The sequence below is a fragment of the Pseudoalteromonas luteoviolacea genome (assembly GCF_001696455.1).
GTDB lineage: Bacteria > Pseudomonadota > Gammaproteobacteria > Enterobacterales > Alteromonadaceae > Pseudoalteromonas > Pseudoalteromonas luteoviolacea_C.
The window spans coordinates 980,415-1,095,757 of sequence record NZ_MAUJ01000001.1; the positions used below are offsets into that span (position 1 = coordinate 980,415).

A 115,343-nucleotide genomic window follows, 5' to 3' on the forward strand; every position below is an offset into this window, starting at 1 on the left:
ATTTTTATTTTTGTATCTAGACATACAACGGGAAAAGTAAAGCTCAGTACTAATTTCAGGATGTCTACTTATTACATTTTTTATATCCGCAACATTGCTTGTAGCGGTTGGTTTTTTTTCCGTAGTCGAGCAAGCAGCAAGAAGAATGAGAGATAAAGTCAAAGCTAATTTATTTAATTTAATCATAATACTTAAGAACTATAACAATTTAATACCGCCCCAATTGATCGTTTTTCAACCGATCCATGGGTCATTTTTCTCATTGTACCAGTTTTATCACAATAACTAACTTGTTGCTAAAGATATATTTTTAATCGTTGTAGAAATTATGGAAAGGATAAAAACGACCCTATGGGTCGTAGCGCTTGTGGAGTAAGTTGAATGTGTAGAAGACTTTTAATGTACCTTACAGCCCAGTAATGGACTGTTTATACTTATTACAATCTTTTTAATATCTTCTTTAGTCATTTTAGAATCTATATCTGTGGATGCGCCCATGCCTCCTATTTGCGCGTCAAATCCTAAAGAAGATATTTCATAGCTATCTAAAGTTAATCTAAAATTGTACTGATTTCCCCAAGCATCAAGCATGGGTTCTCGCATGTAGTGAGGTATCAACTCATCGAGCGTTTTTGGAATTTGGTTATTGTCGCTATAATATAAATCTATTGCTTGTGAAAGAGACTCAATATAAAAAGCTGTCTTATATACAGAAAACTCATGTTTCTCGCAGTCATTTGCGTAGTAAACTGATAGGCACACCCAAGCCGTAATTAAACCTAATTTAACCAAGTTGACTTTAACAATAATAAACCTCTGACTTGAAATATAATGGAATTTCGATAGTCTATATATCAAGTATATGATTGGTAAACCATGTCATAAATTTGATATTAATAATATTAAACCTTGCATAGAAAATATCATATTTTTTAAAATATACACTATTCATAAAATCTTAAAAAGCCAATTTGAATTGTAATGATATGAAGGGATAGGGTGGTCAGCTACTAGGCGCAGGCTTGGATACTATTTTCCCAATCTCTCATAGCTTGGATATTGCAGCTACCGCTAGCTCTGGCGATGGTAAATCTTGTGGTAAAACTTACCATCAAACTAACCTTGAATTTGTTTTGTTTACCGCCTAATCTAACCACTTCAGAGTTCTTGAAACAGTTTTCGTGAACTCAACTTTAAACTTGTTACTAATAATATTTGGATTTAAATACAAACACTTATTCTACTCCATAGCTTAGTGAATCATTAGGAAAAGGCGCTCATCACCCCTTATTTTTATGAACAGAAGAGAATTTATTAAAGTATGCCGAGCTCTCGGGTTAGTTTTGCCAGTGCAACCATTTTTGAGTGCTTGTACGAATAAGCAAGGTTTCAAAAATGATAACACTCATCCCGTTGTTATTATCGGCGCGGGTGCTGCTGGGCTAATTTCAGGTTACTTACTGAAGCAGCAGGGGGTTAGTGTCAAAATTTTAGAAGCGGCCTCCAACTTTGGCGGACGCATGAAACGTACAACGACCTTTGCAGATTTTCCCATTCCTTTGGGGGCTGAATGGATACATGTTAAGCCAAATATTCTAAGCGAAATTGTTAATGATGATTCAGTAAACATAGATGTAAAAGTTGAGAAGTACAACCCTGATATTGACTGCGCACTCTATGAAGGCGAAAAGATTAGTATCAAACAAATTGAAATGAATAAAGAGAGTAAATTTGTAAACTCGACCTGGTTTGATTTTTTTGAGCAATACATTGTTCCATCTGTTGAAAAGCACATTATCTATGGCGCGGTGGTTGAAAAAATTGATTACTTAGCTGACGAAATCAAAATCGAAACTTCCGATAAAGTTTATCTAGCTCTAATAGGATTCAACCCAACAACAAATGATGGTGAGAAACTATACTATGACGCGGCGTATGGCCAAAATTCGAATCTACATATTTTGGGGTTGTTTGCTGTTGGAAACGAATCATTGTCGTATCTTCGCTTAACCGACGAAGAGCGAGTTAAATATATTTTGCATGAACTAGATAAGATATTTGATGGAAAAGCATCTGCTCATTACGTCAAACATATTTTTCAAAACTGGGATATCGAACCGCACATTAATGGAGCTTACATCCGCGATAATGAAGACTGGACAGCTGTAAAAAAACTTGGTGAAAGTGCTGATGGCCGTTTGTTTTTTGCTGGTGACGCATATACTGATGGTGAGGATTGGAGTGCCGTTAACAATGCCGTGCATTCAGCGAAGCGTGCCGTTCAGGCTATTATGGATTCTTGATGTATGAAACCAACCTACATAATATCCGATACCGTCTAGTATCGGACTTAGTGAGTAACCTAATAAGAGACTTTGTTTCAAAAGGTTAGTCCTATTACTCTGATAGACATAGATTTAATCTTATTTAACATAATATATATTATAGGATATTAAGAGTATCATACTTGTATACAGGCCTTTCCAAACTCTTTTAATGGTTTTGTGGCTCTACTCTCAATAATTTATGGGGTTGGTTACTTCACTACTTTATTTATGTGCTTTGGGTTATGCGATTTAATTTTTTAGTTCGTGATTAACATCACTCAGTGAATCTTAATACGTGTGAACTTCCAAGTGTGAGTTAACCAATGTGATAACTGTTTTTGAATTTGTGCTTTTGTTACTGGGATCGTTTTACAAATCCAAAAGTAAACTTCACATTCGTATGACTCTGTTGAGCTGGGATCAATATATACACTACCAAAGCATTGGCTTGCGTCACTGTTCGTTATCGAATAAGCAAATGCCTTTTGAGATTCAAACTCTAATTGGTGGACCCTTAAACTATTTAGGTTTTGTTGGAAAGTCATAGTTGGTTCTGGCCAAGGATGATTTTCACCAAAGATACCTACTAAATCTATTTGATTTAGTAAAACCGTTTTGTAATCAATCTCTGCAACAGATGGATTTAGCGGCGTTAGTTTCAGCTCGTAACTTTCATCATCTGTGCCTTGCGCAGCAAAGACATAATTTTGAGGAACAGATATGTTTTTTGCTGCTAAATACTCAGAAAATCCTTGCATGGGTCAACCATCCTATTCTTTAAAAAACACTGATTTAACATAATTAAAGCACACTCAATAATTGTTTAATTGGTGTGCTCTTTTAGCCATACTTTTAGTGTAACGCTGCACTAAATGGAATGCTTTCGCAAATCTCGGCCTCAGCAACTAAGATTTCTTCTAACCTTGTATCAATAATTGCTTTGTCAAAATATTCATAGCCCAATTCAACAAAAAGGTTTTTGTGTTTTTCTTCAGATTTTGCAATGGCGACATAAAAGTCTTTTTCTTTCCCTTCAGGCAGTGCTTCGGCGACGAGTGAAAACCTTTCATGACCTCTAGCTTCAATCACAGCAGCTACCAGCAATCGATCTATTAAAAACTCATCACTACCTTGGCGGAATAAGCCACGCATTTTTTTGATATAAGGATCTTGTTTATCGTTGCCCAGTACCAAGCCCCTTTCATTAATTAACTTTAGCACTTGCTTAAAGTGGATCATCTCTTCAATGGCCAAATCTGCCATTGCTTTAACTAGTTTTGTTCTGTCTGGGTAATGACCAAGCATAGACATGGCCATGCCAGATGCTTTTTTTTCTGCTGCAGCATGGTCTTGTAAAAAAGTTACAAAATCGCCCATTACCTTATGCGTCCACTCAAATGGCGTATGGTACTTTAGTTCAAACATTCTCTATATATTCTCAATAACGGCTATTAGGCTCTATTGTACTCAACACGGTACTATTTTTTAAGGTGATTTTTAATATCGGACATTATTTATTAAAATTATAAAGTAAAGCGTCCTTGTCTACTTTACCTATTCGTGTAGATTCGACTTTTAATGGATGCCGAATTTCATTCCAAGCAGTCACTTTGCCCTTCTTATTTAAATGTGGAATATTTATCTGTGGCACATTCATAAACTCAGCTAGTAGTTTATTACTTTCAGGATTTGCTAGATTCACAAATAAGTTATTAGCGCCTGTCTTATTCAGGAATTCAGTGACTTTAACTTTATGACTATAATAACAAGTAATTAAATAGTCATCGTCTTCGATCTTGTCCGCATTTAATTCTGGGAACGTTGAAAAGAAACAACGTTTTAAAGTTTCATTGAAACCCCCTCCTCTTTCTATTAGATTTGGAAGCATTCGAGTCAATAGCCTTCGAATTGAAGGTAACCACAGTGACATTTCTCTCTCAAGATAGATAAATTGGGCGTTGGGGAAAAGTTGATATAGTTTTTCATAGTCATTGAATACTGGTGTATCGGCAATGAGTTGCGCATTTTTTATGGTATTTTGAGTATACGCTGTGTGTGCAGTTTTCAACCCTATATCGAGGCTTGCAACACAGAGACTTGTAGTCCCAGTTCTTGGCAAGCCCAAAACAAAATATTTCTCATTCATGTAAAGTATAAAAAGCCATTAAATAGAGCCATACCGATGAGCACTAAAAAGGTTAGCAACATGCCGAACACTCTTATGCGGATGTTTGCTTTATTCAGTGCGATGGCATGAAGGACTCTACCAGTTAAAAAAGTACTGGCGAATGTTATCAGAAAAACCGAGTTCACTTCCTGATATTCTAGAATAAAAAGAAGAATCACAGCTAGCGGAGTGTATTCTATAAAGTTGGCATGTGCACGAATTGCTGCGCTTAAATCACTGTGTCCAGCGTGGCCAATCCCAACTTTGTGTTTTCTTCTAAGTTTTATTACATCAAAACTTAGCTTGATATAAAAGAGTGTGCAAATTGCAGCAAATAAGCCTGTAAACATGATTGTGTCCCCTATTCAATATCCGTATATTTATTGGTAATTATTGTATAGGGGATTGTAGGTTTATCCGCTGTAAAAATGAATCTATTTTCTAATTAATCTATATAATAAACTGCGTAAACTTCTGCTTTGAGCTTAGTATCGCCGACATTGTAAGCGTCATTTACACTCATAGTTTCTGCCGCCATCATTTTCCCCCGAGCGTAAGGTTGAACCGGAACACTCATTGGCGAAAATGAGACTGAGTATAAGCTACCCACTTGCACTCCAAAACCATCAGCTAATTCTTTTGCTCCTAGCTTAGCTTGCTTGATAGCGGATGCTTTCAGCTCTTTCATAATTTCAGCTTTGTCTTCAACTACAAACTGGGTATTGTTAAATTGATTTATACCACTGTCCACAAACGCTTGGAGTAATTCAGGATATCTATTTACGTCTTTTAATTTTAGCGTTAAGTTTCTAGAAACTTTAAACCCGTCAAATTCCTCAACATTAGTTGTTCTGTTATAGCGAGTTTGTTTGTAGACATTTAGTTGTTCAGCATAGATATGTTTACTCTCAACACCATAGCGTTTGGCTATGTCTATTGCCCGAGCCATCACATCGTCAACTTTAGATTTGGCTAACTTAAGGTTTTTATTCTTTTCATTTATTGCCACATTAACGATGGCAGTATCCGGTGCAACCGCCTTTTCAGCGTAACCTTTCACATATAAGTGCGGGGCTGTTGGCAGGCTCGCAGCCACTGCAGATGTACTTAATAATACAGACATAATAGCGGTAACTATTCGCATGGGCTCTCCAAATTTAAGTTTTAGGTTGTTAACTCACACGTGTATTGAAGCACAAATCAATTAATCATTCCTGAATAACGGGTTACTATGTCATTTTATGTATTTATTTTTTAAACCCAATTAAAAAAAGGGCCTTATTGGCCCTTACTGTTGAGATTGAACAAATTACTTGTAGCTAGTGTGATCAACTACTAAGTTAATGTCGTTTTCTCCTGAAATTTCCCAAATAGTAACGCGTTCTGTAGTACCCGCTGGGTTATTACAAGAAACCGTTTGTCTAAAAGTACGTGCATTTGAGTTGTAAAGTACATCATTAACTGCGTAGTGGTTAGTATGGAAAAGTGGTGTTGAATCATAGCCATTGAACACTTTAGAATAAGAGCCTTCACCGCCTGTCGCTGTACAATAACCATCTTTTGTACCGTTATTGATCAGCAATGAAGAAGTGTAACTTACTTGATCATACCAACCAGCACCGCCACAGTGTTGTGCAGGGCCACTGCAATCAGGTGTTTTCCAAGCGCCAACACCAACTAATTGAGCATCCCAAGTAATTTTCGGTAATGCAGGGATCTTGTGCTTAACGACAAATTGCTCACCATTTGCTGACTCACAGTTCATAGCTAACACGCGTGTGCGTTGAAGCTGCTCTTCAGTAAATTGACCCTGCAAGAAAATTGAATCTACGGTATAGGCTTGAGCACCGCCAGGGGTAGTGCCAACTGGCGCAATCACTTTACCTGTAATTTCGTCATAAACTACACCAGTTTCACATTTGTCATATGCATCATTACGGAACAACCAACCATTAAATGTACGCGCATTCAAAGAATCAGTTACGATACGGTTTACAACGCCTTCACTATACTTTGACTCACGATTATAACCATCTAAATCTTGTACTGTAACACTTGCTACTGCGCTATCGACTGCTAGTAATGAAACTACGGCTGCGAGAAGTTGGATTTTCATTTTTTATTCCCTTTTACTTTAAGTTATTAATCAATTTCCTTTCACTTTTAAGAAAGGTAAAACATAAATTTTTTGAGGTTTTAGTCTTGCTAACGAGATGGCGCTGTTTTGCCTTCCCGATACTCGAGGCCAAATTTAGCGACAAAAAAATCCGCTGTAAATGCGTTGAATTTCATTATGATTGTGAATTTCAAAGAATTTTTTAGCGGCTATTAAATAGTGTGGTTTTAGTCAGATATTGCTTAGTCGCGGTTGCTTAAGTATTGTTATTTGCATTAGTATCAGAAGGTTAAGGGATTTCGTAAGAAACAAAAAACGATTCTACATTTAGTGGAATAGTTATTATATATGTATTGGAATAATACGAACGTTATGATGGCGTTAGAGAGTGTTTTGAATTTAATCAATAATTTAAATACAATTTAATTTAAAATATAACAAAGCATTTTACCTTCCTAACAATTGACTAATTACAATATTGGATTTTTCTAAAAAACTTGAAAGATATAAAACGAAGATTCAATTACTTTTTGATATGCCATACGCATTTTTCAAAGAATTTGAAATAAATATCTCCTCTTGTGGGAGAAATAGGTTTGCGTGAGCGCTTATAACTTGTTCTTGAATTTGTGGCTTTTGCAGTGCTCGTTCAAATAAGTCTACCGCTTGACGACCTTTCTTTGAATCTGAGCAAGCAATGTAGCCAAAAATTGTTGCGTCGGTATCGCCAATAGCATGAAAGGATATATCTTTTAATATTTCCTCTGACGGGTAGTCATTTACAAATACAGAGCTGTATTCAATCATGCCATCTAAGCGCCCCTGAACAAGCATTTTTCGAAGTCGGAAAGCGCTATCATTTCCCTCACTGACGAATAGCCTTTCCGCGTTTGCTTTAATAAAGTCATCTATTTCTATCCCGTATGAGCGCCCTTTTGTAACCCCAATTCTTAACCCGAGAGAAAGCGCTTTTTCTAAAGTTACTTCAATGGATACAAACTTTTTATTTCTTAAAATCAGTCGATTTGAAGGAAAAGCCATTAAAGGCAATGAAACAAAAATGGCCATTGCCTCTCTCTGTGGGGTTTTCACTTTATTGTACAGGCAAATGTTGTCATGATGCGCCAGCTCTCGCCACTCCCGCTCTCTACTGGCAGGAATAAATTCGATAGCCATTTCTTCTTTAAGGCTTCTAGCAATAATGAGAAGGAGCTGTGTTGCCAAGTCTCCGGGAGATTGACCAAATGATGGATTATAATCAGAAACAATTTCTATCTTGATTGGCTTGGTACAAGCGATAGTTGAGACAAAAATAAAGAAAACGCACACAATTCTTAACAGCATAAAACTTCCTATGCGATGCACTCCATGCTGTTGGACACACCTAGAGTGTAGCTATTAAGTCATTATTGCGCTAATTTTAACACCGATATTGTGATTAAATGAATGAAAAAAGCCCTTCATTGAAGGGCTTAATATTTTAGATGCTACAACGTTTGTAGTTGCGATATTCTGGCGTCCAGTAGTTCTTTTCAATCGAACTCCAGATTAAGTCTTCTGGCATATCAAGAGACACGCCTTCTTCCATTGCTTTCTTAGCGACAGCAAAAGCAATGCGTTTACTCAATTGTTCTATTTCAACCAAAGATGGTAATAGACTGCCCTTACCTGTGTTGGCCCAAGGCGACGACTCAGCGAGAGTTTCACTTGCAACCATCAGCATAGATTCAGTAATACGAGATGCTTTAGCAGCCAATGCACCTAATCCAATGCCAGGGAAAATATAACTGTTGTTACATTGGGGGATAACATAGTTTGTGCCGTTATAATTTACTGGTTCAAACGGGCTACCAGTTGCGACGATAGCATTACCTTCTGTCCACTCGATTACATCTTTAGGGTGCGCTTCTACCTGACGAGATGGATTACTCAAAGGGAAGATAATTGGTTTTTCACAGCCTGAGTGCATGGCTTTAATGACCTGCTCGGTAAATAAACCAGGCTGACCAGAAACACCAATGAGGATGTCTGGTTTTGCACAGTGCATCACGTCTAACAAAGACGCATATTCACCGCTATAATTCCAGTTTTCTAAATTACCGTGTGATTGAACAAGCGCTGCTTGGAAATCTCTCAACCCTTCCATGCCTTCAGTTAATAGGCCAAATCTGTCGACCATAAATATTTGACTGCGCGCTTGCTGATCTGTAACACCTTCTGAAACCATCTGCGCAATAATTTGCTCAGCGATACCACAACCTGCAGAACCGGCACCTACAAATACAACTTTTTGATCACATAACTTAGCGCCCTTAACTCTACACGCAGCTAATAAAGAACCTACGGTTACTGAGGCTGTACCTTGGATGTCATCGTTGAAACAACAGATTTCATCTCTATACCTTTTTAGAAGTGGCATTGCATTTGGTTGAGCAAAGTCTTCAAATTGCAGTAAAACGTTTGGCCAGCGGCGTTTAACGGCTTGAATGAATAGATCTAAAAACTCGTCGTACTCTTCTTGGTTGATGCGCTTATGTCTGGCACCCATATACATTGGGTCATTTAATAGCTTCTCGTTATTGGTACCTACATCAAGCATTACAGGTAACGTGTAAGCAGGGCTAATACCGCCACACACGGTGTATAGTGCTAGTTTACCAATTGGAATACCCATTCCACCAATGCCTTGGTCGCCTAGGCCAAGAATACGTTCACCGTCAGTGACAACAATGACTTTAACTTTACCTTTTGTCGCATTTCGCAAAATATCGTCAATGTTGTGGCGATCTTCGTACGAAATGAACAAACCTCGAGAGCTACGATAAATATCGGAGAATTTCTCACACGCATCACCTACTGTTGGCGTGTAAATGATCGGCATCATTTCTTCTAGGTGATCTCTAACCAAACGATAATAGAGGGTTTCGTTATTGTCTTGAATTGCACGTAGGTAAATATGTTTGTTTAGGTTGTCTTTAAAACTTGAAAATTGCTGGTAACAACGTTCTACCTGCTCCTCAATGGTTTCGTAACGAGGAGGAACTAAACCGGCTAGGTTAAAGTTTTCACGCTCACGCTGGCTAAATGCACTGCCTTTGTTTAGAAGAGGCGTTTCCAATAATGTTGGGCCAGAATATGGGATGTAGAGGTAATTAGGATCGGTTTGTTTAGTCATATTTACAAGCTGTGACTCTTAATTTTTAATATAAGGGATAATTATTGACTAAGTACACAAATTTTCAATGACTTTAGTGCACATCAGACCAATAAAACGACCCTGTAAACGGATTGGCTCACCGTAAACAGGGTCGTACAGTATAACTGAATAATATTGAATATCCTACGGTTTACTCGCTGGATTCTCCAAGGGCAACACCTTCCCGTCTAGGATCTGCGCCACCGAACAAAAGTCCTTCTTTTATCTCTATCGCGTGGATACCAGAATTTAAGTCAGAGATCCTTACTGTATGCCCTTTTGATTCTAACCAGGGCTTTATTGCTTTTAGTCCTGTGCCTTTTTCTAGCGTTGTATATTTATTTCTATTCGTTATACGAGGTAGGTTAATCGCTTGCTGAGGTGTCAACCCCCAATCCAGAACACCGATCACTGTCTGAGCGACATAGTTTATGATTCTGCTACCACCAGGCGAACCAACAACAAGCTTCAAACTGCCGTCTTTATTAAACACCATAACCGGCGACATAGAACTTCTAGGTCTTTTATTCGGCTCGACTCTGTTTGCAACCCATTGTCCACCTACTTTAGGAGAAAGCGAAAAGTCCGTCAGTTGATTGTTTAACAAATAACCATTTACCATCACGGTGGAGCCAAAGCCCATCTCAATGGAACTCGTCATAGATACGGCGTTACCTTCCCTATCTACGATGGATAAATGCGACGTTGAAGGCAATTCAAAGCTGTCATCTTTCGCATAAACCACTTGCCCCATCGTTGGATCGCCAACGGGCACATTTTGGTTATCTCGCTCACCAATCAACTTGGCCCTAGATTTCAAATATACTGGATTGAGTAGGCCTTGAGTTGGTACATTCACAAAGTCGGGATCGGCGATAAAATAGTTTCTATCCGCGAATGCTAGTCTAGAAGCTTGTGTAAATACATGGACTGCTTCAGGTGCATTTGGTTTGTATTGAGCAAGTTTTTTACCTTCGAGCAGCTTTAGTATTTGCAGAACTGTGAGGCCACCACTGCTAGGAGGTGCCATCGAGCAAACCTTATACTCATGATAAGACGTACATACCGGTGCTCTTTCTTTACTTTGATAATTGGCTAAGTCATCAAGTGATAGAAGACCCGGTGCAATTTCAGACTTTTGAACAGCTCGCACCATATCTGCTGCGTATTTGCCTTCATAAAACGCTTTAGGTCCATACTCTGCGATTTCTTTGTACACGTTAGCAAGATCTTGGTTTTTAACGATTGTGCCAATCGCCAGAGGCTTCCCATTTGGGTAGAAGTATTCTTTTGCTGGAGAAAGTTTAGTTAAACCAGGGTTAAACTCTTTTTTGAGTAACATATGTAGCCTTGGTGAAACTGCAAACCCTTTTTCAGAAAGCTCAATGGCGGGTTTAAATAGCTTTTTCCATTTTAACTTACCGTATTTATCGTGCGCTTGCTTCATAGCATGGATAATGCCAGGCACACCAACAGAGCGACCACCGACAACCGCCTCTAACCAACGAACCGGCTTGCCATCTTTGTCTAAAAATAGTTTATGAGTCGCCTTTTTGGGTGCCGTTTCACGTCCATCAAATGTCGTGAGGTAGTCATTTTTCTTGTCATAATGAAGAATAAATGCACCCCCACCTATACCTGAAGATTGAGGCTCTACCAATGTTAATACGAGTTGCGCAGCTATTGCAGCATCAATGGCATTGCCGCCTTGTTGCAACATTAATTGCCCCGCTTTACTTGCATGAGGGTTTGCAGCAACCACCATGTATTTCTCTGCAATTTTTTCCTTTTTTAAGGTAAAGCCTGTTGAAGCTTCGGGTTCTCTGACTTCTCTTGGTTTTGATTCACCAGCAAGCGTGGCTGTCGGTAATGCTGAGGCCAATAAAAAGGCAATCAGTGAGCGCTTATATTTCATATTCATATTTATTAATTTTCAATCGTCGTTGGCATCATAAAGGTTAACAGGCACAATATACAAAAATAGATAATATTGTGAACATAGAATGTTTGGTTTAAACCTGCCTGTAAGTCGAAATTATATACTCCCGCCAATCGTGCTTTCGCTTATTGCCATTTTACTAATGGCTTTCGAGCTGAGAGATGTGCTTGAATTTCATCGCCAACTTATCAGTGAGGGCGAGTTTTGGCGAATTTGGAGCAGCCAATATATACATACTAATTGGACTCATTTAGGCTTAAATCTAATTGGCATACTGTTTATTTGGATACTTCATGCTGAGCACACCTCTCCGTCTCGTTATTTTACCCACATTATTTTGCTAGGTATTTGGACAGGAGTTGGAATTTGGCTTTTTTGCCCTGATATCAAAGTATACACGGGCCTCAGTGGATTGCTACATGGAATTATCGTCTGGGGCGCATTAAAAGATATTCAAACAAAAGAGCCTACAGGTGTGCTTTTATTCCTTGGTATTGTGGGCAAGCTTGCGTGGGAGCAATATGCAGGTCCTAGCAGTGACGTTGGCAATTTGATAAATTCACGGGTAGCAATTGAGTCACATCTGATCGGTGCTATCGGAGGTGTTGTTTTGGCAATTCCTCTGTTTAAAGACAAGCTTGGGTTCGCAAAGTCTTGACCTAAAGCATAAGCGGCCTTTGTGAAAAAGGCCGCCACTACATATTTAGTTTGAAGTTATTTTAAATATCCTACCGTTAACTCCCACACCTTTTGATTCCCAAACAATTAAATGTAACTCATCATTTAACTTCGCAATTGAATGGAAGTTTTGGTTGTTATCAATTGTTTTTTCTATTGGAATTACAGACGACTCATCAACGTAATTATTTTGCATGAACTCAATGACCTTTCCTTTGACGCCGATCTTTTCAGGATAACCATATTGTGTCCATACAAGCTTTACATGATTAGCAGATACAACACTAGCATCCACAGGTTCAGAGCCCTGTACAAAATAGTCCGATATTTTAAATTCAGATGCGAAGTGTATGGTATTGATGTTAGTCAAGGTACCAATTCGCCCTGCTGCATACATTTGATTGTAGCCGCTACCATTTTGCTTGTAGCCCTTCCAAGTGAATAGAATTCGTTCTGCATCAAGCGCAATAATGTTCGGGTAAAATTGAGCTCGGTTTTGTTCTTGATTCACGACTAACTCATTCTCAAAAGCCACAATACCACTTGGTAAAAACTCAGCGACACGAGCAGCAATACCAGAGCCTTGGCTGTCAGCACTTGGGTCGTTTGTAATCCAAGTAAATACAGCTCGTCTATCAGACATGGCTTTTACTCTAGGCGCATTTTGTACGCTCTGTGATAGTTGATTAACTTGAAATTGATTTTGCTCAATGTAAACACCATTAGGCTGTACCACGCCAATTGAAGCGAAAATACCAACAATTTGCTCATCGTAGCCTGTCCATGTAACTAGCAGCCTGCCATCGGATAACACTGCCACATGAGGCATTGGCACTGAAGACTGCTCAACAGCGATTTTTTGTTCGGGCCCGAGTTCCCAACTACCATCAGGAGTTACCGTCACAGCTCGCAAATACACTTCATACGCATTGCTCCAGATTATCGCAATGCGTCCATCTTTTAACAGCACTGACTCTGGGGGATTCCAACCACCCAGTTTAAAGTTGTCAGAAATACTCTGAGTGGTACCAAAAGTCACTGACTTATCTGAGTTAATGTGGCCTAGACGACCTTTAACTTTATTAGGGTACGATGATTCGGCCCATGTAAAAAACACTTGGTCTTCACTCAATTTGGTGACATTAGGCTTGACCCCTTGTCTCCATTCACCTTCAGTAACCAAAAACTCTTCAAATCCTTCGATTTCAACGGATTTGACAACAGGCGAACCAAACAGTGTAAACATCAGACAGAAATAACCTACCGTCGCTTTTAAGATATGCATTGAATTTCTCCATTAGTAATCCTTACTACATGACGAATTTCGCTTAAATACATATGATCAGACTCGATAACAACGTAACGTATCTGAATAAAATAAGCGCTCTAATAATATAGAGCAAACATGACAGACATGTTGTCGCTTAGGCAAATTACTGCGGGATGTTACTGGCCAAATAGTCTAAAAAAGCCCTCGTTTTGGGTGCCAATAATTCACGCTTTAAATAAATGGCATATGTTGAACTAAGCGTTTCATAAGGACTAAATGTGTACTGATTAAGTAGCTGTACCAACACACCGTCTTTTAGTTCCTTTTTAACTGCCCACAAAGGGATCAGTGCAATCCCGGCATCATTCATCAACAGTTGCTTTTGACCATTTACAGAATTGATTGACATCCCTTTGCCAATCGCAAGTTTGGTTGGTTTATCTTTGATAAGGAACCAATCTCGCCAACCTCGGTAACTATATTTTATACAGGTGAAATGCTCCAGGTCATCGGGAAGTTGAGGCTCCCCATGCGTTTCAAGGTATCTTGGGCTTGCACAGATCACAAAATTATTAGACGCGAGTCGCTTCGATACAAGGGTTGAATCTGGTAGACGACCGCTTCTGATCGCAATATCTATATTTTCATCAACCAAATCTACGACACGCTCTGTAAGTTCTATCTCGATGTCTACATTTGGAAATCGTTTTTTAAACGTTGGGATCAGCGGCAGCACAATACATTCTCCAAACCCTACTGTCATACTCAATCTTAAAGTACCAGATGGGTTCTCTTTAAGTTCGTTGACTACTTGTTTCGCTTCTTGAAGTTCAGCAACAATTCTTTGAGAGTACTCATAGTATTTGGTACCAGCTTCTGTTAACCCAATACTTCTTGTTGTCCTGTTTAGTAATCGCACGCCAAGTTCTTCCTCTAGTGCTGCTAATTGCCTAGAAATTGAAGAAGGCTGAACATCTAAGTACTTACTAGATAGAGAGATGCTTTTTGTCTCTACAACACAATTGAAATACGTAAGTCGATTTATCGTGCTCATGCTGAGTCCTAAAAACTTATTTGTTTTCAGGCTAACCCACTATTGCTTTATAAGCAAAATTACTTTGCTATATGACATATGGATTGCTCTGATGACAAAATTTAGAATCAACGCCTAATTCGATAAAGAGATATCAAAATGAAAGCGATGGTAATTAAAGAACTTGGTAGTAGCGACGTATTTCAACTCGAAGAACGCGAGAAGCCAAGAATTAAATCTGGGCACTTGGTCATTGAAGTCAAAGCAACGAGTGTTAACCCGCTCGATACCATGCTACGATCAACTGAAACCCCTTGGTCTGATAACCTACCTGAGATTCTTCACGGAGACGTAGCAGGTACCGTTATTGAAGTCGGTGAAGACGTCACAAATTTCAGAATTGGTGACGCAGTCTATGGCTGTGCAGGTGGAATTTCTGGCATTAATGGTGCGCTTTGCGAATATATGCTGGTTGATGCTAGATTAATGGCGCACAAACCGACAACACTGTCCATGAAAGAAGCCGCTGCGCTCCCCCTTGTCGCAATAACCGCATGGGAAGCATTGCATGACAAACTGAAGATACAATCAGGTGATCACATTTTGATCCACGGTGCCACGGGCGGCGTTGGACATCTTGCAATACAACTAGCTAAATATTTCGGTGCTACGGTATCTGCCACAGTAAAACCACGAAACTTAAGTGTCGCCAACACCCTAAATGCAGACAATATTATCAATGTTGAAGAACAAACAGTCTCCGAATACGTTGAAAAATTAACAGGCGGCGTCGGGTTCGATGCAGTATTTGATACCATTGCCGGTAAAAATATCCAGCACAGCTTTGAAGCTGCTCGGATAAACGGTAATGTAGCGACAACCTTGCCAATAGACGATACATTACAAGTCGCACTTAAAAGTTTGAGTTTGCACAGCGTGCTCATGCTTATACCTTTAATAAACGGCATCAACCGCGAATCGCATGGCAAAATATTAGCGTATATTTCTACACTCGTAGACAAAGGTGTGATTAAGCCTTTAATTGATAAAAGTGACTTCTCAATATGGGAAGTTGCTAAAGCACATGAGCGCTATCACTCAGGCCAAGCTGTCGGAAAAATAGCTTTGACAATGAAGAAATAAAAAACCATCAACTGCTGCTATGCGACTTAGAAAAAAGCCAGCGTAATGCTGGCTTTCTTTGCTGGTTTATAAGTTTTCTTTAAACAACTTATAAATTCGACGGTATTCGTCTAACCAGCTTGATGGTTGAACAAAACCATGAGGCTCTACTGGATAAATTGCCGTTTCATAGTTTTCTTTCTCAAGCTCAATTAGGCGTTGTACCAAGCGCACGACATCTTGGAAGAACACGTTGTCATCAATCATCGGGGCGTTAATCAGCATTGGCTTGTTCAGGCCTTCGGCGAAGTAGATTGGTGAGCTTCGTCTATAAGCGATAGGATCATCTGCTGGACGGTTTAGAATGTTGGATGTATACGGGTCGTTATAATATGCCCAATCTGTCACTGGACGAAGTGCAGCACCCGCTTGGAACAGTTCAGGTTGCGTAAACAGTGCCATGAAAGTCATGAAACCGCCGTATGATCCGCCATAAGTACCTACAGAGCCCTCGTCGACGTTCGCATTTTCTGCCATCCACTTAACACCGTCTGCCAAGTCTTGAATTTCAGGTGTTCCCATCTGGCGATAAATCGCTGTTCTCCAATCACGGCCATAGCCTTTAGATGCGCGATAGTCCATATCCATCACGACATAGCCTTCACTTGCCAGCAATGAATGGAACATAAATTCACGGAAGTATACAGACCAACCCATGTGAGAGTTTTGCAAATAACCAGCACCGTGGTTAAAGATTACAGCTTTACGTTTTTTACCGGTTTCACCAGGTTTGTAATCTGCTGGATAATACACTTTTGCATAAATAGGCTCATCAGTATGGCTTGATGGTACTGCTACGATTTTAGGTGCAATTAACTTTTTATTTAAGAAATCATCAGATACTGTATTAGTTAGACGCTTAGGCTGAGCTCCCGGTTTTGCATCTGCAACATACAGCTCAGTTGGCATCATGATGGTTGAGTGCCTAAGTAAAAGCTTTGACTCGTCTGGGCTCAGTGAAAAGTCAGTCATACCATTCAAATCAGTAATGGCTTCTTGCTTTTTCGTTTTGACATCTACAGAGTAAACTTCGTAAATACCAGGGTGATCAACATTCGCTTTAAAGAAAAACTGGCTGTTGTCTTTTGTCAGTTTCGGTTCTGAAACAACAAATTTACCAGAAGTGAGTTGTGTCGCTTTGCCATCAATTGGTTTTACATATAAGTGACTATAACCGCTTTCTTCAGATAGGAAGTACAGCGAATCTTCGCCATTTAACCAACCAAAATCATTGTATGCGTAGTTTACCCAAGCACTATCATGAAGCCTGTGTTGTGGCGTTAACTCACCTTTTTCAAAATCCATTGTAGTAAGCCAACGGTCTTTATTGTCCCATGCCTTAAACATCAAAGCGACTTGGTCACCGGCACTATTCCATTGAATAGGTGATTGAGACCAGTACCAATCACGCATTAATTTGATTGCGCGCGGCGACTTTTCAGATTTATAACTTTCGCCTATTGCTTCTGCGTTTTCTTTTCTGACAGCAGCCAATACATCTTCGTCAAAACCAGGCAGAGTTTCAAAACCAACCGACTTTTGAGTATCAGTCGCTAAATCTACATAAATAACTTCAACTTCTACAGGCGTGTTATCTGCAACACGGCTACGAGCAGGAACAGGATCGATGTTACCATCTTGGCCAATATAATTTGGCATCATGTCTTTTTCTGTGGATTGAGAGTAAACATTATGCTCACTAACAACCACAATCAGCTTGTCACCTTTAGGAGAAAGGCTCGCTTCAACAAGGTTTTTACCTTCGCCTATGTAGATATGCTTGTTATCTAAAGACGGGTTTTGGTTATTGATTTCAGCTTTACGCGCCTCTGCATCCAAAGCATTTTTATGCGTTAGTGCGACATAATCGATTAGCTTGTGCTGTTCTTTTGCAATATAGGTACTTGGCTCTTGCGTTCCCTTTGGTTTGTCCCCTTTATGAAGCTTAACCAATTCGGTCGTTAGACCCGTTTCAACATTGACAGAGAAAAACGTGTTATCTACACGATAAGCCAACTCACCAGAGAGCATGAACTGCACTATACTCTCTTGCGCTGAAGTCTTAGTGAGCTGTTTTGTGGCATTGGTACGAAGATCTTTTACAAAGATATTACCTTTGAATGTGTAAGCTTGAAAACGTCCATCATTTGAATAAATAGCGCTGCCATTACCTATCTCGTGTAAGCTTTTAAGCGTTACTTGGTCGATTCCTTTATTGCTATCAATTGCAAAAGTATCTCTTAATTGATTACCTTTTTGCTTTTGGTTGAAATAAATAGTGCTGCTATCGGCTCCCCAAAATGCGCCTTCTGGTGTACGACTAATCCAGTCTGGATCCGCCATCGCTTGTTCTAGGGTGATATTTTCACTACCAAAATCTAAAGGGGTTTGTACAACTGGTGCTACCACTGGTGCATTAGTAGCAACTTCTTTGTGAGAAGTTTGACTTGTTGTTTGACAGCCTGTTAGCAGTAATCCTGCTACAGCAATGCTCAAAAGGGATTTTTTCATCAGAGCTCTTCTTTTAATTTATAAATCAGGCTAATTTAATCAGAAGATAGAGCAACATTCGACTGGTTTAAGATAAATAAACAAAGTTTTTAGCTTGGTGGCTAAGTTTAGGTTGGCTAACACACTTTTTAGATAAAAAAAGGCCAGTAAAGATACTGGCCAAATACTCTCTGCGCTCACATAGTCGTTGATGGACAACGAGTATGAAATGAGGCATATCCAAGCCTCATTAACTCTGACTTGAGTCATTTAAAAAAGTTCAAAAAAATTTAGTAAATTTATTGAATAAATCCGTCAAAAATTAGTAATAGCAGTATCGAACTCACGATGACCCATAAAACTAATGCCATTACAAAAGGTTGCCAACCGCACTGCTTCAACACTTGTTTCGATATACCTGCTCCAATTAAAAACAAGGTGCCTACGAGCAGTTCTTTCGCTATGGAATAACATGTATTCCAAACAGGCTGCAAATCAGGGAGCATCGTGTTAATTGCAGCAGCTAATAAAAAGCCAATAATAAATAAAGGGATGCTTGCCCGCTCTTCAGAGCGCCAAAATACCCCGGCTAAAGCTGTATAAGGTACAATCCACATGGCGCGTGTTAGCTTTATCGTGGTTGCCATTGCCAAAGCCACTGGTCCATAAGCCGCAGCCGCACCGACCACACTGCTGGTGTCGTGAATTGCTAATGCGCTCCACAAAGCAAACTGGCTTTCAGTCAATTCAAAGTAATGCCCAAGCCAGGGGAAAATTAACAAACCAACCGCATTCAGTGAAAAGACAATCGCCAAAGCAACGGCAATTTCATCTTGCTTAGCTTTTATAACTGGTGCCATCGCTGCGATAGCACTGCCACCGCAAATTGCCGTTCCAAAAGAAATGAGCGTGCCGGTATTACGATTAAGCTTAAAAAGCTGCGTTAAAATTTCACCAAGCCCAATGATCGCGGTGATGCTCACTATGGTTAGCACCAGAGAGCTACGCCCGACTTCAATGACTTGCATAACATCTACATTAAATCCTAAGCCAACAACAGATATTTTTAGAAGCCACTTTGAAAGTGTAGCGCTTTGCTCTTCAAACGGGTTTTTAAGAAATATAGCAAAGCCTATTCCTAAAAATAACGCTAAGGCTGAACCTATCAGGGGTGTTACACAAAATAAAAATAACGCTACAAACGAAATTTTTAAAACAAGGGAGTTGTTTGATTTGAAGAAGTTAGTCATAAGCATATTAATTACACTTGTAATAAAAAAGCCGAGCTTTAGCTCGGCTTTTTCTAGTTTAGAATTAGTGCATGACTGGTGTCTAGCACTCCAGGATAATCATCCTCTGGCAGTATGTCCGCCAATTCAGCTAACCTTTCACCCAATTGGTGAAGATTGTCTGCTGAGACATTTATGTGCCCCATTTTTCTTCCTGGTTTTGCTTCTTTTCCATACCAGTGGCTAGTACAGCCTGCTACTGTCAACACTGTGTGGGGTATAGATTGCTGGCCAAGCACGTTGATCATCGCAGTTGGGCGCACGAGTTTAGTACAACCAGTTGGTAAACCAGTAATAGCACGCATATGGTTTTCAAACTGACTAGTATGGCAACCCTGCTGCGTCCAATGGCCTGAATTATGAACTCGAGGCGCAATTTCATTGACCAATAGCTGACCGCCAACATCGAAAAACTCAATGGCCAAAACGCCAACATAATCTAACTCTGTTGCTAGCTTTTGAAATGCAGATTCAGCTTGTTCTTGAATTGCAGCTTTCTCTTTGCCTGCAATAGACAAAGTTAACACGCCATTTGTATGCTGGTTTTCAGTCAGTGGATAAACTTTACACTCGCCATTTTTGCTTCGAACCCCGATGATAGAAACTTCTCTGTCAAATGGGATCATTTTTTCTGCAATAATCGAGTGTGGTGTACTGACTGTACCCGATGCAATAAAGCTTTCCATTTCAGACCAGATTTGATCAATCTCATCTTCTGATTTCAGTCGCCATTGACCTTTGCCATCATACCCAGCTTGACAGGTTTTGATGACCAATGGCATACCTAGTTTTTCCACGGCAGCTAAAAAGTGGTTTTTCTCTGTTATTAACGCATAAGGCGCGCATGGAACTTGTGTGTTGTCTAATAATGCTTTTTCTTTGCTGCGATCACCGCCAGTCGCGATAGATTGAGCGCCTGGGTAGAACTTACCGCTCGATTCACAGATTGTTAGAACGTCTTCAGGGATATGTTCAAACTCGGCAGTGATAGCAAACGACTGCGCAACCTCTTGTTCAAGCGTTGAATCTGACACTTCAAAAGTTACGGGGTTTATGACTTGTTTTGTACTCACATCGTAAGCCAAAACCTCTATGCCTAAGTGAGTCGATGAAAGACTCATCATTCTCGCCAGCTGTCCAGCGCCTAATACTAAGACTCTCATATTATTCTGCTGGATTTGGATTAGCTAAAATTGTTTCTGTTTGCGCTTTGCGGAACGCTTCAACTTTTTCAAAAATCTCTGGTTGCTGACAGCCCAAAATTTGCGCGGCTAATAAACCTGCATTTGCTGCACCAGCGTCACCAATTGCTAAAGTACCGACAGCAACACCTTTAGGCATTTGGCAAATTGAAAGTAGTGAGTCTACCCCATTTAGTGTTTTTGATTTTACCGGTACACCTAAAACAGGTAGGCTTGTGAAAGCCGCTGCCATACCAGGTAAATGCGCTGCACCACCTGCACCCGCAATGATGACTTTAATACCACGCTCTGCCGCGTTCGTTGCATAATCGGCCAATAATTGAGGAGTGCGATGAGCAGAAACTACCTTTGTTTCATATTCGATGCCAAACTTATCTAACATATCCGCCGCATGTTGCATTGTAGGCCAATCAGATTTTGAACCCATGATAATGCCAACCGTCATAATATTTCCTCAATTCTAAATTAAACGATACTTACTACAGCGCTAAAGGGGTTGCGCCGAAATCGCATGTATTATACCCGAGAGAAAAGTTAAAGCGAACAGCATAAAGATAAAAAACCGCAAAGAGCGGCTTTTCGTCATAAATATATGGGATTGCGTTGGTTTTTATGACCAGCCCAAGAGCAATAACGAGTGATTAGGCTAACTTTTTAGCGCTGTAAGTTTTGGCTGTGTAGTACCTTTATAAGCCGCTTTCCAATGCGCTTTAAACGATTTAGGTCCGAGTATCAAAAACAACAATGCCAAACCTCCTGGCAAAAGAACAACTTTTAACACTGGCCCCAGTACATAACTATAGAAAAAGATAAAAGGCAGAAAAATTAAAGACCCCAAAATTCGCATTATCATCACACTATCTCCTTAATAATTGAGCGCGCTCATTATATTATGTGAGCGCGCTCAATTTGGTCAAGTTAAAGATATATTTATTACATTCTGAGCGTTTTGTGGTATCCTCCACATAGTTCACAAAACATTGATTTAATATGAAAAAAAGAGAAAAAACCGCACAAAAAATTCTTGACGTAAGCTGGCAGCTTTTTCAGGAATTTGGCTATGCAGAAACCACAACGAGACAAATTGCAACGCACGCTTCTGTTGCAACCGGCACTGTTTTTAGTCACTTCCCTAATAAAATCGATATTTTGAAACTGGCCATGCATCAACAAATTGATATGGTGATCGCAAAGGCTCATGTCGAGAACGAGCAAACAAGCCCTAGGCTAAGGTTGCGACACTATGCTAAATACCTCTACAGCTTTTATTGTGAAAACCGCGCATTCAGCAAAGAGCTGTTGAAGGACCTGATGTGGCACAGCCAATACTTCGAACAGCAAGTCGATAGCTTCAAGCAAATGCTTTTTGAGGGTCATAAATATGATGATATGAAAGCTTCAGCTATGATGGATTGCTATTTTATGACCCTACTCCATGGCTTGAATAATGAAGACCTGTCGTCTGTACAAATGGTGTCCATATTAACAGCAAAACTGCAAATGATTCATACGTAAAGCTTATGTATGATGTGTTCTAGTTAGATATAGATAACAAACACGTTTGCCCAATCAAGATTCCCCTCCTAAGCTTTACAATGCGCTGTAAGACAAAGTTCTGCTTCTATCGTGAAAATCTTTTTAGTGTTTTTACTATGCTGTGGTTGGGTTGTCAGTGGCAATGAGCTTTTAAATGCTAACCAAACCAATAATTATGTTAACCTCAGCTCTCAAAGCAAATATGTCCAAGACAATGACTTTGGCATTGTCGACGTATTGTCTTTGCCTGATTCGTCGTGGAGCGAAAACAAATCAGACAACTTAAACTTAGGATATACATCTGATCACTATTGGATAAAAGTTCAGTTTACTATTCCAGATGTAAATCAGGCATATATCATCGAGATAGCATACCCGGTGCTTGATAGCTTAAAGCTATACCTAATGAAACAAGATGAAGTTATCAGTTACACAAAACTAGGTGACAAACAAACGTTTTCAGACCGGCTTATTCAGCATCACAACTACTTAATTCCCATATCTCAAGAGATATCTGGGCCCCTCGAATTGTACATTAAAGTTGCTTCCTCTAGCGCACTGCAAGTACCGCTTAACTTATGGTCGCAGCAAAGCTTCTATGAAACAGATCAGTTCAATATGCTGTTCTTAGGCATTTACTTTGGCTTGATGAGTGTTATGGCTATATACAATCTGTTAATGTACTTCTCACTCAAAGATAAGACTTTTCTTTATTATGTTGTTTATGTCAGTGCGATTATTGCGTTCTACCTCAGCCTCTCAGGCCTTGGGTTTCGCTACCTTTGGCAAGATAGCCTTTGGTGGAATGATCAATCAATTTTATTCTTTTTAATCTCAGCAGTTCTAGCTGGTACTTTATTTATAGTCAGGCTTTTGGAGCTCAGGAAAAATAGCCAGATACTTTATTATGGCTGCGTGTCAATTGCTCTTGTTGGCGTTTCATTGTTATTTCTGTCAATGTATTTTAGCTATAGCGTCATGATCCGCGTGATAATCACCTATGCTTCAATAGCCTGTATTTGGGGGGTCATCACCCGGACTGTCCGCCTTTTCGAGGGCTCTCATTTTTCAACATACTATTCCCTTGCATGGAATGCAGCACTCTGTGGTGGCATTATTCTGGCGGCAAACAAATTTAATTTTTTGCCAAGTAATTGGTTTACTGAGCACGCTTTAACCATTGGCACTTCAATCGAAGTCGCATGTTTGTCTTTCGCAATGGCCGAGCGCATTAATTCCGAAAGAAAAAAAAGGTTTATTGCTCAAGCTAAGAGTATGTCAGAAATTAGAAAGGCCAATCAATTATTAGAAGTTGAAGTAGAATCACGCACAAGAGAACTGCAGGACGCATATGACAAACTGAAACATACCTCAAGAATAGATGAACTGACTCAGGTTTTTAACCGCAGAAGCCTCAATGAGGCGCTGAACACAGAGTGCTTACGTGCAAAGCGGTTCGGTCATTCCATAAGCCTTTTAATGGTTGATATCGATCACTTCAAAAAGGTGAACGATACGTACGGTCACCAATGCGGTGATAAATGTCTTATACAAGTCGCGAGCGTATTGAAAGGAGCGTGCACTAGAGCCGGAGATACAGTTTCGCGCTATGGCGGTGAGGAGTTTTGTATTTTGTTGCCTGAATGCAATGAACACGATGCGCTTGAGTTAGGAGAAATAATCAGGAAAAGAACACAAGCTACCGCGGTCAGGTTTGATGAGTGCGCTATAAAAATGACGGTGAGTATTGGTGTAACAACTGGTTGGGGGCATGATTTGGAGCCCCATAAGTTGATTAAACAAGCCGATATGGCGCTCTATTTCGCAAAGCAGCATGGTAGAAACCAAGTTTCTCTCGGCTCTACATTAGATACTTAAGAGCCAGCAGCTTTTCTACTGGCTCTCACACCATTCAAGCAAGATGTGCAGAAGAGACTTTTGATGTAAGCTTTTGGCAATACCAAATGCTATTTTCCTCTCCGTGGTACACCCTGTGTTTTACTCTTTTACAGGCTAACATGCCAGCCAAAGCAAAACCAATTGCGCCAGCTTCAATGCCAAAGTCAGCTAACGAATTAGGTACCCAGATCCCCGCATTTGGCAGCGCCAAACCCCATAGCGATGTTAAAGGTACGATTAAACATAATGCTGAAAAGACATAGAGGCCAATAATACTGAATCTTGCAGCACCTAGAGTAAACGCCCCGGTTAGCGCAGCAAAAAACAAACTGTAATATATCCACATATATGCGACATTGATATTCCAAGTACCCAGCGTCAACCATTTACTTAAAGCAAAAGCCCCTGCAATTCCTATGGCACTTCCTAGGCAAACGCCAACGGTAAGGTTTGCCATAAATTTACTAGACTTACTTTGCGCACTCTGTTGTTTCTTGCGCCTCTTTTCAAGCCAAATTAAGTTGCCACTGTAAAATAAAAAAGCGCCGCCTAGGCCCATAATAAAATACAACCAACGGCCCAATTCGCCACCATAACTACCAAAGTGAAGACCAAAGAAAGTCGTCACTACAGTTCCCCAAACGCCTTGTTCACCCTGACCATTTGTTACACTGCTTGTATCTATTTCTAAAGTAAAAGGGTGCATAAACAAGAAGTCGTTATGTGGACCTCGCATCAATGAGTCGTCACTTACGATAGCCACGCTAGCTGAAGGATGTTTACCGGACAGGCCTCTAAAATTAATACTTTTAATCTCGTAGCCAGGTGCGTATTGCTCTACGCGTTTTTGAATTTCACTTAAATTAGGCAAAGCGTTTATGTCGTAACGGACTTCTTGGTGATGCTCATCTCCACCAAATAATGGTTTATTACCATAAACTTGACTTAAGCCATCATAAAACAAATCATGAAATGAAAATACCACGACCGTAATAGCAATAATGATGTGAAATGGTAGGCTCGCAATCCCGACTAAATTGTGGCTGTCTAGCCAAAAGCGGCTGGCACCTTTTTCTTTGCGTAGTGCAAAAAAGCTTTTTACTAGGCTTGGTAAGAGAAATATTACACCAGAAACAAGTGCTATAAAGTATAAGAATGCCGCAATACCAAGCACATATACTCCGGCCTGATCATGTCCGATTTCACCTATAATCCCAGCCGAACGGTGCAGATAATCAATCAGCATTGAGAGCTCGTTCACATGACGCAGTTCAGATACCAATTGGCCTTGGGTATCCAAAGTGGCGTGCCACATCTGGTCATCAAGAGAAAACCCTCGGGCAGAACCACGGCCGTACCAGTAGATTGGTGAGCTCCCCTCTTCGAAACTAATGGTAATATTTTTTAGCGTATCTGGATGTTCAGTAAATGCCTTTCGTAATAAGGCATCGTGTTGACCCTGTGGCACTTGCATCAGTTGATAATCAGGAGGCGTCGCCCAATCATCAATAGCACTCCCAAACATCGTTAAGGCACCTGCGAAAAAACCGATAAATAATAACAACCCCGCCGTTATGCCAGTCCATGTGTGCACACTTTGGTATGTTCTAAGAATGTCAGCGCTTATCTTCATAAAAGTCCCCTTAAGCAAGCTACGATAACAATAGTTAATGTCGCTAAACCACCGAGCCAGCACCAAGCTTGAACGCCAGTTCTAAATAAATAGACAAAGCTCAAAATAGTTAACCAAATTGGTGTAATGACCCACATGTTAAACTGCGTTTTCCAAAGGCGTGTTTCTTCAGAAATGGGTTGCGTCAAACCATCTGGACCGAGCCATGCAAAAATACCGACTATTCCGATACTTAAAAGAAAACCAGCAATGATACCGGCGAACGTTTTGCTCCACCAATGAGGTTGAATTTTTCCTTCATTCCTTGCCATTACTGGCCTCGCTTCAGCAGTAAAACAGTCAAGGGAATGCTAAACAACGTTGTCATTAAAAGCATTAACCAAACAAACACGCCTGCGGAAACTGAAAAGTTTATTAAAGCAGTTACGCCACCAAGCAAAAGGAACATGTACCCAACCGGCTTAAATAAATAAGTAAGAGGCTTTTTAACGAGGCGTTGGTGTCGGTTTGCTAGATAAAGTAGAAGTGTGCCAGCAGATACCAGTAATACGATCAAAAAAGAATACAAACGCGTGCTCCTTGTTTCTTATTATGCATCTTTAAATGGTGCTGCAAGTATATACAAATTGGGGACTTAATGATAATGGTTATTATTACAAAAGTTAGGCTTAATGAAATTGTTCATAAATTTCGTATTGAAGCGCAAGTTAGCGCTTTATGTATTTAAAAAACAGACTCATTATCTGGACAGGTTTATTTAATTGGCAGCGCTGAGATAGGCTAATACACTCAAGATTTATGTATTCTAAAAATATCCAATCCTGAAAAAATTGGGGAGCTATTAACCACCCCATTAAGAATCACTGCTTAAGCCGTATCTTTTTTGACAATATCTCGCGATATGGATAACAGACAATATACAAATGAACTACCGTTTGAACTGCCATAGCTATAAAAACATACGGGCCATTAAATAATTCTGTGATTTCATAGCCTCGCAGTATGAATTGAATAAAACAAAGTGTCAGGTTATTAATTAGCATGTAAACAAATAACTTAGACGGTTGTTCTATCTGAACTTGGCTGAACCAATGAAGTGCATACAATGAAGCGGCAGCGAACAATACAAACAACATTTTACATAAATAGAATAGCTTCCTTTTAATGATGTAATCAGTCGACAATCCAAGTACTAAATTGTCTGTATAAACACTACCAAACCAACTTACCACTGCCATCAAAGCGGCAATGCACCAACAAGCTTGTTGATGAGTTATAACATCCCCTTCTTTCGTTTTTATCAGAGATAAAAGCTGCACACGCCACTTAATTAAATAAAAAGGCAGTAACAAAAGAAGGCCGTACATAAGAAAATGATTGATAGAGGCAAATGTAGCCCTAAAAAGTTCTAACGCCTCTACCAAAACAGAGGCCTTATAGCCTGAACATCATACAATGAGCTCAAATTGAACATAAAACTCCCAAAAAAACAGAAAGGTTATTTACCATTCTAATTGTCACACAAGATAATTAACTTCTCTCTGTTTGACAATAAAAAACTGGCTGTACTTTTCAAAGCTTCTTCAGGGGCCTAAGTAACAATTACAACTAATTTATATAACATAGAAAAGCCGGTTAAGAATATGTTCGGACATTCGAACGGGTCCTAACAGTCATTATAAATTAGAGTTTTAAGGTAATAGCCCTTTGTCGCCACAAACAATGGGCTAATTGCTGGAATGGGTATCTTTAACCTCGCGCTTTAAAGTCTAGGACTGTGGCATTGATACAGTATCTATCGGTACCATTTGGACCTTCTTTTTTAAATACGTGACCAAGGTGAATGCCTGACGACTTTGAGCGGATCTCCGTTCTCACCATACCATGACTTAAATCTTTGTGATAAGTAACACTGCCTTTTACTGGGTGTTTGAAAGATAACCAGCCAGTGCCAGAATTGAATCTATCTCGTGTATCAAACAATGGAGCGCCGCTCAATTTATCAGTGAATATACCATCCGGTGTGTTTTTAAAGATGTCGTATTGCTTACAAAACGGCCGTTCAGTCCCTTTTTGAAATGCTATATCAAACGCTTCTGACTTACCTAGCTTGAACGCACCCAACACTTCATAAAATGTTTTCCTATCCATATAGCCTTGAAAGCCTGTCACTTCCTTACCATTTTCAATCAAGATGATGGTGGGTGTTGCCCAAGTTGCCGACATAATATTCAGCTCATCTAACTGGTCAGCGTAACGATAGTGTAAAGGAATTGAACCTTGATAATCGTTCACGACATTTTTCTTGAACTTTTCGCAATACGGACAGTAACTTCTTGAATCTAGCACTACGATATGTTTTCCAGTTAACAGTTCTTTATTGTCTACTTTCGATTTATTTTCCAACCGATTAAAAGTCACACCAGTACTATGATCGGGGCAATACCCATTTGGATTCTTTGCTAAATAGTTTTGATGATACTCTTCTGCAGGATAAAACTTTTTAAGAGGCTTTATTTTTGTTTGAATATCGCCATACCCTTTTTGCTGTAACAGCAGTTGATATTCTGATTTAAGGCGAAATGCAGTCTCTTTTTGTTCCTCATTATCGAATAGAATCACAGATCTATACTGCGTGCCTACATCATTTCCTTGTCTGTTTTTTTGTGTTGGGTCATGGCTTTCAAAGTATGCCTTTAATAAACTTTCAGTCGATAACATGTTCGCGTTATACGTAACTTTTACTACTTCCGCGTAATTGTTGTTATCAAATCGTCTTTGAGAACTAATGATATTTTTATAGGTCGCTTTAAAGCCTTTTCCATCCGCATAACCTGACTCTGCGTCAATCACACCCGTCATCGCTTCGTAGCGTTTCTCTGGCCCCCAAAAACATCCTGAACCCAAGACAATGGTTTTTACGTTCACGCTGGCATTGTTCATCCGGGGCTTAGGCATCTCAGTGCCAAAAGCGCTAAAAGCGTGACAGCTTAGTACAAAAGCAACGATTAGATTACTTTTCACACATATGCTCCTTAATTTTGTTTATCTGACTAATCAGACCGTACATCCGTAAAATCCATTTCAATCACATTGCTAATTTGGACCAGCTAAAGAAATTTGTAATTGAACATATGAGTTCTCAAGAATAGTTAATTGCAACGTAAAAACAATCAACAGCCTGAATATGTGCCGTTTTCGATCTTCAGCGAAGCACATAATCAATTGCTACACTGTAATCACCGTGGGCGAAAAGCAGTTGCAATCGCAACTTAACCTAGAATCCAAGCAATTCAACGACATTCAATTAATATGCCATTGAAAATAAGGTAAAACGTTGTCACTCAATATCCAGAGGGTTTTTAACATGTCTTTTATTTCTCGTTTTTCAACAATTGCCGTTGCTTTAGGCGCATCAACCGCTGTTCAAGCAGCTGACATTCAATTCACTTCAAAGCTGCAAGAAGCAAATTCTTTAGTTGTATTTAAGACTGAAGATCAAAAGCCTGCATTCAAATTTTTAGATAAGGCGACTAGAGCACAATTAAGCAAAGCACTGGAAAGCGAAAAGTTCCAAGGTAAATTTGGTAAGACAGTAGAAGTACTGGCGCCCGTTTCTTCTAATTATGCACGTATTCTCGTTGTTGGATTAGGTAAAGAAGATGAGCTAAACGCGAGTAAAATGGCCAAACTTGGCGGTAACCTGCATGCCAAACTAGAAGATAAAAAGTCGGATACCGTTGCGATTGCATTTGAGGACTTTGATGGCGAGATCAATAACTCAGAATTAGCGGCTCAACTTGCCCATGGTATTAACCTTCGAGACCATACTTTCGAAGTATACAAAAAAGAGCCGAACACTTTTAACGTTAATTATAGTATTGACGTAGATAGCAAGCGCAAAGCCGCGAAAGAATATTTAACACTTGAACACATTCAATCAGGCGTCTTTTTAGCGCGCGATCTCACCTCTGAAATAGCATCAGAAATGACACCTGTGGACTTTGCAAATGCAGCTAAGCAACTTGAACAGTACGGCGTTGAAGTAAAGGTGCTAGAGCCTGCTGAAATTAAAGAGTTAGGTATGGGCGCGCTGGAAGCTGTTGGGCGTGGCAGTGCTCAAGGTTCTAGATTGGTTATCGCACATTACAAAGGTAATAATGACACGCCTATTGCACTAGTAGGTAAAGGTATTACTTTTGACTCTGGTGGTTACAACGTTAAGACTGGCAAATCTATCGCCCTTATGAAAGTGGATATGGCTGGCGCTGCTGCTGTACTTGGTACAGTTCAAGCAATGGCAAAGGCAAAAGCAGACGTTAACGTTGTTGCTGTCATGCCAATGGCTGCGAATATGGTTTCTGAAAACTCTTTTGCGCCAGGTGACGTACTTCGTACAGCTGAAGGCTTAAGCGTAGAGGTATTGAATACGGATGCAGAAGGCCGGCTTATTTTAAGTGATGCTCTTTGGTATGCTCGTCAATTCTACAAGCCAGAGATAATGGTTGATTTAGCAACACTTACTGGCTCAAAAATACGCGCTGTTGGCAATAACTACTCAGCTATTTTCTCTGAAGATGATCAGCTTGTTAAAGAGTTTACGCTTGCTGGTAAAACGGTAAACGAACAAGTTTGGCGACTTCCTCTAGGATATAAAGATGCACTTAAGTCTGACATTGCTGATTTAACAAACATTGGTTCCTATGGGCCTGGCGCGACGACAGCTGCAACGTTCTTACAACAGTTTGTAGGCGACACTCGATGGGTTCACATCGATATCGCAGGCAATGCGATTACAAAGAAAAACAAAAATGAAGTGCCAGCAGGTGGTACTGGCTACGGTGTAAGAATATTAAGTGAATGGCTATTAAGCGGTAACTAATTTTCTCATAATAAAGGCCATGCTGATGCATGGCCTTTTCGTATGTGTTATACCCTTTTATCGTATGGTCACACTTCTTCCAAAAATGTATATTGAACGCGCAACCAAAATGTAATGACAACCTAAATATAATAAAAAAGTCGTGTTCAAATCACTGTAAAGACAATTTAATGACAAACAACAAGACCTATATTTTGGGTGAGCGTGCACTCGTAATCGACATCGCCCAAGCGACCTTATCACAGCAGCAGCAAAATAAACTATTTGCAATGCATACATGGATGCGGCAACAACGAGTCTTTATAGATATTGTTCCTGCAAAGACTACTATCACGGGCTACTTAATGCATTCGCAGGACCCTGAGTTTTGGCTGCAAAAAATGCAACTAGCATGGGAAAATATCGAGCCTGAAGAGTACCAACCGGTAACACATGAGATCATCACTCAGTACGGAGGTGAGCAAGGTCCAGATTTAATCAATGTTGCGAACCTACTTGATTTATCAACTTCTCAGGTTGTAGAGCTTCACTCGTCCCAAACTTACCAAGTTAAATTTTTGGGGTTTTTACCGGGTTTCGTTTATTTGGGGGAATTAGATAAACAACTTCATTTACCGAGACTAGAATCACCGAGAACACATGTACCTAAAGGCTCAGTTGCGATTGCAGAGGATCTTACCGCAATTTATCCTAGTGAGTCACCAGGAGGTTGGCGTCTTATAGGTCATACAGGCATGACACTTTTTGATCCTCACTCAAACACACCAAGTATTTTTCAACCAGGAGATATTGTGAAGTTTATACCAAGCAAGGAGAGCATATGTTAAAAACTCTAAAGGGAGGGATTCAAGCCTGTGTACAAGATTTTGGTCGTCAGGGCTATAGGCACCTAGGGGTTTCTCAAACGGGAGTACTCGACCCGCTAGCGATGAATTACGCTAATGCACTGCTTCACAATGAAGATAATACTCCAGTTATAGAGATTACTGTCGGCTTGTGCCATTTTGAATTCTTAGAATCTACCAATTTTGCGATAACGGGTGCAGACTTAGCAGCGAGGCTAAATGGTAAACAGCTTGAGAGTGGCTGGCGATATTCAGCATCAGCTGGGGACAAATTGACTTTTAGTTCTAGCAAGGATGGACTAAGGGCTTATTTGGCTGTTCAGGGGGGATTTAAATTAAACCAAATCTTAGACTCCTACTCAACGGATCTTCAAGCCGGATTCGGCGGTTTTTCTGGGCACGCGCTTAAAGAAGGGGATGTTCTGCATTACGAGCGGTATTCAGCGTTACCAAGCGTAGGTGCTGCTCAACCTTTGTACGACAAAAAAATTCGCGTAATGGCAGGTCCCCATTGTGACTTAATAAGTGACGTGCAGTATCAACTTTTATTTACTCAATGTTGGCAAGTTCTTCCTCAAAGTAATAGGATGGGGATTCGTATGGAAAGTGAGCGAGATCTGTGCCATGCGCAAAGCATACCTAGTCAGGCTGTAACACCCGGCGTAGTGCAATTGCCGCCTAATGGAAAACCCATTATCCTGAGCAATGATTGTCAAACAACTGGAGGCTACCCTATCATCGCGCAAGTCATCGAAGCTGATTTAAGACACTTAAGCCAACTTGCACCAGGCCAACACTGCGCTTTTGAGTTAGTAACGCGTCAAGATGCAACAAATGCTTTACAAATACAGCGCCAACACCTTGCGCAGTTTAAAATCGCCATAAACAACAACGATAAGAATATAGTATGAGTGAACTTAATTTATTGCCCTTAACTGGGATACTCGTTGTCGTGTTAGGCTTTGCCTTTCGCTTCAACCCATTACTAGTTGTTACCGCAGCTGGCTTAATTACTGGCTGGGCTGTGGATCTAAATTTTGCCGAATTACTTGCTACATTTGGCGAAAAATTTATGAACTCAAGACAACTCGCGAGTTTTCTGTTGATCCTACCTGTCATCGCCATTCTTGAACGATATGGATTACAAAATAGAGCCAAAAACTGGATTGCCAGTATCAAGGGTGCGACAACCGCACGAATTTTAAGTGTTTATTTTGTAGTAAGAGAAACATCTGCCGCACTGGGGCTTTTAAGCTTAGCTGGCCAAGCGCAAACGGTTCGCCCTCTTTTAGCGCCAATGGCGCTTGGCGCTGCTGCTAACGTCCATGGTGAATTGCCTAAAGAGGTTAAAGATATGATTAGCGCTCACTCGGCGGCGTGCGACAATATCGCAGTGTTTTTTGGCGAAGATATCTTTATCGCATTTGGTGCCGTACTCCTTATGGATGCATTTTTGAAAGAAAATGGTATCGCAGGTATAGAGCCGCTACATATCGGCTTGTGGGCAATACCAACAGCCATTGCGGCTTTGATTGTACACCTGTTTAGGCTAGCAAGGCTCGAAGCCAAAATCTGTAATAAAATTGCGGAATTGAAGAACAGCTCAACAAATTATAATAAATCGATCGACAGCGAGGAGACCGCATGAGCGCAGTAAGTTCGAGTAACCAAGGCGCTCAGCCAGCATTACTTTCCATTGACAATATTTACCTGTTAATAGGGTTTGTTGTTCTATTCCTCGTAGTAAAAACCTTACAAGATAAAAATCATCCCAAACGCCTAACTACGGCATTATTTTGGATGTTATTTGGTAACGTTTTTCTATTTGGAGATTTGTCAATCACTTTGGTCGGAGAAACCATAACCTATCAGTGGGTGGGTATAAGTGTATTATTCATTGCTGCACTCGCTGGCTTGGGCCTAGTGTCGATGGGCACATACACGATGCCAAGTGAGGACGAGCTGGAAAAGCACTCACAAAATATTGGTAATAAACTTTTCATACCTGCCGTTTTAATTCCAATCATTACTGTAATTTGTACTTTATTTTTGGGCGGTACCAATATTGATGGCATATTTATTTTTGACCAAAACCATTTAACCCTAGCGTCTCTAACACTGGCGTGCGGAGGAGCGTTACTTGTCGCTTGGAAGTTTACGTCAGGTAGTCCTTTTCAAGCCCTCAGCGAATCAAGGCGACTGGTCGACTCCATCGGGTGGGCTGCTATTCTTCCGCAAATGCTTGCCATGTTGGGCGGAGTCTTTATTGTGGCAAATACTGGCACAGCCATACAGGACATTGTGACTTTATTCATCTCTCCTGATAACCGCTTCATGTTAGTCGTTTTGTACTGTGTTGGCATGGCATTATTTACAATGATCATGGGCAACGCATTTGCGGCCTTCCCTGTTATGACAGCGGGTATTGCTGTTCCATTTTTAATTCAAGGCCATGGTGCTAGCCCTGCTCCTTTGGTAGCAATTGGTATGTATTCGGGTTATTGCGGGACCCTGATGACGCCAATGGCGGCTAATTTTAACATTGTGCCAGCAGCCCTGCTAGATTTGAAAGATAAATATCAAGTAATAAAGGTACAGATCCCGACAGCAATCGCCCTCTTGATAATCAATATTTTCCTCATGTATGGAGTTATCTTTAATGACTAATGCAAATCACCCAATCGTGTTGATCACTGGCTTTGAGCCATTTGGCGGCGAGAAAGTAAACCCGTCATGGCAAGCCGTGCAACAACTGGAAGGGCTCATTATTGAAGGTCATGTTGTCGTCACGCGTGAATTACCGTGTGAGTTTGATACATCCCTTGAGGCACTCTATAACAACATAGCCCTGCATGAACCTGCGCTTGTTTTATGTGTAGGACAAGCAGGAGGAAGAAGTGACATCAGTATAGAGCGAATCGCTATCAATATTAATGATGCCCGAATTCAAGATAATGCTGGCCACCAGCCAATAGACACACCCGTTGTCAAAGATGGACCGGCTGCTATTTTTGCTAAACTGCCTATAAAACGAATGCTTTGGGATTTGCATGAAAACCAAATACCAGCCAGCATTTCAAATACAGCAGGTACTTATGTATGTAATCATGTTATGTATGGTCTTTGCCATTTTATAGAGAATCACAAGCAAAATCTTAAGGGCGGATTTATCCATATTCCGTATTTGCCAAGTCAAGCAGTGCACCACAACGGTGCGCCCAGTATGGCTCAGTCAACCGTGATTTCAGCCCTAAAATCTATGATCTCTTCCGCTTTGATACACGATCAAGATCTTGAGATAGCAGCAGGCACTACTCATTAACCCCCCCTTTCCATTTTGGTGCATTTACGCACCAAAATGGCACCAAATTACACTCGTCAACCTGTAAGTTTTGTATGTGACTTATGCATATTTTTCTGATAATTATATGTTTTAAGCAGTAAAAATATCACTACAACAACAATACTGCACTGGCAGCATCACCAAAAGATGTTTCAAAAAATATAAACAGGAATGAGGATATTATGTGTTCAATATTTGGTGTTTTAGAAATTAAAGGTTCACCTGATAAATTAAGATCTCAAGCGATAGAGATGTCGAAAAAGCTTAGACACCGAGGCCCAGATTGGTCCGGAGTATATGCAAGCGATAAAGCAATTTTAGTTCACGAAAGACTTGCGATTGTAGGCGTAGGAAGTGGTGCACAACCGCTATACAACCCAGAAAAAACTCATGTATTAGCTGTTAATGGCGAAATATATAATCATAAATCTCTAGCAGAGACACTGAGTGTCCCTTTTGAGTTTCAAACTAAGTCAGACTGTGAAATCATTTGGCGCTTTATAAACAAAAAGGTCCTGAATTTTTAGATGACCTAAACGGCATTTTCGCTTTTTGTCTTTACGATGAAGAAAATGATGCTTATTTAATTGGTCGAGACCATATTGGTATCATTCCGCTCTACACGGGTAGAGATCAGCATGGTAACTTTTATGTGGCCAGCGAGATGAAAGCGCTAACGCCCATATGCACGCAAATTGAGGAGTTTCCTCCTGGCCATTATTTGTATTCAAAAGAAGGCTCATATCACAAGTACTATCAAAGAGACTGGCAAAACTTTGAATCTGTACAAAACAATGCTGCAAGTGCACTTGACGTACAAGAAGGGCTAGAGTCCGCAGTTAAAAGGCAGTTGATGTGTGATGTGCCTTATGGCGTCCTATTATCAGGAGGCTTAGATTCCTCAGTAATTTCAGCGATTACACAACAATATGCAGCAAAACGTGTTGAAGATAATGATGCGAGCGACGCTTGGTGGCCTAAACTGCACTCATTCTCTATTGGGTTAGAGGGTTCACCAGATTTAGCCGCAGCGCAAAAAGTTGCTGACCGCATTGGTACGGTTCATCACCCTATTCACTTCACCGTTCAGCAAGGTATTGATGCTTTGAAAGAAGTTGTTTATCACCTAGAAACGTATGACGTTACTACTATACGAGCATCAACGCCTATGTACTTGATGGCAAGATACATTAAAGCAATGGGGATCAAAATGGTGCTGTCTGGCGAAGGTGCGGATGAACTGTTTGGCGGGTATTTATATTTCCACAAGGCTCCAAATAGTAAAGAGTTTCATGAAGAGCTAAACCGAAAAGTATCTAAGCTGCACATGTTTGATTGTTTGAGAGCGAATAAGTCTATGGCTGCTTGGGGTGTAGAAGCGCGAGTGCCGTTTTTAGATAAAGAATTTGTCGATGTCGCCATGCGTACAAACCCAGAATATAAAATGTGTAAAGAGGGGCGGATAGAAAAACATATCATCCGTGAAGCATTTGACGGTTATTTACCTGATGACGTATTGTGGCGCCAAAAAGAGCAATTTTCAGACGGTGTCGGATACTCTTGGATAGACTCTTTGAGAGAATATGCTGAAGCACAGGTCTCCGATCAAGACCTTGCAAATGCACAATATCGATTCCCTATAAATACTCCAGATAGCAAAGAAGCATTCTTTTATCGAACTATATTTGAGGAGCACTTCCCTGGTGACGCAGCCGCTAAATGTGTTCCGCACGGCAAGTCAGTTGCATGTTCAACACCCGAAGCACTTGCTTGGGATAAAAGCTTTGAAGAAAATGCAGACCCATCTGGTCGTGCTGCCAATGTTCACAATGATGCCTACGAAAACGACTAGCATCGCTTTTTTGCCTGCGGTTTAACGCTGCGGGCAATATTTCTCTATAACCTTGCTACTAGTTGGTTTTTTAATACCAAAGAAAGTAATACACTGCACTTAATTCAATACAAAGAGAAAAGCACATGATTGAACAAGGACAAAATATCCCAGCTTCAGTACTATCTGAATTAACTGCTGATGGTATGCAAACGTATTCAACTAACGACTTATTTTCAAACAAAAAAGTGGTGGTTTTTGCCGTTCCTGGCGCTTTCACACCAACCTGTTCTGCATCTCACCTACCCGGTTTTGTAACCCTTGCTGATAAAATTAAAGCGCAAGGCGTTGACGAAATCTTTTGTGTATCCGTGAACGATGCATTTGTTATGAAGTTTTGGGGTGAAGCACACAATGCAGAAGAAATCCGTATGCTAGGTGACGGTGACGCAAGCTTTACCAAAGCCTTGGGCCTCGAAATGAATACCGAAAGTTTTGGCGGTGTGCGCTCACAACGTTACGCGATGATCGTTGAAAACGGGATTGTCAAAACGCTAAATCTAGAAGAGCCAAAAACATTTGAAGTATCTAAAGCCGAAGTCATTTTAGAGCTTTTATAACCTTATAATAAAGCCGTCTTCAATTGAAAACGGCTTTATTCATTTTTCACACCTAACTGTTTTGTGGGCAAACCGCATTGAAGGTAAAAGTTTGCGATGGCAGTTATCTTTACAACACACTGCTCAATACCCTGATCACAGATATTAAAATCACTAACCCCGTGAGTTCAATAACCAGTGCCTTAAACCAATGACATGACTCTTCATCATCCAAACTTTCACCCGGAAAAAAGCCGATTGATATAGTGCGATAAAAATACCAGCCAATCGACCAACCTATTGTTGAGACCCCAATGTGCCAAGCAAGAAAGTGTAACAACCTTAATATGCCTAATATCACTCTTGCAACAGTATAAAATAGCCCTTCAAACAGTTCTGTCACTAAGAGACCTCTGAACCAACGCTTGTACTACATAACATTTCATAATACCGTATCAAAAAATTTAATCTATTCAGCTAACGTAACGATCAATGACAAAATTCTTCTATATTTGCGGGTAACGCGTTACTACGCTCTGATTTACCTTAATTACTGCGCATGCCATATTGCCGATACGACATATGCTAACAGCAGCGCTCTCACCAACTGATTAACTTGCTCGCTCAAGCTCTTTCGTCTTTAGTTGAGTCCATCACTACATGCGTAGTGATATTACTGACTTGAGGAATGGCTCCCAGTACATCAGCATGAAAAGTTTTGTAGGCTTGTAAGTTAGTTGTCTCTACTCGTAATAAATATTCGAAAGTACCTGTAACATTGTGACACTCTTTAACTTCGTCGGCTAATTCAATTGCTTCTTCAAAAGCTCGCTGAGCTGGTGTTGAGTGATCTCTAAGACCCACACCGACATAAGCAATGAACTGCACCCCCAATAACTCACCATCCAATATTGCCCGATACCCTTTAATGACCCCTTTGGATTCAAGTTCCTGTACTCTTCGTAAGCAAGCAGAAGGAGAAAGCCCTATTTTTTCTGCAAGCTCAACATTTGAAATGCGGCCATCTCGAGAAAGCTCTCGCAATATAATTTCGTTAAACCTATCCATTTCCATTTTTCATTGCTCACATATTCATTTTATCAATTCATTACGCGGCCTAATTGCGCAATAAAAAACGTAAAGTTGTTATAAAGAATACTTAGAGGTTATACCAATGAATATAGAATTACTATCCGCATTGGCGCTATTTGCGTTTGTATCATCCATTTCTCCGGGGCCAAACAACCTAATTTTGCTCAGCTCTGGTATCTCATTTGGCACAAGGCGCTGTCTTTCCTTACTATTTGGGATAAACCTAGGGTTTATGGTTATGATATTGGCCATCGGCTTAGGCATCGGGGAGGTTTTTAAGCACGTACCAGTACTGTATGACTGGCTAAAATGGATAAGTACCATTTACTTACTATTTCTCGCTTATAAAATTGCGTGCTCTTCAGCTATTAACACAGACCAATCGCAGGCGAAACCCATGACTTTTTTACAGGCAGCACTTTTTCAGTGGGTAAATCCAAAAGCATGGTCTATGGCCCTTTCTGCCATTGCTGTATACGCCCCGTCATTCAAGTTAGAGTCTACATTATTGGTGGCGATGATATTCACCTTGATTAACTTGCCTTGCATTCTCTCTTGGTTACTGGCAGGAGATAAGCTATCTGAAACCTTAAAAAACAAACGTAAGGTACAGCTTCTAAATTACTTTTTGGCACTTTTACTTGTTATGTCTGTGTTACCAACCATTCTTTAAACCACAATACCAGGTAAGGGGATATGTAAATGTTTACACATACCCCCTTCATCTTTTTTCATATCCTGTTCTAGTTTAATTGTTATTCAATCTGGCTTACAGCCTCTTTCCATATTTTTACAAGGCTTTCGTCAAATAAATAGAAGACAACACGAAGGCCATTCTTCACAAAAGGCATGCTGGTAGACACAGCAATATGTGCTGCTTCTTCGAGTGGATAGCCATAAGCTCCACACGAAATAGCAGGAAAAGCAATGGACTTACAATCGTTCTCTACTGCCAGTTGGAGTGAATTGAAATACGCTGATTTTAAAGTGGCTTCGGGGTTTTGTGCTTGTCGATAAATTGGACCTACCGTGTGAATCACGTACTTCGCAGGGAGATTGCCAGCAATGGTTATTCTTGCCTCACCAAAAGGGCAGCGTACGCCATTTGTAGATTTTATTTTTTTACATGCTTCAAGCAACTTGGGTCCTGCCGCGCGATGGATCGCCCCATCAACGCCACCACCTCCTAACATTTTAGGATTGGCCGCGTTTACAATAACATCCACACTCGCGCACGTTATATCGCCCTTGATTATTGACAAGTCATTCATATTATTAGGTCGCTTTTAATTGGTTACCCATCTAAAGATATTGCTAATTGATTTTTGCAACATGCTCATTGGTTGAATAACGAATGATTTAAAAATCATTGCTTGTTCTTTTTCACTTTTTTGTAGCGCTGTGTTTAACTCATAAAGATCTGCGACAGACAAAGGTAACGGTGCTTCATTTGGCTGATATGTCGTACCAATAGGATAGTATTTACCAGAACTTTTGGTCATTTCTATATGGCCACCTAGTATGGCTGTTACTTCATTTTGCTGCGCAAACTTGGTTAGCTTAGCAATACTCGTTTTGTATGCCTGCCAATCTTTTACATACACTAAACCAGGGTACAAGGTGTCTCCTGTAATAAGCCACTTGTTTTTATGATCATATATGGTTATGGCTTCTTCTTGGTGACCTGGTGTGGGTAAAATCGTAACCAGCCGACCTCCCAAATCCAGAGAAAACTGCCCGTTTGGCCAATCTGACGTTTCTAAAAAAGCCTGCACCTGTTCCATCTGAGGTGCGATTACTCTTGTATTGTTTAGGCGCTCAAAGCCCGCATCCCCCTGGTGATGGTCGCTATGACTATGAGAATGAACAACTAAAGTCTCTTTTTGTTCAAAAGTGCTCTTACCCATCACGGTTAGTAGCGCCTCAGCATATGAGAACCCCTTTTCATCCGCAAGCGCTCCTGTATCGACGACCATTACTTTTTCACTACCGACTAATACATAACTAAATGGGGCTTCAAAAGTAACACACTTATTTTGTCTAATAATGGCTGTACTAACATCATAGTGAAATACGTCCATAATTGGTTGTGTGTCTCTACTACAATCCTGCGCTCCACGCACCCATGGCACACCCGATAAACTTGGAGCAGTTGTAATGTCATGCTTTCTAGCAAGCTCCCTTTTATCCAAAGGAGAATTGGACATGCTGGTCGTACTACAACCAGTCAAAACAAGGCTGGCAATTAATATTTTTATTCTCATTTTTTTCCTTATAGTTTTAGTTATGGTTAATTCAATCCTCTCCATTAAAGCGTACTTGGTTTCTGCCCGCAGCCTTAGCTCGAAAGAGTGCCATATCGGCTTCATCAAATAATAATTGAGGGTTTACCTCATCATTGGGCTCCCAATTTGACCCTCCAATACTGACGGTGACAAATTCATCCTTCCCCTTGCTGTGCGGTATCTCTAGTGCGCGCACTGCAACGCGAATATCTTGAGCGATCTCCTTAGCTGCTTTTTCATTTGTATTGGGCAAAATTATGGCAAACTCTTCACCCCCAATTCGCGCCAGCAAACCTTTTTTGACTTTCAATTTACTGGATAACGCCTGACAAACATTTTGTAAGCAATAGTCCCCGAGTTGATGCCCGTAATGATCGTTATATTGTTTAAAATTATCGACATCAATTATCAATAAACAAAAACCTGACTTTTGCTTTTGCGCAGATTCAAATGTTTCAGACAAAACCTGGTCATAAACACGCCTATTTGCAATTCCCGTCAACGGGTCTAAGCTTGCCAATCGCAGCAGTTCATCTTCTCTTGCTTTGAAGTGTCGGCTAGTATGATCAAGCAGATAGTTATATGTCATGCACAACGAAGCATTGCTTGAACCATGCTCCACATTCACATGCGTTACATTACTCTCATTTTTCGCTATTTTGTCAAACTGCTCCATTAGGTCAATTAACTCGTCTTTCATGCCATGTTCACCAAAGTTCAATCCGATGGTTTCGGTCTGTGCCGATACCCTTAATGGGTGAATTTGATTAACAAGCCATAAAAAACCGAAACCGATTGCACAAACCCACGCAGCACACGCGAATACGCCTGTTAACTGCACTAGGAGTTGTTCAGTATGAGTTTCAAGCCTTAACTTTTCTAAAGGTACAAATAAAGCAACGGCTATGGTTCCCCAAATCCCCCCGCCTAAATGTACTGGAACAGCACTGACTACGTCATCAATGTTAAACTTCTCTAAAAAGTCAGCGAGTAACACACTAATACACCCTGAAATCGCACCTATCACGATTGCAGAGGGTAAATTCACTAAATCTGCACACGCAGAAATCGCAACCAAACCAGCTAACAGCCCATTTAAGACATATCGAATGCCTTGCATGGAATGCAAGTTCCAAGACAGCAACAGCGCACTAACGCCACCAGCGCATGCAGATAATGCGGTGTTTGAAAATACCCGTGCCAATTCTGTACTCGGGCTGCTGACACTGCCGCCATTAAAACCAAACCACCCAATAAACAAAAGGAATGTACCAAGGGCAGAAAGTGGTAAGTTTTGACAGTACATTTCTTTTGGCTCACCTTCTCGCGTAAACTTGCCAAGTCGAGGGCCAACGATTATCAGCGCGATAAGCGCTATCCAACCGCCTACTGAGTGCACTACGGTTGCACCTGCGTAATCAATGAATCCAAGTTCTAGCAGCCAACCAAGCGGTAACTGTTCAAAGTGCTTTCCATGCCAAGACCAGTGTCCAACAACAGGAAATAGCAACGTAGCAGTAATAAACGAGCAAATTATATAACCTGAAAAGCGCATTCGCTCTGCCACTGCGCCAGACAAAATTGTCGCGGCTGTCCCACAAAACATCATTTGAAATAGGAAGTAAGCTAAAACAGATGGATTGTCGAAACTATTTAATGCAAATTGACTGGTACCGAAAAACCCATTTGCGCTGGCGCCATACATGAGCCCATAACCAATCATCCAAAAGCACACACCGCTAATACAAAAGTCAGCGACGTTTTTAAGGGCAACATTAATATTATTTTTGTTACGAACTAGGCCGCTTTCTAAACAAGTAAATCCCGGCTGCATTAGCAATACGAGCGCAGTACACAGTAAAGTCCATGTAATAGAGATCGTTTGTGGGTCTATCTCAATGTTTTGCAAAAAACCTAGCCCAAAATCTTGAGGAGTATAAAAGGAGCTTAGCTAAGCTCCTTAATTTTCTCCACTTAAGGCCTTTAAGAAATTTCGCGCAGGACCACACTAATTGCGCTTTTGTGCTTCGACCCAGTTATTCACCCGTTTCTCAAGCAATGAAAGCGGCATGGCACCGCCGCCCAAAATTGTGTCATGAAAGCCTCTAATATCAAATTTGCTACCGAGGTCTTTTTTGGCTTGCTCTCTCATCTCTAAAATCTTGTTCATTCCAATCTTATAAGAGGTCGCTTGCCCGGGATTGATCATATATCGATGCACCTCAGAACGAATGGATGTATCTTGAATTGGCGTATTTTCCTTAAAGTAAGCAACGGCTTGTTCTTCAGTCCAACCTTTTGCATGAATGCCCGTGTCGACGACTAAACGGACCGCACGCCACATTTCATTGACCAATCGACCAAAATCACCGTAGCTGTTTTCGTAGGCCCCCATCTCCTTAGCCAATAGTTCAGCATACAAGCCCCACCCCTCAGTATACGCGGTAAACATTGCCTTCGTTCTAAACTCTGGTATGCCCTCCAATTCTTGAGCGATTGATAATTGCATATGGTGTCCGGGATTGCCTTCATGGTATGCAATTGCTTCCATGTTATTCTTTGGCATACTTGTCATATCGATTAAATGTGCGTAATACACACCCGGTCTGCTGCCATCTTTAGTCCCTGGCATATAGTGTTGTGCAGCGCCTGGGCGTTCTCTAAAGGGCTCTACGCGCTTAACTACCAATTCTGATTTTGGCAAAATTCCGAAGTATTCAGGAAGCTTTTCGTTGATTTTATCCAAATACGCAATTGAATCATCAATGTACCCCTGCCTGCCTATGTCATTATTCTCATAGAAAAACTGCTCATCGGCTCTGAAGAACTCGAAAAATGCCTGTAAATCACCTTCAAACCCTACGTGTTCAATAACCTTCAGCATCTCTCCTTTAATTCTTGCGACTTCAGAAATACCTATTTGATGAATTTCATCCGCTGTTAAATCTGTTGATGTTTGATTTGCCAGTCGATAATTATAATAAGCCTCACCGTTAGGTTGGTTTCCAACACCGAACCCATCAGCTTGTTTAAGGTTAGACATATCTTTTTCAAACCAGCTTACTAGATGTTCGTAACTCTCTTTATATTCAGTGGTCAACGCTTTTTTCGTATCAGACAACAACTGATCTGCAACCTGCTGCGTAATGATTTTTTTGTCCAGCAACCCATTTATTTTATTCTTGGCGTCAGCCCACAACGGTGCATCTTTTTCACCCTCTGAAAATGGCGCACCCATGATCATGGCTTTGGATTGTTTAATGACGCCCTCATAAGAAAACTTAGGCGTACGGATGCCTTTCTTAGCTTTGTCTTGTGTTTGTGCAAGTAGCTCGTTTAAAGCGCGGGATATCGCAATTAGACGTTTATTGTAGTCTTCCATATCTTGTTGCGTATCGACCTTATGAAAGTTCATCATAAACTGCGTAGCCCAAGACTGTATGCCATACATATGCGTGAAAACATAATTATTGCTTATGAACTCAAGATCCTTTTTTTGTTGTTCATATTGATATATCCACAAGTCATAAGATATCTGAGCTTCAGCATCCAGTTTGCTGTAGTCAAATTGCGACCGCAATTCAGCCACAGTGCCCGCTAACCATGCCAAGTCCCGACGTGCCCCCTGAATCGTCACATCATCTATTTCGCTGTACCTATCCTTTCGTCCATATATCGTCATTCGCATAGGACTCATTTTCAGTTGCTGTTCATACTTTTCAGCGAACCACAGATTGATTCTTTTTGTTTCTTTTTCGACACTACTAATAGTTGCCACAGCTTTTTGTGTAACCTGTTGGCTAGATTGGTTTTGTGAATTATTTGCCTGACATCCGGCCAATATTGCTGCAATTGATAGCGCAATTAATGATCTATACATTTATTATTCTCCTGACTCTTTATTAGATACAATAATTAGAAAGCGGTTATACGCCAATACCTTACATACAGTAAAATGTAACGAATCATGAAGGATGAAATACAATTTAATGGTTAGCTTATTAAGTATTCAATAAACCCAATAAAAAAGGGTAACTTTTAAAAGCTACCCTCCAACATTATCAATGCGTAGTACCTGAATTCTATTTGTGAATTCAGCTATCTTTGTTTCATAAACGCAACCGCTAAGCCTGCCGAGACAAACGTAAACCCAGCGGAAAGGTTTAAACCAGCAAGCACCTTGGGTCTACCCTCTATGAGATGTTTAAGCTGGTATGAGAATATGCCCATCACGGAAAACCCGACCGCTGTCATCAGTGCAAACCAAAACCCATAAACGACCATTTGAATTGACACACTGCCTAAATCAGGGTTAACAAATTGAGGGATGAAAGCTAAAACAAATAATCCTGGCTTTGGGTTGAGTGCTGCAGATAGAAACCCCGTTGCAAAAATACTTTTTAACGGCTTTTTGTCAACGCGTTCAATCGTAATGAGATCGCGATTGCGCAATACTTTAACACCCAGCCATATTAGATAACTTGCCCCTATTAACTTAACGATGTAAAAAGCGACAGCAGACGTTTGTATTAACAACGTTAATCCAGCTGTGGCAGTAAAAACGTGGAATAAAATACCAATACCAGAGGCACTTCCTGAAACACAGGCCGCAATTCGCCCTTGGCTCAGACCCCGCGCTATTGCCAATATATTATCGGGCCCTGGAGAGATAACGAGTAGAAAACACGCTGACGTGTAGGCTAGAAAGACTTCTAATGGGAACATTTGATACCTTTTCCTTGATGACATTTGACTTATTTGAGCTGATATTGGTGTTCAAGTTCCGTTTATTACCAAATTAATAAAGATGGCATCAAATATATTTTATGTATTTAATTGATGTTTTAAGCTGTTCAAATCCTAAATGCTTGTAAAAATGATGGGAACCATCTCGATTTATATTTGAACTTACACTCACCTTATCCAACCCAATTTCACGAGCCCACGCTAACGTTTTTTGCACCAATAACTTACCAAGGCCTTGGCCCCTTGAAGTGCTTGCCACAACTAACCCCGTGATCTCTACAGTCATACCGCTTGTAAGTGTCAAGCGCCGCTCTGCGACAATCCAACCCACAACGGACCCTTCAAAATTTTCAGCGACAAAAATTCCATGCTGTTCTGAAGCTAAAATCACTTTAAGCCTTGTGCCTATTTCATTGGGATTTCCTTTATATCCAAGCTGCTCCGTTAGCTTTGCAAGCGCATTTACATCATCACATTGGGCCTGTCTTACCACTGGCTGCATACGACTACTCCCTATCAGAGTCGAGATGAAGCATAATTGAACGTTGTTCTGATTTAGACATTTTTTGCACAACCAGTAAAAACGAATTGTCAATCATACGCTCTATTTCTCCTTTTGGGATAGAGCCATCTAGTATCACCGTATTCCACAACCTCTTATTCATGTGATACCCCGGAATGACCGCATCAAATATGTCTCTCAAAGCTTGCGCTTCGTCAGGATCACACTTTAAATTTAGCCACCAATGTTCATCTGGTTCCGTCTTTGCCTTCATTTTTGACAGTGATAATGTTGCAAACATTTTGTCTTTGACCTTGTAGACGTCAACTTCTGGACCAAAGGGCTGACTAACGCTAGCATAAGGCTTTGTCATGAGATATTGGTGAACTGATTTATTGTTCAATGGATCTTACTCCTTTCCTACAAACTGGATTTTTTCAACGCCTACTTGGACTAGAAGCACAGAATCTTGATCGAATAAACGACAGTACTCACGAGCTAACGCCTGAGCGACTGCCAAATCCTTCGCAGTTGCGTTGTAGAGAGTTACTACTTTTGAGCCTTCTTTGCTGCCCTTGTAGTACCCCGTCGCATCCACCAATGCAAATCCTTCAAATGCTTGAGCCAAGTGATTGGTTTCGAATTCGAGCCACTGTTGGGGGGAAATTACTTCACCAGTTGGCTTCGACAAACCAAAATACATTTTAATACCTTGATGATTACTCGAAATTATTGGCGAATTAGGGGCAGGCTCTGTATGAGTTGCGACGCATCCAGACAACGCTATGATGGCCGAGTATATGAAGAACAATGTACGGCAGTTCATTGTGAGCTCCTTTCAGTATACAAATTAAACGTATGTACTTAATACTATCAAAATATAATTGTTTTAACCTTTACGTCCTTAATCTAAGTAAAAACGCCAGTGTCCACACTTGTTAAAAGGGTTACTGGCGCTACTGAAAAATACCTTTATTTAATTAGCACTTTGCGATTAAGCATGCAGCTTTAAGTATTTTTTAACCTTTTTCATTGCCATTTTTTGTTTTAGCGGCGACAAATAGTCTATAAATAAATTACCGTGAAGATGGTCTATTTCATGTTGCATTACAATTGCTAAAAACTCGTCACTTTCTACTTCAATCGATTTACCTGTTCTATCTTGTGCGGTAACTTTAACCGAAGTAAAACGTTCAACTTCAGCAAAGTAATCCGGAACCGACAAACATCCTTCTTGGCCTTTTTCTTTATTGTGGCCTTCTGTAACTTCAGGATTCACTAGAATTAATGGCTCATTGCGCTTCTCTGAAATATCAATAACCACTACAGCTTCTTCTCGGCCAACTTGGGTCGCCGCAAGACCAATACCATTGCTCGTTGCATACATAGTCTCAAGTAAATCATCAATAAGTGTTTGGATACTTTCGATGTTTTCTACCTTCTTTGCTTTAGTTTTTAGTCTTGGATCTGGTGCCGTTAAAATCTCTAATACAGCCATAATTTAGTACGTGCTCTTATTTGTTTTAAGCTAAGCGAATAGGCGCAGCTCGATAAAATAGTGGATTGATATGGGTCTTTGTCACTCGCAAGCTCTAAACATTACGAATATCATCAGTGGATCAAGCTGATGCGGCAAATATTCTATGTTCTGACTATGTAAATGCAACCTATTTTTTGCTCAACATACGCCCTCGCACCAAGGAGATTTAGTTGTGCAATTTATTTGCGTAAGAGAATAAACTTGGTGCACCACCCGTGTGCCAAAATAGCACTTGCTTGGTATTGTCGAGTTCTCCACTTTGAACTTTGTCAATGAGTGCAGCCATCGCTCTGCCTGTATAGACCGGATCGAGCAAAATCCCTTCAGTTTGTGCTAGTAACTCGATGGCCTGTTGCTCTGCGACACCAATTACACCGTAGCCATCCCCTAAATATTTATCCTCCAGCACAACGTCGTTATGCTCATATGAGATATCTAAACCCAAAAACTGACAAGTTTGATTGGCAAGGTTATGCACCTGTTCTTTAAATGTGCTCCCTTGTTGTTCATCTTTATCAATTTGCACACCAACTAGCTTGTATGACGCTTTTAATAAAGATTTCGAAATCATTAGGCCGGCATGCGTGCCACCAGAGCTAGAGGCAAAAAAGATATGACTGATCTTATCGCTTGTTATTTGTGAACTCAGTTCAATGCCCGCATTCACAAAGCCACAAGCGCCCAATTCATTTGACCCCCCATAGGGGATTAAATACGGCTTTTTACCTTGCGCGACCAAAGTTTCTCTTACAGAGGGAATATCTTCGCCCTTTCGATTCTCTTTCGCCCAATGTATGTGCGCGCCAAAGAGTTTATCTAAAAGCAGATTACCGTTGATTTGATCTGGTTGAATCCCCCCTAGCAATAGGTGGCACTCTAAGCCGAGCTGAGCAGCCGCCGCCGCAGTTTGCCTACAATGATTTGATTGTTGAGCACCAGCGGTAATTACCGAGTCGCATCCTTGTTTGATTGCATCTCCGATTATAAACTCGAGCTTTCTTGTTTTATTTCCCCCAAGTGCCAAACCTGTTAAGTCATCCCTTTTAATCAAGATTTCCGGTCCGCCTAAATGACGAGACAAATTCTTTAAGGAAACGATGGGCGTTGGGAAAAAGCCGAGTTGTGCTTTTGGCAAATCATTCAGCGTTTTGTAATTGGTCATATCGCATTTCCTTGTATTGATTTTAGTTCCATATTACTCAGATGCTTTCAGTTTTCAATCGTACGACTACATATTAAGGCATTCAACTTCTGCTGTTTAATACCCAAGCGTTATTCTTATAATCAAATTCAACATAGTCAGAAAATAAAAGAATTATGAAGTTTATCTTTAAAAACTAATCGCTTTGCTTCGTCGTAACCATAACAAAACTAAAAGGAGTGAACTTACTATGAAGCATCTTGCTTTTATCTTACTGTGCCTTGTTAGCTGCCTCTCTCAAGCGTCTTACCTCAATTATAAGTACGAGCATATTCCTACAGAACATACAATTAACTCGACTATTCTGAATGAAGAACGACTCGTTTGGGTAATTTTACCCGAGGGTTACCATTTACCTGAGAATAGCGACAAGCACTACCCCGTGATATACACTACGGATGGTGAAAATTTACAGTATTTAACTGGCCACAACATGTGGTTTTTAAATCGAATGGGCATGTTACCTGACTCAATTTTAGTCGCCATCAATACGCGCCACCACAGAGCAAGAGACCTCACGCCAACAGAGCCAAAAGATAGCCCAATCCCTGAGTTGACTGGACAAAGCCACCTACTCAAAACTTTTATTAAAGATGAAGTGATCCCGTTTGTAGATGGCACTTATCGCACCGACGATTTTAGAGTTCTGTCGGGCCATTCATTAGGCGGATTGTTCAGTATTACAAGCTTGCTGTCAAAACAAATGCAGCCATTGTTTAAAGGGTTTGTGGCCGTAGACCCTTCATTATGGTGGGATAACGGCGTGGTTGCTGACTGGGTTGAACATGCAGATGAGGTGTTCGATGAACGTGCACTTTCTGTTTATATCGTTGCTGCGCATGAAGACAATGTTCCGCCAGAGCATCAAGATCTTTATTTACGTCACATTAATGCTATTGAGCGCACCGCCAACGAATTAACCGATACAGATGCCGTAACAATTCGTTATGACATTACAACAGATGAAAACCATGGCTCTGTGCTGCACGTTGGCATCTTTAGAGGTATCAGAGAAGTATTTAAGTGCTACCCTGTTGTATGTCCTAAAGAAGATGATAACACAGAAGAATAAGTCCAATTAAACGTTTAAGTCACTTTCAGTTAAGTGGCTTAAACACTTTTTTAGCAAAAGGCTTATTCAAATCATACTTTTCAAGTGCTGTTTGCCGTCATCACCGATTTCGTCCCAGCACGCTTTTGATTCAACCCATAAATGGTGCGTGACACGAATACCTTGCAAATACTCGTTAGAAACGAGTCCAGCTGGAATATACATTCTTTGGTCGTCGTTCTCACCGGGTAAACTTGAGCCACACTCTGTACAAAAGCTACACACCCAATCATGCTCTGGTTTGCGCCATGTTTTTATATAACGCGTACCAGAACACCACTTGAAATCCGTTTTGCTGGCTATCATTACGGCGACACCGTTAACCCCGGTTGCCCTACGGCAAATAGAGCAATGGCACATATAGATAGCGCTGGCATTAACTTTAAACTCGAAACTAACTGCTTTACAATTGCAGCCCCCTTTAATGACCTTCATCACGCCAACTCCCAAGCATTACATTATCTATTTTGACGGGAGTTTATTATAGATGTGTACATAAAAAGAAGACAATTTAGCGAACTGCTCATAACTTTTCTAAACTTACCTAAAACATATCTTACATGAGAAAACCAGCTATGGACTTTAGCACTGGTTTGTTAGTCCTGCTTTTTGTGATTTTCGCACTTTTTACTGGGGCATTTGTTCGCCATGTATTAAAAGGAACGCAGGTCCCATACACAGTGGCGCTATTATTACTGGGTATAATCATAGGCTTGCTTCAGCGTGCCGACGTATTTCAATCCCACGCGCAAGCATTTAGTGAAAGCCTGGTGCTCATAGCCGATATTGACTCTCATCTATTTCTTTATTTATTTTTGCCCACCCTTATTTTTGAAAGCGCCTTTGCAATGGAAGTACACTTATTTAGGCGTATGTTTACTCAAATAGCCTTACTTGCCGTACCCGGCCTTATGCTTGCTATTTGGCTTACTGCCGAGCTTATTTTCGTAATTACACCGGAATCATGGCAATGGAGTTGGGCTGTTTGCTTGATGTTTGGTGCATTAATAAGTGCAACCGATCCTGTTGCTGTTGTCGCATTACTAAAAGAAGTCAGCTCTCGAAAACGGTTAGAAACGTTAATCGAAGGCGAGTCGTTGTTAAATGATGGGACCGCAATTGTGTTCTTTTCACTCTTTTTTACATGGGTAACTGCAACCTTTTCTGGTGCCGATATTGGCGGGATCACCTCCCCTTTGCATGTCACTGTTGAGTTTATCAAAGTCGTTTTGGTTGGTTTAATTATCGGATTAGTAGTGGGTTGGCTATGTATTTTGTGGATAGAACGGGTATTTAACGACCCAATGATTGAAATATCTCTCACCATTGCCGCTGCTTACTCGGTATTTTTTATCGCCGAAAATTTCCACGTTTCAGGTGTTGTAGCAGTTGTAACCTTGGCGATTATTTTTGCAAGTATCGGGCGTACCCGTATTAGCCCAGAAGTTGCAGGTTTTTTGCATCATTTTTGGGAAATGATGGCCCATATGGCTAATACCTTAATATTCTTATTGGTTGGTATCTTAGTCGCGATAAGAGTGCCATTGGATGACGCACAAGCATGGCAAATGCTGTTTGTCCTATACGGTGGTATTTTGCTGATTCGTGCCTTTTCAATTGCGGTATTTATGCCTGCGCTAAAAAGACTGGGTATTGGAATAAACCTCGCTAAAGCTTCTGTACTTTGTTGGGGTGGCCTAAGAGGCGCGGTTTCGTTAGCTCTGGCATTAGCCGTGGTATCAAGTGATGTCATTCCAAAAGAGATAGGTGATCGCGTACTCTTTTTATGTGCAGGGATTGTGGTGCTCACAATTATAGTAAATGGCTCTACTATGGGACTGCTTCTGAAACTTTTAGGTCTCAATTCCTTACCCCCCGCCAAACAAGCAACGGTAGACAAAGCACAAACCAAAATTAGTGCAGAACTTCACACCATGCTGCCTGAAATGATGACAAATGAATTTTTAAAAGGAGCGGATTGGGAAGCCGTAAAGCAAAAGTCTCAGTTGAAGCATGTGGATGAAGTGAGAAATACCGACAAAGTATCTGAACAAGAGCTTGATGTTGCATATAAAAGAAGGCTGCTAGAAACGGAGCGAAAACACTACTGGACTCAGTTTGAACAGGGGATGTTAAGTAAACAAGCAACAGCAAAACTTGTTGAAGCGGTAGAGCAAGCACTAGATGGAGAGCCCTGTATTGGCCCTAGGACATTTATTTATGGCACTTGGCAATTACCCGCGTGGCTCGCCCCCATAAGAAACTATCAATGGCTAAACCGATTATTGCTTAAGCTTTACTTTGACAAACTTGCCCTAGGCTATGATATTGCGCGCGGTTTTATTCATGCACAAGAAGCACTAGAAAGCCATGTGCATGCGCTTGCGCCAAACCAACAAGTTGCCCAAGAAGTTATGAACGCTGTAATTGCGAATAAAAAGACCACACTTGAAAAAATAGCAGCACTGCGTGATAGCTTTCCGGAAATCATTCAAGCCTTGCAATCGCAAGCAGCCACTAGGCTTCTTCTTAACAGGGAGAGAGCAGTCATCGCTGAACAACTCAAACAAGCAGTTCTAGACAAGCCAGAAGCGCAAAGACTCATTATGTCTGTAGAGGATAGAATGCAAGCACTGCAGAAGCAGACCATTTTTAGAACTACGCAAGAACAACGCTTAGTAAATGACATTCCTTGGGCCAGACGCCTTTGCCAACAGACTAGATACCAGCTGTCTACCTTGATAGAACACAACGTTTATGAGGCAGGCCAAACAATCTGTGACGCCAATCAGCCGCTAAACAAAATTGGTATTGTCAGTCGAGGGAGTATCAAAGAACACTGGACTGTCATTAACGACTCAGAACAAAGGCATATATGCACGAGTAAAGGCCCTGGCGAGTCCATTGCCCTTCTAACACTGTTCACCGCTACCAGTAAAACGCAATGCGTGAGTGAAACACCATGCGATGTAATGTGGGTCTCTTGCGACAAATTAAAACAGCTAATGCAAAAAGATAACCAATTAACCCAAGTAATCTGTAAGCTAATGCAAGATTATTCTACATAAACAGCTCAAAGTATTTTTGAATAGGCTCATTTATGCCTAAATAAGCCTATTCACTATGACACATGAAAAACTAAGCAATCAGGTGCGCGTAGTCTTTTGATGCCATAACGGGAGTAAACTCGGTGATTGTGAAGCTCACAGCGCTATTTTGTACAAATGGATCTGCATTTAGTAATTTTATCAGCTCTTCTTTAGTTTCGTGCATTGAAATCAACAGCCCGCCCGTTCTTGGTACTTTTCCGCCGCCAAACATCAGCTTGTTCGCTTGATATGCTCGCTCAAGGTATCGCTTGTGTTGACCCGTCAACTCTGGTGTGACTACATCCATGTTTATAAAACTCATATCTACTAGAAACATAATTCCCTCGCTTTTTTAAATTATTAGTATAAAGTGCTTCTTATTTCGTAGCACATCGTATCGCTACTAATTTAGAAGCGCAAGAGTTATGACCACACCACTACCAAATAAATCAGTGAGAGGTTCCAGTTCAGGTGTCGCAATCATGGCGGTATTTGACTTGTTGGGCCGAAAATGGAATATGAGAATTCTATGGGAGCTCCGTTGCAGTTCACTGAGCTTTAGAGCATTACAAGCGAGATGCGATAAGATGTCTCCATCAGTTTTAAATTCTAGACTTAAGCAGTTAACAGAAGCTCAATTGATAATAAGCTCTGCCGAAGGCTACCAACTAACAGAATTAGGTGTGTCTCTAATGACCACCCTAGACCCGCTACGAACTTGGGCGACCCAATGGGAATCTGAGCTTAAAAAATAGCCTTTTTGGAAAACTCGCTATGTTAATCACGCTGAAGTAGCGCGCTGGTGGTCTGGTTCAAAAGCGCTACTTTAAGTGTTTGTCGCGAATCCCTCCATAGCTAACAGAATAATAAGGCAATATGTGGAAAAGGCGAGGCGCCAAGCAACATACCGTAAGCAAACTACCAATATATAGCGCCAAACTGCGAGTTTCTGTTACGGACCGCAAATTAATTTAGGGTTAGCTACAAACCTGCCAAAATCCTATCTCAATGCCAGATTGAATTACGATAGCGCAAGTGCCATAACCTGATAGCTCCATTGGAGGTAAAGCAACTATTGCACCTGCTTGTTCACTCTTAGACACAGCTTCATTAATATCTTTAACGAGCGTGTAATGGCGGACCGTTGGTGTTTCAGATTGCCTAAGGGGAGCCCTAATTCCTATAAGGCCCCCATTAGATAAGTGAGCAATACGGGCATTGCCTAAGTTTAAATCAATTTCACTAAACTCAATATCGTAAATGTCAGAGTAGGTATTACATACTGTATCAACTTCAAGGGTGACAATCTCAAGATATTGAATTTTCATAAATGTGCCTTAATTAAATGCTTCAGAGCTAACTAAAAAGCAACTCTATGTGTAGATTTAAGTCCGCCAACACAACGCATTTTGAATTCACGAAGATAGCGAAGCAAAAAGTAAAGTTCTGTTCAAGCTTAGGATAAAGGCAAGCGTATATGAAGCTACGGTAAATTAAGCTTGCTAAATTCCAATCCCCTGAAATTCAATGCGCTAGGGTGTTAACTGTTTTTCAACGCCTTGAGCCAATTGCCACTCACCACAAATTTAGGGAACGTATACAGTTGTTCCAAAACAATTCGTAAAATGGCATTAGTTGGCCCAGTAAAAGGCTCTGGCGGTAACGTTTCTTTGCTATGCCCTACTCCTTGAACCACAATAGCGCCCACCATGAGGAGCACAGAAACAGCAAGCAGAGGAAAACTAAAATTAAAAATACTGAGCAACAACAAGATAGCACCTAAGATAAAGAAAGGTACGGCGATGATATGAAGCACTAAATTGGCACGTGACCTATGAAATTTGGCGTATCCATTCCATTGCCACTCTAAAGTTTCTTTAATTGACATATTTCCTCCTTGATTTTGGTCTGCGATGATAAACCACTGCTATGGCCGATTTAGCGTAACATGAGTTTACAGTAAATGAGCGTTATTAAAACTAGGTTATCAGCTCAAATAGAGGCTAAGTTTGTAAATGCATTAACTCACGACAATGTCTTGATTATCTGTTAGGACTCTTTTAATTTGCTTATCAATTGTCCTGCCGTATGCTGGCTGTATACCTTTATTCCATGAGTAGAGAGTAGTTCAGCTGTCACACCAGATCCGGACACTTTTTTGCCTGAAAATGTACCATCGTAAATTTTTTGACTGCCGCAAGATGGGCTACCCTCAGCCAAAATTGCATAACGAATGTTCTGTGCCTGACAAAGCCTTAACGCTTGCCTAGCGCCTTCTATAAACTCAGTGGTAACATCAACACCGTCATCGCCGACTACACGAGCATTCCCCTCAATCACGTCACTGCCATAGCCGCCGATAATCTCAGCAGGCGCTCTCGGGATTGGTAATCCAGCGGATACTTCAGGGCAAAAAATCGCGAGTTCTACATTTAAATCTAGCCATTGTTTGTCGGTTTTATCCAAACATAAGCTGCTGCCGTTATATCGTACTTTATTCCCTACCAAGCACGCACTTACGAATACTTTTTGCATCAATTACTCCCACGGCAAAAACGAAATATCATGCGTAGTTTATATCGTTTAAAACAAAAGTGTTTTAAGTGCGACAAAATAAGCCAATTACAGATTAAAACTGCTTATTTTCACAAGGTAGTGACCAAATATCATGGGTTAGATTAAACCTGTCAAAAATTGTTTTGGCTTCTGCGAGCGACCACTTTTCCCACTCCGGGTTTAAATGATTGCCATACCAAACCTTAGCGAATTCCCAAACATGCTCGATTGGTTGCACATCACCTTTATTTATTTGATGACGTTGACACCACTTATCGATTTGCACTTGCGACTCAAACAGTAGCATCGTGCTGCAAGTGTAAATCACATTGTCCCACGCGGCTTGCATAGGAATAGGGAAATGAACATACAGATTTGTTGGTGTGAGTTGTCCATTTTTGACTTCAATAATCACCTGCTGCGATTGCGCACCTAACGTCGTGGTGATAGTCAGATCTCTGTCGAGCAAAAACGCAGCCCCTAACGAACACCAAGCACAGTTTCCCCACCATGAACGCTCACCTGATTCGATGTAAAAATTGGTGGGCGCGGTTGAAAACGGATGCATAACCCAAACTTCTGAAGAATGGGGGTGAAGTACTACCCCGTGTATATCTTCCAGTGCTTTGAGTGCAGCAATGGTTTCCTCAGTTGAACAGTTAAAAGCTGTCGCAAGCTGCTCAACTTTTGGCGCCATGCCTGTCTCAACAAAGCTTTTCATAATAGAAAAATGTAACGTTGAATTGTTTAACACTGTGCTTTCCTTTTTAAACAATCATAAATCTAATGATATTTAAACTTACACATTCTGCCCATAGCTTCAAACATGAAGAAAAATAATTATTTAATACCTAATCAGTAGTACATATTTATTTCGATTATAGTAAATACAGTACATATACGAATCATGTATTGCATACGTATTCAATAGATTGTTCTGAAAAGAACGATATATTGTAAACCTCATGTAAATGAGAGGCACAATAATGAATAAAATAAAATTCCCAATCGCTGCAAGTTTTGCTGTACTTGCCTCAACCAGTGCGTATGCTGCTCCAATTAGTACGGGCGCGCCCACAACATTTGTTCACCTTTTTGAATGGTCATGGCCAGATGTCGCCAAAGAGTGTGAAACATTTTTAGGCCCCCAAGGGTATGCTGCGGTTCAAGTATCTCCACCAAATGAACACATCACAGGCAGTCAATGGTGGACTAGATACCAACCAGTGAGTTACAAACTTAAAAGCCGAGGTGGTGATCGCAATGCTTTTGTGGATATGGTTTCTAGATGTAAAGCTGCTGGCGTAGATATCTATGTTGATGCGGTCATAAACCACATGGCACACGGCAGTGGTACAGGCACCGCTGGCAATACTTTCGGTAATAAGCAATACCCAACTTACAGCCCCAATGACTTTCACCAAACGTGCGCCATCAATCCAGAAGACTATGGAAACAATGCTTGGCGAGTTCAAAACTGCGAACTGGTAGGTTTACATGACCTAGACACAGACACTCCCTACGTACAAACCCAACTAGCCAACTTTTTAAACGATTTGCTTTCAGTGGGTGTTGCAGGTTTCAGGTTAGACGCAAGCAAACATATGCCAGCCTCAGATATTGGCGATATTTTAGCAAAACTTAACAACGAGTCCGTTGTATTCCAAGAGGTTATCGACCAAGGAAGTGAAGCGATTAAAGCGTCTGACTACTTCCAAAATGGGTTAGTAACAGAATTCAAATACAGCCTAAAACTGAGCGAAACATTTAAAACTGGCAAACTTGCATGGCTTAAAAATTTTGGTGAGCAATGGGGTTTTATGCCAAGTTACAAAGCCGTCGTATTCACAGATAATCATGACAATCAGCGAGGCCATGGTGGCGCAGGCTCAATCGTTACCTTCCACGATGGAAAACTGTATGACCTAGCGAATGTCTTTATGTTGGCATATCCATATGGTTATCCAAAGGTGATGTCTAGCTATGAGTTTAATGGCAACACCGATGCGGGTGGCCCAACAGTGCCTGTTCATCAGGGCAACGCTTTAAACTGTCATGCTCAGCAATGGCAGTGTGAACACAGAAAACCATTCATTGCAGGGGCTATGCGATTTAGAAATCACACAAACGATAATTGGACTGTTTCAAATTGGTGGGACAATGGTAATAACCAAATTGCTTTCTCTAGAGGCAACCAAGGTTTTGTTGCCATTAACCGAGAAGCTGCGAATATGTCAGTTAAGCTTCAAACAGGATTAAAGCCAGGCACATACTGCGATGAATTAAGCGGTGGAAAAAGTGCAAATCAATGCGTAGGAAGAACTGTAGTCGTTGACCAAGATGGAAACGCACAGGTTTCTTTAGGTGCAATGGACGCGATTGCCATTCATCATCAAAGTATTACTGGTGGGCTACCACCAGTTGGTGACTGGCAACGCACGGTTGTATTCATTAAGGCCGAAACTCAAAGTGGTCAAGATATGTTTATACGCGGAGGTCTGGATCACAATGCAGCATCGCAGCGTGGTGTAAATTGTCAAGCCAACTCAAGCTTATGCCAAATCCCAATCAAACACCTTAACCTTCGCAACGGCACAACTGCGCCATGGAAAACAGGTGATTTGCATTTAGATTGGCAAGCATCAGAAAGTGGGCAGTCATCTCAAGCACAGGGTAGCGCACTTGATTGGACCACCAACCAATGGCCACTGCAATGGGGTGATAAGAAAACTTATGAATTACACGGCTTTGGAGAGTCAAGCTTAAATCAATGGGGTCCGCATTACTGGAAATTTGAGGTTGAAATGGATTGTAGTAAAACATACCAAGGCTGGTTTGAACTCAAAGCCTATGTGAAAAACGGCCAAGGCTGGGAAGATAACATCACACAGCAAAATCGACCTTATGTGAGTAATAATCACTTTGCAAAATGTGGCATGCTCAATATGTTTGAATTTGGAAAGCCCACCCACTTTATGCAAGCTTTAGCTTTATAAGCCATTTAAATTAAAAACAGACTGACAGCCAATTAATCTCCCTTTGGTTATCAGACCAAAGCAACCACGGCAATGCTATGGTTGCTTTTTTATCATTAGAGATAGGCAAGGTTATTGAGTTAAAAGCTCTTTACGCACAATCTCGGCACCAGCGCTTAGTGCACTTAATTTGTCTCTTGCAACTGAGCGTGATAACGGGGCTAAGCCACAGTTTGTGCACGGGTACAACTTATCAGCGTCAACATACTTTAAGGCCTTGCGTAGTGTGTCTGCCACTTCTTCCGGTGTCTCGATGGTATTTGTTGCAACATCAATTGCACCAACCATGATTTTTTTCCCTCGCACCAACTCGAGTAATTCAATCGGCACACGAGAGTTGTGGCACTCTAATGAAATAATATCGATGTTCGATTGCTTGAGCTTTGGAAATACTTCTTCGTACTGTCGCCATTCAGAACCCAGCGTCTTTTTCCAATCCGTATTCGCTTTAATGCCATAGCCGTAACAAATATGCACTGCGGTTTCGCACTTTAAGCCTTCGATTGCTCTTTCTAAACACGCAATGCCCCAAGCATTGACTTCCTCAAAAAACACATTGAATGCTGGCTCATCAAACTGAATAATATCAACGCCTGCCGCTTCGAGTTCTTTAGCTTCTTGATTGAGTATCTTTGCAAATTCCCAAGCCAGCTTTTCTCGACTTTGATAATGGGCATCGTACAACGTGTCGATCATCGTCATAGGGCCTGGCAGTGCCCATTTAATTGGCTTATCTGTTTGCGAGCGAAGAAATTTGGCATCTTCAACGAACACAGACTTTTGGCGACTAACCGGACCAACAACGGTTGGTACGCTGGCATCATAACGATTACGAATGCGAACCGTCTCACGCTTTTCAAAATCTACGCCGTCTAAATGCTCAATAAAAGTTGTTACAAAATGCTGTCGAGTTTGTTCTCCGTCACTGACAATATCAACACCAGAAAATTCCTGCTCTTGCAACGATACGCGAAGCGCATCATGTTTACCACTAACCAGTGCTTCCCCTTCAAGTTTCCAAGGAGACCAAAGTACTTCAGGCTCAGCAAGCCAAGAAGGTTTAGGTAAACTACCCGCCGTCGATGTTGGTAATAAAGTTTTCATAATAAATGCCGCTGTATTATTAATTTGTTTTAAGTTTTCGTTAGCTTGTCTTTTGAAGCGAGCTCTATCTGATAACGAGCTAGAGCTGCCAATGCAAGCTAACAAACTATCGATTATTCACTTCGTTAAGCGTAACTTGCTGACCATTGCTCAAGAATAGTCTGATAGGGTTTAATGAAATTCTCTTCAGCAAACTTACCTTGCTCTTTCGCTAATCGACTGCGTTCCTCTCTGTCATACACAATTTGCGTAATCGAATGGTCAAGATTTTTAAGGTTTGGCTTATAACAAGCACCTGCAACAGCGTTTGCATTATATATTTCTGGGCGATAAATTCGTTGGAAAGTACCCATCGTGCTTATGGTGCTGATCAACTCAAGGTTACTGTAGTCGTTAAGTAAGTCACCAAAGAAGTAAAAAGCAAATGGTGCCACACTGTTTGGCGGCATGAAGTAACGAACTTGTAAGCCCATTTTCTTAAAATACTGCTCGGTTAACGAAGACTCATTGGGTAAGTACTCAAATCCTAACACTGGGTGCTGATTTTCTGTTTTATGATACGTTTTGTTATCAGATACACTGAGACAAATCACGGGCGGCTTTTTAAAATTGTTCTTATAAGTCTCTGAATTAACAAAATACTTAAACAGTTTACCATGCAAGTCTCCAAAGTTATCTGGAATACTAAATTGTGGCTGATCTTTGTTGTGATCTAGCAGTAACACGCTAAAGTCATAGTCTCGAACATAAGATGAGAAGTTGTTACCAACAATACCTTCGATTCGCTCACCTGTTTTGTTGTCTAAGACGTATGTTTTTAATACTTCAATTGAGGGAAAGGTCTCACCACTACCTTCTATATCCATATCCACAGAAACAATCTCAAGCTCAACTGAATATCGATCACCAGCGGGATTATCCCAATGAGCCAAAGCGTTAAAGCTATTATCGATCATTTGTAAAGCATTACGTAAGTTTGCCTGGCGGCTCTCGCCTCTTGCTAAGTTAGCAAAGTTAGTTGTAATACGCGTGCTATTTGACGGGTGATAATTCTCGTCAAGACGAAGGCTCTTAATTGAAAACGTAAATTCTTTATTCATGATGATCTGTATCCAAATTTTAGGTAAAACCTTAAATAATTTCTCCCCCTAGACTCGGCAAAATAGCCTTACCTTATAATTCTAAAATCGGATGTTTGGTTTACATTCCTTCAAGCTTTTTAGAATTCTAGACGTCTAGAGCTTTTCGTTGAGTAAGTTATACGTGGATACCGAGTTATTTCAAAATGTTATAAATTCAAATTAATCATGAGTAAAATTCATAATCAATGAATCCGCGGCCTCCAGAGGACTTCTAGCCATCTTGACGTAAACTAATGTACAACGTGAGGTAAATTCATAAATAGCCTTACTTGCAAAATGTCAGCCGTCACCAGACCAATTTAAAATACTAACCCTATGTTTTATATACACTAACCATTGTTAAGAATATTGAAAACTGGACGTTACTTAGTCAAATATGGTTAAAAACAGCATGGTGCGAACGTAATTTCATTCATGTAGTATTGCAGCCCCAAATATTAAAAATGTTGAATGGAATGAGTGAATTGCTGTTGTTGATTGTTTATTGCGCACTGCTAGGCAGCGGTGTAGGCTTTTTGGCTGGGCTACTCGGTATTGGTGGCGGATTAGTCATTGTCCCCATATTAAGTATTATTTTACTTCAATTTGAAGTGTTACCAGCTGACCAAGTAGTTGTAGCTGCGATTGCAACATCGTTGGCGTCTATCCTGTTTACCTCGACTTCTTCGGCCATTGCGCACCATAAGAATGGCAACGTCCCTTGGGAGCTAGCACCGTGGATAATGACGGGTGTCGCGCTAGGAGCTCTAATAAGCGGGTTCTTAGCCGCCATGTTGCCAGAACAAATTGTCAGATGGGTATTCGTGATAAGCGTCGCGCTCATATCTGTGAAAATGTTTTATAGCAGTGCAAAAAGCGAACCTGATGAAGAGCGCAAAATGCCAAATAAAGGCCTGCTTACAGTATTAACCACAATTACTGGTGGGCTGTCTGCAATGATTGGTATAGGCGGTGGCGCTTTGTTAGTGCCTCTGCTGACTTTCTTTTCTGTCAACATGAAAAAGGCCATCGGCTGTGCTTCAGCATGTGGGATCGTTATCGCATTATTTGGTTCAATCGGCTATATCAGCTCAGGTAGTGCACACTTTGACTTAAAAGATGGTTTTGCCGGGTTTGTTTACTTACCTGCATTATTGGGCATTGTTTGCACTTCTTGGTTTACCGCGCCTTTGGGTGCCAAAGCAACAAACTACCTGCCAGTCTCAACGGTTAAAAAAATATTTTCAGTGCTGTTAGTGGTCATGGCGGCGAATATGATCTTTAGTCAATAATTTCCATTTGAGGGCCAGTTACTTTAAACAGGCCCTCTCAGTAAATCTAAACGCAGTGGGCATCTATCGGTTTAGGTTGAATCACTGCCCAACCAACGTCATTTGTGTCCCTACAAGTACTAAAAACCAAAATACTAACCCAATAAAAATCCACACAAAGTTTAGTAGAGTAAATCTATCATTGGCACTTCCCGAAGGATCGGAACTGGCCAAGTTTGCAAGTGTTTGCGCCTTGTATAAGCAAAAACTTGATACAAATAAGGTAATGTACATTGCGAATGCACTAAATGGTAAGCCTATTCCTTTCTCTGATAAACGGCCTACGATATTACCAAGTACCGATAGCACAACGAATACAGTTGCGAAATGCGTTAAGCTACTTGGCTTTTCTTTGAGATTGATTTCATATTTGGCTTCAAATAGTGAAAACAACGAATGCGCGAAAAAGATTGAAAAAATACCTCTCGCAATAGGCCAAACATCATCACCATGGCTCTTTTTATATTCGCTCCAATGTTTGTAAAACCAATAAACGGAATAAAACCCAAACGTCATTAGATTAAGTGTCCAAAACTTTCTCGCAGATACGATATAAAATTGCATTTCTGCAGGTTCGTCTGTAACCGACTTAGGTAAAACTTCTTCTGTCATTGCTTCCTCTGTGTTAATTTTTCTTGATGGAGTAACTTGCTGGAAACCATGCCATGCAAATGCAATTTGTGCAATGATTCTTGTGAAACCAAATTAGTTTGGATGAACAGTGGTTACACCTTTTCAATGCTATGTTTGTGCATTTAGAATAAAGCGGCCACCAAAAATATCTGGTGGCCATGATTATTTTAATTACAAGAAACAATGAACGTTTCAGCGGCTGATGTTCGTAACGCGACTTTACTCAACTCAAGCTTAGCGTCTCCATTGAACGCAATACTAAAAGGAGACTCTGTGTGCGATAACCTAGCGCCAAGACTTTCAAAACACGCCATAGGCACTGCGATTCTTTGCCATTGGCTTTTAAGTTTTGAATGCGGTATTTCCACCTTTGACTTGCATGGTATGTCACCGGTACAGCTCATACCAACTGTGGCCATAGAAATAGTGCCCTCTTTCACGGCGATATCAAACGTTAAGTATGCATTCGAATCTACGTAAGCACTCAAATCCTCAGCAAAACCATGTTTACTAATCAACTTAACACCCGCTTCCCTAGCCCCTTTGAGCAAAAGTTGAATACTGTCTTCTTGTACAAAGCGATCGATCGTTCGAAACTCAAGTCCCTCTAACTGTGCGCTACTAGATTTAACTAACTGGCGCTTGCCATTTGCTGTAATGTAAAGTGCCCAAGGCTTCTTTGGCTGCACATCGTAAAGAAGTTCCTCTTCATTAACACTTGAGCTTATATCAAAAGATTCATTCAGGGTGTCATCTAGGGTATCAGTCATCGAATAATTCAATCCGTAACCATAAGGAAATAATGGCAATTCTTCATCAAAGCGATTTGCATGTTGTGTCGGTGATTTAGGCCACGAAAACGATAAAGTACCAGAGAAGTCATGTTGTACTTGAGCACTTTTATTTCTAAAAAGCACATCAGCGACACCACCTCCTTCTGAACCAGGTAACCAAAGCGCCACAAATGCATCACTGGCGTTCAGTTCTGCATTAACCCACAAGGGGCGACCACTAATAAACAATGACACAACGGGTATACCTTGAGACTTAAGGGACTTTATTAACTGTAAATCCTTTTTGTCACCGTACTGATAGGCCAAATGCGGTCTATCACCTTGCCCTTCTGCGTATGGCTCTTCGCCAAACACGACAATTGCAACATCAGGCATTTTACTTTGCTCAAAAGAGCCATCCACACTTAACGTAACTTCACCGCCCGCTTTTTCTACTTGCTGCCTAATGCCTTCATAAATTGAGGTCCCTCCGGGAAAGTCTGCATTGGTATTGTTTGTACCTTGCCAAGTAATCGTCCATCCTCCAGACTGTTTACCGATGTTATCAGCACCATCACCACTCACTAAAATAGTTTGATTAGGCGATAGAGGTAAAATTCCAGCTTTGTTCTTTAACAGGACCAGTGACTTACGTACCGCCTCTCTGGCAAGCGCTCGATGCTCTTTATTGCCCATTATCCGGCTATCACCTGCATAGCGGCGATGTGCAGGGCTTGGCTTATTAAATAAGCCCGCTCGCAACTTTACTCTTAAGATGCGGCTAACTGCGTCATCGACTCGACTTTTAGGGATCGTGCCATCTTTTACCTGTTCGACGGTATTGTAAAACAAAGGCTTCCAGCTTTTTGTTGGGGCCATAAACATGTCTAACCCTGCGTTTATAGCTTGGGGACAGCTCTCATTCGTACACCCTTGGATCTGCCCATGCCCATTCCAATCCCCGACAACAAACCCATCAAAACCCATTTGGCCTTTTAACACTGTGGTCAACAAGTATTGATTGCCATGTATCTTATCGCCATGCCAGCTGTTAAAAGAGGCCATGACTGACTGTGCACCAGCTTTGAGCCCACCGACATAACCTTGCGCATGCACCTTAAACAAAGTCGTTTCGTTGTCGACGTTATCCCCTTGATCATCGCCTTGAATTGTACCGCCATCACCAACAAAATGTTTTACTGTGCTAATCACGTGTTGATCTTTAAAGAGCGCTCCAGATCGCCCATTGCCTTGTAAACCTCTAACGATGGAATACGCATAACCTCTCACAATTTCGGGATCTTCAGAATACCCTTCATACGTTCTCCCCCATCTGTCATCCCTAACAGTGGCAACCGTTGGCGCAAAAATCCAATCGATGCCCGTGGCTAGCACTTCTTTTGCGGTTACTTGTGCGATTCTCTCAATCAATTTCGGATCATTAGCAGCACCCAAGCCGATATTATGGGGAAATAAAGTCGCACCAATCACGTTATTGTGTCCATGGACCGCGTCTGTTCCCCACATTGTTGGAATGGTAGAACCATCTACAGACGCATCTATCGATGCTTGATACATAGATTCTGCCAATGCCACCCAATCACCCACAGAAGCATGCTTGTTACCATTTGGAAATGCACCGCCACCATTTAAGTACGAACCAAAACCGTACTTGCGCATATCTTCAACGGTGATATCACGTATTTCAGGTTGAATCATTTGCGCTACTTTTTGTTCAACGGTCATCTCGCTAAGTAGCCTTTTTACACGCACCTCTATATCTTTGGATACTGCCACCTCTGAAGAAATATGTGGCCAAATAGACGGGTCTTTATCTTTCGTTGTTTGTGTATCAAGTTGCTTGGATTGTTCGCAAGCGCTGAGAAGGCTGATCATGCTAACGCACAATAAGGCTTTTTGTTTAATATTTTTCATTGCATGGCTTCCTTACTAGGCTTTTTATGACATCCCCAAAGGCCAAAGTAAGCAATGAAGATATAACACGCTGCTGGCAAAAAGAATGAGCTTTCAAGCCCGATATTGTCGGCAAGTAGCCCTTGCAAAATCGGAATGATCGCACCACCAACTATCGCTAAACACAATAAACCGGAGCCACGACTTGCCTCTTTGCCTAAACCCGAAATGGCCAAACTAAAAATGGTTGGGAACATTATTGAGTTAAACAAGCCAACGGCAAGCATGGCCCACATTGCCAATGCCCCCGTTTGATTTACTGCAAAAATAACCAGCATCATCGAGACGACAGCATTAAAAGCCAACACTTTCCCACCTGCTACTTTTTGCATAATCGCTGCACCAATAAAACGCCCCACCATTGCGCCCCCCCAATAATACGCAATGAGCTTAGCGGCTTGCGCTTCATCCAAACCCGCTATACTGGGTTGATGTAAAAAGCTCACCAGAAAACTGCCAATTGACACTTCTGCGCCCACATATAAAAAGATACCTACCGCACCGAGAATTAAATGCGGATATTCTGTTAGTGGTCTTGCGTTTGTTGACGGTTCATCACTTTGTTCAACCAGTTTCGGTAACTTAAGAACAGCAAAAATAATTGCCAAAATACCCAATGCTGTCGCGAGTAAGAGGTATGGCACTTTTACCGCATCGGCACCACTTGATACGGTCTCTTGCCCAGATGAAAACAAAAGGTAAGCACCAAAAAATGGCGCAATAGTCGTCCCCAAAGAATTAAATGCCTGTGTCAGCGTTAGTCTTGATGGCGCGGTTTCTGGCTTGCCCAGTGCGCTTACATAAGGGTTAGCAGACACTTGTAATACCGTTATGCCAGACGCCAGCACAAACAGCGCAAGTAAAAATACTTCATACAATCCAATAATCGCTGCTGGTACAAATAACACGCACCCCAACGCAGCAATTACAAGACCGAGTACAATCCCCTTTTGAAACCCGATCCGACCTACCAGATTTCCTGCAGGGATTGAGACGATGACATACGCGCCAAAAAAGCAAAACTGCACTAACATGGCTTGTGTGTAACTTAGCTGAAACGCGCCTTTCAGGTAAGGAATTAAAATATCGTTCAGGCAGGTAATAAATCCCCACATGAAAAATAGACTTGTAAGTGCAGACAATGCAAAACCAATGTTTTTAGGATAGCCAGAAGATTGGTCCACATGCGCTGCTTTTGAAGCAAACTCGGTTGCCATAATAAATAACTCCAACAAGCACCAAGTTATGCAGCAGCCTGTGCTGCATACTCGACGCTCTAAAATAACTAAGAGATAAGAAAGTGGTTAGATTTACTGAAAGCTGTATCTCACGCCTAAGGTATACCTAGGCCCGTACTGCCTCGCGAATAAGAACTGGCGCTCGTATCGACCAAAGCCTTGTTCAGTTTCATCGTTGAGATTTATACCCTCAAAGAAAACCGTCCAGCGCTCGTCGATGTCGTAATTCACACTGGCATCTAACTGGGCATATGATTTAGCAAACTGAGGTGGATTGTCAGCAGAGCCTTGGTCTTGACCTACGCCTATCAAGTATTCATCACGCCAAGCATAAGTGAGTTTGATAGATAGTCCGTCTTTCTCATAAAACACTTGCGCGTTAGCTGAATCACTCAAGCCTGTGAGCGGTGTTTGCTGTTCTAGACTGTTGACATCAAACTCCACGTCTCCATCTACAAACGTTGCATTTAGTCCAATGCCAAAGCCACTCTCACCAAACACATGCTGAAATGCCACTTCGAAACCGTCCACTTTTTTAGTGTCAGGCGCATTAAATGGCTTAGTTATTTTCCACACTAATAATGGGTCGTCACCCGCGGGCTCAATGTAACCTTGCTCATTCAACACTGCGCCATTTGCCTGCATTTGTAGAAATATCGCATCAGTTTTTGCCTGCTCGCCACGCGCTTCAATATCAGCTACAGCTTGATTCCATCTCGGTCCAAGGTAAATATCATTAAAGCCATCAATGGTTGTTTCGTTGACCTGACTACCGATGAAGTTTTTAACTGATTTTTTGAAGTACCCGATTGCTGCATAACTACTTTCATCGTAATAGTATTCAAGACTTAAATCTAAGTTGGTTGACTCAAAAGGTTTTAAATTGGTATTGCCTTCACTTCCATTACGAGAGCCTATCTTTGGACTTGTTGATAGCACTCTACCACCAGACAAATCACCAAGCGGCGCACGTGTGATTGTTTTCCCCCAAGATACACGACCGACTAGCTCTTCAGTCATATCAACTTTAATGTCAATCATAGGCAGTAGTACATCGTGTCGACCTTCGGAGGTGTATTCACTATTATCTGGTAAGTACTGTGTATGCCACTCGCTGCCGCCTAACCACCATACCGATACAGGGATTGGCTGCTTGTCGACACTGGTTACATCAGTTTCTTCGTATCGAACGCCAAGGTTCAAGAACACAGGTAAAGACGCAACCTCAAACTCCCAAGCACTTTGAATATAAAAGCTTGTTGTCTCTTCTTGAACAGAGCTTTGAGAGAACGTTCCTAGGTCATGATAGGCGGTTGTCGCAAAATAGTCGTCGCCACCTAACACGTCGTTTGTTAAAAACGCTTCAGACCGCGCGACTACTTCATCAAAGCTAAACGTGTAATAGTAATTAGGGTTTAAGTTTGCGCCACCGCTGGCAAATGCATCCAAGAATCCATTGGTATTATTTCTGACAAACATACTGTCAGGGAAAAGTTGTGGCCAAGACGGGTTAAACAAAAAACCGCCGATTAAACCGCTCCATGCATTGGAGCCGCCCATAGTTTGGTCCGTCACGGCAACCCCAAATTTGACATCAATGAGTGGAATATCAAAACGATCATTTTCCCATACCGTATCTATTTGAAGCTGCTGAACCTCTGATTTACCAGGAGAATGAACAAATTGACTAAAGTGGGAGTCAATTTCACTTTCAAGCAAGGTTGTTGAGCCATTTAACCAATGAATTTGCGCATGCGGAACATCGCCCGTGCGATAATCATAGGTTTTAGTTCTTAACTGATCTGACCCCAACACTAAAGCGCCTTCACTGCCAATGCCCTTATCTACGCCATTATCTGTTTCGCTCGAAGAGTCGTGATAGTCAACAGAAACATGCCATGCATCGCTGATTTGCCAATCAATATTAATTCCGGCTGACTTTTCAATGACCTCAGTTGTGGAACGCGAAGCCGTAAATGAGCCATCATTGCCGCTGATATCGGCAAAAACCGCAGTGCCATTTTCATCTAACTCATACGCGTTAATATTTCCGCCATATTCATTCCACATCCCCCAGCCTATGCCATTTTTACCCGTCACTGCTTTGGTATGGGTGTAATCTACTGATAGTACTAAGTCGTCGCTCGGTGCATATTGAAAAACAATATGGCCATTGGTTCTGTCCCTTTCTAAATCTTCAATGCCATAGTTCATATCACGGGGGAAAAAGTAGTCTCCGACTCTGTTACCCTCGCTATCAAGCGGCCTTGGATCAATCACCTTGCTTTGGTCGATATTACTGGGCAAGTCCACATTGGCCTGCCAGCCTTGAATATGAGCTTGCTGCTTCTGAAAATCGCGTTCATGATGCGTGAGAGAAAATGACACCCCAAGCGTGTCGTCAACGAAAGTATTTGAGTAAAGCGCAGAAAGCTCTGGGGTTAAATCATCGTTCTCAACATTTGATGAGTCATGAATCGCCTTCGCAGAAACGGTATAACGCTCCCCCGGACTTGCAAGAGGCTTTCTGGTCACAATATTGACTGTGGCACCAAGCCCACCACTGGGATTTTCTGCGCGCGCAGTTTTAAAAACCTCTAACGCCATAACACCGTCTGCAGACAAGTTTTCTAGGTTGTATGACCTTGAATTACCCGTACCCGGCATTTGTCGGCCATTTAACGTAATCAAGTTAAAGTCAGGACCAAAACCCCTAACCGTAATTTGAGATCCTTCACCGTTGCTACGACTAACCGCAACACCGGTAATACGCTGTAAAGATTCAGCCAAGTTGGTATCAGGGAATTTGCCCATTTCCTCAGCTGAAATCGCATCCACAACACCTGATGCACTTCTTTTTAGATTCATTGCACGGGTCAAACTTCCCTTAATGCCACGGATCTCGATCACTTCTATTTCTGGGTTTTGTTCTTCTGCCGTTAAATTAGACGCTGATTGCTCCTCAGCATACGCTTTTCCTGATAGAGCTAATGCGACACACAAAGCCACGCGCGAAGATACAAATTGAACTTGTTTCATAACTAACCTACTAAATTCTCTGTTCTGGGGGAAAAGTGCTCCCCCCTTGTATTTGCCGCGTTACGGCACCGTGATTTCTGCGTTATCAATCCTGTAAACAGCACCTTCACCTGTGCCCCATGCTGGAAAAACCATAACGACATTGATTTTTGATAGATCTAATCCTGCGTCAGCTAAAGCTTGCAAAGAGTATGTGTACGTTTGCCACTGCCCGACTTCTGGCGCTTGTGCTTCGGTACTTGAGCTCAAATCCAGTTCTACAGCGGTTTCGGCATCCAGTGATTCAATTTTGAATTTCCAAGTACTACTCGCATCATTCGGAGCATTGACTACTTTCAAGTCAAATCGGACAACACCCCCTGTGAGTAAAGCGCTGGCGTCAAAGTGTGCGCCTTCGTTTGCAAGAAACCCCATCACCGTCGGCTCTGCGCCGATTGAAAATTCAGCCGTGGCACCATGTTCAGCATCATCTTGTTGCTCCGAAGGGGTCGAACCACCGCAGCAATCCCAAATGGGCCAGTTGCTGTTTTGCCCGTCTTTGAATAAAGTCAGAGATTGTGGCTGAGGTACTGAGCTTTGGTTGTAAATAAGTACGTTGTCTAGTCTAAATACGGCACCTTCGCCAGTTCCCCAAGCAGGAAACACCATCACAACATCAATCGCAGTGACATCTAACCCTGCAGCGACCAGACTCTGCAAAGAATATGTGTACGTTTGCCATTGACCAATCTCAGGCGCTTTACCCTCAATGCTTGCTGATAGGTCAAGCTCTACCGCTGTAGTCGCATCCATAGATTCAATCTTAAACTTCCAAACAGAGTCAGCGTTCGCAGGCGCATTGACGACCTTCATTTCGAATTGAATCACACCGGATTGTAAAAAGGCGGCGCTGTCGAGATACACCCCATCATCTGCAAACAAACCTACCACGGTTGGTTCAGCGCCAATGGTATATTCGGCAGTCATACCGTGTTGCGCGTCGTCATTTACAATCATTGGTGTCGTGCCACCACAACAATCCCATAGCGACCATTGTGCGAGTACATCATCTTGAAATAGCACATGCCCTTCGAAAGCAGGTGCTTCAGTTGGTTGATAGAATTTTAAATTGTCTACGCGATAAAGTGCGCCCTCGCCCGTGCCCCAAGCTGGGAAAATCATCACGACGTCAATTGCACTTACATCTAAACCTGCAGTTGCTAAATCAGCCAGTTTAAACGTATAGGTTTGCCATTCACCCGTTACAGGTGCTAGTCCCTCGATGCTGTTAGTAAGATCCAGCTCTGCCGCCGTCTCTGCGTTATTACTTTCTATCTTTAATTTCCAAACAGATTCCGAGTTATCAGGCGCATTGACGACTTTCATTTCGAATTGAAACATACCATCGGCAAACATAGACGAGGCGTCAAATGGCATTGGAGAAACACCCTCTTCGATATTATCGACACGCGAGATAAAGCCTAATACAGTTGGTTCACTGCCCACAGAAAACTCGGCGACATTACCATGCTCAGCGTCATCTTCTACTATTTGTGGTGTTGTACCGCCGCAACAATCCCACAAAGGCCATGCTGGATTCACAGCCTCTTCAAAAATAACAAAAGATTGAGGTACCGACACATTATCACTGGCAATACGCATGTTAGTAACTTGGTATACCGCACCTTCACCACTGCCCCAGGTTGGAAAAATCATTACTGCATCGATTGCACTCAGGCTAAGGCCACCATTAGCCAGCGCTTGTAATGGAAACGTATACGTTTGCCACTGGCCAAGTGTAGGCACTTGGCCTTCAACGCTGGTGGTTAATGGCACTTCAACGGCCGAAGACGCATCAACGCTCTCAACTTTTAACAACCACGGCGTATCAGCAGCGCTTGGCAAACTCACGACCTTCATATCAAAGCTCAGCGTGCCGCTACTGAGCAGTGGGCTTGCATCAAAGGGCGTAGCTGTGCCCGCTTCATCAGTAATAAATGCCTCGCGAGAAATGAATCCATTCACGGTTGGGCTTTCTCCAACCATAAACTCGTAGACTGTGCCTTTTTCTGCATCCTCGACTAAGCCAGGTGTAGAGCCCCCACAACAATCCCAAGCCGGCCAATTTGGATTTGGCGTGCCAGTAAAGATATCTAGATTCTGAGCAATGCCAGAAGAAGGAGGAATTGGTGTGGGTGCTTTGCCCTCCACCAATGCGTCATCTAAGCTGTCAAACCCACCGCGGACGGTGTCGCAACCTTTACCGGTTTCCGGGTTGATTTGGCATTGATACACACGCACATAATCGATTTCAAAATGTTGACCATCGGCAAAGGCAGACGCATCGACACCTAATTCATTGACACTTTCTGGCCAATTTCCACCTACCGCAAGATTGAGCAACATATGGAATTCTTGGTCATATGGCGCATTGTCCCAATGGGTTTCTAACTCGCCAGAATCTTGCCCAAAATACTCTGCGAACCATCCGCGATAAATGAGCCCAACGGCGTCGCCATCACCATTATAAAGCGCTTGCGAACGGCGCTGAGTTTGGTAAAGGTGGCCATCTACATACCAACGAATTTCCCCTTCTTGCCACTCAATCGCATAAGTGTGAAAGTCATCAGCGGGATTCATCTCATTGGGCAAAAGATATTCTTTACCACTTGATTCGTTGTCTGGCCAATCTTTGCCATAATGCAATGTGCCATATACATGGCGCTCTAAAGTCCCATCTTTTCGTTTTGCTTTTAGGTTAACCGACTCAACAACATCAATTTCACCAGATTTTGGCCACCCACCATATACTTCATCCGTTGGTAAAAGCCAAAATGCTGGCCAACTTCCCTGGCCAGATGGCAATTTTGCACGAACTTCAAAACGTCCATACTTGAAATCTGCTTTGTTTTTTGAACTCAATCTCGCTGATGTATAGGGCTTTTGCTCTCCATCTGCGGCGGGTAGAGCCACAATATGAAGAATGCCATCTTCGACATAAGAATTCTCATTGCTATCTGTATAACACTGTTGTTCATTGTTGCCGCCGCCGTCACAATTGACTTCATGCAGCCATTTATTGGCATCAATGGTGTCTGTGTCGAACTCATCACTCCATACGAGTTGCCAATCAGATACGGGAACTTCTGGTGATATTTGGCTGGTATCAGTGTTCGTTTCAGCGCCCCCGCCACACCCTTGCAGTGTCGCACTCAGCAGGCAAACGCCAAACACTTGGTTTACTGTTGGTTTCATTTCATCACTTCCACATTTGCTCACAGTGTGATGTTCACCTTAAAAGCGAACATCACACTGTGAGCCTTGGCACATTTATCGTTGTCATTTGGCCAAATGCATTTATTTTAAATGCAAATTAAAAATGTAAATTTGGCAGTTAAAATATTGATAGAAAGATAATATTGTGACAATTAAAATGCGCTATCGCGGTGCAATTTTGCGTCAATGCTGGTGCAGTTGCACCGCGCACGATAAGACGAAACAATTACACGATGAAATGTGAGACATAAGGGTTACAAAAATGCATCCCCCACCCGTGATTTCAACAATGACTTCAATGCGTCACTATAATTTCGGCTCACTTTAAGCCTAATATCTCCCCCTAAATCCAACATCGATTCATTATTTTTAAGTGTGGTAAAACTTTTAACAAAATTCACATTTACTAGGGTAGATTTGTGGATCCGCGCAAACGATCCGTTATCGAGCTCTTCGCTGAGGCGCTTGAGCGTGATCCGCACAACGTAGTTTTCCTTCTCTGTGTGAATACACATGTAGTCTCCGGCAGCATCGACCCACATAATGTCGTCAACACGCAAGAACACTTGCTCGTTATCGTGGTTTTTGATCAGTAATTCATGTCTCGGTTTCGTTGGAAATGGCGCACTTTCTTTATCAAGCCACTCTTGTAACTGCGCAATACTCAACCCAGAAGATTCACCTAATGCTTTTAACAACTTGGCTTTTTCTTCACTTTTAGGCGTATGTTTTGACTCAGCAAGGGTGTCGCGTATTCTATCCACCGTTTTTTTCAATCTGCCCAGATTTACGGGCTTCATTAAATAATCCAACGCGTTGAGTTCGAAAGCCTCAATCGCATAATCGCTGTATGCGCTGACAAATACAACCAGAGGCATGGTGTCTGATTGCAGCCCTTGAACCACTTCAAGGCCACTGAGCCCCGGCAATCTTAAGTCAATAAAAAGCACGTCAGGTTGATGCTCATGACATAAACGAATTGCATCATCGCCGTCAAACCCTTCTCCTACCACCTGAATATCAGAGATGTTTTCGAGTCGCAACTTCAACCCCTCTATGGCTAGAGGTTCATCATCAACCAATACCGCTGTAATCATATTTAATCCAATTCTTATTTTTCTATCACAAAAGGAATAACCATCGTGACGCGAGTTTTTGTACTGCCATTCTCAACACTCAGCTGGCATGGCGTATTAAAAAAGGTGTCTAGACGCTCTTTGGTGTTACTTAAACCAATTCCAAACCCTTTCTCATAGGGTTTATCTGATTCCCCACCTTCATTTTCTACCAAGATCTCTAACTGCGCCTCGTGTTTAGTCACGCTAATATCTATGACATTTTGTTTTTTTCTCGCCTCAACACCGTATTTAATCGCATTTTCGACGATTGGCTGCAATATTAATGGTGGCAGCCTTGCCTGTTTTGAGTATGGGTCTACGTCATAATTTACATTGAGTCGCTCGCAAAAACGCACCTTCTCTATACTCAAGTATAAATCTAACAGTTCAAGTTCTTTGCCAAGATAGCTGGCATCTGATGCGTCATGCTCAAGCGATGCACGAAAGAAATCACAGAGTTTGTCTAACATCTCTTGTGCCATGTCATTCTCCTTTTTCATAATCAAAGTAGAAATGGCATTCATCGTATTAAACATAAAGTGGGGATTTAACTGATACCGGAGCATCTGAAGTTGGGCATCTTTGGCGGCTGTTTGGGCTCTGAGCAACATTTCATGCTCTTTTTGCAAACGGGCGTTGTATAACATAATGAAGAATATGGCTGTCCATACAAACATGGTAGAAACTGAAAACAAAAACCAGCCGCCAAACTCAAGCATATTGAGCTCTTGATACCAAACTTGATGATAAACAATGGTTTTGTATGATGCCAGCTTGATGACATTAAACACCAAACCAAGGACAGCGGCGCTAGCAAAACTCGCAATCAAAGTGCGCTTAAGCGGCCAATGTACAATTCGCCTTATAATCGACCACTGTAAGAAAGACAAAATGAAGCCACAGATCACCTCAACAGATAAATTAAGCAACTGACCTCTTAAGTTAAAATCGTTGTCGTCAAACTGCGGGTGAATGATGGAAATGAACACCACCATTGTATATCCGAGCCACCCAAGGATCTGTAATGACCAAAACTGGTGGCTTTGTTTTGAAAAGGCCTGGAGCGAAATTGTCAGTTCTGACTGGGTTGGTGTATTCATTATTGTTGTTCGGTGTAAACTCTTCCAATTGCAGTATAAGCGCACACCATAGAGGAACCCAAATCAGCAACAGCATAATTGAGCGCGCTCAAATGAAAATTTAAATATATGAATATTATGAATTTATAGAATATCCAAAACAAAAAACAGCTTTACTTGAGTAAGCATTGTGAAAAGTACAAATAAAAACGCCCCCAACCAAAATGGCCGAGGGCGTCTAAAACAGGTAAACCTATTTAAAAGTTAGGGCAAATTAAGCTGATTGCTTACGCTGCGCTTCTTTTTGAGCCTGCTTTTGTTCTTTACGTTGACGAAGCGCTTCTTGTGCTTCATGGCCGATGTGGCCCTCTCCGCGCTCTTTAGCTAACTCCATTTGCTTTTGGCGTTCAGAAAAACGCGCTTTTTGCTCTTCAGTCACATTGTCATAGCAGTGATGGCACGATACACCTTCCATGTACTGCTCTAATTCCATTTCTTCTTCAGTGATTGGCATACGACAAGCGTGACATTGCTCGTAAGAACCTTTGTTCAAGTCGTGATCGACCGCTACGCGGTTGTCGAATACAAAGCATTCACCTTCCCACATTGTCTCTTCTTTTGGCACATCTTCTAGATACTTAAGGATACCGCCTTCAAGGTGATATACCTCTTCAAAACCTTGCTCTTTCATGTAAGCAGTTGATTTTTCGCAGCGAATACCACCAGTACAGAACATTGCTACTTTTTTGTTCTTCTTAGGGTCTAGGTTTTTTTCAGCCCACTCAGGGAACTCACGGAAAGTTTTGGTTTTAGGATCTACGGCGTTTTTGAAAGTACCAATCTCGATTTCATAATCATTACGCGTATCGACCAATACAACTTCAGGATCAGAGATAAGTGCATTCCAATCTTCAGGCTTAACATAAGTACCCACCACTTTCTTGGGGTCAATACCATGCACACCCATGGTCACAATCTCTTTTTTCAACTTCACCTTAGTACGGTAGAACGGACATGTTTCGTCAAAAGACTCTTTATAAACAATGTTGTCCAGACCAGATTGCTTGTCCAACCATGCAAGTAACGCATCGATACCTTCACGTTTTGCCGCCACAGTACCGTTAATACCTTCTTCAGCAAGTAGCAAAGTACCACGTACTTCGTTCTCTTCCATTATTTGCAATAAAGGTTGACGGATCTGTTCAAAGTTAGGCAACGAAACGAACTTATACATTGCACAAACAACATAAGGTTTAGTCATAATAATTCTCTTTTATAAGCTTTAAAACAACCTACACTTAAACACGACGCGTAGGCACAAACCGAATCGTAAATCCGGCGCTGAGGCGTGTATTTTACGGATTTATAAAACAAATGCAAAAAGCATAGAATCAAGTGCTGAGTTTTTATTCCAAGTGATTAAAACGAAAGCAAAAACAATTTTAAACTAAGATTTATATAGTGCCTTTGTCTGGCTCTTTGCTATAATGGCGCGTTTTTTAGAATAATGACTGGAGAAAGTAACTTTGAGATTTTCCGAACTCGGCCTTGACCTTCGCTTTGAAAAGCAACTACAACATCAGGGAATTAATGAGCCTACTGAAATTCAAGCACATGCCATCCCCACAGCTTTAGCAGGCCACGATGTTTTTGCACAGTCAAAAACCGGTTCAGGAAAGACCTTGGCGTTTTTGTTACCCGCGGTACAGCGTGTAATGAAACAAAAAGCGCTGAGCAAACGCGACCCTCGTGTTCTCATTGTTGCCCCGACTCGCGAGCTAGCCAATCAGGTATTTGCCCAGTGCCGCTTATTAATTGCTGGTACGTCAATGACAGCAACCAAAGTGCTTGGCGGCGAAAACTTTAACGACCAAGTAAAAGCATTGCGTAAAAACCCACATTTTGTGATTGGCACGCCAGGTCGTATCACTGACCACCTTGAACAACAGTCATTACACCTTGCAGGTCTTGAGCTGTTAATTTTTGATGAAGCAGACCGTATGCTTGATTTAGGTTTTGATAAACAACTCAATGCCATTAATAGTCAAGCCGATCATCGCCTTCGTCAAACCATGGTATTTTCAGCGACATTAGAACATGCACAAGTTGAGCTTACCGCAAAAGCGCTATTAAAGTCGCCGAAAAAGATCCTACTAAGCGGCAGTAATGAAAAGCACGAAGATATTCAACAGGCGTTGTATTTTGCAGATCACCTAGACCACAAAGAAGCGTTACTTAAACACTTTGTGCAGCAAGATGACGTTGGACAATGCATTATCTTTACCGCAACGCGTCAAGATACTACGCGCTTGAGTGACTTACTGAACGAAATGGGAATTAAAGCCATTGGTTTAGCGGGTGATTTAGCGCAAAACAAGCGTCTTGATATTATGGATGCGTTTAGCCGTGGTATATATAAAGTTTTGGTCACAACTGATGTGGCATCACGTGGTCTTGATCTTTTAAACGTTACGCACGTCATCAACTTTGATTTGCCAAAACAAGCGGAAGAATACGTACATCGTATCGGACGTACAGGCCGCGCAGGCTTTAAAGGTACTGCGGCTTCATTAGTGGGTCCAAAAGATTGGAAGAGCTACCAAGCAATTGCACAGTATCTCAAAGAAAAGCTGACTTTCCACACCATTGAAGGTCTAGAAGGTAAATTCAAAGGATTTAAAGAAAAGCCTAAAAAACCAGCGTATAAAGGTAAAAAGCCTGCTGCTGGTAAAAAGCCTGAGCAAAAACGTAAGTTTACGAAAAAGCCTAAGGCACCTAAAAAGCCGATTGCAGCCCCATTTGACGTGGATGGCAACGCACCACTTCGTAGAAAACCAAAGCCAGCCGAGGAATAAACCATGCTAGGTACTAAGCAATTTTTAATGATTGAAGAGATCAGCGCTGAAGGCGCATATCTAGACGGTAAAGAGCTTGGCGATGTGTTTTTACCTTTGGATGAAAAACCTGAATATTTAGAAGAAGGCGACAATGTTGAAGTGTTCATCTATTCAGACAACCAAGGGCACCCTTGTGCAACCACAAAAGCACCGATCGCGCAGGTGGGTGAGTTCGCGCTGTTACGTGTGAAACAAATCAACAAAGTTGGTGCGTTCATGGACCTTGGGATTGCCAAAGACGTCCTTGCGCCTTACAACGAGCAAAAGCCAAAAATGCGCGAAGGCTACAGTTATCTGGTAAAGCTGTACTTAGATAATGCGAGTAAGCGCCTGTGCGCTTCGAGCAATATCAATAAATTTGTCAATAAAACCCCAGCAAACTACAGTAAGTTTGAAGAAGTTGACCTGATCATTGCCTCAAAAACCGACCTTGGCTATAAAGTCGTCATCAATGAAACCCATTTTGGTATGGTGTTTTTTAACACGGTATTCAAGCGTATGTACATTGGCCAACGTATGAAAGGCTATGTTAAGCAAGTACGTGAGGGAGACAAAATTGATGTGTTACTTGAAAAGCCAGGGATTGAGAAGATTTCAGGCTTAGGCGAGCAAATTCTAGCTAAGCTAGAAGAGAACAATGGGTTTTTACCACTGGGTGATAAGTCCGATCCTCAACAAATTAAGCAAGCTTTTTCGACCAGTAAAGCAAACTTCAAAAAGGCTATTGGTGGGCTGTTCAAGCAAGGCAAAATTGACATAGAAGCCACATCAATTTCGCTTCGTAAGTAATTACCCTTAGGTGATTTGAGCACTTTGCACAAATCACCTAATGAACCCTATCAAGCCCTACTATATATCAACTCTGTTTAGCGTTTAAAGTCGTCAATATAAAGCGCAGCAATATTGTCTACAAATTGGATGGGCAACGCCCCCACTAAATTTGTTAATACTACAATCGACACATTATTTTCAGGGTAATAAATCATAGATACCGCATTGCCACCACTTGCGCTCACCGCTGGGTGATGCTCGCGGTCTAATACTTGCCAGCCAATCGCATAGCCATTTTCGAGCTTACTAAAGCCTTCTATTTTGCCATTGTTTAATTTGATTGGTGCCCAAAGCAGTTTGGTATTCTTAACGAGCTTGTGTGACTGAAGTGCGATTAAATAATGTGCAAGCTCAGTCGCGGTTGAATTCATACCCGCAGCCGTTCTCATCATATAGGAAAAATGCCCGTAGATATTAACGAAGCGCCCGTCTTTATGTTCATACAAATACTGACGAGCTTGATTTTTTATCACTGGCGTCATGTATTCGAAACCCGACTTTGCTGTCAAATGCATACCGACTGGCTTTAATTGATGATCGGTTATAAATTCAACAAAACTCCCATCCACATATTTGTCGATGATTTTTCCAATAATGACGTAGCCCGTTTGGTTGTAATCAAAGCGCGTGTTTATGTCAGATATCATTGGCAACGTTTGTACCTTTTCCCAAGCCGCTTTTGGATTTCCCCTTACAATCAAATCAATGTAGTAACCGCTTAGTATTTTCGGTAAGCCCGATGTATGGGCCATCAAATGCTTGATCTGAATTTTATGCCAAGCCTTTGGTAACTCCGGAAGATGCTTGCCGATTTCGTCATCAAGGCTAATCACGCCCTTTTCCACCAGCTGTACGAGCGCTACACCTGTAAAGGCTTTGGTCATAGAGTTAATGGAAAAAACGGTATTGTTAGTTACTGCAATATCATCCTGCAAATTTGCGACGCCATAGCTTTGCGTTTTTACAATCTTCTTATCTTTAACGACAGCGAGTTGTAAACCAGGAATATTGCGCTCAGCCATTATTTTTGTAATAAGCGCATCGACTTCATCTGCTTTTACTAGTTGAGATGTAAACAAACTAACCGCTAAAAGCAGAGGAAATTTGAGTTTTTTTAATGGTACAAAGCTTATGTTCATAGATTTCTTATTTTTTGTTTGATGGTGATACATTAGTAATAAAAACAATAATGTTTTCAATTAATAACAAGATATCGCTTTTTTATTAGAATGAAAGTTAAAAGCTGGAAATATGAAAATTAAAATAACTATTCAGTAGGTATTTCATGAAAAGAGCTAGGATTTGTGCGATCCTAAGCTCGTTTTCAGTTTAGGTGTTATTCAAAATGTAGATTAGAGCTCTTTAATCTGATCTAATGAAGTAACGTTAATTTCGGTTAGAAAAAAGTAGCTACGCATCTTTTTGCCATTAGACGTTAAAAAAACCTTCTTGCGCTTTGCTTCGCCGGTCACTTGAATCTTTTTGTCTAGGAAATAAATTTTGGGACTTAAGCCTTCTTTTCGTATGAATGCCATGACCACTTTTGGAGACAAAGCAATGCTTATTGAACGCCTATCTCTGAAATTTTCCTCAGTATTTAAAAAAACTTCGCCATCTACTTTTCCTGAGCCTTTAATCTCAAACTCAAATGTGCCGCTTACACCATGAGGCGCGTTTGCTTCAGATGCCGCAATCAATTCCATTGTTTGCTCTGATTTATAAACAGTAGAACTGCATGCACCGAGTAACAATGTCAGCGCAATTGGTAAAAATTTCATTGTTAAATCCCTTTCAGTATAATTGTTCCTATTTATTATACTTGCAAGGAAGTACGATAAACCAGTGTGCGTGTGTATGTTTAATATAAACTTTATATTTCAAGAAGTGGCAAATTAAAATCGGATGGGCATGCTATTACTGACTTATTGTTGACGCTCAATACGCTCTATTTCTTGCCATAAAGAATCCGCTTCTGCGGTGAGCATGGCATACCCTCTAATATCTCCATTCCTCTGCGCATGCATTGCTTTTTCAAGCAATATGCTGTGTGATTTTCTCAATTTTTTTGTTGGATTGGATTTAAAAATACCAAACATGTTGCATCCCTCGTTAATTGCTTCGCTTTCTTAAACGAAGCAAAATTCGGTAGGGATCACCGCATTTGTTAAAGAGCGATAACTGACTACTTTTTCTCCGACCAGACGGCAAACTCATTGCCACTAGGCTCTTTGAAGTGAAAACGACACCCGCCAGGGAAATCAAAAATCGGCTTTACTATCTCACCACCATGCTTCACCACCTTATCAAGCGTTGCCTGGATATTATTACTGTAAAAGACCAATAATGCACCGCCTCCGCTTGGATGACTGTACATGTCCGCCTTGTAAAACCCGCCGTCTAAACCTTGGTTTGAAAACGCCGTATATTCTGGCCCATAGTCAACAAACTCCCATGCAAATACAGAATTAAAAAATGCTTTAGTCGCGCTCAAATCATTGGCGGCAAATTCTACGTAATTTAGTTTTTCATGTTGGTGCATAATAAACCTGTCTATTTTCTTATTTATTTTTGAAGCTCAGTAAACTTTTACCGAATTTCGATTTATGTATTCCAGCATAACCGCATACTAACGCCAACCTTGACAGTAAAACAAGCTGAACCGAACTGCCATAAATTACGTTTCAACATGTACACTCCACCATTTAGGTTTCTTAGAAATGTACGAGTGAGCAGTTGGGCGTAATTCTTTTCGATTAGGTTGGTCAAATGTTCCCAAAACCAGCGCTACCACAGGGGCATCATCAATCGCACCTATTGTACTACCGCATTTATCACAGAAACAGCGAGATGACTATTCAGAGGAGCGCCACTGTTTAGGCACACTCCCCTGACCAACCCAAGCGACATTGTCTTTTTCAAATTCGACCCATGCCTGCGTTAACGAACCACCGTGACGCTGACACATTTTACATGAACAAGTATGAGGATTTTTTGGAGGACCAGACGCCTCAAATCGAATATTGCCACACAGACACCCTCCTTGATAAACCTTTGTCATCCGAGTACTCCTTAATTATCGTTATCATATAATACAGAATAAAGGCCTTTACATTATACAAAAGACGCTTTTGACAGACTCAGTCAATTAACGATGGATAATTTAGTTATTCCAGTGCTTTTTTGTCTAATCTAATTTAAACCCACCGACAGCTTGCCTTAATCTATCCGCGCTGGCCATTGCTTGGTCTGCAACAGATTCGTTTTCAACGGCAGTGTCAAAGTTTTCGCGAGTTCCCTCAGACATACGTGTCAGATTGCTGCTGATATCGTCTGTCACCTTACTCTGCTCTTCTGTTGCTGTTGCTGTTTGCAAAGCCATATCAGACACCCGTTGAGACGCAGTCGCTATTTGGCCTAACGACTCTAGCGTTTGTGCGGAACAATCCACCGTAGATTGTGTAGAGTCATTGCCTTTTTCGATTGAGGTAACCGCTTGCCCAACACCCTGCTGTAAATTTGCGATCATCTCTTGGATGTTTTCTGTGGACTGCTGCGTTTTGCTGGCAAGTGTTCTCACTTCATCTGCCACAACGGCAAACCCTCGGCCCTGCTCACCCGCTCTCGCAGCTTCAATAGCTGCATTGAGCGCTAACAAGTTAGTTTGCTCTGCTATGCCGCGTATCACATCAAGCACTGAAGTAATATTGGTAGAATCTTCAGACACTTTAGATATCGTTTGAGAGGCGGTTGCGATAATCTCCGAGAGCTGATTGATCTCTGTAACAGTTTTATTGGTGACTTTTGTACCTTCATCGGTCAGTTGATTCACATCTGCAAGATCCTGCGCCGTTGAACTCGCATTTTCAGCAACTTCCTTAATCGCATAAGACATCTCATTCACTGCGGTTACAATGACCTCAATCGCCTGCAGTTGATTAGAGCAAGTGTCATGAATGCTTTTCGAGCCTTTCTCTAAAGCTTCCACACCATTGGTAACAGCCACTGTCTCATCAACAATCGTGCGAATTAACTCGGACAAACCAGCAACAAAGTTGTCAAACTCCCTAGCTACATCACCCAATTCATCTTCACGTGTCGAGTTGATTCGTTTCGTCAAATCACCATCACCTTTGCTCATATCTCGCAATTGGTAAACGAGGTCATTAAGTGCATTAGCCATTTTCTTCGGAGCAATCATGCCGATGGCGATGATCATACCAATCACAATGGCACTGAAAATCAGGATCACAGTTAACGTACTATTCACCTCACTGATGGACTCTGAACTAACGCGACCACTAATGTTATCAGCCGCCTCACCGGCCACATTGAAGTAGTCTCTAAGCGCATTAAAACTTTGACTCGCAGCACCTTCACTTTGCTCAATAGCAGCGCCACGCTCACCCTGACGAATAAGGTCGAAGACTTTTTGTGAGTCACTTAACCAAGCTCGATATTGGCTATCAAATCCGCTTAATGGTGCGAGCGCACTGGGGTATTCTGCCATGAGACTCCGGTACCTATTCATCCGATCTAACGCTTGCTGCGCGTTTTCTTGATAATCTGCATATAGCTTTTGATAACCTGCTTGTAAGTCCGTTATATACAAAACATGTTGTTCAGCAGATAGTGCTTGATACAAGTCTCTGTCAGCATTGATAACAGCTGAAATAGCTGGGTTAAACTTATTGCCCACTTCATCCAAACTTTGTTCGGTCTTACTAATAAGATATAAATTTATTAAGACAACAACGACAAAAAACACAGAAATCGCAATGAAGAGAAGTGAATATTTTACTTGGAGGCTTTTCAGGTTCATAAATGGCCACTATTTGTATGGTACCTCATACAAATATAGTAAGTAATACTTACTTTTCAGCTTTGATATGTACAGCGCTTTAAAGAATTTGGTCGCACAGTTTCTGAGTCTGAAATGCAAGAGACCAATGTGGAGACAATCATGCTATTTTAAAAACTGGTTATTTTATTTGTGCCCGCTGAAACAACGGCTCCAACTTACAACTCCTTATTCGATTCAATTATTTAGAACTAGAATTTTGCTTTGTCATAATTGATTGAACCACTACGCATTTCCTATAAGGGGATCGGTGGCCCATTGCCACCAAGTTAAGAAAATTAATACCACTCTATCTGAGAGCCTAATTAAGATACGTGTAAGTGCAATTTCATTACCGCTTGGTAATCACTCTTTTGCAACGTCGCCTAAAACTCAAGCCCTAACTTATTAAGCGCCATTTCACATTGCCCTGCATCTTCAAATTGAATTGCTTCAATGCCCATCGCTTTTGCCCCCGCTACATTGTGGGGCATATCGTCAATAAATACGGTTTCATTTGCATTTAGGCTGAATTGTGTCAGCAACGCATCATAGATAGCGGGTTGAGGTTTGAGCAAGCCCAAATCTGCCGACACAATCGCACCTTCAAATAATGGCCAAAATTGATAGGTTTCCTTTAAATAGTCAACAATTTCATGGACATTATCCGTGAGTGCATAGACTCGATAGCCTGCTTTTTTGACTCGCTTAATCAAAGCCTCTGTATTGTACACAGGGATCAATGAATGCTTGATGTAATGGAACAAGCGTTCGCAATCTTGCTGGCTCAAGCCAAGCTCCTTTTGATACCTCAATTTTGTCTCTTGCTCGGTCATTAAACCTTTGTTTAAATCCAACCAAATATCTGAGTGAAACACCTTTTCAATTAGCCCATCCTTAGGGCATGTCTTCCCAAAGGTCATACTTATAATGTCTTCTGGGGACCATCGAACTACCACATTTCCTATATCAAATACAACATTTTTAATGGTGGTTTCCATATAACTTCCTTTTTAGTAATTGGCGCAAATAGGCTTAAAAAGATACTACTGTACACACTTTAATCGTGCTACGGGAAATAAGTATTACAATGTAAAATCTGTAAGGTATGTTGAGATAGCAATTGCCAGATTTGGTTAGATGACGTTTATTCTAGAGCTGGGTCATATTTTATAGTAGGCCAACTAAGGCCTACAACAAGGGTTAAGGACTGCTAGAGTGTGGGGGATATTAGCAGTTATCTGAATAGCACTGCCAAGAAACAGGACACTTAACAGTTGGTAAGCAGCCCAGAGAATCAAGGCCTTGACCACCACCGATCTGAGGCGTTTGCTGCGGGTTAAGCGCTTTGTTTGAAGTGCTTAAGTTTTTGACTTTCTTTTTACTAAGTTTAAGTAACATATTAATTTCCTTTGGTTAGTTACATTCAACGCGCTCACAATATCAGGTTTATATATTCAATCAAGATCTTTTTATTGGATTTTTTATTTAAATCAACATGAGATTAAGAATCATACAACCTTTTAAATTCGATTAATCGACATTAAAATACTTATGAATGTATTCATTTTGAGCACATTTAACAATCTCTTATCTTAAACTGGAATAATTTACCAACTGGAAGTGCCGGCCCTTGCATAAAGATGAATACTTTTTGATGAGGATAAAGCGATAAATTTTTTCGCTAATCTGTTATTCGTTGGGGCTTTATCAAGAGTTTTGCCGTTGAGAAGTCGACGTACCTTTGAACAGAAATCGGATATCGCAGAAAAACTGGGGAAAAAAAGTCGTTTTAAAGGTGGTGGATACTTGGTTTTATTAGTAGATTGTGAGGTGCAAGGAGTAAAATTACAGGGCATGACTCATGCCCTGTAATTTCGTCAGGATTAGAGAGATAAACCGTTTAATAGCTCATCGTCTACATTGTTTGCCAATGTGACCTTTAACTTAGGTGTTCTTTCCATCTCACGTTTGATTGCGAAATTGGCTTCTTCGTTACGTGCCCAACTACGACGTGCAATACCATTGTTGACATCAAACAATAACATTGACTTCAAACGGCGCTCAGCATCACTTGAACCATCAAGCAGCATACCAAAACCGCCGTTGATTACTTCACCCCAGCCAACACCACCACCATTATGAATAGACACCCAAGTCGCGCCGCGGAAGCTATCACCAATTACGTTGTGGATAGCCATGTCTGCGGTGAAGCGGCTACCATCATAAATGTTAGACGTTTCACGGAATGGTGAATCCGTACCACTCACATCATGGTGGTCACGACCTAAAACTACCGGCCCGATTTCACCGCGTTCAATGGCATCGTTGAAGGCTTTCGCAATTTTCATACGCCCTTCTGCATCTGCATATAAAATACGTGCTTGAGATCCAACAACGAGCTTATTTTGCTTCGCATCATTGATCCATGTGATGTTATCTTGCATCTGCTGCTGAATTTCTTCAGGTGACTCAGCCATGATTTCTTCAAGTACTTTTGCAGCAATTGCATCCGTTTTATCTAGGTCTTCAGGTTTGCCAGATGTACACACCCAACGGAATGGACCAAAGCCATAGTCAAAACACATCGGGCCTAAAATATCCTGAACATAAGACGGATATTTAAAGTCGATACCATTTGCGGCCATCACATCGCCACCAGCACGGGATGATTCAAGTAAGAATGCATTACCGTAGTCAAAGAAGTAAGTACCCTTGGCAGTATGCTTATTGACAGCATCTGCATGACGCTTAAGCGTTGCTTGTACTTTTTCTTTGAAGACTTCTGGCTCTTCACGAATTAGACGATTTGATTCTTCGTAGCTGATGTCAACTGGGTAATAACCGCCTGACCAAGGATTGTGTAATGATGTTTGGTCAGAGCCTAGGTGGATGAAGATATCTTCTTCTAAAAATGATTCCCACACATCAACGACATTACCAATAAACGCGATCGACACCACTTCTTCGCCAGCTTGTGCTTTTTTAACACGCGCAACTAAGTCAGGCATGTTGTCAACCAGCTCATCAACCCAACCTTGCTCATGACGCTTAATCGCCGCTTTAGGGTTTACCTCTGCACATACCGTAATACAGTTAGCAATATTACCTGCTTTAGGTTGAGCACCGCTCATGCCACCAAGACCAGCTGTTAAGAAAATCTTACCTTTTGGACTTTCGCCTTTCTCAAGCACTTTACGGAATGCGTTCATAACGGTAATTGTCGTGCCATGTACAATGCCCTGAGGCCCAATGTACATGAAAGAACCCGCCGTCATTTGACCATATTGAGTTACGCCAAGTGCGTTGAACTTTTCCCAATCGTCTGGCTGAGAGTAGTTCGGGATCATCATACCATTTGTAACAACTACACGTGGTGCATCTTTTGACGATGGGAATAACCCCATTGGATGACCTGAGTACATGTGAAGCGTTTGATCTTCTTCCATTTCGCTCAGATATTTCATCGCTAATAAGTACTGCGCCCAGTTTTGGAATACCGCGCCGTTACCACCATAAGTGATAAGCTCTTCTGGGTGCTGTGCAACTGCTGGGTCTAAGTTATTGTCAATCATTAACATGATTGCCGCAGCTTGCTCACATTTAGCTGGGTAGTCTGAGATTGAACGCGCTTTAAGCTCATAGTTAGGCTTAAAACGATACATATAAATACGACCAAAGTCTTTGAGCTCTCGTGCAAACTCAACTGCAAGCTCTTTGTGCCACGCTTTTGGGAAGTAACGCAGTGCGTTTCTGATTGCTAGCTGCTTTTCATCAGCGCTTAAAATATCTTTACGCTTTGGCGCACGGTTTGCCCCTGCCGGATATGGCTTTGCTTCAGGTAATTCGCTAGGGATCCCCTGCTTTATTTGTTCTTGAAAATTCATGTCGGATTTCCTTAGTTCACTGTAACCGTAAATGCTTGTGACTTAACAAACTCAACCATAGCATCGATGTCTGGCTTAAGTAGTCTGTCTTCTTCAAGTTTCGCGACCTTTGTACGGATCAAGGCATGATTCTGTTCAATAATATCTGAACATGTATTCGGACGTCTAAAATCAACAGCTTGCGCTGCATACATCAACTCAATAGCAAAAATCTTTTCAAGGTTACCCAAGATTTGATTGAATTTACGACCTGAAATACTCCCCATTGATACGTGGTCTTCCTGGCCCATCGACGTCGGTACACTGTCAGCAGATGGCGGGAAGCATAGTGATTTGTTCTCTGTTACCAAAGCCGCAGTCGTATACTGAGGGATCATCATACCTGAGTTTAGACCACCAGACGTGGTGAGCAATCGAGGTAGTCCGTGTAAGCCTTCAAGTAGTAAATAACAGCGACGGTCTGAGATATTACCAAGCTCTGCTGCTGCAATTGATGCGTAATCAAGTACCATAGCTAAAGGCTGACCATGGAAGCTACCACCAGAGATGGCTTCTTCTTCACTGATCACAATTGGGTTATCTGTCACAGAGTTCATCTCTGTCTCAGCAAGCTCTTTTAAGTGGTTATATGCGTTACGAGACGCACCGTGCACCTGAGGAATACATCTTAATGAATATGGGTCTTGAACGCGATCGCACTCTTCATGATCTGCCATGTTCTGTGAATCTTTGAATAAATGACGCATGCGTTTTGCAACTGCAATGTTACCTTCAAATGCACGAATAGAATGCAGTTCTTCACGGAACGGTTGCTCGCTGCCCTGCATGCCTTCAATACTCATAGCGCCTGCAACATCAGCAAGATCTAGTAGGTAGCGCATTTTGGTCAAGCCAGTAATAGCGTGAGATAAAATAAACTGAGTACCATTAATAAGCGCAAGGCCTTCTTTCGAGTCTAGGTCCATTGCTTCTAGGTTATTGTCTGCAAGTACTTTAGCCGCAGGTTGTATTTCTTCACCTACCCAAAATTCACCTTCACCCAGTAGTGGTAAGAACAAATGAGACAGTGGCGCAAGATCACCAGATGCACCTACAGAGCCTTGCTCTGGCACAACAGGAATAATGTCTAACTCAATAAACTTAAGCATACGATTAACCACTTCAAGGCGAATACCTGAAAAGCCTTGGCTTAATGCGTGTACTTTAGTGATAAGCATCAGCTTAGAGATAGACTTGGCGATTGGGTTACCAACACCTACAGCATGCGTGATAAGTAGGTTTTTCTGTAGTAACTTGGTTTCTTCAGGAGAAACTTGTGTATCACACAACGGGCCAAAACCAGTATTAATACCATACACTGCTTTATCAGACGCAGCCATTTTGTCTACACGTTGACGGCTCTTGTTAATTTTATCTAAAGCTTCCTGACAAAGCTCCGCTTTAATACTGCCATCGGCAATGCCGTTTACAATATCAAGGTTCAGACGATCAACACCATATCTAAACGTCATCATATTCTCCTAAATACTTGTGCTTCTTTAGCAACCATGTGCTTTGATGACGCAATGTTAGCTTGCCGTAGATGTTTTATAAATGCATAATAATCGTAATTCATTCCAGATTTATCAAACTTAAAAGTCTGACGGATGAACACCGAAACTTTGTTGCACAAATGGTGTTCAATTGTCTGAAAAATAAAGTGGTAACCAATTTAAAAGGCTAGATAAGTGCAAGTTCATGACGTTGATTTACGACTACTCAGAATTTTTGTTGCCATCGTTGAGTGCGGTGGACTCTCCGCAGCAGAGTCTAGGCTTAATATTGGCCGCTCGACTATTAGCTCACATCTCTCGGATCTCGAAGTTAGACTGGGCATCAAACTTTGCAAGCGCGGTCGAGGTGGCTTCGAATTAACTGAGCCCGGTCGCGTAACTTATCAAGCCTCCTTAGAGTTACTGCAACAATGCGAAGCTTTTGCAACCACTGTTGCCAGCTCCAAAAACGAACTTTCTGGACGTGTAACAATAGCAACCATTGATACGATGGTCAGCGATCCGCGTTGTGGCGTTGCTCGCGCAATTTCTACTTTAAAAGCTAAAGGCGGTAACATTCAATTTGAAATTAATGTTTGTGAAGCAAGAGAAGTCGAAACATCGGTCATTAATGGCCGTTCCTTAGTAGGTCTCGGTGTCAGTCGTCATCATTTAAGAGGTTTGGATTACTACCCATTACATGACGAAACCAACTTTTTATACTGTGCACAAGGCCATCCTTTATTTGACTGTAAAGATTCTGACATTACTAAACTGCTAAAACGAGCGGAAGTCGTCACTAGTAATTACATGCGAGATAAAGAAACACGAAACGATGGCTTAAACTATCAAAATAGCGGTATTGCGTATCATGATGAAGGGATAGCGCACTTGATTTTATCAGGAGAGTTTATTGGTTACTTACCAGAACACTACGCCAGCTATTGGGTTGATAAGGGTTTATTTAAAGCTATTTTACCAAAAAAATATTCTTATAAGATTCCGGTTGTATTGATCACTGCAAAGAACAGCAGTATGTCACCGCTGGCCAATGCAATTATTGAAGAACTTAAAAGAAGTCATGCTGTTTTACAAAACAGCTAAACTCGTGAATGGATTTTAATTTAGTCAAAAAACCATGAAAATAGTGCTTCACCCATTGTTAAAGGTAACCAAACTTTAAGTGCTGCACGCCCATTGTGCGAGAATTGCGCTATGTGTGCTTGTTGAATATTTTTCGATAATTCGTTCATCGGCACTACATAAATACACGGATAATAGCTGTTAATTAGAGATTTTAAAGCAGCATTTTGTATAAAAGAAATGCCCTCATCTTGCACTACACCAAACGCCAAATATGAGCAGTAACAGTTCATATACATATTAAAACGATTACTTTCACTTTGAAAAGTGGCGCTATAGTAGTTTTTTGGGTATTCGAAGCCTTGGATATCCTTGACCTGAACTTTGCCATAGCGCTCTAACATGTAGCAAAGTTCAGTGAATTTCTTAAAGTCGATTGGCTTAATATTGTACCCCATAAACACTTCAGGCAAGGGTGTCATATTTTTTGGCTTTCTTTAACTAATTACTCGTAGCATAAAGCAAATACATAAAAATTTAAATTATCTATTTAATAACTTGGAATTTTTTGGTCATACCTTGGCTCTTGGGTGCAACTAATCGATACCCTAGTTTCTCGTAAAATAGGGGTTCATCCGCAATCATTGAAACATATGAACCTTCAAAGACTGCCGACACTAAGTACGTGTCAATATACTCCATAACCTTTCTACCTAGTCCCATACCTTGATATTCTGGATCCACTGCGACATCTACAATTTCAAAGTTACACGCACCATCGCCAACTACCCTACCCATGGCGATTAATGTATTTTGTTCATTTCGAATAGACACACCATACAGCGAGTTTTTCAGTCCAATTTGTGCAGCTTCTAACGACTTTCCGGACAACCCAGCTTTTACGCGCATTGCGCAATACTCTTGAGGGGTTGGCACTGTGAGTTCAATTTTGTGTGTCATACGACGCTCCTTATTAACGTTTCAGAGCATGATACACAAATACTGTATACATATACAGTTATTAATTTATACCACCAAGTGGACAAAAACGTCTTAATAAATTCTTTATAGACTCAAGGTTAAGCCTATTGGTGTGAATCAATTAAAATTACTAACAGTAAATGCACTAAGTGCTGGTAACAAGGTCGTAAGTGGCTCTGTTAACACAGAACCACATTTAAATACAGAAGGTTAGTACAAATGATTGGCGCTAGATGAGAGATCTTCTTCAGAAACTTCAACATCAAATTGCTTGAGGATCGGGCCATTCCCATACCAATATGTACCGTAAGCACAAGAGTTGAGGCTTTCCCAAGTACCATCGGTATACAATACTCGACGTGCGCATGCTTCTGCATTACCACTTGGTTGGCGACTACTGTTAGTAAACCTACAGTATTGACCGTTATTACAATCCCATCTACCAGCACTGCCATAGTATGACCAAGTTACTTCAGCAACTGGTTTACTCGCATTAAGTCTAAATACAACTGAAGACACTGGCGATACTGTTTGGCTGGAGCAAAAATTTGCTGACCACTCTTGAGGTGTAGGCGTGCCACTGATCACACACTCTACTACCGCCGCTTGGCTAGTTAAACTAGCCGTGCTAAGCCCAATCACTGCAAGTAATAAATAAGTTTTCATATTAATTTCCTTTTGATTATTGTTACTTATTAAAAACTCTCATTAAGCTCTCAGGTTATAAAGTTACCGTCAACGCCTAAAAAACACCGTAAAAAAACAAATTTTACTGCAAATAACACAACTTTCCAGAAAGAGAAATAACACATAGAACAAATTAATTGCTGATTTATTTGAAAAAATAATTAATTTATTAATTTTTCCAATTGAAATAAGCCTATAAACTCAACAATGTAACCTAACAAGGACTTTGAGCTTAAGAAATTTAAAGAAGAGTAAGTGATACGCTATTGATACGAAATTGAAAAAGATCAAGACTATCAATTCTTCATAAATATATAATTCTTAAAATGATAAACTAAACAATTAAGTATTCACAAAGGGACACTTATCCATATCTAAGATTAATATGACTTTTTGTGAACATAAACGAACATTTGTGACCCAATACAGGCCACATTAATTTATGTACAAAACGCTAGATTAGAGTAGCTTTGATCGTTACTCATCGCTTGTGTTGATAATGTGAAACTTGATATGTGGTCAGTGCATTTTTAATTTGACTGTCAGGCGTTGTCTCTGGGAATAAGAAATAGCTTGGTGCCATGATCTTGGATTTAGATTCAATTTTGATGACAAAAATATTTTTAACCGGGTAACTTTCGTCAGCAATTGTACGGATTGACCTCAAATATTCCTCGCCGATATCTGAGTTAGGCTCGATAACTTCAGCAGTCCCTTTGAGCTTAAACCCTCTTTGCTCAAATACATCAATTAAAGAAACACACACGCGAGCATTTGCTATAATATTGCGTTCACTTATCGGTGAAGCAATGTTGGCAATTAATAGTGTATCTTCGTCTAGCAACGTAAATATTTCCTTTGGAGAAACATTGGGTGCCATATCTTCGCCAACGGTGGCAAGCCAACACAGCACACTTTTATTTACATACTCTTTTAATTCCACGTCACCGAGCCCTTCGAATAGTTGATGTCTAACAATTTAATTTATTACCTTGTTACAGGCTACCTTGAAGCCAGCCTATATTAGAAAATCTCACATTCGTACTAAGGCAATAACAATCAGACTACGAACTTAATAGTAACTAAGCCCAAAAAATCCCCATCGGTAACTCAAAACAACTATATTCTAAATGGACAACGCTCCGCTGTGATGGGCTCAACAACTTCTCTGAACAATGCAATAAACGTGGCCGCATTGCCAAAAGGCCACCTGTAGACATTTTACAATTAAAAGCACTCTGTTTTTCTACACATGTTTTGATCGCCCCTACCGAGAGCAGCCCCAGCTGATGACTTGCAGGGATCACCTTTAAACACCCATTTTTGCGATCAGTATCATTTAGATGTAACCTTAGCGTAACCATCTGATTCAGAAAATCTATTGAAGGCTGCGCATGATGAACACCTTCTTTAATACTCCAAGACCGCCAGCCTTTCATAAAAAACTGTTGAGAAACACTGACTGTTTTATCTTGATGCCAAGGAACTGCCCAATTATTTGAAGCCGATTTATTAAATAAGATTGCACGTACTAAGTACGCTTTTCGACCAAGTAAATGTGCTGCGAGTTGTGTCATATATTTCGAATGAGCCAATTTTATCTGCACTTCGTATTCTTGGGCGAGCAACAGCACAGTTACGGGAAAGCTCTAGACTAACGTGCTTGGCTAGTTGAGTTAACACCCCTGCATCGAATATTTCAAACCCGTTTTCATGCAACGTGATGTGATCTCTTTTACTCCGTTCAATTTAGTTTTCTGGTGTTTTTTTGATTCTTTTTTTAAGTTCAGACAATGGAATTATTTTGAACTCTCCATTTACGGGGTTAATGTCCTCGATTCTATCACAGCGAAATATACGAGCATCGTCACGTAAATGATCCCAAGCGAGTACATACCAAACAGGGTAACTCAAAAATAGATAATGAGGCTCGATAACACGAATACTGCGCGCTCCTCGCTCGTTCACGTAGACAACCTCGATAGGCTGCGCCAGTAAAAATGCCTGATGAAGCAATTGAACTGATTCAACCTTTGGCGATTCAAAGTTAGCTAAAACAAAAGTCGACGCTGATTTGCCTATGATAATTCGCGATTTAAGTCCGTTTACTTTTAACTTCATAGTGGGAGAAAACGAGGCCATTATTTTATGTCGCACGCTGCTTAAGTGCGCCATAAATAACGGAGATTCCATTTGCTCAGCAATCGCTAGACTTATCATCAAGTCAACCGCTTCGGTATAGGTCAAGTTAATCCGCCCGACCCCCCAGTGTCTGGCAAGCCTGATCCCGCCACCTCGGCCAACATCAGTTTCAATAGGTAAACCTTTCGACTTTAAAACATCAATATCTCGATTTAACGTTCGCGCACTTACTCCCACTTCTTTGGCTAGATCGCCAATCGTGATGGGTAAATCTGATTTTAAACGGGCAGTAATAATTTCCAGCCGTTCGATTCGGGAAACAGTAGATGATCGCATAACACAACAAATATGACATAAATTGTCATATTTAGCTATAAGCTGTTCACTACAAACTCGTATTGAACAAACAAGAGGTATGAAATGTCGAAAAATATAATAGGTCGTTTAATGGTCGGATTGTTGGCAATCTTTTTTATGGGAACAGGCCTTATATTTATGTTTAGCCCCCTAAGTATGCTAACTCATATTTTCATAGACCCGATCGAATCAGCCGCAGGCCTATCAAGTATTAGAGCGTTATGGGGTGGTACAACCATCGCTATTTGGTTGATGGTATTAATTGGTGCAATCAAAAACAAAATTGATTACATTTGGGTCGGCTTAGTTTCATTATTGCTGGTGCTGATAGGTAGACTGGTAGGGTTTTTAAACGATGGAGGATACGCTGAGTTATTGTTTATGTGTATCCCAACGGTTGTCGCAACCTGTATTTTGCTTGTCGCTTTTAAGCTAATGAAACCAATTTATTAGGTCAATGACAAAACCTATAGCGAGTTTTATCGAATTCGCTATGGGCATACTCTGTTTATACAACATTATCTATTTGAGTTTTTTGCTTTCCACGTTCCGAACAGTAATACAATTAGATAAAGGCTGTATAACGCAGCTTTGCCTGTCCAAGTAGCACCTTCTAAGGAACCAATTAATCGTAAGTAATCATTTAAAACAATCGCACCAATTGCAGTAATCAAAGCATTAGCACGAAAATAAACTATACCACACTGCCCGATTGTCATTACTGAAGAAGCAAATACGACAATAGAAAAATAATAAGCAAGAACAGACATCGCTCCAGGAACAACGCTTGGTAGTAGAATCACAATAGATATCAAAATCGTCAATCGACCATAGTGTTTCATCATGCTACTCAATTCCTAAAATTCAATCCTTCTATCGTTAAGATAAATAAATACAGCATCTACAGCAATATCTGCGTTATTAAATAAGTTTGTTTTATCTTTATCACGGTGATGCCAGGGGTAAATATTTTTCTATGGATGTAACTCCCACACTTTTACTCACATTAACGAACAATTCAAGCTATTCAACACTCCCACCTAGTTTTATTTATATCTGAGGTTATAATTCATTTCCCTCATAGAATTTATTAACTCAGCTAAAACATGGTTGATTTATATTTAAACAGCTTAAATCCATGGCACCTAATCCATCTCGTAAACCGTCAATATATGTGTATTTAGATTTAAAAAGCAAGCTGACTATTGAGTCCATAATAACTACTTGATCGGTTTACCTGTTAGAACAATTACCTTAAGATTATTAGTTGAAATTAGGACAAGAAAAACCAAGTTATGAATTACATTACAATCAAACACCTTAGTATCAAAATGCTCTTGTTGTACTTATTCTCTCTGCCAGTTCAAGCAAAAACGCCGCAACCGAACAGTCCCTACAAAGTTAAGTACATCTTACAAAACAACCAGAATGGCATTTCAGGCATTGCTAACCCAAGGGACATTGTGTTTTCAGAAGACCACAAGAAGATTTTTATAGCAAGTGGGGACAACGATGCATTAACAATTCTAAATGCAGACAAGCTAATAAATTTGCCTTTTTCTCAAAGCTTCTCTGAGAAAAACTATCCCGATTTAATGTTAAAAGGCGCTTCAAGTGTGGTGTACTCCCCCAAACATAGCACCGTTTATACCACTTCATTTTATAGTGGTTCACTTACTTCGTTTGCAACAAACGGTAAATCAGAATTCTATCCAGTAAGTACGCTGTCAGATAACATCGACTTTAAAACTGCGTTTGGAGATTACGAAACAATAAAGCAACAAGACAATTTAGGTCTGATTGGCGCTTGGAGTGCAATACTCTCAAATGACGAGAAATATATTCTCACTGCAAGTTATCAAAGTAATACCGTTGCACAGTTCAAAATTGACCAATTTGGTAAAACCTCGTTTGTCAGGAAGCTATTGCCAGAACACAATTGGGGACATCCGACTTCTATTGTACAGAGTGACGATGGTCAAACCCTATTTGTTACTGGGTTTGAAAATAATCAAATCTCGGTGCTAAAGCGTACCGCACAGAATACATACGCTCTGCAGCAGACTCTCTCCCACCCAACATTAATAAACCCCCAAAAGGTATTGGCCACCAGCTCAGGGCAATTTTTGTTTGCGACCGCATCTAAAAGTAAATCTTTGGTTGTGTTTAAAAGGGATTCTAAAGGGAGCTATTCACACTATCAAAGCATCAACAACGACCAGTTACCATCAGGTGGATTAAGTGGTGCTTGCTGTTTGGCATTGTCCGCAAATGAAAAAATGCTTTTTGTGAGTGGCGAAATGGACAGTGGTATTTTAGTGTTCAACATTGACAGCGAAACGAAAAAGTTGGCTTTCAATCACCACATAACGTCCGTAGAAGACACAAAAATACGTAATGTTTCCGTATTAAAAGTGACAGACAATGGTAAGCACTTGTTTATTGGAACAGGAAAAAGCAATACCATACTCGTTTTGCAGATTGAGCACTGAATGAGCCTAGCTTTTCAATAGCCACTCTTCAATTAAACGGGCAAATGTTTTTGGCTTCTCTATTGGCAACATATGCCCTTGACCCTTTTCAATGATAATGTTGACGAAGGCACCTTCTATACCCGTTAAAAACCACTGGCGATCAATAAGAGAGTCTGTATGGCTAAACCAAAACAGTATGGGAATTTGCAAAGCACGTAAGCAAGCCTTTAAACAACTTCGTTGAGATGTATATTTATATTGGCTAATTAACTCTTCAACACCTTGGTCACGATCCATTGCTTGTAACAGTTCTATCAGTTCAGCTTGTTGAGAGGTCGCATCTAACAATGACTTAGCCATTTTCGGACTTAATCCACTGTAACCAAAACGTTCGATGAAAGCCAATACTTGCCTTCTTTGTTGACGTTCTGTTTCTGGTAAAGTCGTTGGACTATTAGACACAATAAACAGCTTACTCACTTTGCTTGGAAATAACACACTAAAGTACGCCGCAACATAACCACCCAATGAAAACCCCAATAGGTTAATCTTTTGCTCTGGTATACTTTTGTTTAAGTGAACACACATTTCGTCAAACGACTTGTTTTTTGGGAGCACTAGGTGTTTTAGTTCTATATTCGGGCCTAAATGAGCCTTTACAGCCAGCCAGATTTTTTCATTACACATAGTCCCTGCAATTACGTATACCTTAACTCTTTTCACATTGCTCCTTCAGTACTAACCATCAAAGTTGCGTCATTTAACCGCGTTAAATTCCTCTCTAACTGACTCTAACTTATTCATTACTGCATTTACATACCCCCAACTCAGAACAGCAACTGAAAATACAATAACTAACGTACATAAGGTTGCAAAGACATGAAACATCATCGCGCTGTATAGATGAGAGAAGAAAATGCTTACCAGTACTATGGCGAAAGCTAAATGCAAAACTAAAAGTACCTGACCAGTAAGTAAGCTGCTTTTGACTTTAACTTTTGAAATGAAGTGGTCAACCTCGATGGGTACCAATTTTAAAAGCACGAACTGGAAACATAAAACGGGCAATAAACTCATTGCTCTGACATTATTCGTCAATGTGTTTTCATCTAATAGTAAAAACGCTAATAAAGCACAAAATGGAAAAATACAAAGTGCAGCCCACTTTAGTGACATGGGTCTTTGCCGTATGTTGAATACATAAGCTACAGCTAGTGGACCTAGAAGCAGCATGGAAGACTGCAATACTTTTTCTAAAAATAACGGTATATCTATAGGCAACAGATGATTGTACGTATTAAGTAGCTGGCCAAACGGTCCCAGTAGTAAGAGCCAATATATTGATAGTTCAAGCACCATCTTTATCGTGATATTTTGGTGAATTGTTAAATATGAGGCTGAGATAAAAAACGCCAAAACAATGCTTAGCAAATAGCACATCATTACTATATCCATTGTCAAAATACGCTCCTTTTTTATTCACACACTTTATCTTTAATAGCTAAAAATTAGAGTGGGTTGAACAAGTTTTCAATACACTTGGCTATTACATGTGCAGCTATTTTTTAATAAGACTTGGTCTTTTTAGCAAAAAATCAATACTTTGAACAGCCGTAACCTCTGCCTGACAGCATTCGGCCTAGACATAGATCAAAAAAAATTGTCTAAAACACAAAAATTATAAATTTATTTTTTGCATCAATAGTGCGCTCACTCACCCCTTGCTATGGACATCGATAAAACCATCACTTTTCTAGATTAGTTAGAAAACCACATTTAACTGAAGATCAATATAGACCTAATTTTTCAAGTATACTTAAGCGCTCAACCTCAAACTTATAAAAATAACCTAAAATTCAAGCCTATATAGAAAACTAATTAAATTCATAATAATTAGTTAGCATGTTATTGAAATATAAAAATCAAAAAGTAAGAAATATATTATTCAAAACCACCAAAACCACACCACTTGCACTTAAAAAAACAATTTAAAATTCAAGCACTTTTTGTAGGGTTTACAGGATTAAAATTACTCGCTAGCTTAATAGGCGTTCAGTTTTAAGCACGAATTAGGTCCCTTAACTGATTAATTCTCTACTTAAACTAAACGCTCAGATTTAAAAATCGATGGCGCAAGTGAGTTTATTCACTTCGCTGAAAACAATCTCTGACATGAATTTTTTCATCAAGATGATTAAAAATAGAAAATGTGTTTCGCACAATAAAAATAGAGGTCACCCTCATAAACTTGTTATCAAAGGAGTTAACAATGAAACTTAAGCTACTCGCTGCGCTTACAACAGGTCTACTAGCAAACTCAGTATACGCTCAGGTTGTGGTAAATGATTTGGATGGTTATAACAGAACATCTGCTTACTCAAATGGTGCGGTTGAACGTATTGTTACTGACTCATTTAATGCCCGTACATTCAATGCATGGGTTTATTTTAGAGAAGGTGGCTCTGAATGTACAAGCGGATACATTTACGATGAAATCACTGGCCAGCAATATGGTACTGTTAACATTGGTACAGCAGGCCCTGGTGCCAGTATGGTAGATACTGTTTACTTCAACGGTACTTTTAGTGACGAACAACTGCAAAGAAACCGCGTATTAGCACTCAATTGCCAAAATCTTAAAGGTGAACAATTCAAAGTTTATCATAAGTTTTCAGGCTTACCGGTAATTACTTGGGATACCACCTTAGCTGGCGTTGGTGAATATAAAATGCCAAATTGCACAGGTGCTAGCTCACACTGTGGTGGCCGAGGCTGGTATGAGCAAGTCAGCTACACCTCTTCACTACATGTAAACAACAAAAACGAAGATACGTACTGCACAGCAACGATGAATGATGGATTTACATCTCGTGTATTCAATGGCTACGACAGCACACCATTGTTCCACACAAATCACTTCGCGCTTGAAAACGAAGTATATAACTATAATGGACCGGCATTCAGACAGACTGTCACTTGCCACAGTCCTGTGGGTCAAACTCAACGTACTCAAGTTTGGGTTGTTTCTGGCGAGAATGATATCAACTTAGAAGTTGATTACACCGTTTATAAATAGACCTTATTTTCTGATAAAGCGCTTATATAAGCACTTTAATAATCGAGTCTCTTTTGCCCAGTCACTCGCATGAAAAAACCTATTTATGACTTGAAGTTCAATACAAAGGGTAAACATTTAAATCCCTTTTATTGTATTTCATCGTCATATTAGGCGAAAAATTAAAAAGGCACCTGATAGGTGCCTTTTTACTAAGCATGATATTACTTAGTATACCCTCGTGGCATATTTGAATCCGTCGTATAACGTTCACGCAATTTATCGTGACGAGACTCTGTTGTCACAGACTCTCCATTGATCCAAACTTGGTCAATGCGTGTGCTAAATTCAAATGGGTCAGCTGTCCAAAGTACAACATCTGCACGTTCACCAGCTGCAATCTTACCGCCTTCAATGCCAAAAGCATCTGCAACATTCGCAGTCATTGCTTTAAGTGCGCCTTCATGTGTCATACCATTTGCAACGGCGATACCCGCGTCAAAGCGCATTTGATATAAATTATGACTGCCATCACCAGCAACGTTTAGAATAACCTTAACACCTGCTTTTTCTAATTCACCAGCATTACCCAAATGGGCATGTAGTGCATCAAAACCAGATGGTAAGTTAGAAACAGCACTAACAATAACCGGTACTTCTGCTTTAGCTATTTGCTCTTTGACTAGCACCGCATCATCGCCACCAGCGATGATAAGATTCAGGCCAAATTGCTCTTTTAGAGCGAGTAGCTCTAAGAGTTGAGACGCTCTTGAAGCATAAGCAACGACCGGAAGTTCTCCTTTGAGTACTTGTATTAGTAGCTTTTCTTCAGATGATGGATCTTCATCTTTCTTCTTGTCTTTCTTAGCACTCAGCTTCTTCTTTTGCTCTTCCAATTTCTTAACAAAAGACTGCATTGCTGACGCACGAGATGCATCACCACTGACTGCGCCTAAGTCGACGACAAGCGCGGTTTTATGATCCGTTACACTACCAAATTCGCCAGACAAGTCTGCTGCAAAAGCCAAGCCCATAAACACACCACTTTCACCCCAAGGTAAAGAAGGTACACTCACATTTTGAGTAATACCGCCTTTTCTTGCATAAGGGATTAGGCTTGAGCGAGGGTTAAAAGCTGAGCTAGGATCAAATTCGATACCAGACTTATCGTATGCATCAACTGAGCGTGACACAGCGCCAACTTCAACCAAACCTAGGTGATTCATCGAGCCGATCAAACCAGGAGTGAGAACTTTCCCGTTTGCATTCACAGTAATATCTGCATCGAATGATTTTGGGTTGATCGCTTTTATTTTGCCATCTTCGATAACAACAGTCGCGTTTTGCAAAACACCTTGATTTGTTTGTGTGTGCACAGTCGCATTGGTAATTGCAGTGATTTGAGCGAAAGCAGCTGAAGAGCTTAGCAATGCACCAGTTAACATAGATAATTTAAACTTGTTCATTGTCACTCTCCTAGCGCTGACCTAACATAAAATCACTAACAGCTTGGTATTTACTGTCGTGGCGATCGTATACTTTAGCGCCGTCGATAAATACTTGCTCTGCTTTCGAGTAGACACTGAATGGGCTTTGATCCCAAATAACAACATCAGCTTGCTTACCAGCAGCAATAGAACCCGTCAAATCCTCAACACCTAATGATTTAGCGGCATTGTAAGTGATCCACTTAATCGCATGTTCTTCTTTGATGTCAAAGCCAGCTTCATTTGCAGAGTACATTACTTTTGCAGCTTCATGGTTTAGACGCTGAATTGTTGTATCGGAGTCTGAGTGTATTACTGCGCATGAATTCTTAGCCGCGTCTACAATGGCTACGTTTTCTAGGGACATGTCGTAGGCTTCCATTTTAAAGCCCCACCAATCTGGCCAAAGTGCTGCACAGTTCCCATTTTCACCTAGCAGGTCTGCGATTTTGTAAGCTTCAACACCATGGTGGAATGTACCTGCATGATAGCCAAACTCTTTGGATAGGTCGATCATCATAGCCATTTCTTCTGCTTTATAGCAGTGGTTATGAATTAGAATCTCACCATCTAAAACACCACGAAGTGTGTCTAACTTAATATCACGATGCGGCGCATCTGGATTCATACCAGCTGCGTACTCAGCTTCATATTGTTCCCAAGCGCGCTTGTATTCACCCGCTTCAATCCAAGCTTCACGATAGCCAGCCATGTTACCCATACGTGTTTTCGGTGCAACGCCTTGACCACCGTATACTCGTTTAGGGTTTTCACCACAGGCCATTTTTAGGCCGTAAGGCGCGTCAGGAAACTTCATGCCTTGCATAGTCTCTGAAGGTACATTTTTCAGCGTAACGGCGCGACCACCAAATAGGTTCGCTGAGCCGGGTAAAATTTGCAATGACGTGATACCGCCCTCTCTAGCGCGGTTAAAACCTGGATCTTGAGGCCATACAGAATGCTCGACCCATACCTGAGCGGTATTTGGGTTGATCATCTCATTACCATCTTGGTGAGACTCTACGCCAGGGCTCGGATACGCACCTAGGTGAGAGTGGTTGTCTATAATGCCAGGTGTTACCCATTTGCCAGCCGCGTCAACGGTAGTATCAGCTGACACAGATAGGTCTTTACCAACTTGGCTGATTTTACCATCAACAATGTAGACATCTGCATCGTTGATTCTTTCGCCAGTCCCAGTTAGCACGGTAGCATTTGTGATTAATGTACTTGAAGTAGAGTGAGGCTTGTAAGTACTTGGATAAGGGTTTTTCTCGATTGTGACTTTATCTTTTTGAGGACCAGTGTCTTGCTGGCAACCAAAAAGAGCTGTGCTTAAAGCAAGCACGATCACAGAGGGTTTAAATATATGCATTTTCTTCTCTCTGTAGTTTTTATGTGACTGTAGCTAAAATTCACATAAATTTCGATATAAAAGCCTCAAAATGCAATAAATTATGATGAATGACCATAAAATCGCTACAACATTCAAAATATGTGTACAATTTTAACGCGAAAGTTTGTTTTTCAGACACACCTATACATATCCAGACACACTTTTGAAATAGGTTTTAATGAAAAAGAGAAAAGTTGGAAATGCCCTTCAAAAAATACGCTGCATAGATGTTAACTAAAAAATAATCTCTATTTAATCTTGTCATTTAGAAATAATTCACGCGAATTTTTGCCCCAATATTTAACCAGTTAGTAGCTTTGATTACCTTCGAAATAATTGCTTACACTCGCACAATCTTCAATTACAGCATTTTGAAAATAAAACGCCAATACTGAAGGTGAGTCGCACGAATCGCCCTATTTGGAGAACTAAAATGAAAGCTTTAATGACCGCTGTTGCACTAGCTGGACTTGTATCTACTGCTCACAATGCAGAAGCCATTGAATTTGTTGCCGCTGATGATAGCTTTGCAACACACCTATGTGTTGCATTTGCTTCAAATCGCCCACATGTCATGTTGGAAGAATTGAGAGGTAAACACTCGCTGAAAAAGAATATAGCCAATAAACTACATTGTAACGATATGGACTTACAAGAGTTTGCCGAGACTTACAGCCTTACTCGAAACGCCAAGTTTATGAATATTGACTTAGATACAAAGACTTCTATTAAAGATTTAGCTGCTCAACAAAATGCACCCACGACAGTCGTCTTATCGGGTTCGAAGTAATGAAAAGAGTTTATAAAAGGGACAAGTGCGCATTCAACCTGTTGTGAATGCGCGCTTGTCAATTACACAAAACTTGCAATTAAGCCAAACAGACCGCCAAATACACCGCCCCATACAACCAGCCAGCCCAAATGGGTATGTATCATATTTTGTACTATATTTTTAACCATTACAGGGGTAAGCTCATTGAGCCTTTCATCAACGGCATGCTCTATCGCGCCTCGAATGGAGTCCAGTGATTGACCATTTGTCAAAACGCCCGACACCTTTTCTTTAAACTCGGGTTCTTCACTGATTTCTTTTAGCGCCTCTTTCATCTTATCAGTAAAAGTATCTCTCATTGGCTCTATCGCTTCTTTACCACCCACCATGGCTAACATTGCGCCAAACTGAGAGCCCTCGATCACTTGAACCAATTTATTAAAGGCAATTGAAAGGTCCGCTTGCTCAATGACAGGGTTTAAGTCAATATCAATTTGGTTTTTTGAGGCGAAGCTTTGTAATTTGTCTTGATTAAAAAACTCATCTAAGATCAATTCTTTAATCGCTACTTTAAACTCTTTAAATTTAATCGTAATCACACCCGAACCATATAGCCCTGGCACTTTTTCAAACAACATATGCACAGCAAGCCAGTTTGTTACTGCACCTGACAATGCAAATAGGCCCATAGTCAAAACCAAATCATTCTGACTCAGCCAACCAACAGCAACTAGGGCAGCAGCCAACAAGTTCGTTAATACACTTTTATTCAATGTAGAATTCCAATACAAATTTAAAACTGCTGCTATTTTATTGAATTTAATTTTGCACTCAAGTATTTGTGTTATAGCTAAAATCGTCCATAGTTAAAAAAAGCATGATCACGCAGCTGGGCAAACTATGTGGAACCTTGTAAATCAATACATCAGTGACGCAATTCATGACCATTTTGAGTTTACTCGAAAAACCCAACTGCCCTGCAGTTCAAAATCTAAAACATTTAAGATAGAAAACGACAAGCACTGCTTTTTGGTAAAAGTAGATCAAGTGTGCGCACTTGAACGTTACGAATGTGAAGCACAAAACCACACACTTTTGATAAGAGACAGTGACTTTTTAGTCGCCGATCCCATCACCATAGGTTCAAGCCTTGAATACTGCTTTATTGTCTTCGAATGGCTCAATACCCAACCAGACCAAGAAAATTGGTATGAATGTGGTAGAACACTTGCAAAAATGCATGCTCGACACGAGCAAGAAATGTTTGGCCTTGAACAAGATAATTACTTACTTGGATTATCTCAACCAAATCAATGGCATAAAAAGTGGTCTATCTTTTTTGCAGAAGAGCGTATCGCTTGGCAACTCCAGCTGCTTCAGGAAAAAAGTATATCTCTGGTCGACATAGACCAATTTGTTGAGCAGCTCAAACCCCTATTGAATCACCCACTACAACCTTCTTTGCTGCATGGATATTTTTGGCGGGGCAATATTGCTTTTGCTCATAAAAAGCCATGTTTGTACTCCCCAGCCTGTTATTACGGAGACAGAGAAGTTGACATAGCCAATAGTGAACTTTTCGCGGCCTTGCCTGAAGCTTTCTATACAGGGTATTCGGACACCTACCCCCTTGAACAAAGTTATCAGCAACGTAAAGCCATATATCAGCTGTACACACTTTTGTGCCATGCCAACTTATTTGCAGGAGACTATATATTGCAGTCACAAAAGCAAATAGAGGCAATTTTAAAATAGCTGCAACACAGCGGTAATAATTGCAATTACTGCTATAATAGAGGAAGGAATGACAGAGCGGTTGTTGGAGTAAAACCATGAAACAGCTGTATCACCAACGTATAAGCTGCCCTCACTGTGGACACCACATTTTTGTGGATTTAGATACCAGTGAAGGCGATCAAGATTATTACGAAGATTGCGCGGCGTGCTGTAACCCAATCCATCTCAATATGCATATCGATGAAGCAATCAATAAATTGGAATTACGCATTGACAGTGACGACGAGCAAATCTTTTAGTCAATCGGGTTTAGAGTGTTCTTTCTCAAATAATGCTCTACGGTATTAACGATGGTATAGGTTTGTTGATCAACTTCTATATTGAGCTTATCACCGTTCAACACGCGGCCTATGTTCGTAATGGACAACGTTTCAGGGATCAGATGAAGCCAAAAACCATCTTCATCCACTTGACCTACTGTCAAGCTTGCCCCGTTTACAGAGATAAACCCTTTATAAAAAACGTACTTAGACCACTCTTTGGATAGTAGAAGCTTAATTTTGACGTTTTCTGCGGTTCTTACAACTTGCTCAACTGTAGCCATATCATGGATATGACCAGAAACAATGTGCCCGCCAAGCTCCGTCCCAAATGTCACTGAACGCTCAAAATTAACTTTATCACCACATTTCAATTTGCCTAAGTTAGTTAATTTTAATGACTCATCTATGACATCAAAACTCACCTGACCTACTACATCGGATTGATTAATTTCAAATTGGACCACCGTCAAGCAACAGCCATTTACTGCGATGCTTGCGCCAATTGTCAGTTGCTGCAGGTACTCATTACCAACAGACAAAACCAAGCGCATCACGCCATCATTTAAAAGAGCACTTACTACCGACGCTTGAGTTTGAACAATACCTGTAAACATGATTTTTCCGAGTATAAGAATATGCGCCCTAGTTTACCCTAACCGCTATCAGCCTGAAACAATATGAAACAAGTTATTTCATAGATAAAAAGCAAAAACTTCAATAGAATACCTTTTTTATGAATTCTGAGCTTTAATATGAAGTTTGAACTTTGGGAAGCCAAAAGGCTTGTTCGATTGGCGACGCCAGTTTTTCTTGCTCAAGTTACGCTGGTACTTATGTCAGTGGTTGACACTATGATGGCAGGGCAAGTCAGCCCAAGTGACTTAGCCGCACTCTCTATCGCGACTGGCGTAATGAATCCTCTCATGTTTTCACTGCAATCGATTTTACTCGCCATAACTAGCCTTGTCGCACATAGCTATGGTGCTAAAGACCAATCAAGTATAAAGCGTTTTTTCCAACAAGGCCTATATTTGGCAGTAGCACTTTCAACACTGGGGTTTGTCGCAAGCTACTTTACACCGGGCCTATTCGCGAGTATTGGCACTGAGCCACACATAGCTCAGCTCGCTCAGGACTATATTGATTATGTAAAATACGGCCTCGTCGCATTTCTTGTGTTCTCCGTATATCGGAATGTCATTGAAGGAATGGGCAATACCAAAGTGGCTTTTTACATTGGTGTATTGGGACTGTGTATTAATGTGGTTGCCAATTATATATTTATTTATGGCAAGCTCGGAATGCCAGCCCTTGGCGGTGCAGGCTGTGGTGTAGCAACAAGTATTGTGATTTGGACAATGGCCATTACACAAATTTGCTACAGTCTCAAAAGCAAAACAATCAAAGGAAAGTGGCTGCTAAGCGACTTCATGAAACCCCATAAAGAAACGCTACTGCAAATTTTTAAGCTAGGTTTACCTATCTCATTCGCGACGTTTTTTGAAGTCACCTTATTTGCCTGTATCCCCCTTTTCATCGCTGATCTGGGCGCGGTTGCTGTATCGGGCCACCAAGTTGCGGCTAGTGTGACTATGATACTGTTTATGCTGCCCCTAAGCTTGTCTATGGCGATCGGAATTAGGATCGGCAATATTAGTGGACAAAATGATGTGCCGAAACTAATAAACAGCACGTTTACCAGTTTCATGTTAGCCATTATTGTCGCAGCAATTGTTGCACTTGGTACTTATATTGTTAGGGATGATATTAGCTGGTTATATACTCAAGAAAAAGAAGTGGCCCTACTCGCTTCAAGTATCATTGTGCTCGCCTGTGTTTACCAATTACCGGATGCCCTTCAGGTTTCAGCAAATGGTGTGTTACGGGGACTCAGGTATACCAAACCAATTACAGGTGTCACATTTTTCTCTTACTGGATAATCGGTTTTACGCTAGGTTACGTATTAGCAAAAACAGACTTAATAGTACCAGCGATGGGCCCGACTGGCTTTTGGGTTGGTATCATTGTTGGATTGTCCGTTGCAGCGGTTCTACTTATTTATTTTGTGAGGAGAAAGCTCATTGAAATGCAAACTGCTAACAGCGTTTAGTTTTATATTACTGGGTTGCACACCTGCGCCCAGTGATGTGAATGAAGAGTACAGCGAACGTTTGGCTAATGTCATTGGCGTTAACAAAGCGGTTATTGAAAAGCCAAAAGCAGTTAAACTGCAGGCAACCAATGCTCCAACTTCAAACTATACTATTTCGGTGATCGATCTTGCAAAACTCGGCCATTGTCGTGTAGCCACACATATTGCAAATCATAATAACCAACTCGGAAAGCTCGCAAAACCAAGCGAGCTTTTTAAGTACAATGTTAATTTCATCCGATACGCTCAAGCATGCATTCAACACAAAAGCACCGATGACGATATTAAGGTTACGCTACAACAGGCATTGAAAGAAAAACAAGCAAACCTGCCGGCGTCACTTGCCCATGTATTTACAAATGAGAAAGAGTTAACCAAACTTTTAAGTCTCACTTTCGAAGAAGTGACCATTGAAACGAGCAATGGCGAAATAGCTGCCCAAGAAGCGCTATCAATAATCACGTCTCTCGTAAATAAGCTTGATGAACCAGCGTTGATAGATGAAAACAAGCTCACCGCTGCCTTGGAAAAGTTAAATAATAATTCCTATGTGGCCTCATTGCTGACCAGCACACAGAAACAGATATTGTGGAATATCAGCAGCACACACTGGCTATCACAACATTCATTAGAAAAGAGTATTTGTCCACAGGGGAAAAATAAGCAAAAAGCGAAAGTGCTTAATAATGTGTTCCAAAAATACTACATTCAAGAAATTCAGGCTTATCAGTCCAAACTCGCGCAGCGTTTGCACACGCTAGAACCCTTTTTTTCAACTTTTACAGATAAATTTGGTAAAGACCTCTACCCAAACCCCATTTCCCCCTTGTTAAATGAACTGAAGCTAACGGCTAAACAACACGTTTTTTGGTGGCAAACATTCTATAAAGTGTGCAAAGTAAAGCCATTGTGATCAAAAAAAACTCAGACAAACAAAAATTTAGCAAAGATACTTGATCCTAAGTTCAGACCACTATATATTAGCCGCCGTTGCACAGAAACACTGTGCACTAGTACGACCGTAGCTCAGTTGGTTAGAGCACCACCTTGACATGGTGGGGGTCGGTGGTTCGAATCCACTCGGTCGTACCAATTTATTCTATACAACCGTAGCTCAGTTGGTTAGAGCACTACCTTGACATGGTAGGGGTCGGTGGTTCGAATCCACTCGGTTGTACCACTTCTTCTATTTTTAATTTCTTATTTGCTTATAAAATCCAAAGCACGATTTTCTTTGCGCAGTAATAATCTGTAATACCTTTTTATGCTCAATCCGCTAAGATCTTGTATTAGATATCCCCCAATAAAAGCGAAGGAAACAAAATAATGACTACCCCAAACGATACAGTCAAAGCTATCGAAATTACAAGTTTTATACATGCTGTTGAACGTGAAAGACTCGCCAACTTATTTGCCGACCTAAATGACCAAGCCACGTCTTTACAATCAAAAAATGGGGCGCTCTCTGCCGAAGATGCTGCAAACAATATACGTGACATGAATGACTTGCTTTCAACAGCAGCTGGTGTTGCCCTTGCCAACTTCATTGAATCGGGTGACATACAGTTCTTAAAGGGGCTTGAGGACTTAGACGCTCAAAGCAAAATCGCTATGAAGCAGTTTATTGAGTTATATAATTCAGTACGTACTTCCAAATAAACTTCGTACGCAAATGCCATAAACTGACAATGCACTAGCGCGCTTTACGTGTTGTAAAGGTACAGCCTATCTCACTGTGAAGCGCCCAATATAATCGGGGTTGACCAATAACTTAGCTAAGGTTAGATTGTTATCTATTTCCGATTGAGATTCCTCACGTATTCCATGGCTTTATATACGCTTAGCGACAATATACTCACAATAAACGCATTCTTAAACAATCAGGAATGCCTAGATTTCATTACACAAGCTGAACAGCTAGGATTCAGTTCGGCGGATGTAGCTATCGGTAGTAAACGCGTCGTTATAGAGGGTATTCGCAATAATGCCCGTGTCGATTGGCTATCAACCAGCCTTGCAAGCATATGGTGGGAAAAACTCAAACATCTGAATTTACCGAAAATAGATAATAAGTATCCAATTGGGCTGTCGCCTCGGTTTAGGTTTTACCGTTACCACGCTGGTCAGAAATTTAACATGCACAAAGATGGTAGGCAGCTTGTAGACGGACATCAAACCATGATGACACTACTCGTCTACTTAAACGAAGATTATGAAGGTGGCAGTACAAAGTTCAGACAAGACAATATTGAAATACCCCCTCAAACTGGCAAAGCACTTATATTTGAACACCATAAATGGCATCAGGGCACAAAAGTCATATCAGGTCGCAAATACGTGTTAAGGACAGATCTAGTTTATGGGAGTTAATACAGAACCAACCTAAACCATTGGCTCTGTTTGATTGCAGCTATCAACTTTAAGTCGGCAGACTAAACACCTAATAAGCTGTTTAAAGCTGGGTGCACTTGCATCTTAGCTTTTTCTTCGGAATATGGTGTTACTGCGAGTAGCGGGCAATTAAGCCTTTGTTTAAGTGTCTCTAGGTTGGCGTCATATTCGGCCATATTTGGGTCGATTTGATTGGCAACCCAACCTACACATTTTGCGCCAACCGCTTCAATTGCCTGAAGCGTTAAAAATGCATGATTCAAACAGCCCAGCTTCATACCTACCACCAAAATGACAGGTAGGTTTTGCTCTGCAACCCAAGTCGACAAAAACTCATCGTCATTAATTGGCAATGCCCAACCACCAGCCCCCTCAACGAGGGTGAACTCAGCGCCCAGCGTCGACACATCGGCAAGCTTATTAGTTAAATCTTGTTTTGAGATATGTACATCAGCCCTACTCGCAGCAATATGTGGTGCAATTGGCGGTTTAAAACAAAATGGGTTTATTTGCTCATAAGTACCATGGACATTTGCTGCTTCCATCAAGGTCAACGCATCTTCGTTAACCAATTCTCCAAAGGCCTCTTCCGCCCCCGCTGCAATTGGTTTAAATCCAAGCGCTTTTTTCTTTTTTGATACAAGATATTTAAGTAATAAGCTGGTCACATAAGTTTTGCCAACTTCAGTATCCGTACCCGTTATAAAAAACTGACTCATTATTTTGTTAACTCCAAAAATGCGACTTCATAGCTTACATGGGCGCAACCGTCGGTAATAGGATAAGAATCCAATAGTGTTTGATAGCTTTTTTTACCTACCAAGCCCCTACGATTCTCGGCGCTATTAAGTTGGTTTGCACCAATGTTCTTTACAGACTTCATTGCTGCTTTTGGCGTATCAAACATATCCACCAAACACCGTTTACTAACCGATCGGATGCTAAATCCCGCAGCCCTTGCCGCTGCCAGTAGGCGTTCAAACTCAATAAACTTGTTCACATGACAGTGCTCATCCACCCCCTGCCAAGCCGTTGCAATTTCCCTGAGAGATCCATCGACAACAATTGAAAGGTGCGCCCTGCCCCCCAGTTTTAATACGTCATGTAACTTCGTTAGCAGTTTAGGTAAGTCGCCACTCCACTGCATCGCAAAATTACTAAAAATACAATCAAATGAATTTGCTAAGAATGGTAGGTTATCCATATCAGCACATACTTTATATGCACTTTGTGGCCCTTGACTAAGCATACTGTGGCTTAAGTCCAGCGCAACCAAGGTATTGCTTTTTTCAGATAACGTACTGTGATGTTGCATGGGTCCAGCGCCAAGATCAAGCATTGCACCGTATTTCTTATTCATACTCGAAAGGAGAATGTCTGCTGACCGCTTTTGTACGTTTGCATGCTTCAGATATTGCGCTGACGCACGAGAAAACTTACTGGCAACTTGTAGCTTGAGTGCAGCACTCATAACACATCCTCCAGACACCTTACCAAATATTCGATGTCTTCTCTTTGGTGCGCGGCAGTTAGTGTAACGCGCAGCCTTGACGTATTGTGTGGCACGGTAGGTGGTCTAATTGCCGTTAGCCAAATACCTTTCTTCGAAAGCTTTCTTTGTGCATCCAAGGTACTCTCGGCCCCCCCTAAAATGACTGGCTGTATCGCACTATCCGACCCTTTAAGCGCAATGCCTGCATCTATGGCAAGTTTTTTGAATAACTCGATATTAGTTTTTAGGCTACTTCTTGCTTTATGTCCGTCGCATAGACGTGATAGCTGAGTTGAAGCAATATCTACCAAAGCGGGGGAAATTGCCGTTGAATAGGTGTATTCACGATTGCACTGCAACATGTATTCAATAACTCGCTTGCTAGAAAGCACCGCTGCGCCTTGGCACCCCATCGCTTTACCAAATGTAATGACTAAAATATCGGGCCTTACCCCGCTCTCTATTGAACCAAGGCCATTTTGCCCGCATACGCCGAAACTATGGGCGTCATCAATCATCAGCCACGCTTTATGCATTTGGGCAAGTTGTTGGAGCGCGTTTAACGGTGCACCATCGCCATCCATTGAAAATATGCCTTCACTGATAACAAGTTTGTTGTCGGCGTTGCTTTTTTCAAGCCGTGAACGCAAGTGCCCCATGTCATTATGATTAAAACGAACAAGCTTTGCTTGGCTGTTTAGACTACCGTCAATTAGACTTGCATGGTTCAATTTATCTTGAAAAACGGCACTGTTCTGACCAACTTTTGCGTCATTAAACAAAGCGCTAATCACACTAAAGTTTGCAGCAAAACCACTTGCAAATAACATTGCACGTTCAAACCCCAAAAGGTCACAAAGCTTGGCCTCGAACAGCCGATGTGTTCTTTGATACCCAGTTACCAACGCTGAGCTTTTACTACCAGGATTAAAGCTTGAAGAAACGGGCATATCTGCAAGTGCCAAATAATCGTTACTCGCAAAATTTAAATATTGAGTACCGTCAACCTGAATATGCCTTGCAGAGGCCTTTTCAATGCAAACGCGCTGGCGCAGCAATGCGTCCTGCGCCTTTGCAGCAAGCGCTTGATCTATAAATTCAAACGCCATTTATTTTGCTTCGTAGAATAACTCAGATGTCGCTTTATCAGCGATGGCTGAATTCAAAGAAGCTTCATAAGCTTCGTCTGAATAGTCTTCTCTCGTTTCTGGTTTCATGCCAAGCTTTTTAAGCAGGTTCATATCTGCATCAGCTTCTGGGTTCTCAGTCGTCAGCAGTTTATCACCATAAAAGATAGAGTTAGCACCAGCAAAGAAACACATCGACTGCATTTGTTCGTTCATTGCGGTGCGTCCAGCCGACAGTCGAACATAACTCTCTGGCATCATAATGCGTGCAACAGCAATCGTACGAATAAATTCAAAGTGATCTAAATCATCTACATCTTCAAGAGGTGTACCTGCGACCTTCACCAACATATTAATTGGTACACTTTCCGGCTGCTTAGGTAAATTTGCCAACTGCATTAACAGACCATAACGGTCAGCAGCTTGTTCACCCATACCAACAATACCGCCTGAGCAGACTTTCATACCTGCATCGCGAACATGATCAATGGTATTTAGTCTGTCTTGATACGTACGTGTTGTTATGATTTGTTCGTAGTATTCCGGAGACGTGTCTAGGTTATGGTTGTAATAATCTAGGCCAGCATCTCTTAACGCATGTGCCTTTTCATTGTCTAATTTACCAAGCGTCATACACGTTTCTAGTCCAAGCGCACTGACTTCTTTCACCATTTTTTCAATGTAAGGCATATCACGGTCTTTAGGGTCTGACCAAGCCGCCCCCATACAAAAGCGAGTTGCGCCTTTTTCTTTTGCTAACTTCGCCTGATTAACGACTTTCTCGACTTCCATGAGTCGCTCTCTTTCGAGGTCAGTTTTGTAGTGACCAGATTGTGGGCAGTATTTACAATCTTCAGGACAAGCACCTGTTTTTATCGATAACAATGTTGAAATCTGTACTTCATTTTGTTTGAAGTTTTTACGATGCACACTTGCAGCGTGAAAAAGCAGATCGTTAAAAGGCATTTCAAATAATGCTTTAACTTCATTGTGTTTCCAATCGTGACGAACGATGCCATATTCCATAACTTATTCTCTTCTTTTCTGGTTCTTTTTTCGCCAGACAATTTGACGGTCATTGGCTTAGTCTACTTCTTGCTTTAGTATTGTCAACGACACTGACTAGCAAAAGGTTTACAAGTGAATAATAATCAATCGATAGATTTAGATTTTGATAGAGAGCATATCTGGCATCCTTATACCTCGATGATAGACCCACTTCCTGTTTACCCAGTCACGCATACAGATAAAAACAGGATTTTTTTAGAAACGGGGGAGTCACTGATAGACGGCATGGCTTCATGGTGGAGCGCCTTACATGGCTACAACCACCCAAAACTCGTCAAAGCCATGACCGAACAAGCAGCCACTATGAGTCACGTTATGTTTGGCGGCATTACCCATGGACCCGCGGTAAATTTGTGTAAGAAGCTAGTTGAATTAACCCCTGCACCTTTGCAAAAAGTATTTTTGGCAGATAGTGGATCTGTGAGTGTTGAAGTGGCAATAAAAATGGCTTTGCAATATTGGCTCAGTCAAGGCAAAAGTAACAAAACAAAATTAATGACCGCCAAAAAAGGCTATCATGGCGATACTTTTGCAGCGATGAGCGTTTGCGACCCCGTCAACTCGATGCATAGCATGTATCAAGGGTTTTTACCTCAGCACATCTTTGTTGAGGCACCCACCTCTGGCTTTAATAATAATCCGACAGAATCCGAACTAGATGCACTCGAAAGCGCTTTTGAAACGCATCATAAAGAACTCGCAGCTTTTATCATTGAGCCCATCGTTCAAAATGCTGGCGGTATGAATTTTTACAATGCCGACTACCTTAAAGCATTAAGAGCATTGTGCGATAAATATAGTGTTTTATTGATATTAGATGAAATTGCTACTGGCTTTGGTCGCACTGGTAAGATGTTCGCATGTGAACATGCTCAAATTTCACCGGATATATTGTGTTTAGGAAAAGCACTCACCGGTGGTTGTATGACACTATCAGCGACATTAACAACAAAAGAAGTTGCTTTGGGGATCAGCCAAGGTGAAGCTAAAGTCCTTATGCATGGACCCACTTTTATGGGCAACCCACTAGCATGTGCAACCGCACTTGCCAGTCTTGAATTATTGGAAGAAACCGATTGGCACACCAACGTACATAGAATTAACCAAGCTATGGCTCACTTGCATCGCTGTGCTGAGCTGGACGCTGTAAAAGAGGTTCGTACCCTTGGTGCTATTGGGGTCGTCGAGTTAAAAGAAGTTGTCGATGTTGCTAAAATTCAAAAGTTCTTCATTCAAAAAGGATTGTGGATCCGACCGTTTGGCAAACTTATCTATATTATGCCTCCATACATCACATCAAATGAAGAAATAGAGAAGTTAAGTGATGGGATCTACCAAGCAATAGAACAGAAAGC

At 41.1% G+C, this 115,343-nt stretch carries 107 protein-coding genes, 2 tRNA genes and 2 pseudogenes (2 of these 111 cut by a window edge); 35 read left to right on the forward strand and 76 right to left on the reverse strand.

Annotated features, from left to right (window positions below; genetic code table 11):
* Both A7985_RS04150 and A7985_RS04155 read right to left on the reverse strand, forming a co-directional pair.
* A protein-coding gene (locus tag A7985_RS04150; RefSeq protein WP_065789135.1) for a hypothetical protein crosses the window boundary here: on the reverse strand, positions 1–186 show its 5' end (the start). 444 nt of this gene lie to the left of the window's left edge; 186 of the gene's 630 nt are visible here — the first part of the coding sequence; it begins with the start codon at positions 184–186; the stop codon falls past the left edge of the window.
* A 210-nt stretch (positions 187–396) separates the two neighbouring features.
* Positions 397–792 (reverse strand): type II secretion system protein GspG, encoded by a 396-nt coding sequence (locus A7985_RS04155; RefSeq protein WP_065789136.1) that lies wholly within the window; start codon positions 790–792, stop codon positions 397–399.
* A gap of 557 nt (positions 793–1,349) precedes the next feature.
* On the opposite strand from A7985_RS04155, the gene A7985_RS04160 reads away from it, so the two are divergent.
* Positions 1,350–2,303: a flavin monoamine oxidase family protein gene (locus A7985_RS04160; protein WP_176716681.1), complete on the forward strand. Its 954-nt coding sequence runs from the start codon at positions 1,350–1,352 to the stop codon at positions 2,301–2,303.
* A gap of 302 nt (positions 2,304–2,605) precedes the next feature.
* On the opposite strand, the gene A7985_RS04165 is transcribed toward A7985_RS04160, so the two are convergent.
* From A7985_RS04165 to ggt, 9 genes are all read right to left on the reverse strand, one after another.
* Positions 2,606–3,085, reverse strand: a complete 480-nt coding sequence (locus tag A7985_RS04165; RefSeq protein ID WP_065789138.1) for a hypothetical protein — start codon at positions 3,083–3,085, stop codon at positions 2,606–2,608.
* A gap of 94 nt (positions 3,086–3,179) precedes the next feature.
* Entirely contained in the window at positions 3,180–3,752 is a 573-nt protein-coding gene (locus A7985_RS04170) for a tRNA-(ms[2]io[6]A)-hydroxylase (protein WP_065789139.1), read from the reverse strand.
* An 85-nt stretch (positions 3,753–3,837) separates the two neighbouring features.
* Positions 3,838–4,473, reverse strand: a complete 636-nt coding sequence (locus A7985_RS04175; protein ID WP_065789140.1) for a sulfotransferase — start codon at positions 4,471–4,473, stop codon at positions 3,838–3,840.
* On the reverse strand, positions 4,470–4,844 hold the full coding sequence (locus A7985_RS04180) for an MAPEG family protein (RefSeq protein ID WP_065789141.1): 375 nt from the start codon (positions 4,842–4,844) through the stop codon (positions 4,470–4,472). Before A7985_RS04180 ends, A7985_RS04175 begins: the two co-directional genes overlap by 4 nt.
* Before the next feature lie 95 nt (positions 4,845–4,939).
* Entirely contained in the window at positions 4,940–5,638 is a 699-nt protein-coding gene (locus A7985_RS04185; protein ID WP_065789142.1) for an SIMPL domain-containing protein, read from the reverse strand.
* A 165-nt stretch (positions 5,639–5,803) separates the two neighbouring features.
* Positions 5,804–6,610 (reverse strand): hypothetical protein, encoded by an 807-nt coding sequence (locus A7985_RS04190; RefSeq protein WP_065789143.1) that lies wholly within the window; start codon positions 6,608–6,610, stop codon positions 5,804–5,806.
* Positions 6,611–7,129: 519 nt separating this feature from the next.
* Positions 7,130–7,954, reverse strand: a complete 825-nt coding sequence (locus tag A7985_RS04195; RefSeq protein WP_065789144.1) for an ABC transporter substrate-binding protein — start codon at positions 7,952–7,954, stop codon at positions 7,130–7,132.
* A gap of 136 nt (positions 7,955–8,090) precedes the next feature.
* Positions 8,091–9,785: an NAD-dependent malic enzyme gene (locus A7985_RS04200; protein ID WP_065789145.1), complete on the reverse strand. Its 1,695-nt coding sequence runs from the start codon at positions 9,783–9,785 to the stop codon at positions 8,091–8,093.
* Between the two features lie 172 nt (positions 9,786–9,957).
* A complete protein-coding gene (gene ggt, locus A7985_RS04205; RefSeq protein WP_065790024.1) occupies positions 9,958–11,721 on the reverse strand; it encodes a gamma-glutamyltransferase in 1,764 nt (587 codons plus the stop codon).
* A gap of 88 nt (positions 11,722–11,809) precedes the next feature.
* Here ggt and rrtA point away from each other — a divergent pair, with 88 nt between their 5' ends.
* Entirely contained in the window at positions 11,810–12,403 is a 594-nt protein-coding gene (gene rrtA / locus A7985_RS04210; protein ID WP_065789146.1) for a rhombosortase, read from the forward strand.
* A 45-nt stretch (positions 12,404–12,448) separates the two neighbouring features.
* Here the strand turns inward: rrtA and A7985_RS04215 are convergent, their stop codons facing one another.
* The gene (locus A7985_RS04215) at positions 12,449–13,708 is read right to left on the reverse strand and encodes a hypothetical protein (protein ID WP_065789147.1); all 1,260 of its coding nucleotides are present in this window, start codon (positions 13,706–13,708) and stop codon (positions 12,449–12,451) included.
* 148 nt (positions 13,709–13,856) lie between these two features.
* The gene (locus A7985_RS04220) at positions 13,857–14,747 is read right to left on the reverse strand and encodes a LysR family transcriptional regulator (RefSeq protein WP_065789148.1); all 891 of its coding nucleotides are present in this window, start codon (positions 14,745–14,747) and stop codon (positions 13,857–13,859) included.
* Between the two features lie 138 nt (positions 14,748–14,885).
* Here A7985_RS04220 and A7985_RS04225 point away from each other — a divergent pair, with 138 nt between their 5' ends.
* A complete protein-coding gene (locus tag A7985_RS04225) occupies positions 14,886–15,869 on the forward strand; it encodes a zinc-dependent alcohol dehydrogenase family protein (RefSeq protein WP_065789149.1) in 984 nt (327 codons plus the stop codon).
* A gap of 66 nt (positions 15,870–15,935) precedes the next feature.
* On the opposite strand, the gene A7985_RS04230 is transcribed toward A7985_RS04225, so the two are convergent.
* The 4 genes from A7985_RS04230 to purE all read right to left on the reverse strand — a co-directional run bounded on the left by A7985_RS04230 (position 15,936) and on the right by purE (position 21,334).
* Positions 15,936–18,419 (reverse strand): prolyl oligopeptidase family serine peptidase, encoded by a 2,484-nt coding sequence (locus tag A7985_RS04230; RefSeq protein ID WP_176716682.1) that lies wholly within the window; start codon positions 18,417–18,419, stop codon positions 15,936–15,938.
* Positions 18,420–18,697: 278 nt separating this feature from the next.
* Entirely contained in the window at positions 18,698–19,654 is a 957-nt protein-coding gene (locus tag A7985_RS04235; RefSeq protein ID WP_081310417.1) for a YeiH family protein, read from the reverse strand.
* A 47-nt stretch (positions 19,655–19,701) separates the two neighbouring features.
* Positions 19,702–20,850, reverse strand: a complete 1,149-nt coding sequence (locus A7985_RS04240) for a 5-(carboxyamino)imidazole ribonucleotide synthase (RefSeq protein ID WP_081310418.1) — start codon at positions 20,848–20,850, stop codon at positions 19,702–19,704.
* A 1-nt stretch (position 20,851) separates the two neighbouring features.
* On the reverse strand, positions 20,852–21,334 hold the full coding sequence (purE, locus tag A7985_RS04245) for a 5-(carboxyamino)imidazole ribonucleotide mutase (RefSeq protein WP_065789151.1): 483 nt from the start codon (positions 21,332–21,334) through the stop codon (positions 20,852–20,854).
* A 545-nt stretch (positions 21,335–21,879) separates the two neighbouring features.
* Between purE and A7985_RS04255 the strand changes: the two genes are divergently transcribed.
* Both A7985_RS04255 and A7985_RS04260 read left to right on the forward strand, forming a co-directional pair.
* Positions 21,880–22,404: a TetR/AcrR family transcriptional regulator gene (locus A7985_RS04255; RefSeq protein ID WP_065789153.1), complete on the forward strand. Its 525-nt coding sequence runs from the start codon at positions 21,880–21,882 to the stop codon at positions 22,402–22,404.
* A 111-nt stretch (positions 22,405–22,515) separates the two neighbouring features.
* Positions 22,516–24,303 carry a sensor domain-containing diguanylate cyclase gene (locus A7985_RS04260; RefSeq protein WP_081310419.1) on the forward strand — a complete coding sequence of 596 codons (1,788 nt, stop codon included), beginning with the start codon at positions 22,516–22,518 and terminating at the stop codon, positions 24,301–24,303.
* 34 nt (positions 24,304–24,337) lie between these two features.
* Here A7985_RS04260 and A7985_RS04265 read toward each other — a convergent pair whose 3' ends face one another.
* The 4 genes from A7985_RS04265 to msrA form a co-directional block, all read right to left on the reverse strand.
* Positions 24,338–25,957 carry a PepSY-associated TM helix domain-containing protein gene (locus tag A7985_RS04265; protein WP_065789154.1) on the reverse strand — a complete coding sequence of 540 codons (1,620 nt, stop codon included), beginning with the start codon at positions 25,955–25,957 and terminating at the stop codon, positions 24,338–24,340.
* Complete coding sequence (locus A7985_RS04270) at positions 25,954–26,268, reverse strand: hypothetical protein (protein ID WP_065789155.1); 315 nt, start codon at positions 26,266–26,268, stop codon at positions 25,954–25,956. The genes A7985_RS04265 and A7985_RS04270 overlap by 4 nt, the downstream gene beginning before the upstream one ends.
* Positions 26,269–26,817: 549 nt before the next feature.
* On the reverse strand, positions 26,818–27,381 hold the full coding sequence (locus tag A7985_RS04280; protein ID WP_065789157.1) for a hypothetical protein: 564 nt from the start codon (positions 27,379–27,381) through the stop codon (positions 26,818–26,820).
* A gap of 325 nt (positions 27,382–27,706) precedes the next feature.
* Positions 27,707–28,915 (reverse strand): peptide-methionine (S)-S-oxide reductase MsrA, encoded by a 1,209-nt coding sequence (gene msrA, locus A7985_RS04285; RefSeq protein WP_065790028.1) that lies wholly within the window; start codon positions 28,913–28,915, stop codon positions 27,707–27,709.
* A 409-nt stretch (positions 28,916–29,324) separates the two neighbouring features.
* Between msrA and A7985_RS04290 the strand changes: the two genes are divergently transcribed.
* The 8 genes and pseudogenes from A7985_RS04290 (at position 29,325) to A7985_RS04325 (ending at position 37,478) form a co-directional block, all read left to right on the forward strand.
* On the forward strand, positions 29,325–30,839 hold the full coding sequence (locus tag A7985_RS04290; protein WP_065789158.1) for a leucyl aminopeptidase: 1,515 nt from the start codon (positions 29,325–29,327) through the stop codon (positions 30,837–30,839).
* A 170-nt stretch (positions 30,840–31,009) separates the two neighbouring features.
* Positions 31,010–31,666, forward strand: a complete 657-nt coding sequence (gene pxpB, locus A7985_RS04295; RefSeq protein WP_065789159.1) for a 5-oxoprolinase subunit PxpB — start codon at positions 31,010–31,012, stop codon at positions 31,664–31,666.
* Positions 31,660–32,595, forward strand: a complete 936-nt coding sequence (locus A7985_RS04300) for a biotin-dependent carboxyltransferase family protein (RefSeq protein ID WP_065789160.1) — start codon at positions 31,660–31,662, stop codon at positions 32,593–32,595. The genes pxpB and A7985_RS04300 overlap by 7 nt, the downstream gene beginning before the upstream one ends.
* Positions 32,592–33,332, forward strand: coding sequence for a DUF969 domain-containing protein (locus A7985_RS04305; RefSeq protein ID WP_065789161.1), 741 nt, complete (start codon positions 32,592–32,594; stop codon positions 33,330–33,332). The genes A7985_RS04300 and A7985_RS04305 overlap by 4 nt, the downstream gene beginning before the upstream one ends.
* Positions 33,329–34,351: a DUF979 domain-containing protein gene (locus A7985_RS04310; protein ID WP_065789162.1), complete on the forward strand. Its 1,023-nt coding sequence runs from the start codon at positions 33,329–33,331 to the stop codon at positions 34,349–34,351. Before A7985_RS04305 ends, A7985_RS04310 begins: the two co-directional genes overlap by 4 nt.
* A complete protein-coding gene (gene pcp / locus A7985_RS04315; protein ID WP_065789163.1) occupies positions 34,344–35,006 on the forward strand; it encodes a pyroglutamyl-peptidase I in 663 nt (220 codons plus the stop codon). The genes A7985_RS04310 and pcp overlap by 8 nt, the downstream gene beginning before the upstream one ends.
* Before the next feature lie 203 nt (positions 35,007–35,209).
* Positions 35,210–36,879 (forward strand): annotated as a pseudogene (gene asnB, locus A7985_RS04320) (asparagine synthase B).
* Positions 36,880–37,004: 125 nt separating this feature from the next.
* Positions 37,005–37,478: a peroxiredoxin gene (locus tag A7985_RS04325; RefSeq protein WP_065789164.1), complete on the forward strand. Its 474-nt coding sequence runs from the start codon at positions 37,005–37,007 to the stop codon at positions 37,476–37,478.
* A 109-nt stretch (positions 37,479–37,587) separates the two neighbouring features.
* On the opposite strand, the gene A7985_RS04330 is transcribed toward A7985_RS04325, so the two are convergent.
* The gene (locus A7985_RS04330; protein ID WP_065789165.1) at positions 37,588–37,860 is read right to left on the reverse strand and encodes a hypothetical protein; all 273 of its coding nucleotides are present in this window, start codon (positions 37,858–37,860) and stop codon (positions 37,588–37,590) included.
* A gap of 221 nt (positions 37,861–38,081) precedes the next feature.
* Complete coding sequence (locus A7985_RS04335; RefSeq protein ID WP_218061278.1) at positions 38,082–38,525, reverse strand: Lrp/AsnC family transcriptional regulator; 444 nt, start codon at positions 38,523–38,525, stop codon at positions 38,082–38,084.
* 106 nt (positions 38,526–38,631) lie between these two features.
* Between A7985_RS04335 and A7985_RS04340 the strand changes: the two genes are divergently transcribed.
* Positions 38,632–39,222 (forward strand): LysE family translocator, encoded by a 591-nt coding sequence (locus A7985_RS04340; RefSeq protein ID WP_065789167.1) that lies wholly within the window; start codon positions 38,632–38,634, stop codon positions 39,220–39,222.
* An 82-nt stretch (positions 39,223–39,304) separates the two neighbouring features.
* Here the strand turns inward: A7985_RS04340 and A7985_RS04345 are convergent, their stop codons facing one another.
* The 10 genes from A7985_RS04345 to A7985_RS04390 all read right to left on the reverse strand — a co-directional run bounded on the left by A7985_RS04345 (position 39,305) and on the right by A7985_RS04390 (position 48,784).
* On the reverse strand, positions 39,305–39,775 hold the full coding sequence (locus A7985_RS04345; protein ID WP_370671157.1) for a macro domain-containing protein: 471 nt from the start codon (positions 39,773–39,775) through the stop codon (positions 39,305–39,307).
* Between the two features lie 60 nt (positions 39,776–39,835).
* Complete coding sequence (locus tag A7985_RS04350) at positions 39,836–40,813, reverse strand: MBL fold metallo-hydrolase (protein ID WP_065789169.1); 978 nt, start codon at positions 40,811–40,813, stop codon at positions 39,836–39,838.
* 31 nt (positions 40,814–40,844) lie between these two features.
* Positions 40,845–42,743: an ammonium transporter gene (amt, locus tag A7985_RS04355; RefSeq protein WP_218061279.1), complete on the reverse strand. Its 1,899-nt coding sequence runs from the start codon at positions 42,741–42,743 to the stop codon at positions 40,845–40,847.
* Positions 42,744–42,842: 99 nt separating this feature from the next.
* The gene (locus A7985_RS04360; protein ID WP_065789170.1) at positions 42,843–44,714 is read right to left on the reverse strand and encodes a DUF885 domain-containing protein; all 1,872 of its coding nucleotides are present in this window, start codon (positions 44,712–44,714) and stop codon (positions 42,843–42,845) included.
* Positions 44,715–44,932: 218 nt separating this feature from the next.
* A complete protein-coding gene (locus A7985_RS04365) occupies positions 44,933–45,559 on the reverse strand; it encodes a LysE family translocator (protein ID WP_065789171.1) in 627 nt (208 codons plus the stop codon).
* An 88-nt stretch (positions 45,560–45,647) separates the two neighbouring features.
* Positions 45,648–46,082 (reverse strand): GNAT family N-acetyltransferase, encoded by a 435-nt coding sequence (locus A7985_RS04370; RefSeq protein WP_065789172.1) that lies wholly within the window; start codon positions 46,080–46,082, stop codon positions 45,648–45,650.
* Positions 46,083–46,086: 4 nt separating this feature from the next.
* Complete coding sequence (locus tag A7985_RS04375; protein WP_065789173.1) at positions 46,087–46,485, reverse strand: MmcQ/YjbR family DNA-binding protein; 399 nt, start codon at positions 46,483–46,485, stop codon at positions 46,087–46,089.
* A gap of 6 nt (positions 46,486–46,491) precedes the next feature.
* Positions 46,492–46,908: a DUF3574 domain-containing protein gene (locus A7985_RS04380; protein ID WP_065789174.1), complete on the reverse strand. Its 417-nt coding sequence runs from the start codon at positions 46,906–46,908 to the stop codon at positions 46,492–46,494.
* A 168-nt stretch (positions 46,909–47,076) separates the two neighbouring features.
* Complete coding sequence (def, locus tag A7985_RS04385) at positions 47,077–47,580, reverse strand: peptide deformylase (RefSeq protein WP_065789175.1); 504 nt, start codon at positions 47,578–47,580, stop codon at positions 47,077–47,079.
* Positions 47,581–47,788: 208 nt separating this feature from the next.
* Complete coding sequence (locus tag A7985_RS04390) at positions 47,789–48,784, reverse strand: D-cysteine desulfhydrase family protein (RefSeq protein WP_065789176.1); 996 nt, start codon at positions 48,782–48,784, stop codon at positions 47,789–47,791.
* A 229-nt stretch (positions 48,785–49,013) separates the two neighbouring features.
* On the opposite strand from A7985_RS04390, the gene A7985_RS04395 reads away from it, so the two are divergent.
* Positions 49,014–49,895 (forward strand): alpha/beta hydrolase, encoded by an 882-nt coding sequence (locus A7985_RS04395; RefSeq protein WP_065789177.1) that lies wholly within the window; start codon positions 49,014–49,016, stop codon positions 49,893–49,895.
* A 66-nt stretch (positions 49,896–49,961) separates the two neighbouring features.
* Here the strand turns inward: A7985_RS04395 and A7985_RS04400 are convergent, their stop codons facing one another.
* The gene (locus tag A7985_RS04400) at positions 49,962–50,369 is read right to left on the reverse strand and encodes a GFA family protein (protein WP_065789178.1); all 408 of its coding nucleotides are present in this window, start codon (positions 50,367–50,369) and stop codon (positions 49,962–49,964) included.
* A gap of 140 nt (positions 50,370–50,509) precedes the next feature.
* On the opposite strand from A7985_RS04400, the gene A7985_RS04405 reads away from it, so the two are divergent.
* Complete coding sequence (locus A7985_RS04405) at positions 50,510–53,002, forward strand: cation:proton antiporter (protein WP_065789179.1); 2,493 nt, start codon at positions 50,510–50,512, stop codon at positions 53,000–53,002.
* A gap of 70 nt (positions 53,003–53,072) precedes the next feature.
* Here A7985_RS04405 and A7985_RS04410 read toward each other — a convergent pair whose 3' ends face one another.
* Positions 53,073–53,360, reverse strand: coding sequence for a YciI family protein (locus A7985_RS04410; protein WP_065789180.1), 288 nt, complete (start codon positions 53,358–53,360; stop codon positions 53,073–53,075).
* An 88-nt stretch (positions 53,361–53,448) separates the two neighbouring features.
* On the opposite strand from A7985_RS04410, the gene A7985_RS04415 reads away from it, so the two are divergent.
* A complete protein-coding gene (locus A7985_RS04415; RefSeq protein WP_065789181.1) occupies positions 53,449–53,778 on the forward strand; it encodes a winged helix-turn-helix transcriptional regulator in 330 nt (109 codons plus the stop codon).
* A 222-nt stretch (positions 53,779–54,000) separates the two neighbouring features.
* Here A7985_RS04415 and A7985_RS04420 read toward each other — a convergent pair whose 3' ends face one another.
* The 4 genes from A7985_RS04420 to A7985_RS04435 all read right to left on the reverse strand — a co-directional run bounded on the left by A7985_RS04420 (position 54,001) and on the right by A7985_RS04435 (position 56,333).
* Positions 54,001–54,351, reverse strand: coding sequence for a VOC family protein (locus A7985_RS04420; protein WP_065789182.1), 351 nt, complete (start codon positions 54,349–54,351; stop codon positions 54,001–54,003).
* A gap of 212 nt (positions 54,352–54,563) precedes the next feature.
* The gene (locus A7985_RS04425; RefSeq protein WP_065789183.1) at positions 54,564–54,911 is read right to left on the reverse strand and encodes an Mpo1-like protein; all 348 of its coding nucleotides are present in this window, start codon (positions 54,909–54,911) and stop codon (positions 54,564–54,566) included.
* A 161-nt stretch (positions 54,912–55,072) separates the two neighbouring features.
* Positions 55,073–55,558, reverse strand: a complete 486-nt coding sequence (locus A7985_RS04430) for a DUF523 domain-containing protein (protein ID WP_065789184.1) — start codon at positions 55,556–55,558, stop codon at positions 55,073–55,075.
* A 94-nt stretch (positions 55,559–55,652) separates the two neighbouring features.
* Entirely contained in the window at positions 55,653–56,333 is a 681-nt protein-coding gene (locus A7985_RS04435) for an alkylmercury lyase family protein (RefSeq protein WP_256096641.1), read from the reverse strand.
* Between the two features lie 232 nt (positions 56,334–56,565).
* Here A7985_RS04435 and A7985_RS04440 point away from each other — a divergent pair, with 232 nt between their 5' ends.
* Complete coding sequence (locus A7985_RS04440; protein ID WP_065789185.1) at positions 56,566–58,575, forward strand: alpha-amylase; 2,010 nt, start codon at positions 56,566–56,568, stop codon at positions 58,573–58,575.
* Positions 58,576–58,686: 111 nt separating this feature from the next.
* Here the strand turns inward: A7985_RS04440 and A7985_RS04445 are convergent, their stop codons facing one another.
* Both A7985_RS04445 and A7985_RS04450 read right to left on the reverse strand, forming a co-directional pair.
* Entirely contained in the window at positions 58,687–59,718 is a 1,032-nt protein-coding gene (locus tag A7985_RS04445; protein ID WP_065790031.1) for a methionine synthase, read from the reverse strand.
* A gap of 125 nt (positions 59,719–59,843) precedes the next feature.
* Positions 59,844–60,818, reverse strand: coding sequence for a DUF1852 domain-containing protein (locus A7985_RS04450; protein ID WP_063382778.1), 975 nt, complete (start codon positions 60,816–60,818; stop codon positions 59,844–59,846).
* A 497-nt stretch (positions 60,819–61,315) separates the two neighbouring features.
* Between A7985_RS04450 and A7985_RS04455 the strand changes: the two genes are divergently transcribed.
* The gene (locus tag A7985_RS04455) at positions 61,316–62,131 is read left to right on the forward strand and encodes a sulfite exporter TauE/SafE family protein (protein ID WP_065789186.1); all 816 of its coding nucleotides are present in this window, start codon (positions 61,316–61,318) and stop codon (positions 62,129–62,131) included.
* Between the two features lie 81 nt (positions 62,132–62,212).
* Here A7985_RS04455 and A7985_RS04460 read toward each other — a convergent pair whose 3' ends face one another.
* From A7985_RS04460 to trhO, 8 genes and pseudogenes are all read right to left on the reverse strand, one after another.
* A complete protein-coding gene (locus tag A7985_RS04460; RefSeq protein WP_065789187.1) occupies positions 62,213–62,782 on the reverse strand; it encodes a hypothetical protein in 570 nt (189 codons plus the stop codon).
* Between the two features lie 188 nt (positions 62,783–62,970).
* A complete protein-coding gene (locus A7985_RS04465) occupies positions 62,971–65,511 on the reverse strand; it encodes a glycoside hydrolase family 3 protein (protein WP_081310422.1) in 2,541 nt (846 codons plus the stop codon).
* On the reverse strand, positions 65,508–66,767 hold the full coding sequence (locus A7985_RS04470) for a sugar MFS transporter (protein ID WP_065789188.1): 1,260 nt from the start codon (positions 66,765–66,767) through the stop codon (positions 65,508–65,510). The genes A7985_RS04465 and A7985_RS04470 overlap by 4 nt, the downstream gene beginning before the upstream one ends.
* 93 nt (positions 66,768–66,860) lie before the next feature.
* Positions 66,861–69,827 (reverse strand): TonB-dependent receptor, encoded by a 2,967-nt coding sequence (locus A7985_RS04475; protein WP_065789189.1) that lies wholly within the window; start codon positions 69,825–69,827, stop codon positions 66,861–66,863.
* 579 nt (positions 69,828–70,406) lie between these two features.
* Positions 70,407–73,061 (reverse strand): annotated as a pseudogene (locus A7985_RS04480) (family 16 glycosylhydrolase); the annotation flags it as partial.
* A 275-nt stretch (positions 73,062–73,336) separates the two neighbouring features.
* Complete coding sequence (locus A7985_RS04485) at positions 73,337–74,179, reverse strand: LytR/AlgR family response regulator transcription factor (protein WP_065789192.1); 843 nt, start codon at positions 74,177–74,179, stop codon at positions 73,337–73,339.
* A 14-nt stretch (positions 74,180–74,193) separates the two neighbouring features.
* Complete coding sequence (locus A7985_RS04490; RefSeq protein ID WP_065789195.1) at positions 74,194–75,300, reverse strand: sensor histidine kinase; 1,107 nt, start codon at positions 75,298–75,300, stop codon at positions 74,194–74,196.
* A gap of 253 nt (positions 75,301–75,553) precedes the next feature.
* The gene (trhO, locus tag A7985_RS04495; RefSeq protein ID WP_065789197.1) at positions 75,554–76,540 is read right to left on the reverse strand and encodes an oxygen-dependent tRNA uridine(34) hydroxylase TrhO; all 987 of its coding nucleotides are present in this window, start codon (positions 76,538–76,540) and stop codon (positions 75,554–75,556) included.
* A gap of 265 nt (positions 76,541–76,805) precedes the next feature.
* Here trhO and A7985_RS04500 point away from each other — a divergent pair, with 265 nt between their 5' ends.
* On the forward strand, positions 76,806–78,134 hold the full coding sequence (locus A7985_RS04500; RefSeq protein WP_063373801.1) for a DEAD/DEAH box helicase: 1,329 nt from the start codon (positions 76,806–76,808) through the stop codon (positions 78,132–78,134).
* Positions 78,135–78,137: 3 nt separating this feature from the next.
* Positions 78,138–78,965 carry a CvfB family protein gene (locus A7985_RS04505; RefSeq protein WP_065789199.1) on the forward strand — a complete coding sequence of 276 codons (828 nt, stop codon included), beginning with the start codon at positions 78,138–78,140 and terminating at the stop codon, positions 78,963–78,965.
* A gap of 77 nt (positions 78,966–79,042) precedes the next feature.
* Here the strand turns inward: A7985_RS04505 and A7985_RS04510 are convergent, their stop codons facing one another.
* The 10 genes from A7985_RS04510 to hutH all read right to left on the reverse strand — a co-directional run bounded on the left by A7985_RS04510 (position 79,043) and on the right by hutH (position 89,242).
* Positions 79,043–80,146: a serine hydrolase domain-containing protein gene (locus A7985_RS04510; RefSeq protein ID WP_065789201.1), complete on the reverse strand. Its 1,104-nt coding sequence runs from the start codon at positions 80,144–80,146 to the stop codon at positions 79,043–79,045.
* 213 nt (positions 80,147–80,359) lie between these two features.
* The gene (locus A7985_RS04515) at positions 80,360–80,785 is read right to left on the reverse strand and encodes a hypothetical protein (protein ID WP_065789203.1); all 426 of its coding nucleotides are present in this window, start codon (positions 80,783–80,785) and stop codon (positions 80,360–80,362) included.
* A 144-nt stretch (positions 80,786–80,929) separates the two neighbouring features.
* On the reverse strand, positions 80,930–81,103 hold the full coding sequence (locus tag A7985_RS26180; RefSeq protein WP_141685261.1) for a DUF6435 family protein: 174 nt from the start codon (positions 81,101–81,103) through the stop codon (positions 80,930–80,932).
* Positions 81,104–81,189: 86 nt separating this feature from the next.
* On the reverse strand, positions 81,190–81,546 hold the full coding sequence (locus A7985_RS04520) for a VOC family protein (RefSeq protein WP_065789205.1): 357 nt from the start codon (positions 81,544–81,546) through the stop codon (positions 81,190–81,192).
* Between the two features lie 312 nt (positions 81,547–81,858).
* Positions 81,859–82,065 carry a GFA family protein gene (locus tag A7985_RS26815; RefSeq protein ID WP_256096642.1) on the reverse strand — a complete coding sequence of 69 codons (207 nt, stop codon included), beginning with the start codon at positions 82,063–82,065 and terminating at the stop codon, positions 81,859–81,861.
* Positions 82,066–82,191: 126 nt separating this feature from the next.
* Entirely contained in the window at positions 82,192–83,826 is a 1,635-nt protein-coding gene (locus A7985_RS04530) for a methyl-accepting chemotaxis protein (protein WP_065789206.1), read from the reverse strand.
* 404 nt (positions 83,827–84,230) lie between these two features.
* A complete protein-coding gene (locus A7985_RS04535; RefSeq protein ID WP_065789207.1) occupies positions 84,231–84,845 on the reverse strand; it encodes an HAD family hydrolase in 615 nt (204 codons plus the stop codon).
* 229 nt (positions 84,846–85,074) lie between these two features.
* On the reverse strand, positions 85,075–85,245 hold the full coding sequence (locus A7985_RS26370) for a hypothetical protein (RefSeq protein WP_155732892.1): 171 nt from the start codon (positions 85,243–85,245) through the stop codon (positions 85,075–85,077).
* A 485-nt stretch (positions 85,246–85,730) separates the two neighbouring features.
* The gene (locus tag A7985_RS04540) at positions 85,731–87,731 is read right to left on the reverse strand and encodes a urocanate hydratase (RefSeq protein ID WP_065789209.1); all 2,001 of its coding nucleotides are present in this window, start codon (positions 87,729–87,731) and stop codon (positions 85,731–85,733) included.
* A gap of 11 nt (positions 87,732–87,742) precedes the next feature.
* Positions 87,743–89,242 (reverse strand): histidine ammonia-lyase, encoded by a 1,500-nt coding sequence (hutH, locus tag A7985_RS04545; RefSeq protein WP_065789210.1) that lies wholly within the window; start codon positions 89,240–89,242, stop codon positions 87,743–87,745.
* 216 nt (positions 89,243–89,458) lie between these two features.
* Between hutH and A7985_RS04550 the strand changes: the two genes are divergently transcribed.
* A complete protein-coding gene (locus A7985_RS04550; RefSeq protein WP_065789211.1) occupies positions 89,459–90,367 on the forward strand; it encodes a LysR family transcriptional regulator in 909 nt (302 codons plus the stop codon).
* Positions 90,368–90,387: 20 nt separating this feature from the next.
* On the opposite strand, the gene A7985_RS04555 is transcribed toward A7985_RS04550, so the two are convergent.
* The 6 genes from A7985_RS04555 to A7985_RS04580 form a co-directional block, all read right to left on the reverse strand.
* Positions 90,388–90,828 carry a hypothetical protein gene (locus A7985_RS04555; RefSeq protein WP_065789213.1) on the reverse strand — a complete coding sequence of 147 codons (441 nt, stop codon included), beginning with the start codon at positions 90,826–90,828 and terminating at the stop codon, positions 90,388–90,390.
* 64 nt (positions 90,829–90,892) lie between these two features.
* Positions 90,893–91,306 carry a GNAT family N-acetyltransferase gene (locus A7985_RS04560; protein WP_065789215.1) on the reverse strand — a complete coding sequence of 138 codons (414 nt, stop codon included), beginning with the start codon at positions 91,304–91,306 and terminating at the stop codon, positions 90,893–90,895.
* Positions 91,307–91,537: 231 nt separating this feature from the next.
* Positions 91,538–91,993 (reverse strand): hypothetical protein, encoded by a 456-nt coding sequence (locus tag A7985_RS04565; protein WP_065789217.1) that lies wholly within the window; start codon positions 91,991–91,993, stop codon positions 91,538–91,540.
* Positions 91,994–92,495: 502 nt separating this feature from the next.
* A complete protein-coding gene (locus A7985_RS04570) occupies positions 92,496–92,957 on the reverse strand; it encodes a pyridoxamine 5'-phosphate oxidase family protein (RefSeq protein ID WP_065789219.1) in 462 nt (153 codons plus the stop codon).
* Positions 92,958–93,096: 139 nt separating this feature from the next.
* Positions 93,097–93,648 carry a phytanoyl-CoA dioxygenase family protein gene (locus A7985_RS04575; protein WP_370671158.1) on the reverse strand — a complete coding sequence of 184 codons (552 nt, stop codon included), beginning with the start codon at positions 93,646–93,648 and terminating at the stop codon, positions 93,097–93,099.
* 115 nt (positions 93,649–93,763) lie between these two features.
* Positions 93,764–94,492, reverse strand: a complete 729-nt coding sequence (locus tag A7985_RS04580; protein ID WP_065789223.1) for a helix-turn-helix transcriptional regulator — start codon at positions 94,490–94,492, stop codon at positions 93,764–93,766.
* Positions 94,493–94,576: 84 nt separating this feature from the next.
* On the opposite strand from A7985_RS04580, the gene A7985_RS04585 reads away from it, so the two are divergent.
* On the forward strand, positions 94,577–94,966 hold the full coding sequence (locus tag A7985_RS04585) for a DUF4345 family protein (RefSeq protein WP_065789225.1): 390 nt from the start codon (positions 94,577–94,579) through the stop codon (positions 94,964–94,966).
* 65 nt (positions 94,967–95,031) lie between these two features.
* On the opposite strand, the gene A7985_RS04590 is transcribed toward A7985_RS04585, so the two are convergent.
* Entirely contained in the window at positions 95,032–95,358 is a 327-nt protein-coding gene (locus tag A7985_RS04590; protein ID WP_065789227.1) for a hypothetical protein, read from the reverse strand.
* Between the two features lie 450 nt (positions 95,359–95,808).
* On the opposite strand from A7985_RS04590, the gene A7985_RS04595 reads away from it, so the two are divergent.
* Entirely contained in the window at positions 95,809–97,005 is a 1,197-nt protein-coding gene (locus A7985_RS04595) for a beta-propeller fold lactonase family protein (protein ID WP_065789229.1), read from the forward strand.
* A gap of 6 nt (positions 97,006–97,011) precedes the next feature.
* Here the strand turns inward: A7985_RS04595 and A7985_RS04600 are convergent, their stop codons facing one another.
* Both A7985_RS04600 and A7985_RS04605 read right to left on the reverse strand, forming a co-directional pair.
* The gene (locus tag A7985_RS04600; RefSeq protein ID WP_081310424.1) at positions 97,012–97,710 is read right to left on the reverse strand and encodes an alpha/beta fold hydrolase; all 699 of its coding nucleotides are present in this window, start codon (positions 97,708–97,710) and stop codon (positions 97,012–97,014) included.
* A gap of 33 nt (positions 97,711–97,743) precedes the next feature.
* Complete coding sequence (locus A7985_RS04605) at positions 97,744–98,442, reverse strand: hypothetical protein (protein WP_065789230.1); 699 nt, start codon at positions 98,440–98,442, stop codon at positions 97,744–97,746.
* 814 nt (positions 98,443–99,256) lie between these two features.
* On the opposite strand from A7985_RS04605, the gene A7985_RS04610 reads away from it, so the two are divergent.
* On the forward strand, positions 99,257–100,063 hold the full coding sequence (locus A7985_RS04610) for a hypothetical protein (protein ID WP_065789232.1): 807 nt from the start codon (positions 99,257–99,259) through the stop codon (positions 100,061–100,063).
* A gap of 203 nt (positions 100,064–100,266) precedes the next feature.
* Here the strand turns inward: A7985_RS04610 and A7985_RS04615 are convergent, their stop codons facing one another.
* Positions 100,267–101,508 (reverse strand): amidohydrolase family protein, encoded by a 1,242-nt coding sequence (locus A7985_RS04615; protein ID WP_065789233.1) that lies wholly within the window; start codon positions 101,506–101,508, stop codon positions 100,267–100,269.
* A 10-nt stretch (positions 101,509–101,518) separates the two neighbouring features.
* Positions 101,519–102,904 carry an amidohydrolase gene (locus tag A7985_RS04620; protein ID WP_065789235.1) on the reverse strand — a complete coding sequence of 462 codons (1,386 nt, stop codon included), beginning with the start codon at positions 102,902–102,904 and terminating at the stop codon, positions 101,519–101,521.
* Positions 102,905–103,358: 454 nt separating this feature from the next.
* Between A7985_RS04620 and A7985_RS04625 the strand changes: the two genes are divergently transcribed.
* Entirely contained in the window at positions 103,359–103,715 is a 357-nt protein-coding gene (locus A7985_RS04625; RefSeq protein ID WP_065789237.1) for a DUF3718 domain-containing protein, read from the forward strand.
* A 62-nt stretch (positions 103,716–103,777) separates the two neighbouring features.
* Here the strand turns inward: A7985_RS04625 and A7985_RS04630 are convergent, their stop codons facing one another.
* Entirely contained in the window at positions 103,778–104,470 is a 693-nt protein-coding gene (locus tag A7985_RS04630) for a DUF445 domain-containing protein (protein WP_065789240.1), read from the reverse strand.
* Positions 104,471–104,597: 127 nt separating this feature from the next.
* Here A7985_RS04630 and A7985_RS04635 point away from each other — a divergent pair, with 127 nt between their 5' ends.
* Positions 104,598–105,452 (forward strand): fructosamine kinase family protein, encoded by an 855-nt coding sequence (locus A7985_RS04635; protein ID WP_065789242.1) that lies wholly within the window; start codon positions 104,598–104,600, stop codon positions 105,450–105,452.
* Positions 105,453–105,529: 77 nt separating this feature from the next.
* Positions 105,530–105,733 carry a CPXCG motif-containing cysteine-rich protein gene (locus A7985_RS04640; protein ID WP_063357175.1) on the forward strand — a complete coding sequence of 68 codons (204 nt, stop codon included), beginning with the start codon at positions 105,530–105,532 and terminating at the stop codon, positions 105,731–105,733.
* Here A7985_RS04640 and A7985_RS04645 read toward each other — a convergent pair.
* A complete protein-coding gene (locus tag A7985_RS04645) occupies positions 105,730–106,371 on the reverse strand; it encodes a riboflavin synthase (RefSeq protein ID WP_065789247.1) in 642 nt (213 codons plus the stop codon). The genes A7985_RS04640 and A7985_RS04645 overlap by 4 nt on opposite strands.
* 138 nt (positions 106,372–106,509) lie before the next feature.
* Here A7985_RS04645 and A7985_RS04650 point away from each other — a divergent pair, with 138 nt between their 5' ends.
* The 6 genes from A7985_RS04650 (at position 106,510) to A7985_RS04675 (ending at position 110,280) form a co-directional block, all read left to right on the forward strand.
* Positions 106,510–107,868, forward strand: coding sequence for an MATE family efflux transporter (locus tag A7985_RS04650; RefSeq protein ID WP_065789249.1), 1,359 nt, complete (start codon positions 106,510–106,512; stop codon positions 107,866–107,868).
* Positions 107,840–108,823, forward strand: a complete 984-nt coding sequence (locus tag A7985_RS04655) for a DUF3080 family protein (protein ID WP_065789253.1) — start codon at positions 107,840–107,842, stop codon at positions 108,821–108,823. The genes A7985_RS04650 and A7985_RS04655 overlap by 29 nt, the downstream gene beginning before the upstream one ends.
* Positions 108,824–108,925: 102 nt before the next feature.
* Positions 108,926–109,002: transfer RNA gene (locus tag A7985_RS04660), tRNA-Val, on the forward strand.
* An 11-nt stretch (positions 109,003–109,013) separates the two neighbouring features.
* Positions 109,014–109,090: transfer RNA gene (locus A7985_RS04665), tRNA-Val, on the forward strand.
* A 146-nt stretch (positions 109,091–109,236) separates the two neighbouring features.
* Positions 109,237–109,569: a hypothetical protein gene (locus A7985_RS04670; RefSeq protein ID WP_065789255.1), complete on the forward strand. Its 333-nt coding sequence runs from the start codon at positions 109,237–109,239 to the stop codon at positions 109,567–109,569.
* A 165-nt stretch (positions 109,570–109,734) separates the two neighbouring features.
* Positions 109,735–110,280 carry a 2OG-Fe(II) oxygenase gene (locus tag A7985_RS04675; protein ID WP_065789256.1) on the forward strand — a complete coding sequence of 182 codons (546 nt, stop codon included), beginning with the start codon at positions 109,735–109,737 and terminating at the stop codon, positions 110,278–110,280.
* Between the two features lie 62 nt (positions 110,281–110,342).
* Here A7985_RS04675 and bioD read toward each other — a convergent pair whose 3' ends face one another.
* The 4 genes from bioD to bioB are packed head-to-tail and all read right to left on the reverse strand — an operon-like array spanning position 110,343 to position 113,946.
* The gene (bioD, locus tag A7985_RS04680) at positions 110,343–111,020 is read right to left on the reverse strand and encodes a dethiobiotin synthase (protein ID WP_065789258.1); all 678 of its coding nucleotides are present in this window, start codon (positions 111,018–111,020) and stop codon (positions 110,343–110,345) included.
* Complete coding sequence (locus A7985_RS04685) at positions 111,020–111,772, reverse strand: methyltransferase domain-containing protein (RefSeq protein ID WP_065789260.1); 753 nt, start codon at positions 111,770–111,772, stop codon at positions 111,020–111,022. The genes bioD and A7985_RS04685 overlap by 1 nt, the downstream gene beginning before the upstream one ends.
* Positions 111,769–112,902: an aminotransferase class I/II-fold pyridoxal phosphate-dependent enzyme gene (locus A7985_RS04690; RefSeq protein WP_065789261.1), complete on the reverse strand. Its 1,134-nt coding sequence runs from the start codon at positions 112,900–112,902 to the stop codon at positions 111,769–111,771. Before A7985_RS04690 ends, A7985_RS04685 begins: the two co-directional genes overlap by 4 nt.
* A complete protein-coding gene (gene bioB / locus A7985_RS04695; RefSeq protein WP_065789263.1) occupies positions 112,903–113,946 on the reverse strand; it encodes a biotin synthase BioB in 1,044 nt (347 codons plus the stop codon).
* 114 nt (positions 113,947–114,060) lie between these two features.
* Here bioB and bioA point away from each other — a divergent pair, with 114 nt between their 5' ends.
* Positions 114,061–115,343, forward strand: partial view of an adenosylmethionine--8-amino-7-oxononanoate transaminase gene (bioA, locus tag A7985_RS04700; RefSeq protein WP_065789265.1) — the 5' portion only. The gene runs 7 nt beyond the window's last position; only the first 1,283 of its 1,290 coding nucleotides appear in the window; the start codon lies at positions 114,061–114,063; the stop codon falls past the right edge of the window.

What these genes read in the sequence shown, in the direction of transcription:
- A7985_RS04165 (WP_065789138.1), bottom strand. Translation starts at nt 3,085, where the DNA reads ATGCAAGGATTTTCTGAGTATTTAGCAGCAAAAAACATATCTGTTCCT.
- A7985_RS04170 (WP_065789139.1), bottom strand. Translation starts at nt 3,752, where the DNA reads ATGTTTGAACTAAAGTACCATACGCCATTTGAGTGGACGCATAAGGTA.
- A7985_RS04175 (WP_065789140.1), bottom strand. Translation starts at nt 4,473, where the DNA reads ATGAATGAGAAATATTTTGTTTTGGGCTTGCCAAGAACTGGGACTACA.
- A7985_RS04180 (WP_065789141.1), bottom strand. Translation starts at nt 4,844, where the DNA reads ATGTTTACAGGCTTATTTGCTGCAATTTGCACACTCTTTTATATCAAG.
- A7985_RS04185 (WP_065789142.1), bottom strand. Translation starts at nt 5,638, where the DNA reads ATGCGAATAGTTACCGCTATTATGTCTGTATTATTAAGTACATCTGCA.
- A7985_RS04190 (WP_065789143.1), bottom strand. Translation starts at nt 6,610, where the DNA reads ATGAAAATCCAACTTCTCGCAGCCGTAGTTTCATTACTAGCAGTCGAT.
- A7985_RS04195 (WP_065789144.1), bottom strand. Translation starts at nt 7,954, where the DNA reads ATGCTGTTAAGAATTGTGTGCGTTTTCTTTATTTTTGTCTCAACTATC.
- A7985_RS04200 (WP_065789145.1), bottom strand. Translation starts at nt 9,785, where the DNA reads ATGACTAAACAAACCGATCCTAATTACCTCTACATCCCATATTCTGGC.
- ggt (WP_065790024.1), bottom strand. Translation starts at nt 11,721, where the DNA reads ATGAAATATAAGCGCTCACTGATTGCCTTTTTATTGGCCTCAGCATTA.
- rrtA (WP_065789146.1), top strand. Translation starts at nt 11,810, where the DNA reads ATGTTTGGTTTAAACCTGCCTGTAAGTCGAAATTATATACTCCCGCCA.
- A7985_RS04215 (WP_065789147.1), bottom strand. Translation starts at nt 13,708, where the DNA reads ATGCATATCTTAAAAGCGACGGTAGGTTATTTCTGTCTGATGTTTACA.
- A7985_RS04220 (WP_065789148.1), bottom strand. Translation starts at nt 14,747, where the DNA reads ATGAGCACGATAAATCGACTTACGTATTTCAATTGTGTTGTAGAGACA.
- A7985_RS04225 (WP_065789149.1), top strand. Translation starts at nt 14,886, where the DNA reads ATGAAAGCGATGGTAATTAAAGAACTTGGTAGTAGCGACGTATTTCAA.
- A7985_RS04230 (WP_176716682.1), bottom strand. Translation starts at nt 18,419, where the DNA reads ATGAAAAAATCCCTTTTGAGCATTGCTGTAGCAGGATTACTGCTAACA.
- A7985_RS04235 (WP_081310417.1), bottom strand. Translation starts at nt 19,654, where the DNA reads ATGCTTATGACTAACTTCTTCAAATCAAACAACTCCCTTGTTTTAAAA.
- A7985_RS04240 (WP_081310418.1), bottom strand. Translation starts at nt 20,850, where the DNA reads ATGAGAGTCTTAGTATTAGGCGCTGGACAGCTGGCGAGAATGATGAGT.
- purE (WP_065789151.1), bottom strand. Translation starts at nt 21,334, where the DNA reads ATGACGGTTGGCATTATCATGGGTTCAAAATCTGATTGGCCTACAATG.
- A7985_RS04255 (WP_065789153.1), top strand. Translation starts at nt 21,880, where the DNA reads ATGAAAAAAAGAGAAAAAACCGCACAAAAAATTCTTGACGTAAGCTGG.
- A7985_RS04265 (WP_065789154.1), bottom strand. Translation starts at nt 25,957, where the DNA reads ATGAAGATAAGCGCTGACATTCTTAGAACATACCAAAGTGTGCACACA.
- A7985_RS04270 (WP_065789155.1), bottom strand. Translation starts at nt 26,268, where the DNA reads ATGGCAAGGAATGAAGGAAAAATTCAACCTCATTGGTGGAGCAAAACG.
- msrA (WP_065790028.1), bottom strand. Translation starts at nt 28,915, where the DNA reads ATGCCTAAGCCCCGGATGAACAATGCCAGCGTGAACGTAAAAACCATT.
- A7985_RS04290 (WP_065789158.1), top strand. Translation starts at nt 29,325, where the DNA reads ATGTCTTTTATTTCTCGTTTTTCAACAATTGCCGTTGCTTTAGGCGCA.
- pxpB (WP_065789159.1), top strand. Translation starts at nt 31,010, where the DNA reads ATGACAAACAACAAGACCTATATTTTGGGTGAGCGTGCACTCGTAATC.
- A7985_RS04300 (WP_065789160.1), top strand. Translation starts at nt 31,660, where the DNA reads ATGTTAAAAACTCTAAAGGGAGGGATTCAAGCCTGTGTACAAGATTTT.
- A7985_RS04305 (WP_065789161.1), top strand. Translation starts at nt 32,592, where the DNA reads ATGAGTGAACTTAATTTATTGCCCTTAACTGGGATACTCGTTGTCGTG.
- A7985_RS04310 (WP_065789162.1), top strand. Translation starts at nt 33,329, where the DNA reads ATGAGCGCAGTAAGTTCGAGTAACCAAGGCGCTCAGCCAGCATTACTT.
- pcp (WP_065789163.1), top strand. Translation starts at nt 34,344, where the DNA reads ATGACTAATGCAAATCACCCAATCGTGTTGATCACTGGCTTTGAGCCA.
- A7985_RS04325 (WP_065789164.1), top strand. Translation starts at nt 37,005, where the DNA reads ATGATTGAACAAGGACAAAATATCCCAGCTTCAGTACTATCTGAATTA.
- A7985_RS04335 (WP_218061278.1), bottom strand. Translation starts at nt 38,525, where the DNA reads ATGGATAGGTTTAACGAAATTATATTGCGAGAGCTTTCTCGAGATGGC.
- A7985_RS04340 (WP_065789167.1), top strand. Translation starts at nt 38,632, where the DNA reads ATGAATATAGAATTACTATCCGCATTGGCGCTATTTGCGTTTGTATCA.
- A7985_RS04350 (WP_065789169.1), bottom strand. Translation starts at nt 40,813, where the DNA reads ATGAGAATAAAAATATTAATTGCCAGCCTTGTTTTGACTGGTTGTAGT.
- A7985_RS04360 (WP_065789170.1), bottom strand. Translation starts at nt 44,714, where the DNA reads ATGTATAGATCATTAATTGCGCTATCAATTGCAGCAATATTGGCCGGA.
- A7985_RS04365 (WP_065789171.1), bottom strand. Translation starts at nt 45,559, where the DNA reads ATGTTCCCATTAGAAGTCTTTCTAGCCTACACGTCAGCGTGTTTTCTA.
- A7985_RS04370 (WP_065789172.1), bottom strand. Translation starts at nt 46,082, where the DNA reads ATGCAGCCAGTGGTAAGACAGGCCCAATGTGATGATGTAAATGCGCTT.
- A7985_RS04380 (WP_065789174.1), bottom strand. Translation starts at nt 46,908, where the DNA reads ATGAACTGCCGTACATTGTTCTTCATATACTCGGCCATCATAGCGTTG.
- def (WP_065789175.1), bottom strand. Translation starts at nt 47,580, where the DNA reads ATGGCTGTATTAGAGATTTTAACGGCACCAGATCCAAGACTAAAAACT.
- A7985_RS04390 (WP_065789176.1), bottom strand. Translation starts at nt 48,784, where the DNA reads ATGACCAATTACAAAACGCTGAATGATTTGCCAAAAGCACAACTCGGC.
- A7985_RS04395 (WP_065789177.1), top strand. Translation starts at nt 49,014, where the DNA reads ATGAAGCATCTTGCTTTTATCTTACTGTGCCTTGTTAGCTGCCTCTCT.
- A7985_RS04400 (WP_065789178.1), bottom strand. Translation starts at nt 50,369, where the DNA reads ATGAAGGTCATTAAAGGGGGCTGCAATTGTAAAGCAGTTAGTTTCGAG.
- A7985_RS04405 (WP_065789179.1), top strand. Translation starts at nt 50,510, where the DNA reads ATGGACTTTAGCACTGGTTTGTTAGTCCTGCTTTTTGTGATTTTCGCA.
- A7985_RS04410 (WP_065789180.1), bottom strand. Translation starts at nt 53,360, where the DNA reads ATGTTTCTAGTAGATATGAGTTTTATAAACATGGATGTAGTCACACCA.
- A7985_RS04415 (WP_065789181.1), top strand. Translation starts at nt 53,449, where the DNA reads ATGACCACACCACTACCAAATAAATCAGTGAGAGGTTCCAGTTCAGGT.
- A7985_RS04420 (WP_065789182.1), bottom strand. Translation starts at nt 54,351, where the DNA reads ATGAAAATTCAATATCTTGAGATTGTCACCCTTGAAGTTGATACAGTA.
- A7985_RS04425 (WP_065789183.1), bottom strand. Translation starts at nt 54,911, where the DNA reads ATGTCAATTAAAGAAACTTTAGAGTGGCAATGGAATGGATACGCCAAA.
- A7985_RS04430 (WP_065789184.1), bottom strand. Translation starts at nt 55,558, where the DNA reads ATGCAAAAAGTATTCGTAAGTGCGTGCTTGGTAGGGAATAAAGTACGA.
- A7985_RS04440 (WP_065789185.1), top strand. Translation starts at nt 56,566, where the DNA reads ATGAATAAAATAAAATTCCCAATCGCTGCAAGTTTTGCTGTACTTGCC.
- A7985_RS04445 (WP_065790031.1), bottom strand. Translation starts at nt 59,718, where the DNA reads ATGAAAACTTTATTACCAACATCGACGGCGGGTAGTTTACCTAAACCT.
- A7985_RS04450 (WP_063382778.1), bottom strand. Translation starts at nt 60,818, where the DNA reads ATGAATAAAGAATTTACGTTTTCAATTAAGAGCCTTCGTCTTGACGAG.
- A7985_RS04455 (WP_065789186.1), top strand. Translation starts at nt 61,316, where the DNA reads ATGAGTGAATTGCTGTTGTTGATTGTTTATTGCGCACTGCTAGGCAGC.
- A7985_RS04460 (WP_065789187.1), bottom strand. Translation starts at nt 62,782, where the DNA reads ATGACAGAAGAAGTTTTACCTAAGTCGGTTACAGACGAACCTGCAGAA.
- A7985_RS04465 (WP_081310422.1), bottom strand. Translation starts at nt 65,511, where the DNA reads ATGAAAAATATTAAACAAAAAGCCTTATTGTGCGTTAGCATGATCAGC.
- A7985_RS04470 (WP_065789188.1), bottom strand. Translation starts at nt 66,767, where the DNA reads ATGGCAACCGAGTTTGCTTCAAAAGCAGCGCATGTGGACCAATCTTCT.
- A7985_RS04475 (WP_065789189.1), bottom strand. Translation starts at nt 69,827, where the DNA reads ATGAAACAAGTTCAATTTGTATCTTCGCGCGTGGCTTTGTGTGTCGCA.
- A7985_RS04485 (WP_065789192.1), bottom strand. Translation starts at nt 74,179, where the DNA reads ATGATTACAGCGGTATTGGTTGATGATGAACCTCTAGCCATAGAGGGG.
- A7985_RS04490 (WP_065789195.1), bottom strand. Translation starts at nt 75,300, where the DNA reads ATGAATACACCAACCCAGTCAGAACTGACAATTTCGCTCCAGGCCTTT.
- trhO (WP_065789197.1), bottom strand. Translation starts at nt 76,540, where the DNA reads ATGACTAAACCTTATGTTGTTTGTGCAATGTATAAGTTCGTTTCGTTG.
- A7985_RS04505 (WP_065789199.1), top strand. Translation starts at nt 78,138, where the DNA reads ATGCTAGGTACTAAGCAATTTTTAATGATTGAAGAGATCAGCGCTGAA.
- A7985_RS04510 (WP_065789201.1), bottom strand. Translation starts at nt 80,146, where the DNA reads ATGAACATAAGCTTTGTACCATTAAAAAAACTCAAATTTCCTCTGCTT.
- A7985_RS04515 (WP_065789203.1), bottom strand. Translation starts at nt 80,785, where the DNA reads ATGAAATTTTTACCAATTGCGCTGACATTGTTACTCGGTGCATGCAGT.
- A7985_RS26180 (WP_141685261.1), bottom strand. Translation starts at nt 81,103, where the DNA reads ATGTTTGGTATTTTTAAATCCAATCCAACAAAAAAATTGAGAAAATCA.
- A7985_RS04520 (WP_065789205.1), bottom strand. Translation starts at nt 81,546, where the DNA reads ATGCACCAACATGAAAAACTAAATTACGTAGAATTTGCCGCCAATGAT.
- A7985_RS26815 (WP_256096642.1), bottom strand. Translation starts at nt 82,065, where the DNA reads ATGACAAAGGTTTATCAAGGAGGGTGTCTGTGTGGCAATATTCGATTT.
- A7985_RS04530 (WP_065789206.1), bottom strand. Translation starts at nt 83,826, where the DNA reads ATGAACCTGAAAAGCCTCCAAGTAAAATATTCACTTCTCTTCATTGCG.
- A7985_RS04535 (WP_065789207.1), bottom strand. Translation starts at nt 84,845, where the DNA reads ATGGAAACCACCATTAAAAATGTTGTATTTGATATAGGAAATGTGGTA.
- A7985_RS26370 (WP_155732892.1), bottom strand. Translation starts at nt 85,245, where the DNA reads ATGTTACTTAAACTTAGTAAAAAGAAAGTCAAAAACTTAAGCACTTCA.
- A7985_RS04540 (WP_065789209.1), bottom strand. Translation starts at nt 87,731, where the DNA reads ATGAATTTTCAAGAACAAATAAAGCAGGGGATCCCTAGCGAATTACCT.
- hutH (WP_065789210.1), bottom strand. Translation starts at nt 89,242, where the DNA reads ATGACGTTTAGATATGGTGTTGATCGTCTGAACCTTGATATTGTAAAC.
- A7985_RS04555 (WP_065789213.1), bottom strand. Translation starts at nt 90,828, where the DNA reads ATGACACCCTTGCCTGAAGTGTTTATGGGGTACAATATTAAGCCAATC.
- A7985_RS04560 (WP_065789215.1), bottom strand. Translation starts at nt 91,306, where the DNA reads ATGACACACAAAATTGAACTCACAGTGCCAACCCCTCAAGAGTATTGC.
- A7985_RS04565 (WP_065789217.1), bottom strand. Translation starts at nt 91,993, where the DNA reads ATGAAAACTTATTTATTACTTGCAGTGATTGGGCTTAGCACGGCTAGT.
- A7985_RS04580 (WP_065789223.1), bottom strand. Translation starts at nt 94,492, where the DNA reads ATGCGATCATCTACTGTTTCCCGAATCGAACGGCTGGAAATTATTACT.
- A7985_RS04585 (WP_065789225.1), top strand. Translation starts at nt 94,577, where the DNA reads ATGTCGAAAAATATAATAGGTCGTTTAATGGTCGGATTGTTGGCAATC.
- A7985_RS04590 (WP_065789227.1), bottom strand. Translation starts at nt 95,358, where the DNA reads ATGATGAAACACTATGGTCGATTGACGATTTTGATATCTATTGTGATT.
- A7985_RS04595 (WP_065789229.1), top strand. Translation starts at nt 95,809, where the DNA reads ATGAATTACATTACAATCAAACACCTTAGTATCAAAATGCTCTTGTTG.
- A7985_RS04605 (WP_065789230.1), bottom strand. Translation starts at nt 98,442, where the DNA reads ATGGATATAGTAATGATGTGCTATTTGCTAAGCATTGTTTTGGCGTTT.
- A7985_RS04610 (WP_065789232.1), top strand. Translation starts at nt 99,257, where the DNA reads ATGAAACTTAAGCTACTCGCTGCGCTTACAACAGGTCTACTAGCAAAC.
- A7985_RS04615 (WP_065789233.1), bottom strand. Translation starts at nt 101,508, where the DNA reads ATGAACAAGTTTAAATTATCTATGTTAACTGGTGCATTGCTAAGCTCT.
- A7985_RS04620 (WP_065789235.1), bottom strand. Translation starts at nt 102,904, where the DNA reads ATGCATATATTTAAACCCTCTGTGATCGTGCTTGCTTTAAGCACAGCT.
- A7985_RS04625 (WP_065789237.1), top strand. Translation starts at nt 103,359, where the DNA reads ATGAAAGCTTTAATGACCGCTGTTGCACTAGCTGGACTTGTATCTACT.
- A7985_RS04635 (WP_065789242.1), top strand. Translation starts at nt 104,598, where the DNA reads ATGTGGAACCTTGTAAATCAATACATCAGTGACGCAATTCATGACCAT.
- A7985_RS04640 (WP_063357175.1), top strand. Translation starts at nt 105,530, where the DNA reads ATGAAACAGCTGTATCACCAACGTATAAGCTGCCCTCACTGTGGACAC.
- A7985_RS04645 (WP_065789247.1), bottom strand. Translation starts at nt 106,371, where the DNA reads ATGTTTACAGGTATTGTTCAAACTCAAGCGTCGGTAGTAAGTGCTCTT.
- A7985_RS04650 (WP_065789249.1), top strand. Translation starts at nt 106,510, where the DNA reads ATGAAGTTTGAACTTTGGGAAGCCAAAAGGCTTGTTCGATTGGCGACG.
- A7985_RS04670 (WP_065789255.1), top strand. Translation starts at nt 109,237, where the DNA reads ATGACTACCCCAAACGATACAGTCAAAGCTATCGAAATTACAAGTTTT.
- A7985_RS04675 (WP_065789256.1), top strand. Translation starts at nt 109,735, where the DNA reads ATGGCTTTATATACGCTTAGCGACAATATACTCACAATAAACGCATTC.
- bioD (WP_065789258.1), bottom strand. Translation starts at nt 111,020, where the DNA reads ATGAGTCAGTTTTTTATAACGGGTACGGATACTGAAGTTGGCAAAACT.
- A7985_RS04685 (WP_065789260.1), bottom strand. Translation starts at nt 111,772, where the DNA reads ATGAGTGCTGCACTCAAGCTACAAGTTGCCAGTAAGTTTTCTCGTGCG.
- A7985_RS04690 (WP_065789261.1), bottom strand. Translation starts at nt 112,902, where the DNA reads ATGGCGTTTGAATTTATAGATCAAGCGCTTGCTGCAAAGGCGCAGGAC.
- bioB (WP_065789263.1), bottom strand. Translation starts at nt 113,946, where the DNA reads ATGGAATATGGCATCGTTCGTCACGATTGGAAACACAATGAAGTTAAA.